This is a genomic window from Rudaea sp. 3F27F6 (assembly GCF_005503555.1).
Classification (GTDB): Bacteria; Pseudomonadota; Gammaproteobacteria; order Xanthomonadales; family Rhodanobacteraceae; genus Rudaea.
In genome coordinates this window covers 1-114,063 of record NZ_SCNG01000007.1, presented here as the reverse complement: position 1 = coordinate 114,063, position 114,063 = coordinate 1, and the positions used below count along the sequence as shown (strand labels likewise).

109 protein-coding genes (1 of these 109 only partly in view) are annotated in these 114,063 nt (G+C 63.3%); 69 read left to right on the top strand and 40 right to left on the bottom strand.

Annotation, left to right across the window (positions count from 1 at the left end; genetic code table 11):
- From FFS30_RS21845 to FFS30_RS21825, 5 genes are all read left to right on the top strand, one after another.
- Positions 1-148 carry the 3' portion of a hypothetical protein gene (locus FFS30_RS21845; protein WP_137915324.1) on the top strand. It extends 527 nt beyond the left edge of the window, so the window shows 148 of its 675 coding nt (coding positions 528-675); the start codon falls outside the window, past its left edge; its stop codon occupies positions 146-148.
- Positions 145-1,011 (top strand): hypothetical protein, encoded by an 867-nt coding sequence (locus FFS30_RS21840; RefSeq protein WP_137915323.1) that lies wholly within the window; start codon positions 145-147, stop codon positions 1,009-1,011. Before FFS30_RS21845 ends, FFS30_RS21840 begins: the two co-directional genes overlap by 4 nt.
- A gap of 123 nt (positions 1,012-1,134) precedes the next feature.
- Positions 1,135-2,949 (top strand): DNA helicase RecQ, encoded by a 1,815-nt coding sequence (gene recQ / locus FFS30_RS21835; RefSeq protein WP_137915322.1) that lies wholly within the window; start codon positions 1,135-1,137, stop codon positions 2,947-2,949.
- A 184-nt stretch (positions 2,950-3,133) separates the two neighbouring features.
- A complete protein-coding gene (locus FFS30_RS21830) occupies positions 3,134-3,844 on the top strand; it encodes an MtnX-like HAD-IB family phosphatase (RefSeq protein WP_137915321.1) in 711 nt (236 codons plus the stop codon).
- A 158-nt stretch (positions 3,845-4,002) separates the two neighbouring features.
- Complete coding sequence (locus FFS30_RS21825) at positions 4,003-5,352, top strand: glutamate-1-semialdehyde 2,1-aminomutase (RefSeq protein WP_137915320.1); 1,350 nt, start codon at positions 4,003-4,005, stop codon at positions 5,350-5,352.
- A gap of 143 nt (positions 5,353-5,495) precedes the next feature.
- Here the strand turns inward: FFS30_RS21825 and FFS30_RS21820 are convergent, their stop codons facing one another.
- Both FFS30_RS21820 and FFS30_RS21815 read right to left on the bottom strand, forming a co-directional pair.
- On the bottom strand, positions 5,496-7,508 hold the full coding sequence (locus tag FFS30_RS21820; protein WP_137915319.1) for a TonB-dependent receptor: 2,013 nt from the start codon (positions 7,506-7,508) through the stop codon (positions 5,496-5,498).
- Between the two features lie 153 nt (positions 7,509-7,661).
- Positions 7,662-8,180 (bottom strand): DUF3224 domain-containing protein, encoded by a 519-nt coding sequence (locus FFS30_RS21815; RefSeq protein WP_249352586.1) that lies wholly within the window; start codon positions 8,178-8,180, stop codon positions 7,662-7,664.
- Positions 8,181-8,219: 39 nt separating this feature from the next.
- On the opposite strand from FFS30_RS21815, the gene FFS30_RS21810 reads away from it, so the two are divergent.
- The 4 genes from FFS30_RS21810 to FFS30_RS21795 all read left to right on the top strand — a co-directional run bounded on the left by FFS30_RS21810 (position 8,220) and on the right by FFS30_RS21795 (position 12,518).
- Complete coding sequence (locus tag FFS30_RS21810; protein WP_212742544.1) at positions 8,220-9,089, top strand: AraC family transcriptional regulator; 870 nt, start codon at positions 8,220-8,222, stop codon at positions 9,087-9,089.
- Between the two features lie 56 nt (positions 9,090-9,145).
- Positions 9,146-9,838 carry a murein L,D-transpeptidase family protein gene (locus FFS30_RS21805; RefSeq protein WP_249352585.1) on the top strand — a complete coding sequence of 231 codons (693 nt, stop codon included), beginning with the start codon at positions 9,146-9,148 and terminating at the stop codon, positions 9,836-9,838.
- A 94-nt stretch (positions 9,839-9,932) separates the two neighbouring features.
- Positions 9,933-10,304 (top strand): nuclear transport factor 2 family protein, encoded by a 372-nt coding sequence (locus FFS30_RS21800; protein WP_137915315.1) that lies wholly within the window; start codon positions 9,933-9,935, stop codon positions 10,302-10,304.
- A gap of 123 nt (positions 10,305-10,427) precedes the next feature.
- Positions 10,428-12,518: a M13 family metallopeptidase gene (locus FFS30_RS21795; protein ID WP_137915314.1), complete on the top strand. Its 2,091-nt coding sequence runs from the start codon at positions 10,428-10,430 to the stop codon at positions 12,516-12,518.
- Between the two features lie 13 nt (positions 12,519-12,531).
- Here FFS30_RS21795 and FFS30_RS21790 read toward each other — a convergent pair whose 3' ends face one another.
- Positions 12,532-13,179 carry a GNAT family N-acetyltransferase gene (locus tag FFS30_RS21790; protein ID WP_137915313.1) on the bottom strand — a complete coding sequence of 216 codons (648 nt, stop codon included), beginning with the start codon at positions 13,177-13,179 and terminating at the stop codon, positions 12,532-12,534.
- A 116-nt stretch (positions 13,180-13,295) separates the two neighbouring features.
- Here FFS30_RS21790 and FFS30_RS21785 point away from each other — a divergent pair, with 116 nt between their 5' ends.
- From FFS30_RS21785 to FFS30_RS21775, 3 genes are read left to right on the top strand one after another with little or no spacing between them, the layout of a single operon-like run.
- Positions 13,296-13,658: an MmcQ/YjbR family DNA-binding protein gene (locus tag FFS30_RS21785; RefSeq protein ID WP_137915312.1), complete on the top strand. Its 363-nt coding sequence runs from the start codon at positions 13,296-13,298 to the stop codon at positions 13,656-13,658.
- 29 nt (positions 13,659-13,687) lie between these two features.
- Positions 13,688-14,596 (top strand): cation diffusion facilitator family transporter, encoded by a 909-nt coding sequence (locus FFS30_RS21780; protein ID WP_137915311.1) that lies wholly within the window; start codon positions 13,688-13,690, stop codon positions 14,594-14,596.
- A 38-nt stretch (positions 14,597-14,634) separates the two neighbouring features.
- Positions 14,635-15,459 (top strand): hypothetical protein, encoded by an 825-nt coding sequence (locus tag FFS30_RS21775; protein WP_137915310.1) that lies wholly within the window; start codon positions 14,635-14,637, stop codon positions 15,457-15,459.
- A 45-nt stretch (positions 15,460-15,504) separates the two neighbouring features.
- Here FFS30_RS21775 and FFS30_RS21770 read toward each other — a convergent pair whose 3' ends face one another.
- Complete coding sequence (locus FFS30_RS21770) at positions 15,505-16,419, bottom strand: histone deacetylase family protein (RefSeq protein WP_212742543.1); 915 nt, start codon at positions 16,417-16,419, stop codon at positions 15,505-15,507.
- 121 nt (positions 16,420-16,540) lie between these two features.
- A complete protein-coding gene (locus FFS30_RS21765) occupies positions 16,541-17,737 on the bottom strand; it encodes an MFS transporter (RefSeq protein WP_137915308.1) in 1,197 nt (398 codons plus the stop codon).
- A gap of 68 nt (positions 17,738-17,805) precedes the next feature.
- On the opposite strand from FFS30_RS21765, the gene FFS30_RS21760 reads away from it, so the two are divergent.
- Positions 17,806-18,762 (top strand): LysR family transcriptional regulator, encoded by a 957-nt coding sequence (locus FFS30_RS21760; protein ID WP_137915307.1) that lies wholly within the window; start codon positions 17,806-17,808, stop codon positions 18,760-18,762.
- A 21-nt stretch (positions 18,763-18,783) separates the two neighbouring features.
- Here FFS30_RS21760 and FFS30_RS21755 read toward each other — a convergent pair whose 3' ends face one another.
- Together FFS30_RS21755 and FFS30_RS21750 are read right to left on the bottom strand one after the other, a co-directional pair.
- On the bottom strand, positions 18,784-19,338 hold the full coding sequence (locus FFS30_RS21755) for a cob(I)yrinic acid a,c-diamide adenosyltransferase (protein WP_137915306.1): 555 nt from the start codon (positions 19,336-19,338) through the stop codon (positions 18,784-18,786).
- A gap of 131 nt (positions 19,339-19,469) precedes the next feature.
- Positions 19,470-20,003, bottom strand: a complete 534-nt coding sequence (locus FFS30_RS21750) for a hypothetical protein (RefSeq protein ID WP_137915423.1) — start codon at positions 20,001-20,003, stop codon at positions 19,470-19,472.
- A gap of 164 nt (positions 20,004-20,167) precedes the next feature.
- On the opposite strand from FFS30_RS21750, the gene ubiH reads away from it, so the two are divergent.
- Both ubiH and FFS30_RS21740 read left to right on the top strand, forming a co-directional pair.
- A complete protein-coding gene (ubiH, locus tag FFS30_RS21745) occupies positions 20,168-21,439 on the top strand; it encodes a 2-octaprenyl-6-methoxyphenyl hydroxylase (RefSeq protein ID WP_137915305.1) in 1,272 nt (423 codons plus the stop codon).
- A gap of 1 nt (position 21,440) precedes the next feature.
- The gene (locus tag FFS30_RS21740) at positions 21,441-22,655 is read left to right on the top strand and encodes a UbiH/UbiF/VisC/COQ6 family ubiquinone biosynthesis hydroxylase (RefSeq protein WP_137915304.1); all 1,215 of its coding nucleotides are present in this window, start codon (positions 21,441-21,443) and stop codon (positions 22,653-22,655) included.
- A gap of 73 nt (positions 22,656-22,728) precedes the next feature.
- Here FFS30_RS21740 and FFS30_RS21735 read toward each other — a convergent pair whose 3' ends face one another.
- The gene (locus tag FFS30_RS21735; RefSeq protein ID WP_171014787.1) at positions 22,729-25,494 is read right to left on the bottom strand and encodes an Ig-like domain-containing protein; all 2,766 of its coding nucleotides are present in this window, start codon (positions 25,492-25,494) and stop codon (positions 22,729-22,731) included.
- A 353-nt stretch (positions 25,495-25,847) separates the two neighbouring features.
- On the opposite strand from FFS30_RS21735, the gene FFS30_RS23975 reads away from it, so the two are divergent.
- Positions 25,848-26,411, top strand: a complete 564-nt coding sequence (locus FFS30_RS23975) for an ECF-type sigma factor (protein ID WP_171014786.1) — start codon at positions 25,848-25,850, stop codon at positions 26,409-26,411.
- Positions 26,412-26,445: 34 nt separating this feature from the next.
- On the top strand, positions 26,446-29,181 hold the full coding sequence (locus FFS30_RS21725; protein WP_137915301.1) for a serine/threonine-protein kinase: 2,736 nt from the start codon (positions 26,446-26,448) through the stop codon (positions 29,179-29,181).
- Between the two features lie 60 nt (positions 29,182-29,241).
- On the opposite strand, the gene FFS30_RS21720 is transcribed toward FFS30_RS21725, so the two are convergent.
- From FFS30_RS21720 to rlmM, 6 genes are all read right to left on the bottom strand, one after another.
- Entirely contained in the window at positions 29,242-29,649 is a 408-nt protein-coding gene (locus FFS30_RS21720; protein ID WP_137915300.1) for a GFA family protein, read from the bottom strand.
- Between the two features lie 82 nt (positions 29,650-29,731).
- Positions 29,732-33,595, bottom strand: coding sequence for a translocation/assembly module TamB domain-containing protein (locus FFS30_RS21715; protein ID WP_137915299.1), 3,864 nt, complete (start codon positions 33,593-33,595; stop codon positions 29,732-29,734).
- Positions 33,596-33,833: 238 nt separating this feature from the next.
- On the bottom strand, positions 33,834-35,627 hold the full coding sequence (locus FFS30_RS21710) for an autotransporter assembly complex family protein (protein WP_249352584.1): 1,794 nt from the start codon (positions 35,625-35,627) through the stop codon (positions 33,834-33,836).
- A gap of 100 nt (positions 35,628-35,727) precedes the next feature.
- Positions 35,728-38,373: a glycosyltransferase gene (locus FFS30_RS21705; RefSeq protein ID WP_137915297.1), complete on the bottom strand. Its 2,646-nt coding sequence runs from the start codon at positions 38,371-38,373 to the stop codon at positions 35,728-35,730.
- Between the two features lie 76 nt (positions 38,374-38,449).
- Entirely contained in the window at positions 38,450-39,181 is a 732-nt protein-coding gene (locus FFS30_RS21700) for a VTT domain-containing protein (RefSeq protein ID WP_137915296.1), read from the bottom strand.
- A gap of 117 nt (positions 39,182-39,298) precedes the next feature.
- Complete coding sequence (rlmM, locus tag FFS30_RS21695) at positions 39,299-40,354, bottom strand: 23S rRNA (cytidine(2498)-2'-O)-methyltransferase RlmM (RefSeq protein WP_137915422.1); 1,056 nt, start codon at positions 40,352-40,354, stop codon at positions 39,299-39,301.
- 188 nt (positions 40,355-40,542) lie between these two features.
- Between rlmM and FFS30_RS21690 the strand changes: the two genes are divergently transcribed.
- From FFS30_RS21690 to FFS30_RS21510, 37 genes are all read left to right on the top strand, one after another.
- Positions 40,543-44,043, top strand: a complete 3,501-nt coding sequence (locus tag FFS30_RS21690; protein WP_171014785.1) for a S8 family serine peptidase — start codon at positions 40,543-40,545, stop codon at positions 44,041-44,043.
- 446 nt (positions 44,044-44,489) lie between these two features.
- Positions 44,490-44,867 carry a 30S ribosomal protein S12 gene (gene rpsL, locus FFS30_RS21685; protein WP_018973116.1) on the top strand — a complete coding sequence of 126 codons (378 nt, stop codon included), beginning with the start codon at positions 44,490-44,492 and terminating at the stop codon, positions 44,865-44,867.
- Between the two features lie 128 nt (positions 44,868-44,995).
- A complete protein-coding gene (rpsG, locus tag FFS30_RS21680; RefSeq protein WP_137915294.1) occupies positions 44,996-45,463 on the top strand; it encodes a 30S ribosomal protein S7 in 468 nt (155 codons plus the stop codon).
- A gap of 116 nt (positions 45,464-45,579) precedes the next feature.
- The gene (gene fusA / locus FFS30_RS21675) at positions 45,580-47,670 is read left to right on the top strand and encodes an elongation factor G (protein ID WP_137915293.1); all 2,091 of its coding nucleotides are present in this window, start codon (positions 45,580-45,582) and stop codon (positions 47,668-47,670) included.
- A gap of 93 nt (positions 47,671-47,763) precedes the next feature.
- Positions 47,764-48,954: an elongation factor Tu gene (tuf, locus tag FFS30_RS21670; protein WP_137911658.1), complete on the top strand. Its 1,191-nt coding sequence runs from the start codon at positions 47,764-47,766 to the stop codon at positions 48,952-48,954.
- A gap of 441 nt (positions 48,955-49,395) precedes the next feature.
- Positions 49,396-49,707: a 30S ribosomal protein S10 gene (rpsJ, locus tag FFS30_RS21665; RefSeq protein ID WP_137915292.1), complete on the top strand. Its 312-nt coding sequence runs from the start codon at positions 49,396-49,398 to the stop codon at positions 49,705-49,707.
- A 10-nt stretch (positions 49,708-49,717) separates the two neighbouring features.
- The gene (rplC, locus tag FFS30_RS21660; RefSeq protein ID WP_137915291.1) at positions 49,718-50,359 is read left to right on the top strand and encodes a 50S ribosomal protein L3; all 642 of its coding nucleotides are present in this window, start codon (positions 49,718-49,720) and stop codon (positions 50,357-50,359) included.
- Between the two features lie 11 nt (positions 50,360-50,370).
- Entirely contained in the window at positions 50,371-50,967 is a 597-nt protein-coding gene (rplD, locus tag FFS30_RS21655) for a 50S ribosomal protein L4 (RefSeq protein ID WP_137915290.1), read from the top strand.
- Positions 50,964-51,269, top strand: a complete 306-nt coding sequence (gene rplW, locus FFS30_RS21650) for a 50S ribosomal protein L23 (protein WP_137915289.1) — start codon at positions 50,964-50,966, stop codon at positions 51,267-51,269. The genes rplD and rplW overlap by 4 nt, the downstream gene beginning before the upstream one ends.
- A gap of 41 nt (positions 51,270-51,310) precedes the next feature.
- Positions 51,311-52,138, top strand: a complete 828-nt coding sequence (gene rplB / locus FFS30_RS21645) for a 50S ribosomal protein L2 (RefSeq protein WP_137915288.1) — start codon at positions 51,311-51,313, stop codon at positions 52,136-52,138.
- Positions 52,139-52,158: 20 nt separating this feature from the next.
- On the top strand, positions 52,159-52,443 hold the full coding sequence (gene rpsS, locus FFS30_RS21640) for a 30S ribosomal protein S19 (RefSeq protein ID WP_137915287.1): 285 nt from the start codon (positions 52,159-52,161) through the stop codon (positions 52,441-52,443).
- A 9-nt stretch (positions 52,444-52,452) separates the two neighbouring features.
- Positions 52,453-52,788, top strand: a complete 336-nt coding sequence (gene rplV, locus FFS30_RS21635; RefSeq protein WP_137915286.1) for a 50S ribosomal protein L22 — start codon at positions 52,453-52,455, stop codon at positions 52,786-52,788.
- A 9-nt stretch (positions 52,789-52,797) separates the two neighbouring features.
- On the top strand, positions 52,798-53,562 hold the full coding sequence (gene rpsC, locus FFS30_RS21630; RefSeq protein WP_137915285.1) for a 30S ribosomal protein S3: 765 nt from the start codon (positions 52,798-52,800) through the stop codon (positions 53,560-53,562).
- A 16-nt stretch (positions 53,563-53,578) separates the two neighbouring features.
- A complete protein-coding gene (gene rplP, locus FFS30_RS21625) occupies positions 53,579-53,992 on the top strand; it encodes a 50S ribosomal protein L16 (protein WP_137915284.1) in 414 nt (137 codons plus the stop codon).
- Positions 53,992-54,186 (top strand): 50S ribosomal protein L29, encoded by a 195-nt coding sequence (rpmC, locus tag FFS30_RS21620; RefSeq protein ID WP_137915283.1) that lies wholly within the window; start codon positions 53,992-53,994, stop codon positions 54,184-54,186. Before rplP ends, rpmC begins: the two co-directional genes overlap by 1 nt.
- 10 nt (positions 54,187-54,196) lie before the next feature.
- Positions 54,197-54,472 carry a 30S ribosomal protein S17 gene (gene rpsQ, locus FFS30_RS21615; protein WP_137915282.1) on the top strand — a complete coding sequence of 92 codons (276 nt, stop codon included), beginning with the start codon at positions 54,197-54,199 and terminating at the stop codon, positions 54,470-54,472.
- Between the two features lie 24 nt (positions 54,473-54,496).
- Positions 54,497-54,865, top strand: a complete 369-nt coding sequence (rplN, locus tag FFS30_RS21610; RefSeq protein WP_137915281.1) for a 50S ribosomal protein L14 — start codon at positions 54,497-54,499, stop codon at positions 54,863-54,865.
- Positions 54,866-54,901: 36 nt separating this feature from the next.
- On the top strand, positions 54,902-55,213 hold the full coding sequence (gene rplX / locus FFS30_RS21605) for a 50S ribosomal protein L24 (protein WP_137915280.1): 312 nt from the start codon (positions 54,902-54,904) through the stop codon (positions 55,211-55,213).
- A 12-nt stretch (positions 55,214-55,225) separates the two neighbouring features.
- The gene (rplE, locus tag FFS30_RS21600) at positions 55,226-55,765 is read left to right on the top strand and encodes a 50S ribosomal protein L5 (protein ID WP_137915279.1); all 540 of its coding nucleotides are present in this window, start codon (positions 55,226-55,228) and stop codon (positions 55,763-55,765) included.
- A 19-nt stretch (positions 55,766-55,784) separates the two neighbouring features.
- On the top strand, positions 55,785-56,090 hold the full coding sequence (gene rpsN, locus FFS30_RS21595) for a 30S ribosomal protein S14 (protein WP_137915278.1): 306 nt from the start codon (positions 55,785-55,787) through the stop codon (positions 56,088-56,090).
- A 117-nt stretch (positions 56,091-56,207) separates the two neighbouring features.
- On the top strand, positions 56,208-56,606 hold the full coding sequence (rpsH, locus tag FFS30_RS21590) for a 30S ribosomal protein S8 (protein ID WP_137915277.1): 399 nt from the start codon (positions 56,208-56,210) through the stop codon (positions 56,604-56,606).
- Between the two features lie 13 nt (positions 56,607-56,619).
- Positions 56,620-57,147 carry a 50S ribosomal protein L6 gene (rplF, locus tag FFS30_RS21585; protein ID WP_137915276.1) on the top strand — a complete coding sequence of 176 codons (528 nt, stop codon included), beginning with the start codon at positions 56,620-56,622 and terminating at the stop codon, positions 57,145-57,147.
- 31 nt (positions 57,148-57,178) lie between these two features.
- Entirely contained in the window at positions 57,179-57,538 is a 360-nt protein-coding gene (rplR, locus tag FFS30_RS21580) for a 50S ribosomal protein L18 (RefSeq protein ID WP_137915275.1), read from the top strand.
- A gap of 86 nt (positions 57,539-57,624) precedes the next feature.
- Positions 57,625-58,140, top strand: coding sequence for a 30S ribosomal protein S5 (rpsE, locus tag FFS30_RS21575; RefSeq protein ID WP_018974008.1), 516 nt, complete (start codon positions 57,625-57,627; stop codon positions 58,138-58,140).
- The gene (gene rpmD / locus FFS30_RS21570) at positions 58,127-58,333 is read left to right on the top strand and encodes a 50S ribosomal protein L30 (RefSeq protein WP_137915274.1); all 207 of its coding nucleotides are present in this window, start codon (positions 58,127-58,129) and stop codon (positions 58,331-58,333) included. Before rpsE ends, rpmD begins: the two co-directional genes overlap by 14 nt.
- Before the next feature lie 102 nt (positions 58,334-58,435).
- Entirely contained in the window at positions 58,436-58,870 is a 435-nt protein-coding gene (gene rplO / locus FFS30_RS21565; RefSeq protein WP_137915273.1) for a 50S ribosomal protein L15, read from the top strand.
- A 10-nt stretch (positions 58,871-58,880) separates the two neighbouring features.
- On the top strand, positions 58,881-60,227 hold the full coding sequence (secY, locus tag FFS30_RS21560; protein WP_137915272.1) for a preprotein translocase subunit SecY: 1,347 nt from the start codon (positions 58,881-58,883) through the stop codon (positions 60,225-60,227).
- A 189-nt stretch (positions 60,228-60,416) separates the two neighbouring features.
- Complete coding sequence (gene rpsM / locus FFS30_RS21555; protein ID WP_137915271.1) at positions 60,417-60,776, top strand: 30S ribosomal protein S13; 360 nt, start codon at positions 60,417-60,419, stop codon at positions 60,774-60,776.
- A gap of 17 nt (positions 60,777-60,793) precedes the next feature.
- Positions 60,794-61,186 carry a 30S ribosomal protein S11 gene (gene rpsK / locus FFS30_RS21550; protein ID WP_137915270.1) on the top strand — a complete coding sequence of 131 codons (393 nt, stop codon included), beginning with the start codon at positions 60,794-60,796 and terminating at the stop codon, positions 61,184-61,186.
- 86 nt (positions 61,187-61,272) lie between these two features.
- On the top strand, positions 61,273-61,905 hold the full coding sequence (rpsD, locus tag FFS30_RS21545; RefSeq protein WP_137915269.1) for a 30S ribosomal protein S4: 633 nt from the start codon (positions 61,273-61,275) through the stop codon (positions 61,903-61,905).
- A 116-nt stretch (positions 61,906-62,021) separates the two neighbouring features.
- Positions 62,022-63,020, top strand: coding sequence for a DNA-directed RNA polymerase subunit alpha (gene rpoA / locus FFS30_RS21540; RefSeq protein WP_137915268.1), 999 nt, complete (start codon positions 62,022-62,024; stop codon positions 63,018-63,020).
- Between the two features lie 198 nt (positions 63,021-63,218).
- Entirely contained in the window at positions 63,219-63,605 is a 387-nt protein-coding gene (rplQ, locus tag FFS30_RS21535) for a 50S ribosomal protein L17 (RefSeq protein WP_137915267.1), read from the top strand.
- A 118-nt stretch (positions 63,606-63,723) separates the two neighbouring features.
- Positions 63,724-64,236, top strand: coding sequence for a disulfide bond formation protein B (locus FFS30_RS21530; RefSeq protein WP_137915266.1), 513 nt, complete (start codon positions 63,724-63,726; stop codon positions 64,234-64,236).
- Positions 64,237-64,390: 154 nt separating this feature from the next.
- Positions 64,391-65,773, top strand: coding sequence for a 3-deoxy-7-phosphoheptulonate synthase class II (locus FFS30_RS21525; RefSeq protein WP_137915421.1), 1,383 nt, complete (start codon positions 64,391-64,393; stop codon positions 65,771-65,773).
- Between the two features lie 9 nt (positions 65,774-65,782).
- Positions 65,783-66,082: a hypothetical protein gene (locus FFS30_RS21520; protein WP_137915265.1), complete on the top strand. Its 300-nt coding sequence runs from the start codon at positions 65,783-65,785 to the stop codon at positions 66,080-66,082.
- Between the two features lie 172 nt (positions 66,083-66,254).
- Positions 66,255-69,071 carry a molybdopterin cofactor-binding domain-containing protein gene (locus FFS30_RS21515; protein ID WP_137915264.1) on the top strand — a complete coding sequence of 939 codons (2,817 nt, stop codon included), beginning with the start codon at positions 66,255-66,257 and terminating at the stop codon, positions 69,069-69,071.
- Positions 69,068-69,616, top strand: a complete 549-nt coding sequence (locus tag FFS30_RS21510; protein ID WP_137915263.1) for a (2Fe-2S)-binding protein — start codon at positions 69,068-69,070, stop codon at positions 69,614-69,616. The genes FFS30_RS21515 and FFS30_RS21510 overlap by 4 nt, the downstream gene beginning before the upstream one ends.
- Positions 69,617-69,685: 69 nt before the next feature.
- On the opposite strand, the gene FFS30_RS21505 is transcribed toward FFS30_RS21510, so the two are convergent.
- The 6 genes from FFS30_RS21505 to FFS30_RS21480 all read right to left on the bottom strand — a co-directional run bounded on the left by FFS30_RS21505 (position 69,686) and on the right by FFS30_RS21480 (position 76,595).
- Positions 69,686-71,080, bottom strand: coding sequence for a lipase family protein (locus FFS30_RS21505; RefSeq protein WP_137915262.1), 1,395 nt, complete (start codon positions 71,078-71,080; stop codon positions 69,686-69,688).
- 374 nt (positions 71,081-71,454) lie between these two features.
- Positions 71,455-72,240, bottom strand: a complete 786-nt coding sequence (locus FFS30_RS21500; RefSeq protein WP_137915261.1) for a TetR/AcrR family transcriptional regulator — start codon at positions 72,238-72,240, stop codon at positions 71,455-71,457.
- 105 nt (positions 72,241-72,345) lie between these two features.
- The gene (locus tag FFS30_RS21495; RefSeq protein ID WP_137915260.1) at positions 72,346-73,329 is read right to left on the bottom strand and encodes an alpha/beta fold hydrolase; all 984 of its coding nucleotides are present in this window, start codon (positions 73,327-73,329) and stop codon (positions 72,346-72,348) included.
- Positions 73,330-73,339: 10 nt separating this feature from the next.
- Positions 73,340-74,224 carry a metal-dependent hydrolase gene (locus FFS30_RS21490; RefSeq protein WP_137915259.1) on the bottom strand — a complete coding sequence of 295 codons (885 nt, stop codon included), beginning with the start codon at positions 74,222-74,224 and terminating at the stop codon, positions 73,340-73,342.
- Positions 74,221-75,099, bottom strand: a complete 879-nt coding sequence (locus FFS30_RS21485) for an SDR family NAD(P)-dependent oxidoreductase (RefSeq protein WP_137915258.1) — start codon at positions 75,097-75,099, stop codon at positions 74,221-74,223. Before FFS30_RS21485 ends, FFS30_RS21490 begins: the two co-directional genes overlap by 4 nt.
- A complete protein-coding gene (locus FFS30_RS21480; RefSeq protein ID WP_137915257.1) occupies positions 75,096-76,595 on the bottom strand; it encodes an NAD(P)/FAD-dependent oxidoreductase in 1,500 nt (499 codons plus the stop codon). The genes FFS30_RS21485 and FFS30_RS21480 overlap by 4 nt, the downstream gene beginning before the upstream one ends.
- Positions 76,596-76,696: 101 nt before the next feature.
- Between FFS30_RS21480 and FFS30_RS21475 the strand changes: the two genes are divergently transcribed.
- The 7 genes from FFS30_RS21475 (at position 76,697) to FFS30_RS21445 (ending at position 86,973) form a co-directional block, all read left to right on the top strand.
- Complete coding sequence (locus FFS30_RS21475) at positions 76,697-77,707, top strand: AraC family transcriptional regulator (protein WP_137915256.1); 1,011 nt, start codon at positions 76,697-76,699, stop codon at positions 77,705-77,707.
- 283 nt (positions 77,708-77,990) lie between these two features.
- On the top strand, positions 77,991-78,782 hold the full coding sequence (locus FFS30_RS21470; protein WP_137915255.1) for a TetR family transcriptional regulator: 792 nt from the start codon (positions 77,991-77,993) through the stop codon (positions 78,780-78,782).
- A 176-nt stretch (positions 78,783-78,958) separates the two neighbouring features.
- Positions 78,959-79,498: a hypothetical protein gene (locus FFS30_RS21465; protein ID WP_137915254.1), complete on the top strand. Its 540-nt coding sequence runs from the start codon at positions 78,959-78,961 to the stop codon at positions 79,496-79,498.
- A gap of 178 nt (positions 79,499-79,676) precedes the next feature.
- On the top strand, positions 79,677-82,706 hold the full coding sequence (locus FFS30_RS21460) for a TonB-dependent receptor (RefSeq protein ID WP_212742542.1): 3,030 nt from the start codon (positions 79,677-79,679) through the stop codon (positions 82,704-82,706).
- A 281-nt stretch (positions 82,707-82,987) separates the two neighbouring features.
- Entirely contained in the window at positions 82,988-83,917 is a 930-nt protein-coding gene (locus FFS30_RS21455; protein ID WP_137915253.1) for a hypothetical protein, read from the top strand.
- Positions 83,918-84,269: 352 nt separating this feature from the next.
- Positions 84,270-85,886 carry a tetratricopeptide repeat-containing sulfotransferase family protein gene (locus FFS30_RS21450; protein ID WP_137915252.1) on the top strand — a complete coding sequence of 539 codons (1,617 nt, stop codon included), beginning with the start codon at positions 84,270-84,272 and terminating at the stop codon, positions 85,884-85,886.
- Positions 85,887-85,983: 97 nt separating this feature from the next.
- Positions 85,984-86,973, top strand: a complete 990-nt coding sequence (locus FFS30_RS21445; RefSeq protein ID WP_137915251.1) for a hypothetical protein — start codon at positions 85,984-85,986, stop codon at positions 86,971-86,973.
- A 222-nt stretch (positions 86,974-87,195) separates the two neighbouring features.
- Here FFS30_RS21445 and FFS30_RS21440 read toward each other — a convergent pair whose 3' ends face one another.
- From FFS30_RS21440 to FFS30_RS21380, 13 genes are all read right to left on the bottom strand, one after another.
- Positions 87,196-87,798 carry a DUF3761 domain-containing protein gene (locus tag FFS30_RS21440; RefSeq protein WP_137915250.1) on the bottom strand — a complete coding sequence of 201 codons (603 nt, stop codon included), beginning with the start codon at positions 87,796-87,798 and terminating at the stop codon, positions 87,196-87,198.
- A 261-nt stretch (positions 87,799-88,059) separates the two neighbouring features.
- Complete coding sequence (locus tag FFS30_RS21435) at positions 88,060-89,106, bottom strand: PIG-L family deacetylase (RefSeq protein WP_137915249.1); 1,047 nt, start codon at positions 89,104-89,106, stop codon at positions 88,060-88,062.
- A gap of 24 nt (positions 89,107-89,130) precedes the next feature.
- Positions 89,131-90,432, bottom strand: a complete 1,302-nt coding sequence (locus FFS30_RS21430; protein ID WP_137915248.1) for a glutamate-5-semialdehyde dehydrogenase — start codon at positions 90,430-90,432, stop codon at positions 89,131-89,133.
- Entirely contained in the window at positions 90,429-91,562 is a 1,134-nt protein-coding gene (gene proB / locus FFS30_RS21425) for a glutamate 5-kinase (protein WP_137915247.1), read from the bottom strand. Before proB ends, FFS30_RS21430 begins: the two co-directional genes overlap by 4 nt.
- A 226-nt stretch (positions 91,563-91,788) precedes the next feature.
- The gene (locus FFS30_RS21420; RefSeq protein WP_343182335.1) at positions 91,789-92,004 is read right to left on the bottom strand and encodes a GIY-YIG nuclease family protein; all 216 of its coding nucleotides are present in this window, start codon (positions 92,002-92,004) and stop codon (positions 91,789-91,791) included.
- A 161-nt stretch (positions 92,005-92,165) separates the two neighbouring features.
- Positions 92,166-93,470, bottom strand: coding sequence for an argininosuccinate lyase (gene argH, locus FFS30_RS21415; protein WP_137915246.1), 1,305 nt, complete (start codon positions 93,468-93,470; stop codon positions 92,166-92,168).
- A 111-nt stretch (positions 93,471-93,581) separates the two neighbouring features.
- Complete coding sequence (argC, locus tag FFS30_RS21410) at positions 93,582-94,577, bottom strand: N-acetyl-gamma-glutamyl-phosphate reductase (protein WP_137915245.1); 996 nt, start codon at positions 94,575-94,577, stop codon at positions 93,582-93,584.
- 1 nt (position 94,578) lies between these two features.
- Positions 94,579-95,058, bottom strand: coding sequence for a hypothetical protein (locus FFS30_RS21405; protein WP_137915244.1), 480 nt, complete (start codon positions 95,056-95,058; stop codon positions 94,579-94,581).
- The gene (locus FFS30_RS21400; RefSeq protein ID WP_137915243.1) at positions 95,055-96,407 is read right to left on the bottom strand and encodes an acetylglutamate kinase; all 1,353 of its coding nucleotides are present in this window, start codon (positions 96,405-96,407) and stop codon (positions 95,055-95,057) included. The genes FFS30_RS21405 and FFS30_RS21400 overlap by 4 nt, the downstream gene beginning before the upstream one ends.
- A gap of 1 nt (position 96,408) precedes the next feature.
- Positions 96,409-97,530 (bottom strand): acetylornithine deacetylase, encoded by a 1,122-nt coding sequence (locus FFS30_RS21395; protein WP_137915242.1) that lies wholly within the window; start codon positions 97,528-97,530, stop codon positions 96,409-96,411.
- Complete coding sequence (locus FFS30_RS21390; protein ID WP_137915241.1) at positions 97,527-97,976, bottom strand: GNAT family N-acetyltransferase; 450 nt, start codon at positions 97,974-97,976, stop codon at positions 97,527-97,529. Before FFS30_RS21390 ends, FFS30_RS21395 begins: the two co-directional genes overlap by 4 nt.
- A 7-nt stretch (positions 97,977-97,983) precedes the next feature.
- A complete protein-coding gene (locus FFS30_RS21385; RefSeq protein ID WP_137915240.1) occupies positions 97,984-99,219 on the bottom strand; it encodes an argininosuccinate synthase in 1,236 nt (411 codons plus the stop codon).
- A 69-nt stretch (positions 99,220-99,288) separates the two neighbouring features.
- Entirely contained in the window at positions 99,289-100,323 is a 1,035-nt protein-coding gene (locus FFS30_RS21380) for an N-acetylornithine carbamoyltransferase (RefSeq protein WP_137915239.1), read from the bottom strand.
- Between the two features lie 24 nt (positions 100,324-100,347).
- Here FFS30_RS21380 and FFS30_RS24115 point away from each other — a divergent pair, with 24 nt between their 5' ends.
- A complete protein-coding gene (locus FFS30_RS24115) occupies positions 100,348-100,503 on the top strand; it encodes a hypothetical protein (RefSeq protein ID WP_212742541.1) in 156 nt (51 codons plus the stop codon).
- 183 nt (positions 100,504-100,686) lie between these two features.
- Here FFS30_RS24115 and FFS30_RS21375 read toward each other — a convergent pair whose 3' ends face one another.
- Positions 100,687-101,913, bottom strand: a complete 1,227-nt coding sequence (locus FFS30_RS21375) for an ectonucleotide pyrophosphatase/phosphodiesterase (protein ID WP_137915238.1) — start codon at positions 101,911-101,913, stop codon at positions 100,687-100,689.
- A gap of 125 nt (positions 101,914-102,038) precedes the next feature.
- Between FFS30_RS21375 and FFS30_RS21370 the strand changes: the two genes are divergently transcribed.
- The 4 genes from FFS30_RS21370 (at position 102,039) to FFS30_RS21355 (ending at position 103,861) form a co-directional block, all read left to right on the top strand.
- Positions 102,039-102,377: a hypothetical protein gene (locus FFS30_RS21370; RefSeq protein WP_137915237.1), complete on the top strand. Its 339-nt coding sequence runs from the start codon at positions 102,039-102,041 to the stop codon at positions 102,375-102,377.
- A 78-nt stretch (positions 102,378-102,455) separates the two neighbouring features.
- Positions 102,456-103,109 carry a hypothetical protein gene (locus FFS30_RS21365; protein WP_249352583.1) on the top strand — a complete coding sequence of 218 codons (654 nt, stop codon included), beginning with the start codon at positions 102,456-102,458 and terminating at the stop codon, positions 103,107-103,109.
- Between the two features lie 30 nt (positions 103,110-103,139).
- The gene (locus FFS30_RS21360; protein WP_171014783.1) at positions 103,140-103,484 is read left to right on the top strand and encodes a heavy-metal-associated domain-containing protein; all 345 of its coding nucleotides are present in this window, start codon (positions 103,140-103,142) and stop codon (positions 103,482-103,484) included.
- The gene (locus tag FFS30_RS21355; protein WP_137915234.1) at positions 103,481-103,861 is read left to right on the top strand and encodes a hypothetical protein; all 381 of its coding nucleotides are present in this window, start codon (positions 103,481-103,483) and stop codon (positions 103,859-103,861) included. The genes FFS30_RS21360 and FFS30_RS21355 overlap by 4 nt, the downstream gene beginning before the upstream one ends.
- Before the next feature lie 58 nt (positions 103,862-103,919).
- On the opposite strand, the gene FFS30_RS21350 is transcribed toward FFS30_RS21355, so the two are convergent.
- The 3 genes from FFS30_RS21350 to FFS30_RS21340 all read right to left on the bottom strand — a co-directional run bounded on the left by FFS30_RS21350 (position 103,920) and on the right by FFS30_RS21340 (position 106,349).
- Positions 103,920-104,738 carry a mechanosensitive ion channel family protein gene (locus tag FFS30_RS21350; RefSeq protein ID WP_137915233.1) on the bottom strand — a complete coding sequence of 273 codons (819 nt, stop codon included), beginning with the start codon at positions 104,736-104,738 and terminating at the stop codon, positions 103,920-103,922.
- Between the two features lie 170 nt (positions 104,739-104,908).
- Positions 104,909-105,823 carry a neutral zinc metallopeptidase gene (locus tag FFS30_RS21345; protein ID WP_137915232.1) on the bottom strand — a complete coding sequence of 305 codons (915 nt, stop codon included), beginning with the start codon at positions 105,821-105,823 and terminating at the stop codon, positions 104,909-104,911.
- A gap of 94 nt (positions 105,824-105,917) precedes the next feature.
- Positions 105,918-106,349, bottom strand: coding sequence for a hypothetical protein (locus tag FFS30_RS21340; protein ID WP_137915231.1), 432 nt, complete (start codon positions 106,347-106,349; stop codon positions 105,918-105,920).
- Positions 106,350-106,866: 517 nt separating this feature from the next.
- Here FFS30_RS21340 and purT point away from each other — a divergent pair.
- Positions 106,867-108,084, top strand: a complete 1,218-nt coding sequence (gene purT / locus FFS30_RS21335) for a formate-dependent phosphoribosylglycinamide formyltransferase (protein ID WP_137915230.1) — start codon at positions 106,867-106,869, stop codon at positions 108,082-108,084.
- Between the two features lie 7 nt (positions 108,085-108,091).
- On the opposite strand, the gene FFS30_RS24365 is transcribed toward purT, so the two are convergent.
- Complete coding sequence (locus FFS30_RS24365; RefSeq protein WP_249352593.1) at positions 108,092-108,826, bottom strand: N-acetylmuramoyl-L-alanine amidase; 735 nt, start codon at positions 108,824-108,826, stop codon at positions 108,092-108,094.
- A 53-nt stretch (positions 108,827-108,879) separates the two neighbouring features.
- Positions 108,880-109,227, bottom strand: a complete 348-nt coding sequence (locus tag FFS30_RS24360; protein ID WP_249352582.1) for a hypothetical protein — start codon at positions 109,225-109,227, stop codon at positions 108,880-108,882.
- A 154-nt stretch (positions 109,228-109,381) separates the two neighbouring features.
- On the opposite strand from FFS30_RS24360, the gene FFS30_RS23965 reads away from it, so the two are divergent.
- Entirely contained in the window at positions 109,382-111,703 is a 2,322-nt protein-coding gene (locus FFS30_RS23965; protein ID WP_249352581.1) for a bifunctional diguanylate cyclase/phosphodiesterase, read from the top strand.
- Positions 111,704-111,832: 129 nt separating this feature from the next.
- The gene (locus FFS30_RS21320; protein WP_171014781.1) at positions 111,833-112,471 is read left to right on the top strand and encodes a M23 family metallopeptidase; all 639 of its coding nucleotides are present in this window, start codon (positions 111,833-111,835) and stop codon (positions 112,469-112,471) included.
- A 216-nt stretch (positions 112,472-112,687) separates the two neighbouring features.
- Here the strand turns inward: FFS30_RS21320 and FFS30_RS21315 are convergent, their stop codons facing one another.
- Positions 112,688-113,320, bottom strand: coding sequence for a hypothetical protein (locus tag FFS30_RS21315; RefSeq protein WP_137915228.1), 633 nt, complete (start codon positions 113,318-113,320; stop codon positions 112,688-112,690).
- Between the last annotated feature and the right edge of the window lie 743 nt (positions 113,321-114,063).

The window sequence follows — 114,063 nt, the reverse complement described above, 5'->3', positions numbered from 1 at the left end:
GGTCGAAGGTTTGGTGGTGCAGTACAGCGATCTGGCCGGGAAATACAGCCTTGCCATGCAAAGACTGGGCACTGCCGTCGAGGCTGGGAATATCGGTAAGGACGGTTCCCAGTTCGGTCCTGACGTCACCGCCGGAGCAGGAAAATGACCCGAGACCTTTTGTACGTTCTGACGTTCGTCGTCGCTTCAGCGGCACACGGACAGAACCTCGACTCTCAAATTGACCAGGCACGTCAACTCAGGCTCGAAGGAAAAGTCGTCCAGTCGACAAGCCTGCTCTCGGAGGTACTCAAGCAAGACCCAGCGAATTTTCGCGCGCAGTACAATCTGGCGCTGGCGCTGGCTGAAACCGACCAGAAATCGCTGGCGGGAGAAACGTACAAGAAAGCGATTGTCTTGGGGGAAACTCAAGGTGTGCCGGATCCGACGATATACAACTCCTACGGCTGGCTCCTGATGCAGCAAGGCGACTACGCCACAGCCGAGCGCTTTTTCGACAAGGGGCTGCAATATCAGGACAGACTGTCGAAGAACTCGCAGCAACGTCTGCACAACAATCTCGGCGCTTTATATCTCCAGACCGGCAGGACCGGATTGGCGAAAAAGCAGTTTGAAACGACAGGGGCCTCGAATAGTCTCGCAATTGTCGATGCGATCGAGAAAAAAGCCGCGGCCGACGCAGGCAACCTGCAAGGCACGGTCTATCTTGGGCATGCGGACGCGAAAGGAGAATGGGCTGAAGGTGCTACTACAACGGCGTTGTCGTCTGCGAGTGCGATCAAGGTAGGCGAGCGGATAACGCTTACCGATGCCGTGAATGTCCGCGATACTCGGGGCCGCCAAGGTTCTTTGTCGTCCAGTCCCACGATCGGGGTACTCAGCCCCGGCGACAAGATTCAGGTGCTGGCCGTTCGCGAATCGCCGGCGACCGACGGTGGAAAGTACGTTTGGATAGACATGAAGAAAGTCTTCGATGGCGCCGGCGAGACGGCCGTCCTGGATGGCAAGTAGCTGATAGCTCCATCGTTTATCGAAGATTTCGTGATCGGCGACCGACAGTCGCTTCGGCGAATCCGTAGCGCGTTCGCAGGATTTTCGCTCCATGCACAGAGCGATCGTTGCTAACATCGACGAATGGACTCGTCATTGGCCATTCTCAATTCCGTTTTCGGCTACAGCGGGTTCCGCGGTGAGCAGCAAGCGATCATCGAACAGGTCGCCAGCGGCGGCGACGCACTCGTGCTTATGCCGACCGGCGGCGGCAAGTCGCTCTGCTATCAGATTCCGGCGTTGATGCGCGAAGGCACCGCGGTCGTCGTCTCGCCGCTGATCGCGCTGATGCAGGACCAGGTCGAGGCGCTGCGCCAGTTCGGCGTCGCCGCGGCGTTCCTCAATTCGAGCCTCGACTCGCGCGCGCAGTTCGAGGTTGAGCGCGATTTCGTCGCCGGCCGGCTCAAGCTGCTCTATGTCGCACCGGAGCGTCTGCTCGCCGAACGCTGTCTCGAACTGATCGCCAGGGCCGGGGTGTCACTGTTCGCGATCGACGAAGCGCACTGCGTCTCGCAGTGGGGCCACGACTTCCGCCCGGAGTACCGCCAGCTCACCATCCTGCACGAGCGCTTCCCCGAGATTCCGCGCATCGCGCTGACCGCGACCGCGGACGCGCCGACGCGCCGGGAAATCGTCGAGCGCCTGAACCTCGCCGACGCGCGCCAGTTCGTTTCGAGTTTCGACCGCGCGAACATCCTTTACCGCGTAGTGGAGAAGGACAACGCCAAGCGCCAGCTCAAGGACTTTCTCGCCGGCCACAAGGACGAGTCGGGCATCGTCTATTGCCTCTCGCGGCGCAAGGTCGAAGAGACCGCCGAATGGCTCAGCGAGCAGGGTGTCGCCGCGCTGGCCTACCACGCCGGCATGGATGCCGCGCAGCGTGCGCACAACCAGCAGCGCTTCCTGCGCGAGGATGGCATCGTCATGTGCGCGACGATCGCCTTCGGCATGGGCATCGACAAGCCCGACGTGCGTTTCGTCGCCCACCTCGACCTGCCGAAAAGCCTCGAAGGCTACTACCAGGAAACCGGTCGCGCGGGTCGCGACGGCCTGCCGGCCGAGGCGTGGATGTGCTACGGCCTCGGCGACGTGGTGACGCTGGCGCAGTTCATCGCCCAGTCCGAATCGGGCGAAGAGCGCAAGCGCGTCGAGCGCGCCAAACTCGATGCTCTGCTCGGCTATGCGGAAATCTCGACCTGCCGCCGGCGCCATCTGCTCGCGTACTTCGGCGAGGCTCATGCCGGCCACTGCGGGAATTGCGACAACTGCAAAAATCCGCCGCTGTCGTTCGACGGCACCGAGCTGGCGCAGAAGGCGCTGTCCTGCGTCTACCGCACCGGCCAGCGCTACGGCGTCGGCCATTTGACCAACGTCCTGCGCGGCGTCGAGGACGAGCGCGTGCGTTCGCTCGATCACGATCGGCTGAGCGTGTTCGGCATCGGCACCGATCTTGACGAGCGCCAGTGGCGCGGCATGTTCCGCCAGCTCGTCGCCGCCGGCCTGCTTGCGACCGATGCCGAGGGCTACGGCGTGCTGCGCCTGACCGAGGCGAGCCGCGCAGTGCTGCGTGGCACCGCCCAGGTGTCTCTGCGCAAGCCGGCGAGCAAGGAGGAACGCCGCGCGACGCGCAAGAGCGCACGCGGCGAACGCGCGCGGCAGAGCCTCGATATCGCTCCGCACGAGACGGGGCTCTGGGATGCGCTGCGCGCGACGCGCTCGCGTCTGGCACGCGAGCAGGGCGTGCCGGCCTATGTGATCTTCCACGATGCGACCCTGCTGGAAATGCTGCGCGCGCGGCCGCGTAGCGCGGACGAACTCGGTGCGATCGGCGGCGTCGGCGCGGCCAAACTCGAACGCTACGGCGAGGCGTTCCTCGACACCGTGCGCAGCGCTGCCTAGGCCGGTCCGGGCCGCCGCCGGCGCTGCAGAAAACCTTAATGTGCGCTGTAGACAATGGCCGTCTCGGCGCCCGGCTGCTTTCCTGCACCCGTTTCCGGCCCTAAAATAACGCTTTGGCGCGAAATTCCGCGGATTTGCGATCCCCCGAAGCGCCGTTCCCGATTCGCTTTACCCGAGGTTACCCGTGTCCGACTGGACCCTGCTTTGCGATTTCGACGGCACGATTTCCGTCGAAGACACCACCGATACCCTGCTCGAACGCTTCGGCCAACCGGGCTGGGAAAAACTCGAGAACGACTGGAAGGCCGGCCGCATCGGCTCGCGCGACTGCATGGCCGGGCAGGTCGCCCTGCTCGACATGAGCCCCGCCGAACTCGATCAGCATCTGACCGAGCGCGCGATCGATCCGGGCTTTGCCGCCTTCGTCGCCTACGCGAAGCAGCATGGCATGCCGATCGAGATCCTCAGCGACGGGCTCGATTACGCGATCCATTTCATCCTGCAGCATTACGACTTCGATTATCTGCCCGTCACCGCGAACCGGCTGCAGTCGGTCGGCGAGCGCGAATGGCGTTTGGAATTCCCGAACGCGAGCGCGACCTGCCGCGCGGCGAGCGGCACCTGCAAGTGCGCGGCGGCGGCACGTTCGCAGGGCTCGCACGGACGCGTGCTGATGATCGGCGACGGCGCCTCGGACTACTGCGTCGCCGAGTCGGCCGATTTCGTCTTCGCCAAGGGCAAGCTCGTCGATCACTGCCGCGCGAAGAACATCCCGCACGCACCGATCAAGGACTTCGCCGATGCGCTCGCGCTGCTGCCGGCGCTCGCGTCGGGGAAATTGGTCGCCGCGAGCCGCACGTCGGCGGCTCCGTTGCCGAACGTGGTTTCGGCTTAGAATTTCACTCCGACTTCTTACGACGTCATTCCTGTTTTCGCGGACGGCGAAGGCGGGATGCCGAAGCGAACATTCGCATAGCGCATGGCGCGCAGCGAAAGCCGCAGGACGCGGCGAATCGATGACGAGCCAAACGCATTTCACTCTGAGGTAACTCCATGTCCAGCTCCCAACTGATCGCCGGCCTCGACACGGCCGGCAGCGGCAAATTATTCGAAGCCGCCTGCAAGGTCATCCCCGGCGGCGTCAACAGCACCGCGCGCGCCACCTGGTCGGGCTGGACGCCGTATCCGCTGTTCGTGAGGAGCGGCCAGGGCTCGCACCTGACCGACGTCGACGGCAACGAGTACATCGACTATCTGCTCGGCCTCGGCCCGATGATCTTCGGCCACCGTCCGCCGCGCGTGACCCAGGCCGTGGTCGATTTCATTCAGCAGCGCGGCACCGTGTTCGCGCTGCCGACCGAAGACGAGGCGCGCCTCGCGCAGAAAATCATCGCCGCCGTGCCGAGCGTCGATCAGGTGCGCCTGTGCAACACCGGCACCGAGGCCGTGCTGTACGCCACGCGTCTCGCGCGCGCCTTCACCGGCCGGCGCAAGATCATCCGTTTCGAAGGCATGTACCACGGCTTCTCCGACGGCGTTTATTGGAGCAAGCATCCGTCGCTCGACAAGGCCGGCCCAGACAATCGCCCGGTCGCCGTGGCGCAGGGCCCCGGCATGCCGAAGGGCGTCGAAGAGAACCTCATCATCCTGCCTTGGAACGATGCGCAGGCGCTGGCCGACGCGATCGCGCGCGAGGGTGACCAGATCGCCGCCGTGCTGAGCGAGCCGATCATGTGCAACACCGGCTGCATCCTGCCGCAGCCCGGCTATCTCGAAGCGATGCGCGAGCTGACCCAGAAACACGGCATCGTGCTGATCTTCGACGAAGTCATCACCGGCTTCCGCCTCGGCCTCGCCGGTGCGCAGGGCCGCCTCAACATCCGTCCGGATCTGTCCGTGTTCGCCAAGGGCGTCGGCGGCGGTTTCCCGGTCGCGGCGATGGGCGGACGCGCCGACATCATGGCCCTGGTCGCCAACGGCACGGTGTCGATGGCCGGAACGTATAGCGCCAATGGCATTGCGATCGCGGCGGCGAATGCGGCGCTCGACGAATTGAACACCCCGGGGCTGTACGAGAAGCTCGATGCGGTGTCCGACGAGCTGCGCCTCGGCCTCGGCAAAGTTCTGCAGGACGCCGGGCTGCCGGCCTACGTCGTCGGCCTCGGCCCGCTGATGCAGGTGTGGTTCGCCAAGGAAGAGATCCACAACTACCGCGATGCCGAGCGCCGCGCCGACCAGGAAATCTTCCGCAAGTGGTGGGAAGGCATGCTCGCCAAGGGCGTGCTGTTCCATCCGGGCGCTTACGAAAACCTGTTCGTGTCGACCGCGCACAGCCACGACGATGTGGCGAAGACGCTCGCGGCGGCGAAGCAGGTCGCCGCGGATCTCGCGCGCGGCGTCTGATCTTCTTTCTCGCGTTGGAGAAGGCGGTGCCAAGCGCCGCATGAGACGAGCATTGAATGGCTGAAAGGCGTCGCAGATTGCGGCGCCTTTCGTTTATGCGCCTTGCGCAATTTTGCTACGCGAGCAGCGGCTCCGAAGCGTCTTCAGAACGCCTTGCCGACTTCGACGAAGAACGTCCGCCCCGGCTCGGGAAATCCTTCCTGGTATGCGTACAGGCGATCGAACGCGTTGCGTATGCCGAAGCTCAGGTCGAACACATCGCTCACCGCGCCGCGCACGATCGCGTCGACGCGGGTGAAGCCGCCGGCGACGCGCGTGCCGTCGCTCGAGGTATAGCGCTTGCTCTCGGTATCGGAGGAGAGCGTCGCGTTCCAGCGCTGCGCAAAGGCATAGTCGAGGGCGACGAAGAGTTTTTCGCGCGGCGTGTCGGTCAGGCGTACCAGCGGCTGCGAGATATTCTTGCGGTCGAGATAGGTGTAGTTCGCCTGCACGGTGAGGCGTTCGCCGAAGGCATAGCTGCCCGACAGCTCGACGCCGCGGTTGCGCGCGTCGCCGATATTGCGGTTCTGTGCACACGGCGGCGACGTGCACGCGCTGGGTGCGATGGTCACCGCCTGGATCGCGTCCTTGAGTTTGCTGTCGAACAACGCGGCCTCGTAGTGCAGCGCGCCGGCGGCGCCTTTGATGCCGATCTCGACGTTGTTGCTCTCTTCCTGTTTGAGGCCCGGATTCGGAATCGCCGTGCCGAGCCGATACGAGTAGCGATCCTTCAAGGTCGGAAAGCGCGTCTTGCGGCTGATGCCGCCGTAGAGCTGTACGTCGGGCGTCAGTTGGAACGTGGCGGCGAGCTGGCCGTTGAAGGCGACGTCGCTGTGCACGTCGAACGGCACGATCTTGTTGTTCGCGATCAGATTGTCGGCACGCTGGCCCTGCAGCAGATTCCACGACACGCCGGGCGTCAGGGTCCAACGCGCGTCGGGGCGCCATTCGTGTTCGACGCCCGCGGAGAAAGTGCGGTCCTTGAAATATTCCCACGGCGCGCCGACGGCGTCCTGCTCGCGATGGAAGTCCTGCTTCGCGTGCAGGGCAATGCGCGTGGTCTGGCTGTCCGACCACGGCTGCTCGAAGTCTGCGCTGATGCCGTAGGTGTGGTCGCCGTAGAGCGAAGTGAATGCGTACGGCCGCTTCTGCGTCGTGTAGCTGGCGTCGTCGTAGGAATCGAGCCGGTTCTGGAAGGTGTCGTAGTAGGCGCGCACGCGCAGGGTCGCCGCGTCGCCGAGGCGCGTGCGCGCGATCAGGTAGGCGCCGTCCTTGTCCCAGTACGGCCAGCGCCAGAAGCGCGCGGCGACGCCCGGCGCGCTGCCCGCGTAGGGCGGCGTCTGCTTGCTGTCGTCGACGTGGTAGACGCCGACCGCGTATTCGTCGGTGGCGTTTGGGGTCCAGCCGAACTTGGCCGAGAGATTCAGGTCGCGGCTCGCCGAGTTCGCGCGATGCGCATTGGGCTGGTTCTTCGAGTACGGATAGTCGCCCGGCAGTTCGTAGTAATCCGCGTCCTCCCAGGAGGCCGTCGCCTGCGCGTACCACGAGCCCTGATTGGTGCCGACGCGGCCGCCGGCGCGGTAGGCGGGCAGGTCGCCCGAGCGGTTGCTGTCGAAGCCGGCGTAGACGCGGCCTTCGAACGGCTTCTCCGGTCTTCGGCTGACCAGGTTGATGCTGCCGCCGAGCGCGTTCGGGCCGTACAGCACCGAAGTCAGTCCCTTGGTCACGACGATCTGCGAAAGATCCTCGACGCCGAGACGGGCGAGATCGAGATTGCCGTCGTAGGGCACGTAGACCGGCACGCCGTCGACGTAGAGCGTGACTTCGCGCGAATCGAAGCCGCGCAGATTGATCAGGGTGTCGCGGCGCTGGCCGAAGTTCTGGCGGGCGACGCCGGGCAGCAGATCGAGCGCTTCGGCGACATTGCGCCGATCCATCGCATCGATCGTCTCGATGCTGAGCACCTGGGCGCCCGGCGGCAGCGGCGCGGGTTTCGCGCCGACGACTTCGACGAGGCCGAGCGGCGTCGGCTGGGTGGATTCGTCGGCGCTCGTGGCGTCGGCAGCGCCGGCGACGGGCGCGGCGCCGATCAAGGCTGCGGCAAGAAAAGTCCTCACGCTAAGGTCTCCACGCGAACGGGATAGTCGATATGTTTACTCGACTATATCGATCGACGATGTAGCGCCGCAACCGCCGCAGCCGCTAGCGATAAGGATGTGCCCGGAATGGATTGCCGAGGCAGCCGTCTCGCGGACCGCAACCGCGCCGACTCAGTCCGCCAGCTCGTAGTCGAATTCGTAGTAGTGCTTGCCGCCTTCGGCGATGACGATTTTCAGCGTGCCGCTGAGGCCCTTGAGTTCGTCCGTGCCGGAATCGGGCACGACGATGATGTTGAGATAGGGCGTGCCGCGCGTCATCGTCGCATTGTGCTGCAGCGAGAAGCCGCCCTTCTTGCCTTGCAGCGAGCCGGTCACGCGCTCGACCGCGACGTAGCCGCCCGAGTCCTTGGCGTTGCCGGCGTGCAGCATCTCGCCCTTGCTCGTCGCTTCAAGGTCGCCGTGGAATTGCTTGTCGATCGACATGCGGCCGAGGCCGGCGCCTTCGTCATTGTTGTACGCTTCGAGCTTCTGCAGCTTGACGTCGAACGCACCTTTCGCATGATGTTTCATCGGGATTCCTTTGGCGGCGCCGGCAGGCTCGGCGTGGGATACGGTGGAATTCGACGCACTGTAGCCGGCCGATGCAGCAGCGGCGAGCAGGGTCAGCGCGATCAGGGACAAGCAGCGCATGGCGGTTCCGGTTCGGCGTCGGCGAGTCGATGGTGCGGCATGTTAGCGGGCGCGAACCGCACGGGATTGAAGAAACGCGACATGGTCACGCTGAAACTCGACAAGCCGCGCGGCGTGCTCCACTCAGGCGAGGCCGTGCCCGACATCACGCATGCACGCTACTGGCCTTCGGCCGCGCTCGCCGCGTTCGTCGAACACTACTGGACGGTGGAATGGAATCTGTCCGCTGCGGTCGTTCGCGAAACCTTGCCGCATCCGGTCGTGCACATCGTCTTCGAGAACGGCACGGCGAAGATCGCGGGACCGACGACCAAGCGCTTCAGCACAACGTTAAATGGCAACGGCCGCGTGTTCGGCATCAAGTTCCACCCGGGCGGATTCCGGCCTTTCATCGATATGCCGGTTTCCATTTTCGCCGATCGCGTCGTCGATCTGGACGAGGTCTTCGGCACTGCGGCGCAAGGGCTCGCGGGCAAAGCGCTCGCCCATGCCGACCACCGTGCAACGATAGCCGTGCTCGAAGCGTTTCTGCACGCGCGCAAGGTTTCGCCCGAGCCGACCGCGGCGCTGATGGCGCGCATCGCCGCACGCATGGCCGAGGATCGCGCGATCACGCGCATCGAACAGATCGCGCAGGAATTCGCGATTGGTTTGCGCACTTTGCAACGCCAGTTCCGCGACTACGTCGGCGTGCATCCGAAATGGGTGATCCAGCGCTACCGCCTGCACGAAGCCGTGGCGCGCATCGACGAGGGCACGGCCGGCGACTGGACCGCGCTCGCGCTCGAACTCGGCTATGCCGACCAAGCGCACCTGATCCGCGATTTCAAGCGGCTCGTCGGGCGTACGCCTGCGCAATACGCCCGGCAGAAGCCGCGCAACGGCGGCGCGGCGAAGGCGAACGCATGATCCGGTCTCGCCGCGCCGGCTTGTATGCTTGCATGCTATCGATGTTGATTTTGCCGATGACGAACTTGCCCGCATCCGCTGCCACCGATTTGGCCAACGCCGTGCCCGACTCTGAGCGAGCAAGCGAGGCGGCCGCGCGCGTGCGGCCTGCGCTCGAACGCGATCTGGCCGCGAGACATCTGCGCTTCGGTGCGCCGGTCTATGTGCGCATCTTCAAGCGCGAGGCGGAACTCGAACTCTGGCTGCGCGGCGCGGACGGGAAATTCGTGCTTTTTCGCCGCTATCCGGTCTGCAAATTCTCGGGCGAACTCGGGCCGAAGCAGCGCGAGGGCGACAATCAAGCGCCCGAAGGCTTTTACACGGTCGCGCCGCGCCAGCTCAATCCGCGCAGCAACTATCACCTCGCATTCAACCTCGGCTATCCAAACGAGTACGACCGCGCGCACGGCCGCACCGGCAGCGCCCTGATGGTGCACGGCAACTGCGTGTCGATCGGCTGCTATGCGATGGGCGATGCCGGCATCGAGGAAATCTATACGCTTGCCGCCGCGGCCTTGCGCGCCGGGCAGGCGTGCTTCGACGCGCATATCTTTCCGTTCCGTCCGACGGCCAAGGCGCTCGCTGCCGCGAAAGGCTCGCCGTGGTTCGGTTTCTGGAACGAACTCAAACCGGCCTACGATGTCTTCGAGCGTGAGCGCGTGCCACCGGCGGTTGCAGTCGAGAACGGACACTATCGGATCGCCCGATAACGGATTCCGTTTGCCGCCGTGCGCTGCTGCGCCCGCGCGTGCAAGCGTCACCGTGCGGGATTAGGCTGACGCGCCCAACCCACGGAGTCTCGCCATGAACGTCGAACAGATCGCCGCGCGCCTCGTCGAATTGTGCCGCGCCGGGAAATTCGAGGAAGCGCAGAAAGAGCTGTACGCGAACGATGCGGTCAGCATCGAATCCGAAGGCACGCCGATGGCGGCCGGCGGACCAGCCAAAGGGCTCGAAGCCATCTACGAAAAAGGCCGCCATTTCAATGAAAGCATCGAGGCCTACCACAGCATGAAGGTCAGCGATGCGCTGATCGCGGATAACTGGTTCTGTCTGACCATGGAACTCGACGTGACGATGAAGCAGTACGGCCGCCAGTTGATGAAAGAAGTCTGCGTCTACCACGTCCGCGACGGCAAGATCGACCGCGAGCAGTTCTTCTACGACGCCGGCTGAGCACGGTCCCGCTGCCGGGCGGCGCGCAGTCGACCGGCAGCAGCCCGAAGCATGACTTGGGGCAGGGGGACGCGACGCCCCTTCTGCGCTAGCATGCGGCTCCATTTTCCTCCGGGGATTGCGATGCAAACGCTTGCCGCCTCACTGCGCCCGCTGTCGCTCGCTCTCGCCGTCGCGGCGGGTGTATTCGGCGCCGGTTCCGCCTTCGCCGCCGATGCCGCTTCTGCAAACCCATCTATGCAGGCGCCGGTCAAGGCCGACGTGGTCGCCGCCAACATCGATGCTTCGATCAATCCGGGCGACGACTTTTTCGCCTACGCCAACGGCGCCTGGCTCAAGGCGCACCCGATTCCAGCCGCCGAGGCCAATTACGGCATCGGCCGCGTCGTCCAGGACGAGCTGTACGCCAAACTGCGCAAGATCAGCGAAGACGCTGCCGCACAGAAGGACGCCGCGCCGGGCAGCGACGCGCAAAAGATCGGCGACTTCTGGTCCACTGCGATGGACGAAGCCAAGGCCGAACAGGTTGGGCTGACACCGCTGAAGGCCGAACTCGCGCGCATCGACGCGATCAAGTCCGCGACCGACGCGCTCGATGTCGCCTTCGGCCTGCAGCCGCTGTTCGTCGATGTGTTTTTCTCGCCCGATATCTCGCAGGACGAGAAGGCGAGCGACGTGATGGCGATCCATCTCTATCAGGGCGGCCTCGGCCTGCCCGAGCGCGACTACTACTTCAATACCGAAGCGGGCGTCGCCAAGGCGCGCAAGGAATACGTCGCGCACATGGGGCGCATGCTCAAACTGCTCGACGCCGGTGCGAAGGACGCCGATCCGCGCGCCGCGCGCATGATGGCGTTCGAGACCGAACTGGCCAAGGTCTCGCGCAAGCTTGAAGACCTGCGCGACCCGGACCGCAACTACAACAAGATGGCGCCCGACGAGGTGACGAAGAAGTACACGCCGTCGATCGTCTGGAGTGCGCGCCTGAAAGACTGGAACCTCGCGCCGACCTACGTGATCGTCGGCCAGCCCGAGTTCTTCGCCGGCCTGCAGGCGCTGCTCAAGAAGACGCCGGTTCCGGTGCTGCGCGACTATCTGAAATATCACCTGGTCAGTACCTATGCGTCTTCGCTCGACAAGGCGATCGACGACGAGAACTTCAGTTTCTACGGCAAGGTGCTGCGCGGTCAGAAAGAACAGCGCCCGCGCTGGAAGCGCGCGCTCGATGCCGAGAACCGCTCGATGGGCATGATCCTCGGCCGCATCTTCGTCGGCGAGTATTTCCCGGCGAAGACCAAGGATCGCTACAACACGATCGTCGAGGCGATCCGCACCGCCTACGGCGAACGCATCGACAAGCTCGACTGGATGAGCGCGGCGACGAAGACGAAAGCGCATGAGAAACTCGCCGCGGTGACGAAGAAAGTCGGCTATCCGGACAAGTGGAAGGACTATTCCGCGCTCGTGGTCGGGCGCAATTCCTACGCCGAGAATCTGATGAACGCCGCGCGCTGGCGCTGGGCCGACGGCGTCGGCAAGTTCGGCAAGCCGGTCGACCGCGCCGAGTGGGGCATGACTCCGCAGACCTACAACGCCTACTACAACCCGTCGAACAACGAGATCGTGCTGCCGGCCGCGCAGTTCACCATTCCCGGTTTCAAGGACGGCGACATCGACGACGCCATCGTCTACGGCTACGCGGCAGCGTCGACGGTCGGGCACGAAATCACCCACGGCTTCGACGACGAAGGCCGCAAGTTCGACGCGAAAGGAAATCTCACCGATTGGTGGACGCCCGAAGACGGCAAGAAATTCGAGCAGCGCGCTGACGTGATGGTCAAGCAGTTCGACGCCTACGAACCCCTGAAAGGACTGCACATCAACGGCAAGGCCAGCCTTGGCGAGAACATCGCCGACTATGGCGGCATCCTGATCGGTCTCGACGCATTCAAGAAAACCGAGCAGTACAAGCGCGGCGAGAAGATTGCCGGCTTCACCCCGATCCAGCGTTTCTTCCTCGGCTATGCCTTGTCGTGGATTTTCGAGGAGCGCGAAGAAGCGCTGCGTCAAGGTCTCCTCAGCGACGTGCATGCGCCAGCGAAGTGGCGCGTCAACGGCCCGCTCGCCAACATCGGCGAATTCCACGAGGCCTTCGGCGTGAAGCCCGGCCAGCCGATGTATCGCGCCGAGGCCGAGCGCGTGCGCATCTGGTGAGCAGTACGAACCGCTAGAGCGCGAGGCTGACGCGCACCACGCCCGGGTTGTTGAACGACAGCCCGCGCTCGAAGCCGAGGCGTGCGCAGAGCGCGAGCATGCCGCTGTTCTCGGTCAGCACGTCGCTCCACAGCTCGATCGCGCCGAGCTGGCGCGCCGAGGCGATCACGCGCTGCATGAGCAGGCTGCCGAGACCCTGGCGCGCGAAGCGGCCTTCGACGACGATGGCGAATTCCGCGTGTTCGAGCACCGGGTCGAGGTGCGCGCGCGCGACGGCGTGAATCTCGATCGGCAGATCGGGCCGCGCCGGATCGTCCGGCGTGGCGAGCACCCAGGCGAAAGCCAGTTGCGGATCGAGCTCGCAGAGCTGGCGCGCGAACGCGTCGGGCAGCTCGTTGAGCGGATGCAGGAAGCGCAGGCGCACCTCCTCGGGAGTGAGGCGGCTGAAGAAGCGCTTGAGCGCTTCGACGTCGTCGGCGCGGATCGCACGCAGGACCAGCGGCGTGCCGTCGCGCGCGAGCAGCGGCTCGCCGCGGTCGGCAGGCCGCCCCGGCGCGCGCAGACTGCTGCGCCGCGGCGGCGGACGCATGCCGCGGCCGTGGCCGTGGCCGCTCGGGCCCCAGCGCTCGGCGAGTTTGCGTGGATTTGCTACATTGTCCATGGCCGCATCATCGGGGATCGATTTGGAGCAGCCCACCTATTTTGCACCCGATCGATTCAGCAAGATGACCCGCCGTTCACACGGCGGAATCGCGTACTTCCCTTGATCCAGCCGCCATGAACGACACGGAACTCAAAGCGCTCAGCAAGGACTGGCCCGGCGTAGCCAGCACGGTGAAGTGGGACGAAGAGCTTGTCTTCACCGTTTCCGGCAAGACCTTCGCCGTCCACTGCCTGCGCGGTCCGCACCGCGGGCGCACGTCGTTCAAGGTCGACGCGGAGCGTTTTCTCGAACTGACCGACCAGCCCGGCATCGCTCCGGCGGCGTATATGGCGCGCCCGTTCTGGGTGTCGATCGCCGAGCCCGACCGTTTCGCGCGCGCGAAGATCGCCGAGTTCGTGCGCCGCTCCTACGAACTCGTGCGCGCCGGCCTGAGCAAGCGCCAGCAGGCGGCGCTCGCTGCGCTGCCGCCGGCCTGATTCCCCTCTCGTACGACCAGGAACCGTGAATGTCCGGCAAAGCCGATTCGCTCAAGACGATCTTCTACGCGCTCGGCGCGAACTTCGCCATCTTCGTGTCGAAGGCGGTCGCGGCATTCCTCACCGGCTCGGGCGCGATGACCGCCGAGGCTGTGCATTCGCTCGCCGACTGCGGCAACCAATTGCTGTTGCTGCTCGGCATCAAGCAGGCGAAGGCGCCGCCGTCGCCGGACTATCCGCTCGGCCGCGGCAAGGAAATCTACTTCTGGTCGTTCCTCGTCGCGCTGCTGCTGTTCAGTGTCGGCGGCGCGTTCTCGATCTATGAGGGCCTGCACAAGCTGCATGAGCCCGAGCCGCTGAAATGGCCGTGGATTGCGGTCGGCGTGCTCGCCTTCGGCATCGTCGCAGAAAGTTTTTCGATGTACGGCTGCCTGAACGAGGTGAACAAGGCGCGCGGTAATCGTTCGCTGTGGCGCTGGTTCCGCGAAAGCCGGCAGAGCGAGCTGATCGTGATTTTCGGCGAGGACCTGGCCGCGCTGCTCGGCTTGACCTTTGCGCTGGCCGCCGTACTGCTGACGATGCTGACCGGCAATCCGCTGTTCGACGCGATCGGCACGCTGGCGATCGGCGTGCTGCTCGTCGTCATCGCGGTGTTCGTCGCGATCGAAGTCAAGGCGCTGCTGATCGGGCAGAGCGTCGATGCCGAACTCAAGGCGGCGATCCTCGCGTTCCTCGAAGGCCGCGCCGAAATCGCGCGCGTGTTCAATCTCGTCACCCTGCAACTCGGCAGCGAAATCATGGTCGCGGTCAAGGCCGAGATGAGCCGCGACCTGTCGACCAAGGGCGTGGTCGATGCGATCAATGCGGTCGAGCGCGACATGCGCGCGAACTTTCCCGAGATCCGCTGGTCGTTCTTCGAGCCCGATATAGCGGACTAGAGTGTCCCGCGAACGGCCGACTGAGCAAGGAGAGTTTCATGCGTGCCGTATTGCTGATGATCGTGACGATGGCCTTGCTGTTCGGCAAAACCGCCGAGGCGTGCAGACTGTTTCCGGGTGTACCGCCGTCCTCGGTCCCGCCGGACCTCGTTGCATTTGCCGGCGTCGTGGAAGGCGATGCGCTGCCGCGGGAATTGCTCAAAGACAAACCTGCGGCGCCGGGCTTGAGAGTGCGCGTGACCGAAGCCGCCGTATCTTCACAAACAGGTATGGTTGTCGATGTGTACCCGCTCGGCCACGGGGCCAATTGCAAGCCTGAGCCTTATGATCTTGGCGAACTGCAAGCGAGCTATGGCGTCGGCACCAAGGTATCGGTCGTAGGCTGGTCGGAGTCGGATCTGCCCGGTCCTCCCTCTCGTGTCCGTACATTCGACGGTGGAGTGCAGGCGATCGGCATCGTGCCGATGGCCTATCCAAGCACGGCGAATGGCACTCTGGACTTCGCGGCGGTCGCGAAGTCGTTGCGTCCTCAATCAGGGGATAACTCCAGCGAGGAGTGGAGACGCCGCGCCAACGCGAAATCGTTCCAGTACTACGGGTTCTACAAATCGCTGGCCTTACTCGGGTCCGGACTCGACGAGTCGCGCAAGGTCAGCGAACTGGAAAATATCCGCTACTACAGCGGCTACGACTGCTTGAGACGCGACAACGAACGCTACGCCTATGTCGCTCTTGTCCACAATGCGCGGCTTTCCGAACCCGCACAGAAGCACATCCTCGATAGCCTGCCGACCGCAGGTAATGCGGGACAGCCATCGTCCTTGAAAGGAACCGTGTTCGAGGGTTACTGCGAAGAGCGATGACTCGGCCGTTGCTCGTCAACGCCGCGTGCTTTACGCGCCGTCGAGTCAATCCATCAGCGCGGCGACATGTGCCGCGACCGACTGGCGCAGCGCGGTCAGGCTGTAGCCGCCTTCGAGGCTCGAGGCCACGCGCCCGTGCGCGTGCTTGCGCGCGATGTCGACGAGCTCGCGCGTGATCCAGTCGTAGTCGGGTGCGCCGAGATTGAGATTCGCAAGCGGATCGAGATAGTGCGCGTCGAAGCCGGCCGAGATCAGTACGAGCTGTGGGCGGAAGCGTGCGACCGCAGGCAGGATCAGATCGCGGCAGATTTCGCGGAACGCGAACGAACTCGATGCGGGCGGCAGCGGCGCGTTGACGATATTGCCCGCGCCGGTTTCGTCCTCGGCGCCCGTGCCCGGATAGAGCGGCGATTGATGCGTGGACGCGTAGAGCACGCGCGGATCGCGCCAGAAAATGTCCTGGGTGCCGTTGCCGTGGTGCACGTCGAAATCGACGATGGCGACGCGCTCGATACCGCGGGCGAGCGCATGCGCGGCGCCGACGGCGATGTTGTTGAACAGGCAGAAGCCCATCGGCGTGGCGTGCGTGGCGTGATGCCCCGGCGGGCGCACGGCGCAGAAGGCGCGCGTCGCGCTGCCGTCGATCAGCGCGTCAACCGCGGCGCAGACCGCGCCGGCGGCGCGCAATGCGGCTTCGAGCGAATCTGGCGACATCGCCGTATCGGCGTCGAGCTGGGCATAGCCTTGCGTGGGCGCCGCGGTATGCACGAGGGCGATCAGCTCGGGGCTGTGCACGCGCGCGAGCTGCTCGTACGAAGCACGCGTCGCTTCGATCCGGTCGAGCATGGCGAAGCGGTCCTGGTCCAGCGCTTCGAGCACGGCCTGCAGCCGCGCCGGCGATTCGGGATGGCCCGGCCCGGCGGAGTGGCGCAGGCAGGACGAGTGGGTATAGAGGTGCATCAAGCTCGACGGACCGATAGCAGGGAACCGCGAACAGAATAAGAGTTTCGCCGATGCGACGACAAGCGCAGCCCACGCGGCGCGGTCGGCATGCCGCACCGCTGCGCTTGAGAATGGCGGACTATTCCTGCGTCAGCGCCGCGCTGCGCCGCGCCGGCCGCGAGAGCAGATGCACCACGCCGGCGAGCAGGACGAGCGCGCCGCCGAGTGCCATCGACGTCGTCCAGCCGCCGTACTGCCAGGCCGTGCCGGCGAGTGCGGAGCCGCCAGCGCCGCCGACGAACATCGCGGTCATGAAGAAGGCGTTGATGCGGCTGCGCGCGGCGGCGTCGAGCGCATAGATGCGCGTCTGGTTCGCGATCAGCGACGCCTGGATGCCGAGGTCAAGCACGATCGTGCCCACGGCGAGCAGCAACAGGCTGCGGCCGCCGAAGGCGAAGACGACGAAGGCGGCGAGCGCGGTGGCGATCGAGACGTTGAGCACCCAGCGCGAACCGCGGCGGTCGGCATGCCGACCGGCGATTGGGGCGATTGCCGCGCCGACGGCGCCGACCAGGCCGAACATGCCGGCGACTTCGGCGCCGAGGCCGAAGGCCGGACTCGCGAGCCACGGCGTCAGGGTCACCCAGAACACGCTGAACGCGGCGAACAGCAGCGCTTCGACGAGCGCGGCCTCGCGCAGCACCGGATGACGCCGTGCCGCACCGAACACCGAGGCGATCAGGCGCGGATAGCTCGCGCGGTGCTCGCTGGGCATGTGCGGCAGGGCATAGCGCAGCGCGGCGACGAGCGCGAGCACGACGATGCCGGCGGCGACGAACACCGTGCGCCAGCCGAAATGCGCGGCGATCGCGCCGGCGAAAAAGCGCCCGCAGAGAATGCCGAGCAGGAGTCCGCTCATGACTGTACCGACCGCGCGGCCGCGCTGTTCGGGCGCAGCCAGATGCGCGGCGATCGGCACGAGCTGCTGGGTCACCGTCGCAAACAGGCCGAGCGCGAACGAAGCCGCGATCAGCGCCGGCAGATCGCGCACGATGGCGACGGCGAACAGGGCGAGCGCAAGCAGCGGTCCGAGCACGAGGATCAGCGCGCGCCGCTCGTAGCGGTCGCCGAGCGGCACGAACAGCAGCAGGCCGCAGGCGTAGCCGATCTGCGTCGCCGCGGCGACCGTGGCGACGCTTTGTACGCTCGAATGGAAGTCGCGCGCGAAGTCGCCGAGCAGCGGCTGGTTGAAGTAAATGCCCGAGGCGAAGACGCCGCAGGCGATCGCCATCAGCCAGGTGAGGCCGCGCGTCAGGGCGGGAGCGGCGGTGTCCATGAGGGTTTCCTCGATAAGGCAGGGGGCGTAGTCTAGGCTTTGCCTAAATTGTTCGGAATGCCTCGCTTATGCCAATCTCTTTTGCGTCCAATGCAAAGATGACGCCACCGGGATTCGCCGACCGCCTGGCCCTGTTCCTCGACGTCGCCGCGACCGGCAGTTTCTCGGCGGCCGGCCGCCATCTCGGCCTCGCGCCGTCTTCGGTCGCGCGCCAGATCATCGAGCTGGAGAAGCAGACCGGCGCGCGCCTGCTGCACCGTTCCACGCGTGCACTTACCCTGACCGAAGCCGGCGAACTGCTGCGCGCGCGCGCGGGCCAGCTTCTGCGCGAACTCGCCGAACTGCGCGAAGCGGTCGCCGTCGGCGAAAGCGCGCCGCGCGGGCTGCTGCGCGTCACCGCGGCGGCGGCGTTCGGCAACCTGCATCTCGTGCCGATCCTCGGGCGCTTTCTCGCGCGCTATCCCGACATGAGCGTGGAGCTGCATCTCGACGATGCGCTGGTCGATCTCTCGCGCACGCGTTTCGATCTGGCCATCCGTGCCGGCAGCATCGCGGCGGACCTGCGTCTGGTCAGCACGATCGTTGCGCCGATGCGCCGCGTACTCTGCGCCGCGCCGTCCTACCTCGAGCGCCACGGCACGCCGCGGCGGCCCGAAGATCTGCGCGCGCACGACTGCCTGTCCGCACCGGGCGCGGCACCGCCGGGCTGGTGGCGCTTCGGCAAGGCGCACAAGGCGCGGAGCATCGAGGTATCCGGGCGCCTGTCGTGCAACAGCAGCCAACTGCTGCTGCAGGCGGCGGTCGAAGGGCTCGGCATTGTGCATCTGACGAGCTGGCTGGTCGGCGACGCGATCCGCACGGGTCACCTCGTGCGCTTGTTCGCCGACCGTCCGCTGCAGGAAGAAGGGCAAGCTGTGCAGGTGCTGCGCGTGCCGGGTCCGCTCGCGCCGAAGACGCGCGCGTTCATCGAGCATCTCAAAGAGGAAATCGGCACGCCGCCGTATTGGGATCGCGGCCTGGACTGACCGCGCAGTGTGCGAGGGCGATTACTTCTTACGCCGCTCGTGCTGCCACAGCACTTCGCCGTGGCCCGAGGCACGCGCGAGTACGCGCGCGATCACGAACAGCAGGTCGGACAGACGATTGAGATAGCGCACCGCTTCGGGCCGCACCGTTTCGACGCGGGCCAGCGCGACGACTTCGCGCTCGGCGCGTCGGCAGACTGTGCGTGCCACGTGACAGTGCGCGGCCGCCGTGCCGCCGCCGGGCAGGATGAAATCCTTGAGCGCGGGCAGATCGGCATTGAAGCCGTCGAGCGTGGTTTCGAGGCGGTCGATATCGGCCGCGTGGATCATCGCCATGCCCGGAATGCAGAGTTCGCCACCGAGGTCGAACAGATCGTGCTGGACCTGGGTCAAAGTCTCGCGCACCGCGGCCGGAATCTCTTCGGCGAGGACGACGCCGATCACGCTGTTGAGTTCGTCGACCGTGCCGTAGCTGGCGACGCGCGCGGAATCCTTGGCTACGCGCGAGCCGTCGCCGAGGCCCGTGGTGCCGTCGTCGCCGGTGCGCGTATAGATTTTGGAAAGGCGATTACCCATGGCTCACGCTGTCTTGCGCTCGGGCCGGACGTGGAAGTTGGCCCGTCGTGTGCGGCGCATCGGCAGATCGCCGATGCGCGGTGATGATCTAGCCAACCGGCATTCGGCCGCCAAGAGCGGCCGAACGGGCATCAGGCGCGTGCGCGCAGGCCGGCCGGAGTATGCGTGAACTGCACGGCGATCACATGCAGCGCGACCGCGATGCCGAAGTAGATGCCCTGACTGGTCAGGTACGGCAGATACCAGTCGCCGAGGTTCTTGAACCACGCCGGGAAGCTGCGCGGCTGCGGCACGCTCGCCGAAAGCCAGTAGAAGCTGCCGTTGGAAATCAGGTAGCACACGCTCAGCGCGACGACGAATGCCGCTGCCGCCAGCGCGAGCGAACGCGTGTTGAGACCGGCGTAGTGCGTGGCAAGCCAAGCGCCGCCGTACCACATCGCGAAATAGGACGGTACGAGGAACCAGTACGCTGCGGACACGCAGTAGTGTTCCCAGAACGAAATGCCCTGGCCGCTGATGACGAAATAATCGACCAGCACTGCTTCGACCATCAGCAGCGGGAACGCCCAGCGCCACTCGCGGCGCAGATAGAAGCCGCCGACGAAGAAGATCGCCCACGACGCGTCGGGCAGCAGGCCGAAATGGTTGATGCGCGTAACCGCCATCGCGAGTGCGAGCAGGGCGAACACGCCGTAGCGGAATGCGCCGGAATCGCGGGACGCGCCCGAGGTGCCCAAGGTTGCGCTAGTCATCGTGAAAATCCTCCGAAACGTTAAGCATTATAGCCGGAAACCCGCAGGCCGCAGGCTTCTTTGCGTATCATGTGCGCATGAACGATTTCGATGTATTGATCGTCGGCGGCGGCCTGGTCGGCACCAGCCTCGCGATCGCGCTCGACGGCAGCGGCCTGCGCGTCGCCCAGGTCGAGGCGGTTGCGCCGCAGATCGATCCGAATGCGAATCCCGAAGAGCGCAGCCTGGCGCTCGCGCGTGCTAGCGTCAACGCGCTGACCGCGCTCGGCGTGTGGCCGCTGGTCGAGGCCAAGGCGACGCCGATCCGGCGCGTCCATGTCAGTCGCCGCGGCGAGTTCGGCAGCGTGCGCCTCGACGCGGCCGAGCACGGCCTCGACGCGTTCGGCGCGACTTGTCCGGCGCGCGAACTCGGCAACGGCCTTTTCGCCCGTATCGCGCGCTGCACGAATCTCGTGCGCTACGCGCCGGCAAAGCTGACTGCGATCGAGAACGACGCGGACGGCATCGTCGCCAGCGTGACTGCGGACACAGGCGAAACGCGACTGCGCACGCGCCTGCTCGTCGGCGCCGACGGCACCGCTTCGTTCGTGCGTTCGGCGCTCGGCATCGGCGTGGACAAGTTCGATTATGCGCAGACCGCCTTTGTCGCGACCGTGCAGCCCGAGCGCGCGATGGACGGATGCGCTTACGAGCGCTTCACCGCGACCGGCCCGGTCGCGCTGCTGCCTCTCGCCGACCGGCGTGCCGGTGTCGTTATGACCGTGCCGGCCGACGAGAGCAAGCGCATCGCCGCGCTCGACGATGCCGGCTTCGTCGCCGAGCTACACGAGCGTTTCGGCTATCGTCTCGGCCGCTTCTCGCGTCCCGGCCGGCGCATTTCGCATCCGCTGGTGCGCACGCTTGCGCAGCGCCTGGCCGCGCCGCGTGCCGTGCTCGTCGGCAATGCCGCGCAGACGATCCATCCGATCGGCGCACAGGGTTTCAACCTTGGCCTGCGCGATGCGCTGACCCTCGCCGAATTGCTCGTCGCGCAGTCGCGCGCCGGTGGCGACGTCGGCGCTGTGGCCCTGCTCGAACGCTACGTCGAACTGCGCCGCGACGATCGCGAAGGCACCGCGTCGATGAGCGACGGCCTGGCGCGCTGGACCGCAAGCGAAGCCTTGCCGCTGAAACTGCTGCGCTCGCTCGGCCTGATCGCGATCGACCGCGTGGCGCCGTTGAAGCAGGCGCTGGTCGCGCGCGGCATGGGCTTCCGCGGACATGCGCCGGCGCTGGCGCTGCGCAACGGGTTTGCCGAGAAGGCCGGCACCAATGCCGGTTCGATCTTCGCGACCGCGGAGGAGCGCTGAAATGACTTCACGGCGGATTTGTGACGTGGCCGTAGTCGGCGCCGGCATGGTCGGCGCCGCGCTCGCGCTCGATCTCGCGCGGCGCGGCTTCGAGGTCGCGCTGATCGAATCGCGCGCGCCTGCGCCGTGGCGTGCCGAGGACGAAGTCGATCTGCGCGTCGTCGCGCTGGCCGCATCGTCGATTGGCCTGCTCGAACGTCTGGACGTCTGGCCGTCCATCGCTTCTGCGCGTGCGAGTGCCTATCGGCGCATGCGCGTCTGGGATGCGCTGACACCGGGCAGCCTCGGCTTCGATGCCGCCGACGAGGGCGCGTCCGCGCTCGGCTACATCGTCGAGAACAAATTGATCCAGTCGGCGCTGTGGCAGGCCGTCGAGCGGCAATCCGCAATCGACCTGCGTTGCCCTGCGCGCGTCGTCGCGACGGAAATCGTCGCAGCCGGTGCTGCCGACGCGCGAGTCGCGAGCCCGGAATCCCGGCTTCTCTCCTTCGACGACGGCACGCAACTCAAGGCGCGACTCGTCGTCGCGGCCGACGGCGCCGATTCGGCCCTGCGCGGCTTGCTCGGCATCGCCGCGCACGATCGCGACTACGCACAGCGCGGCATCGTCGCTCACGTAAGCCACGAGCGCGCGCACGAAGCGACCGCATGGCAGCGTTTCCTGCCGCGCGCGACGCTGGCCTTTCTGCCGCTCGCCGACGGACGCAGCTCGATCGTCTGGTCGGCACCGAACGCCGAGGCCGCACGCCTGCTTGCGCTCGACGATGCGGCGTTCCGCGCCGAACTCGGCGCTGCATTCGACTTTCGCCTTGGCGCGATTACGGCAGCGACGCCGCGCGCCGCGTTTCCGTTGCGCATGCGTCTGGCCGACCGCTATATCGCGCCGCGCTTCGCCTTGGTCGGCGATGCTGCCCACGTCGTGCATCCGCTCGCGGGGCAGGGTGTCAATCTCGGTTTTCGCGACGTCGCTGAACTTGCCGGCGTGCTGAGCGAAGCGCGCGAGCGCAAAGCGGACTTCGCCGCGGAAACGAACTTGCGCCGCTACGAACGCCGTCGGCGCAGCGACAACGCGATTTCCGCGCGCGCTTTCGATGCGATCCAGCGCGGCTTTGGCAGCGATGCCTCTGCGATCGCGGCCTTGCGCGGGGCCGGGCTGGCCCTGGTCGATCGCATCGCACCGCTCAAGCGATTCTTCGCTCACCGCGCTGCCGGCTGAGGCCGGCCCTACCGTTGCAGTAGGGCCGGCGTGAAGAAGCGGCGTCGCCGCTGCTCGCGTGCAATTCGCGGCGCTACAGCCCGCAGGCGGTCGGCGCGTTGCCGAGGCGGATCAGGTCGGTGCTGCCGCTCACTCCGGCATTGGTGCCGCCGGTGAAGGTGTAGCTGAGACGCAGGTTTGCGCAATCGATGAAAGTGAGCGTCGCCGTGCCGACTTGAGTGCGCACGTACGGTGCCGGGTTGTCGAACACGCCGTCGGTTCCGGTATAGATCGGAATTCCGCTCGCGGGCACGATGCTCGCGGTATACGGAATATCGGGCCCAAGCTGCAATACGTACCAGCGCTGGCTCGCGTCGCCGCTCGCGAGACCGTTCGGCATGTAGGTGTACCAGGCCATGAACAGCACGTGCTGGTCGGGATTGACCACGGTGAAGATGCCTTGCCCGCTCGTCGCCCGGTTGTACCAGGACGTGGTCAGCAGATAGCTCGGCGCGGACACGCCGTTGTCGCCCGACGGCGAACAGGTGATGGACGCGTCGAGCCGGGTCAGCGGAATCGTGCCGCTACGGCCGCTGCCGTCGGTGAACGAGTAGATCAAGGTGCCGTGCTGGCAGTCGGCGAACTGCAGAGTCGCGCTGCCGACCGGTGTCGCCGTGATGCGCGGTGGTGCGTCGAAGTTGCCGCCGTTGCCCTTGTAGATGGTCAGCGTCGCAACGTGATTGATATTGTCGATCGGGCCTTGCAGCGCATACCAGCGCTGCTTCTCCGGGCCACCACCGGGCGCGACGTCGTAAGTGAACCAGCCGGCGAACGCGACGCCATGGCCGGGGCTGCTCTGGTCCGGCAAAGTCGAGAGCATGATGCCCTGGCCGCTCGTGGTCTGGTTGTACCAACTGCCGGACAGGCCGAACTGATTGAGATTGACGTTCGCGGCCGCGGTCGACGCAAAACTCGCGACGACACTGCAATTGGCACCGACCGGCGCGGTCGTGTATACATTTCCACTAAGGCTGCCGCCGCAACTGCCGCCGACCGTTGCGGCATAACCCGGATTGGCACTGACGCTGAACGTCGCCGTCGCACCGGCATTCACCGTCTGCGGCGTCGCCGGCGCAATGCTGCCGTTGGGGCCGGCGTTTGGCGTGACCGTGTAGGTCGCCGCCGCGTTGATGACGCTCAATGTTCCCGTTCCTGTCGACGGGTTGTAGTAGGAACTGCCGGCAAACGTCACGGTAAGCGTTTTGTTGCCGACACTTGTCGGACTCAAGATGCAGCTCAATTGCAACGGGCTTGGCGACGATGACACTGCGATGGGCGCGCAGCTTGCGCTGCCGTCGCTTACGCCGATGCTGCCGCTGTCGGTGAAGCCGCCGTCGCTCGGAGCGACCGAGCCGAACGTGAATGTCACTGTCGTGCTGCCGCCCAAACCGATGGTCGCGGGACTGGCGACGACGGACGAAATGCGCGTGTCGGCTTTGCTTGAGTTCACAGCGAATCTCGCGCTGGCGCTCTGGTTGAGGTTATCCCCGGCAAAGGTCGCGATCCAGGAATACGTCCCCGTGCCGCCGGCGCTGTACGTGCAGGTTGCGGTATAGCCGCTGCCCGCCGCAGTCAATGGCACTGCAGCGCATTGTGGGCGTCCGTTTGCGAACTGCACCGTGCCGGTCGGATTGACCGCGCCGCTCAGCGTCGCGGTCAGCGTGACGGGCTGGCCGACCACGGACGAGGCGACCGAACCGGTCAGCGTCAGCGTGGGGTTGGTGCGCACGGACAAGGTCGCGTCGTTGCTCGATCCTGCCGAGGTCATGTAGGGGCTGTCCGGCCTGAAATCGGTGCCGATGAGGTGGCTGCCCGGGTTCGATATCGTTGCGTTGCAACCAGCGGTCGCCGTGAGCGCCCCCGGGGCGTCCTGCACCGCGGCTGTCTGACAGAGGACGGTCGCGGTGGAGCCGTCGGCCCCACCGTCGATGAATTTTATCGTCCCGGTCGGTGGAATCGTCACGCCGGCATCGACGCTCAGCCTCGCGCTGAAATGGATGTTCTGTCCGACCGACACATCGCCAGAACCGGGCGAGGCAAGGGACGTATGCGAGACCGCATTCACCACCCCGTACGTCACGTTGGCGGAGACATAGCTCGGATTGTTGGCGTCGCCGCTGTAGGTCGCGCCGACGTTGTGCGTTCCCGGCGTAAGGGCAAGGCTGCTGCTGTTGCACAGCGCCGTGCGCTCGTTGCCGCTGCCGGTCAAAGGAACGTTGGCGCAGATCGTCTGCAGCGTATCGGTGTCGGCAAACGTCACCGTGCCGGTCGGGCTGTTGCCGATGACCCTCGCAAGGATGTACGGATTGGCGCTGTACTCCATGCCCAACGTCACGGTGGGCCACAACTCCATGCCGTTTACGGTTTGCTGCAGATGAGGCGTCGAAGATGCCTGCGCATAGTTCGCGTCGCCGCTGTAGTACGCATAGAGCTCGGTCGTGCGCAGCGACAGATTGGCATAGTCGCATGAAGCGGTTTTCGTCCCGCCGCTGCCGGCCAGCGGCAGGGCGGTGCAGATGTCGACGTTGTCGTTGACGTCGTGCACATTCACCGTGCCGGTGGGGTAGGTTCCGCCGGTACCGGCAACCACGACACCGAAATGGACGCTTTGATGCAACTGGCTCGGATTCGGCGTAGCGAACAGGCTGACGGTCGCGACCATCGTGCCCGCGGCGAACACCGGGGCCATTGCCGTGGCGAGCGCGAGCGCTGCCAGGATGCGTGCGGCGATTCCCGCTGCGTATCGGCAGGATCCTCGCGTCGTCCGTGCCCGAATAAAAATCTGCTGCCTGCGATACATGAGGTTTCTCCGATTGAGCGGCGATAAGCGGACCTGCGATCCCGCTTTCCACTCCTGATCGGAATTCGAACCCGCGGAACGACATTTCCCGCCGATCCGGCGCGGACAGGAAATCGCTGCGCGTATCGCCGCGCCATGTCGTTTTCCTTGGCGGATTTTCGATTGGTTTCGAATGGACGGCCGTTGGCGATGCTCGCTTGGACAAGTCGATCGGAATCGGGGGCGGGCAAACGACATCGTTTGTGTCACGCACAGAAAAGGCCCGCGGCTCCTCGCCGAGAGCGATTTATGCCCTGCTTAGCGGGAACGGGATTAAGCTGAGCCCCGATCGTGGGCGGTGGGGGCTCGACGGCGTGGAAAGTGGCATTGCGGAACTGATCGCTGCGGCGAACGCGGGCGACCTGGCCTCGCGCCAGCGCCTGTTCGCGCGCATGTATGAGGAACTCAAGCGGCTTGCGCGACGCCAGCTCGCGCAGGCCGGCGCGTCGACGCTCGACACGACCGGACTCGTGCACGAGGCCTATCTCAAGCTCGTCGGCGCGGACGAAGTCGCGCTGTGCGATCGCGCGCATCTGCTCGCGCTGGCGGGCAAGGCGATGCGCGAAATCCTCATCGACCATGCGCGCGCGCGCAGCGCGGAAAAACGCGGTGCCGGCGCGGCGGCGGTCACCCTCAACGGCGCCGCCGACGTGGCCGGCGAAGGCATGAGTCCGGAAGATCTGCTGCGGCTCAACGACGCGATCGAGATCGTCGCCAACAACGAGCCGCGCCTGGTCAACCTGATCGAACTGCGCGTCTTCGCCGGGCTCGAAATCGCCGAGATCAGCGCGCTGCAATCGGTCAGCGAGCGCACCTTGAACCGCGACTGGCAGCGCGCGCGGGCGCGCCTGTTCGCCTTGATGAACACGCAGGACTGAAGCGCGACTCGAAACCACCGAACAGGGCCGGTCGATGAATCGTCAGCAGATTGCCGAGTTGTTCGAATCCTTCGTCGACGTCGCGCCGGAGCAACGCGAAGCGTGGCTGGCCGAGCATTGCGTGCAGGATGCCGACGCGCGCGCGACGCTGCTGCGCCTGATCGGTGAATTCCAGAATCAGGCCGATTTTCTTGGCGCACCCGCTGCGCTCGCAGCGGAGGCGCGCGAAGCGCTTGCGCAGCGGGGCACGCCGAATGCGTTCGGCCGTTACCGGGTGATCCGCCGCCTCGGCGTCGGCGGCATGGGCGAAGTCTGGCTCGGTGCGCGCGACGACGGCGAGTTCGAGCAGCGGGTCGCGATCAAGCAGGTCGCCTATCCGACGCCGGGGCTCGTACAACGCTTCCGCCAGGAACGGCAGATTCTCGCGCGCCTGGAACATCCGAACATCGCGCGCCTGATCGATGGCGGTGTCGATGCGCAAGGCGCACCGTATCTCGCGATGGAATACGTCGACGGCGTGCCGATCACGGTCTACGCGGAGGAACACGGACTCGGCCTGCGTGCGCGCCTGCAACTGTTCGCCGAAGTCTGCGACGCCGTGCAGTTCGCCCACCGCAACTTGATCGTGCATCGCGATTTGAAGCCGTCGAATATTTTCGTCGCCGCCGACGCTATGCCGAAGCTGCTCGATTTCGGCATCGCCAAAGTGCTCGACGCCGCGGCGAACGACGCAACCGCGATGCGCCTGCTCACCCCGGACTATGCCGCGCCCGAGCAAATTGCCGGAAGCACGATCACCACCGCGACCGATGTCTACGCACTCGGTGTCGTTCTGCATGAATTGCTGACCGGACGCCGCCCGAAGCGCGCGAACACCGGCGAAGTCGCCGCGAACGGCGTCGCCGTGCCGGGCGATGCGCAGCCCCCGAGCCAGTGCGTCGACACATCGATCGCTGCGGGTCGCACGCGGCGCAAATTGCTGCGCGGCGATCTCGACCGCATCGTCCTGACCGCGCTCGCGGTGCAGCCCGAACGGCGCTACTCCTCGGCCGAGGCACTGGCGGCGGACCTGCGTCGCTATCTCGACGGCAGGACGGTCGCTGCGCAAGGCGCCGGTGCCGCCTATCGTGCGCGCAAGTTCGTCGCGCGCAATCGCGTTGCCGTCGCCGCAGCGGCTGTCGCTGTCGTCACTTTGATCGTGACGACCTTGTGGAGTCTGTACCAGGCGCGCGTTGCGTACGAGCAGGCGCGCGCCGCCGCCGAGCAGCGCGAGGCGGCGCAGATGCAGGCCGGGCGCAACGCGGCGATGACCGATTTTCTATTGAAGCTGGTCGGCAGCTCCAACACGCCAAGCGCAAGCGCGAGCGATTTGCTCAGGCAGGCGAGCGACCATCTGCTCGGCGACGCGCAGATGCCGCCGGAGCGCCGCGCGGCGATGATCGGCGTTCTCGCCGACGTGTACGCCGAGCGGCGCGATGCGAAAGGCGCGCAGCGCCTCCTGCGTCCTCTGCTCACAGATAAGGGCGAGGCGCTGCCGGATGAAATTTATGCGCGTGCGGCCTGCAATCTCGGTCTCGCCGAACATTGGCTCAACGAGGATGCCGAAGCGAAGCGCTGGATCGACGCAGGCCTGGCACGCGCCGAGCGCTTGAGCGGAAGCGCACGAGCGCTGCATGCGCTCTGTCTTTCGGATCGGGGCATCTTGCTGTCCGATGAGAATGCGCTCGACGCGGCGAAGAACGTCGAGCGCGAGGCCGTGGCCGAAATCGACGCGAGCGGCCCGGCCTTCGACGACAAAGCGGCGACCGTACATGCTAATTACGGCGATACGCTGCGCAGCTCCGGCGACCCGCTCGCCGGGCGCGAGCAGTACCGGCACGCGATCGAGATACTCGAACGCGCCGGTCGCAGCGAAAGCGCCGACATGGCGATGGCGACCGCGGGAATCGCGGCTTGCGACCGTACCCTCGGCCTGATCGCCCGCGCCGCGCAGGAACGCGAACAGTCGAATGCGTTGCGCCTGCGCGTGAGCGGGCCGTCGTACGGCATGGCCGTGCAGTTGCTCAATGCGGCCGGCGATCGGATCGAACTGGCCGACCCGGCGGCGGCACTCGCATTGATCGACCGCGCGGAATCGATGCAACGCGAATACCTCGGCGAAAAGAACAACATATTCGCGATCTTGTCGGCCGCGCATCGCGCGCGCGCCCTCGCTCAACTCGGCCGCGAAGCGGAAGCCGAGGTCGAGTTCGCCAAGGCGCAGCAGGTCTACGCGCAGTCGACCACGCCGAATCCATACGGGGAAAGCCTGCACATGTATCGCGCGGAGGTCTTGCTCGCGTCGGCTGCGGCGAACGCAGAATTGCTCGGCTCGGCCGATGCGGAGTTGGCCGCCGCGGAAAAAGGATTGCGCGCGCTCGGCTCGGCCGGAAGCCTGCAGCTTCCGCGCGTTCTGCTCGACCGTGCCGAGATCGCTGTCGCCATGAAACATTGGGAACTGGCCGCAGGCCGTGCGGCCGAGGCGCGGGCTCTGTTCGCCGTGTTGTCGGCGCCAGACGGATGGGGGCTGGCTGCCTGCGATGCGGTGTCCGCGCAAATCGATCTTGCCCGCGGCAAGCGCGACGGCGTGCAAGCGCGCTTCGATAGCGCAGCGCAGAGGCTAGCGGTTTCGCTCGGTGCCGATCACCCGCGGACGCGGCATGCGCATGCCCTTGCCGCGGAAACTGCAGTCGACACTTCCACGATAGCCGCTCGCCGTGACGGAAGCTGATCGCGGCGTGATGCGGAAGGCGATTGGTTTCACTGCTGCCGTCGATCCGCGCTGCGGCGTCTACTCCGGGTCTTTCTCGTAAACGGTGAGTCCGACAGGTAGCTGCACCCAGGGATGCCGGCGGCAGTCGTAGACCGAATCTTCGGGTGCAGGAAAACTCGGATCGGCGAACGCGCCCACGGCGACGCTGACGCCCGATTGCTCGTGGCCTTCTTCGGTATGGAACAGCGTTGTTCCGCATATCGGACAGAAACGGAAGCGGAACCGGCTGCCGTGGTCGCCGGTGCGCACGTATTCGGTCGCACTGCCGGAAACGGTATACGGTGCGGCGTAACCGGCCAGGGTGGCAAACACGCTGCCGGTACGGCGCTGGCAGGCGAGGCAGTGGCAGACGCCGACGCCGCGCGGCTCGCCTTGAACCTCGATGCGCAATTGGCCACAGGAGCAGGAAGCGGTTCGGCTAGTCATCGGCGACCTCTCTCGATCGAGTCCGCGGCGCGTGGAATGCGCTCCCGGATGCAGCGGGCATCCTGGGCGCCCACGGGCGGGATCACTTCTCGATACGGTAGTTGATTCCCGCCCGGCTCGACAGCGTTCCGTTCTGCATCTCGAAGTCGAACAGCCGGGTGAGCTTGTAGCGCAGGGTCACGACTTGGCCTGGGCTGAACAGTCCGACACCGTAGCTCATATAGAGGCGTGGAGAGAGGTACTTGCCGACCGTCAGCGCGGCGCCACCGACCGAAGAATTGTCGGCGACGCCGACATCGTCGAGGCCCATCTTCGCGCCGATGCTTTTCGCGAGCAGGTCGCCGCCGGCGGTGCCGAGGGCCGATGCGGCGCTGCCGACCGCGTTACCTTCGCCGCCTTTCAGCTGCGACAGCGGCTTGCCGGCAACGAGGTAGGAGAGGGCGTCGGACTGTTCCATCGCCGGCGTCGAGAACACGGTCAGCTGCGGCGCAACCGCAGTGCCGCGCACTTGCAGGCCGACGACGATGTTTTGGTCGGGGAAGCCGCGCGTCGCGCGGATGTCGAGGCCGGGATTCTCGACCGGCGTGCCGGCGAACAGCAGGCGTCCCTGTTCGATGGTCAGGTCCTGGCCGTAGGCTTTGAACGTGCCGTTGACCTGGATTTGGCCGCGTCCGATCGGCGTCTTGCCGGGTAGTTGGATCACTGTGAGTTGGCCGCCGAGATTGGCATTGAGGCCGAAGCCGATCAGATGCACCTCGGTGCCCTGGCGCAGGTCCATCGCGAGTTTTTCGCCCGCGCCGAGTTTGACCGTGACCTCGACTTCGATCGGCGCGTTGGCCGCTGCGCTCTTCTGCGCCGCCTTGTCGTCGACGACGACGATGTCGGGCGACGGAGCGACCGCCGCGCCGCCGCCAGGCAGCTTGGATACGTCGACGAACATCTGCGGTATCTGCAGCGTGCCGCCGACACGCAAACGCTTGGCGTCGCGGTCAATCTTCAAGTCCGGGGAAATGTATACTTTTGCGCCGGGGATGTTCGCGGCGAGGAAGCGGTCGCCCTGGATCGACAGCGCGATCGGCGAGTCGGGCGCGATGCCCGCGCTGCCCTTGAGTGCGAGCTTGCCTTCGTCGGAGGCGATCGCGCCGTCGATGTCGAAGTTCTCGCCGTCGCGCGAACGCACGCTGATGTTGCCGTCGCGCAGCTTGAGTCCGGCGGCCGGCACTTCGGTGCCGAAGTCGACGAGGGCGAGCTGGCCGTCGATGCCGGGTTTCTTCGTCGTTCCGGACAGCGCAAACTTCGCCTCGACCTTGCCCTTGGTGCCCGACACCTGGGTGGTCAGCAGGTCGACGAAAGAGAGACTGTTGATGTTGAGGCCGAGATTGCCGGACAGCGGCATCGCGCCGTCCGCCGCCGCGGCGCCGGTGACGATGCGGCCGTCGATGCGGCCGCCGTCGTTGAGGTCGCCCGCGATGGTGATCGTGTTCTGCGCGGGCGACAGGGCCGCATCGATACGGAAGCCTTTGTAGCTGAGCAGGCCCTTGGAGGCCGAATCGGGATAGGTGATCGTACCCTGGTCGGAGGTAATCGCCGCGTTGCCGCTCAGTGCGCCGCTCGGCGCGGCGGTGATCGCGCCGTTGCCATTGATCTCGCCTTCGAGCTTGAGTGGCGCGTCGGGACTGGCGAATTTGGCCAGCATCGCCAGCGGCAGGTGTTCGATCGAGAACTTCGCGTTGGTGCCGCTCTTTGCGTCCTGCGTCGCCTGCGCGCAGATGCCCGGAGCGCCCGCGCGCAGGCAGAGCTCGCTGAGGTTGAAGCTGCCGCCGACATAGGACAGCGCGGTCGGCTGCGCGAGTTTCCATTCGGGCAGGCCCTGCTGGTTCAGGGTCAGTTCCCTGAGCGTGCCGCGCCAGTCGCTCGCGGTTTTCGTCTGGGTCAGCGCGCCGTCGAGGGCGAGCGCAAGCGACAGCGGTTTGCCGTTCACGTCGAGGCGGAGCCGGTGCGCGGCCTGGTTGCCGTTGGCATCGAGCTTGACCGTATCGAAGGTGTAGCCGGCGGCAGACAAGGTTCTCGCGTCGAGCGCGAGGTTGCCGCTCGGCGCGGACAGGTCCTTCGCATCGAAGTCGAGAGTGAAGGCCTGCAGATGCGTGTCGCCGCTCACGATCGCGCTGCCGGTGACCTTGCCGCTCGCGTTGAGTTTGGGATACGGGCCGTTGACCGCGATCGTGCCGCGAATGCTGCCGCCGGCTTTCGGTACCCAGTCGCCGAGGCTGGCGATGCCGAGGTCGATCTTGAGATCGGTCGGCGCGTCCTTGCCCGCGCCGCCCTTGCCGACGATAGCGACCGTGCTTTGTCCCGAGGACAAATTGAGTTTGCCGTCGACGTTCAACGGCGGCGCGAAGCTGAGATCGCCGTTGCCGCCGAGCGCGCGCTGGCGCAAGGTGCCGCTCAGACCATCGAGTTTGAGCTTGGCGACCGGGCCGTCTTTTTCCACATTGCCACTGGTGGACAAAATGAAATTGACCGCGCCGGGCCAGTCCTTGGCGAACGCGCCGGGATCGAGCCGGTTCGCCTTCGCCTCGATGTTCCAGCCGACCTTGGGTTTCAGCACCACATCGCCGGTCGCGTTGAGGCCGCCCTTGGGTTGCTTGAGTTCGAGTTGGGCGAGGGAGATTTTCTCCGGCGTGCCGTCGAGCTTGAAGGCGAGGTCGGCGATCTGTTTCGGCGGCCCGATCGACAGTTCGCCCTGCGCGTTGAACTTGTCCGCGTTGCCGCCGGCGCTGATGCTGCCGTGCGTGGCGATCTCCTGGCCGGCGAGGTCGGCCGGCAGCACGACATCGGCCCAGTCGAGCTTGACGTCGCCGCCGACCGGCTTGGCGTCGAGGTGGACCTTGGCCTGCGCCGTCAGCGTGCCGGGCGCTTCGGGCGAGCGCAGGCGCAGCGGTTCAAGAGTGAAGGTCTTGCCGTCGCTGGCGAACTTGAGCGGGTCGAGCAGGATACGGTGTTGGTTGAGATCGACGCTGCCGCTCAGCGCACCGGCATTCTTGTCGCCCGAACCGGCGAGCTTGAGCGCCAGCGTCTTGAGCGCGTCGCTTTGGGTCAGCGTTTTCGGATCGAAGCCCGGCACGTCGAGATCGACCGTCCACGGCAGATTCTTGTCGTTCGGTGTGAGTGAACCTTTTGCGTTCGCGACCAGCGGTTGGCTCAGCGCTAGGACGAAGTGCGCTTGCTTGCCGTCGTTGTTGAAGTCGGCCTTGGCGGCGACGCGCATCGGCGGCGACTTTTTCTCGGCACCGGCCACGTCACTTTGATTCGGAACGGCCCAGTCGAGGTCGAGCTTGCCCGCACCGACGACGTCGGCGTAGCGCGTGATCGCGCCGTCGAGATCGACCTTGCCGTCGGGCGCGCGCAGGGCGAGTTGCTTGACAGTGAGCGCGGAGGCCGTCCATGTCGCCGCGGCATCGAGGCTGTCGCTCGCGAACACGGGCTTGCCGTCCTGAGTCACGTGGACTGTGCCGACGTGCAATCGGTCGAGCAGAATGTCGAGCGGCGGCGTCAGCAATTGTGCGACCGACGGCTTGGCGGCATCGGGCGGCGGCGGCGTGGCCGGCACCGTGGTCAGGGCGACATCGACGCCGTCGATGTCGAGGCTGCGCACATGCGCGGTCTTGCGCAGCAGGCCGAAGAATTCGTAGTCGAGCTTGAGCGTCTTGACCTTGACGTCGAGGCCGGAAGCCGGGTCTTTGTAAGCGACGTCGTGCAGTTCGAGTGGGCTGGTCAACGCGCCGGTCGCTTGGGCGATCGCGAGCTTGCCGGCGAGCGCCGACTTGGCGCGCTCGACCGCGAAGCGCGTGCCTGACTCGGTCGCAAGCAGCCACCAGGCGAGCGCGAGGATCAGCGCGAAGACGATCGCGAGCGCTATACCGATGCGTTTGAGCCATTTCTTCATTGTTGCGTTCTCAAAAGCATTTGGGGCCACGGATTGCGCGGATGGACACGGATAAAGCAGCTCCCGTCATTTGCGCGAAAGCGAGGCTTTCGGCAGCCGAAGGGGTGGTCATACCGTCCCTTGTTCTAGCAGCCGCAAAAACAAAGATGCCGGATTCCCGCTTTCGCGGGAATGACGAGCAAAGACCGGTTTGCTCTTGATCCGTGTGCATCCGTGTAATCCGTGGCCAAAAAAACTCTTACAAATCGGGGCCGATCGTGAGGTGCAGCTGCACGCCATGCCGACCCTCGGGATCGTTGACCGGAAAACCGAGGTCGGCGCGCACCATGCCGACCGGTGAGCGCCAGCGCAGCCCGAGGCCCGTGCCGATGTGGGTCTTGTAATTGCCGAAGGTGCTGAATGCGTCGCCCGCATCGATGAAGGTGCCGATGCCCCAGTTCGAGGTGAAGTAGTACTCGTACTCGGCGCTCGCGACGGCGAGGTTCTTGCCGCCGATAATGAGGTTGTTGCAGTCGGTCGTGGACTGGCCGGTCTTGCAGCGCTCCAGCGCGATCGGCAGCAGGCTGGCCGGCAGCGGTGGGCCGACGGTCTGGTAGGCGTAGCCGCGGATTGAGCGGTCGCCGCCGCCGAAGAAGCGCAGTTCGGGCGGCAGCTTGTCGAAGTCATCGACCTGAGTCGCACCAAGCGAGCCGCGCACGATCAGGCGCTGGCGGTCGCCGAAGCCGCGAATCCATTTCGCGTCGGCGCGCGCCTGCACGAACTTGGTCGCGGGACCGGGGCTTGCGCGCGTATCGAAGCTCAGAGAGTAGCCGTCGCGGACGAAATCTTTGTCGTCCATACTTTTTCGAGTCAACGACACCTCAGGGTAAACGAGGGTGGAATTGCCGTTGATATTCGCCACTGTATAGGTGCCGCTCAATACGTTGACGCCGATCGTGCGCAGCCATCCGTGCCAGTAGCGCGTTTCGTTCGCGGTTGCGCGCAATGTGTCGGATTGGACGGTTTCGGTATTGATGTTGCGGTAGGCGACGCCGAAGTTGTAGGCGCGGTCGTTGTCGCCCGGCAGCGGGATCGTATAGGTGCCGGCGAGCATCTTTTCGCGCTGCGCGATTTCGGCTTCGATCTTCGCCTTGTGCCCGCGCATGTTGACCCAACGTCGCGTGATGGAGCCTTTGATACCGGGGCCGATGTCGGAATCGATGAACACTCCGCCGGAGTAGATGTTTCGTTTGGCCGGGGCGACGGTGACATCGATCGGAATCACGCCGTCCTTGGCCTTCTCCTTGTCCGGCTGCACGTCGACGATGGCGAAGTAGTCGGCATCGATCAGTTTCTGCTGCAGGCGCAGGAGTCGGGTCTGGCTGTAGAAATCGCCGCGATGCCACGGCACGTAACGGTCGAGCACGCCGTCGTCGAGCTGGCTGCCCTTGAACACGACTTCGCCGAAGCGATAGCGCTCACCGACGTCCCATTTGAGCGAGATCGTGGCGCGATTGGCGCTGCGCGAGACTTCGACCTTGTGTTCGATCTGCTTGGCATCGAGATAGCCGACCGAGAACAGCGCCGACTGCACGGCGGCTTTGCTCTTTTCGTAGGCGGTGCTGTCGAACGGTTGGCCGGCCTTCGGCGAAAATTCGATGAGGGCCTTGGCGACCTCTTTCTCTTCGCGCGCCGGGCTCGGCACTTCGACACTGTAGTCGCCGACCTTGAGGCGCTCGCCGGGGCGCACGTGGATGATCGCGGTCCAGCCCTGCGGCGTCTCTTTCAACTCGCCGTCGGTCTGTGCGCTGTAGTAACCATAGGCCTCGAGCGCCTTGGCGATCTGCTCTCCGGCGTTCGTGTACAGGCGCCGCGCCTGGGCGGCGCTGACGTCCTGCTTTTCGTACTGGGTGATTTCGGCGGACGCGGCGACTACGGGCTTGAGCGAGTCGTCGATGCCGTCGATCTGAGTCGTGATCGTACCCGCCTGCGCCGCGGAGCAGGCGAGCAATGCGGCCAACGCCGCGGCACGATGGATGGCGTGTCGATTCAAGCGGATCGTTTCCCTACGCTTCGCAGCCCTGGCTGTTTTATAGCACGGCACTCGGGCCATCGTAGTTATCAAGTCGTAAACGCGGCGCCGCCGATCGGCGTCAGCCGCTTTCTTCTCCCGAGCGTGCGGCGACCATCGCGCCGACCAGCGCCGACAGATAGGGAATCGCCTGCGCCGCGAGGATGAAGATCCAGAGCTTGCCTTCGGAATAATCGGTCAGATGGCGCGTTCCGGGCGCTTCCACGCCGCCGCTGATCCAATGGCTGAGCAGAGTCGGCAGGCCGAGCATCCCGGCAATCGCGAGCACGATGGCGATGAACATCAACAATTCTTCGCGCACCGCGGTGAACGGATTGGGTTTCTTCGACAGGCGTCGGCTTTTCGCCGTGCGCACGAACTCGCCTTTCTTTTTCCACAGGCCGAGATAGATGCCCCGTGCAATCGCGTGCGAGAGGCCCATGCTGGCGATCGACGCCATGATCGTGTCCTTCCACGAACACGGCACGCGTACGCGGTAGAGAATGATGCCGACCGCCGCCTTGAACAGGAAGAAGCCGATGATCGGATAGATGAACAGATCGAGCGGCAGGGCGAAGTACTTAGGCAGGGCGAGCATGCCCGCGGTCCACCACAGCGCGAGGCCGGTGAAGACCATGTGCAGCGCGTCGGCGAACCAGGAGAACCAGCCGGTGAGGAAGTGGAAACGTTGGCCGGCGGTCAGTGGACCCTTGCGCGTCATCCAGTTCCAGCGGCCCTTGAGAATCTGCATCGCGCCGAACGCCCAGCGGTAGCGCTGCGACTTGTACGCGGTGAAGTCGGCCGGGGTGAGACCGCGGCCCATGACTTCGTCGACGTAGACGAGTTCGTAGCCGGCGTGCATCAGGCGCAGACCGAGTTCGGCGTCTTCGCAGATCGTCCACTCCGACCACTTGCCGGTCGATTCGAGCAGGTCGCGGCGCACCATCGTCATCGTGCCGTGCTGGATGATCGCGTTGCGCTCGTTGCGATGGTGCATGCCGATGCGGAAGAAGCCGTCGTATTCCCAATTGGTCATGCGGCGGAATTCGTTGTGCTCCCAGTCGCGATGCGCCTGCGGGCACTGCACGACGCAGACCTTCGGGTCGTTGAAATAGCCGGTCAACGCCTTGAGCCAATCGGCACGCACGGCGTAGTCGGCGTCGACCACGGCAACGACTTCAGCGCGCGGGTCGGTCTGCTCGAGGCCGAAATTCAACGCGCCGGCCTTGAAGCCCGGCCATGGATTGAGATGGAAGAAGCGGAACTTCGGCCCGAGCTTGGCGCAGTATTCCTCGACCGGCTTCCACACTTCCTCGCGCTTGGTGTTGTTGTCGATCACGAGCACTTCGAAGTTCTCGTAGTCGAGCGCGGCGAGCGAGTCGAGGGTGAGGATCACCATCTCGGGCGGCTCGTTGCACGCGGCGAGATGGATCGAGACGAACGGCTGCCGGTCCTCGGGCTTCGGCGAGAGCAGGCCGAAGCCGCGCTGCCAGTACTTGCGCCAGAGCACTTCGGTGAACTCGAAGCCGTTGATCAACAGGATCAGGATGATCGCCAACTGCGCCGGGAACAGCACGACGAGCATGGTCCAGTCGAACGGACTCAGATAGAACGCGAACGGCAGCGTCGCCGACCAGACCAGCAGCGACGCGGATAGCTGGATCAGCACGCAGAAGAACAGCACGCCCATCCACTTGAAGCGCATGAAGTGGCGTGCGAAGAAGAACATCGGCAGCAGCGAAAGCAGGGAGGCGATGAGCGCCTTCTTCGGCCACGACGGGTCTTCGACGATGCGCCCGGTGAACGAGAATTTCGGCTGCCGGTCAGCTCCGTAGACGCCCCAGTACGCGCCGACGCGGCCCTCGTCCGCCTCTTTCCAAGGCTGATCGAAGGCCTCCATGAGGTAGTAGTCGATTTTGCGCCAGGCGGCTTCCTTGACCCATTGGCGAATGAACTGCGCCTCATCTTCGACCGAAGGTTGCGAGACCTGGTTGCGATCGCCCGCGGAAGGCCAGCCGATCTCGCCGACCACGATTTTCTTGCCCGGAAATGCGCTCTGCAATTGCACGTAGTTGCCGAGCGCGCCGATGCCGACCGCATCTTTACGCGGAATTTTTTCCCAGTACGGCAACAGATGGATCGCGATGAAATCGACGTGCTTTGCGAGCTGCGGATACTTGATCCATACCCAGTACGGTTCCGCGGTCGAGACCGGCACCTTGACTTGCGCACGCACGCGATCGAGATAGGCGATCAGCTCATCCACACTCATGTCCGCGCGGAACAAGGTCTCATTGCCGACCATGACCCGATCGATATTGTCGTTGTCGCGCGCCGCGGCGATCAACGCGGCGATCTCGTCTTCGTTGCGCTGCCAGCGGCGGTCGAGATAGGTGCCGGCCAATACCTTGAGGCCGTACTTTTTTGCGATTGCCGGCACCGCCGGGTTCTCGATCGAGGAATAGGTGCGGATGCGATCGGTGCGCGTCGACAGGAATTTCAGATCGCCGTCGATGTCTTCGAGGCTCGGGAAAATCTGCTTGTGCGGGCTCTGATAGCGCTGGTACGGGTTGTAGGCGAAGCCGCCGATCTTGCCGTCGAACTCCGGCACTTCCTTCGGCCGGTTCAGCGCCGCCCAGAAGGCGAGGTTGGCCGCGGCGATGATCACCGCGAGGAACGCGGCGCGCCAAAACGAAAGCGGGGTGGAAGGTCTCGCTGCGGAACTCAAAACGTGGCCTTGGTCGTCGTGGCCGCGCCCGGCGGCGCGTCAAAGCGTGGCAGGATAGCCGATGCGATACCGCCCCTCAATTTTTGCGGCTTTCCGGGGCGGCCGCGACGGCTTTCGGCGCGCGCAGCCTGTTGATCGCGATCGGCACGATGGCGAGCAGGACCAGACCGATCATTGGCCAGAGCACCTGCGGATCGTGCAGCAGGTCGGCGCTGATCGCCTTGTTCGCGCCGATGTTCTTGGCCAGCGAGGCGCCGAGCCAGGTCTCGATGCCGGTCATGGCGAGGCCGCCGATCGCGGTCGCGGTCACGAACAGCCACAACGGGCAGCGCAGCCACGCCAGCGCGACGGTAACTCCGCCGAACGGAAAGAACGGCACCAGGCGCAGAAAGAAGGTATAGCTGATCGGTTGAGCCAGATAGCCGCCGCGCAGACGCGAAACGAGCCCCGGCGCCTGCTCGCCGTGGCTGTGATCGCCGAACGCGCGGCGCGAGGCGAGAAACAGGATCACCGCGCCCAGGGTGACGCCGACGATGTTCAGTGCGGCACCGATCAGCACACCGAAAATCATGCCGCCGGCCATGATCAATACCACCATGCCCGGCAGGCCGGTCGCGATCGCGAGCATCACCGCGCCGATGTGCGCGAGCCCGGCGAGAATCGGGCGCTCGGCGATCAGGACCTGCAGATTGGCCTGTTCGGCGGCGAGATTGTCCGGGCGGAAGCGGTCGAGCACGCCGGAAAAAAACAGCGCGACACCGATGCCGATCAGGATCAAAAGAGGCAGGAACGAACGCAGTTGTTTCATCGGCAAACGGATTTCGCGGCGCGGCGAGCAAAAGGCCGGCAAGCATAGCGTGGATCGATTGCAGGCGTAATCTTTTGTAATTGCGCAATCAGGCGAAGTTCAGTGGGCCTCACGCCGCTACGCGCCGCGCGCGAAGACCGTGATCTCTTCGCGGTCGTGATAGAGCTGTTTGGCGCGGACCTCGCCTCGCGCTCCGACGGCATCGCGCAGGATTGCGAGACAGAGCACGGTTTCGTCGTAGCGCTTCTTCATCGGCAGCTTGAGATTGAAGATCGTCTGCCGGCACAGGCCGTCGGCCAGCCATTGCGCGATCAAGGTCGCAACGCGGCGCGGCTGCTCGACCATGTCGCAGACCAGCCAGTCGACCGGTTTCTGCGGGCGCCAGCGGAAACCGTCCGCGCGCACGTGCGAGACAAGCCCCGACTCCATCAACGCGGCGTCCATCGGGCCGTTGTCGACGGCGGCGACGCGTATCGAACGGCGCACGAGCTGCCACGTCCAGCCGCCCGGCGCGGCGCCGAGGTCGACCGCGCTCATGCCGGGCTTGAGCCAGCGCGCGCGCTCGTCTTCATCGAGCAGAACGAGAAAGGCTTCGTCGAGCTTGAGCGTCGATCGGCTCGGCGCTTCGCGCGGAAACTTCAGGCGTGGAATGCCCTGCGGCCACGGCGAAGTCCGTTCGACATCGCCGATGCACAGATAAACGCTGTCGCTTTGCGGAAAGAAGGCGTGCAGCCGTTGGCGGGCCGCGGGATCGATCAAGCGAGCCTTCTTCATCGCGCCGACGAGGGCATTGCCGAAGCTGCGGCAGAACGGTGCAAGGGCCTTGCCTTCGTTGGTGTCGGGCGCTTCGACGATGACGTCGGCGTAGCGCCCGGTGCTTTCGCGCAGCGTCGTCAGAATCGGCGTGACGCGATCGCGCGCGGGCAACTCGCGCAGGCGGGCGAAGCAGGCCAGTGCCTGCCGGGCGAAGATGAGGTTGCGCGCATCGGCGGCGCCGAGCACGTCGCTCACATGTACCGCCGATGTTGCGACGAACTCCACAAAAGCGTCGTCGCGCACGGCGCGTACATGGCCGAACAGACCGAGGTCTGCGGCGTTCGCAGTGATTTCCTGCGCGCACTCGCCTTCGAAGCCGGCGCGACAGTAGAGGATGACGCTCGGCGGGGAATCGATAGAGGTCAAGCTGGTTGATGTGCGGCTGCGATGAGGCGTAGAGTCTAACGGCTGGGGAGGGCACAGACCATGCGAGAAACCGCGGTGACGCGGCCCTCGCCAGAAGGTTCGCCGCTCGCTCAGGCAACGGAGCCGGCCGTCGTTCAACGATGCAGCCGTGTACTAAAAGATATCGAGGAGAGCGGGAGATGATTTCGAATTTCATGCGGCCACGCCTTCTGGCTGCCGGAATCGCGGCATGCTTGGCGACGACTGCGACGACGCAGGCAGGCCCGGTGGCGACCGGTTCCGTGCGTGCCGGCGGCGCGAGCAGTGCTGCCAGCGTCGACGGCAAGACTTATATCGTGATGTTTTCCGAGCCGTCGGTCGCTCTGCGCAATCGCGCCTTGAGATCGCAAGGCACGCAGGGTTTGCGCGCGAGCGACGCGATTCCTTTTGGTACCAAGGCCAACGGCCGTGCCTATATGGACATGCGCAGCGACAATGCACGCAGTTATCGAGCGACTCTCGTCGCGGCGCAAGCGCAGCATCAAGTTTCGATCGAGAAGACGATTGGTCGCTCGGTGACGTTCTCACGCACTTTCCAGAATGCGATCAACGGCGCCGTATTGACGCTGAGCGATAGGGAGGCCGATCTCGTCCGTGCGACTCCGGGCGTGCTGTCGGTGGTGTCGAGCCGGACGATGTATCCGGACGACGATGTGAGCACTCGCTTCATCGGTGCCGACATTCTGTGGCGCGGCAATAACTTGCGTCCGCCGGCACCCGGATTCACTTATCCGACCCTGAGCAGCCTGTTCGGCGATCTGAACCAGGGCACGGGATACAAAGGCGACGGGGTCGTGATCGGTATCATCGACACTGGCTACAACAGCCAGAGTCCGTCGTTCCAGGCGGCGGACGCCAGCGGCTACGCCGTCACCAACCCGCTCGGCAGCGGCAACTATATCGGCGACTGCAATGTGTCGAGCATCAGCCTCGGCGGATGCAACGACAAAGTCATCGGCGTCTATGACGCCTACAGCCGCGGCCTCGGCAAGACCGGGGTCAACGTGGAGGATACGAACGGCCACGGCAGCCATACGGCCAGCACTGCCGGCGGCAATGCACGCCAGGGCGGAATCCTCGGTTTCAGCGCAAACCTGTCCGGCATCGCGCCGCATGCGAATCTATCGATTTTCAGCATTGTCAGCCCCGGTACCGGCACGGCCAGCGACGTCTCCGAGCTAACCGCGATCGAAGATGCCATAGAAGACGGCGTGGTCGACGTTCTCAATATGTCGTTCGGTGGCTGCATGGAGCCGAACTATTGGAACGACCCGGTTTCGCTGGGGTTCCTCGCCGCTCAGGATGCAAACATCTTCACCGCGCTTTCGGCCGGCAACACCAGGCCGGTGACGACCTGTGCGCGCCAAGCCGCGCAGACGCCGGGTACGGTCGGTAATGCGATGCCGTGGGTGACCACGGTAGCGGCGACTACGCCGCCGGCCGGGCAAGCTTCGCTGCAATTGAGCCTCACCGGCCCCGGCAAACCGCCTGCGGCGACCCAGGGGATCACTCTGACCGAGGGTACTTACGATACGCCGCTCGCCGCGCCGTTCCCGGCGGGCACTCCGATCGTATTGAGCCCGCAGTTCGATGCCGGCGACCCGGGTAGCCAGAATGCGCCGACTCATGGGGCTGATGGTTGCAACGCCTATCCTGCCGACACATTCAAGAACGCGATCGCGCTGATCAGCCGAGGCACTTGTGGCTTCGCGGTGAAGGTGCCGAACGCGATCGCCGCGGGTGCAGTTTCGGTAATCATTGCGGACAATCGCGTCGAGGGGCCATTCAGTCCGACGGTGGGACCGCCTTCGGTGGGCGTTTCGGTGTTCTCGGTCGCGCAGGCGGACGGTATTGCGTTGCAGAAGTATCTGGGGACGAGCAGCGGCGTTGGTGCCGCATCGCTGGGATTCCCGAGTTCACGTCCGTCCGGTCAAGGGGATGTCCTTGGCGACTTCAGCTTGATCGGGCCGGTGTTGACGCCGGTGCCGTTCGACGTGATCAAGCCGGACATCGCCGCCCCAGGCGTCGGAACGTTGGCTGCCTTCAACAACGCTTTCATGACGGCTGAAGGGCTCATCGTTTCCAACAACAATCCGGACATCGTCGCTTTCGACAGCGGCACGTCGATGGCTTCGCCGCACATCGCCGGCGCGGCGGCTTTGCTCGTTCAGGCCCGCCCGGATTGGACTGCGTCGGAAATCAAGTCCGCTCTCATGATGACGGCGGTCACCAATGGCGTCACCAAGGCCGACGGCAAGACGCCGGCTGGCGTGTACGACGTTGGTGCCGGACGCGTGCAGGTCGACAAGGCCGCCGCTGCGGGATTGGTGCTGACCGAGAACGGAGATAACTTCCGCGCGGCCGATCCGACCAAGGGCGGCGACGTGAGCACGTTCAACATTGCAAGCATGCAGAACTTCAGCTGCGCGGGCTCCTGCAGCTTCACACGGACGTTCCGCAGTACGCAGAAGACGACGACGACCTGGACCACCGGCACAACCGGATCGTTGGCGGACAAGATCACGATCGAGCCCGCGACATTCACGGTCCCGGCCGGCGGCACGGTCAAGTTGACTGTCACGGTCAATACTCGTTCGCTGATTGCCGGCGGAAGCTACAGTACCGGCAGCGTGTTGCTCTTCGCTCCGGATCCGCTGCCGGGTTATCAAAGCTTGGCGGATCTGCACCTGCCCGTCTCCGTGGCAGTGCCTGCTCCGTCGGTTGCGACGTCGGCCAACGTGGTGAATATCAATCTCAACGGCAAGGCCACTGGCAGCGCCACGCTCGATTTCGCCAATATCGGCGGCGGCAGCATGACGTTTGCGCCGAAAGCGGGTGGTGTGGCGCCGCTCGTCTGGGCGAATCAGAAGGACAACTCTGCCTATTACAACTTCACAAGTACGCATTATCTGAACCCCGGGCAAGGCGATCTGGATCAATTTCTTGCCGATGACTTTGTCGTTTCGGGTAACGCGGTCGACCTTGGGCTCATAGTCGCCACCGGCCACGCGGTGCATTCGCTGGCCTCGTTCGGCACCGGGCTGGGTGTGCACTGGCGCATCTATCCGGACAACAACGGAGTGCCCGGCACTCAGGCTGCCTGGAGCTACGACGCGACGGCAGGCAGTCCGGGCGTCAGTGTTGCCGGCGACGTGATCAGTTTGGATCTCGCTGCTGCGCAGCAGGCAACGGGACTCGCCGCGGGTCGCTATTGGCTGTCCGTGTATCCGGATTTGCCGTGCAATGACAAGGGCGACGGCAAGGGCTGTACCGAGGGCTGGAGTTGGGATACGAGCTGGTACGGCAATGACACGAGCTGGGCATACACCAGCTCCGACCCGAATGCGACGTGGTCCACGGGCGGCACCAGTGGATATGGCCCGGGCTTGGCGATGGCGGTCGTCACACGTGTGGCGTGTGCCAATCCTCCGAGCTGGTTGACGTTGACGCCGAATGGGGGCGCCGGCCTGGTCACCGCGGGATCGCCTGCCACCGTCACGTTCAGCGCAGCCAAGGCCGGTTACGCTCCGAATGCATCGGCGTCTAGCTATGTCTGCTTTGGCACGAGTTACCAAGACCCGATCCTGTCCACGCAGATTCCGAAGAACACGATTGCGGTACAGGTCAACGCAAAAAATTGATGATCGATCGGAGGATTCGCCTTGCGGGCGATCCGAATCGGCAACGAAATCCAGGGGCGCGCAAGCGCCCCTTTTTTTTGCCGCATTCGAGGCATTTCGTGTGGCGATAAGCCCGAATTGTTGCGCAGGCGGGGCATAGCCGTTAAAATCCGTGGCGCGGAGTTCGGCGCAGTGCGCTACTTCGATGTTGTTGCAAGCGCTGCAAACGATATGAGGGGCACGAGGCCCCTTGATGATCGTCACAAGGACGTCCGATGAAGTCCCAAGCCTTCGGGCTTGACGGCTTCGTCAAGCGCCAGTTAAACTCCCGTTTCTTCGCAGCCTGGATTCCGTTCGGGCTGCGTTTTCGTCTATCCCGTCGAGAAGTTCGGTCAGGACGGCCGCTTTGTGATCTTCGCGATCAGGACGACCGCATACATTCATTCATTTCCGGAACGAAGAGCAGCATGTCAACCGTGAATCAGCTGGTGCGCAAGTCGCGCAGCCCGAAGACCTATAAGAGCGCTTCGCCCGCGCTGGAAAACTGCCCGCAGCGCCGCGGCGTTTGCACGCGCGTGTACACGACGACCCCGAAGAAGCCGAACTCGGCTCTGCGCAAGGTCGCCAAGGTGCGCCTGACCAACGGCTTCGAAGTCATTAGCTACATCGGCGGCGAAGGCCACAACCTGCAAGAGCACTCGGTCGTGCTGATTCGCGGCGGTCGTGTGAAGGATCTGCCGGGCGTGCGCTACCACACGGTGCGCGGTTCGCTCGATGCGGCCGGCGTGACCAAGCGTCGTCAGAGCCGTTCCAAGTACGGCGCGAAGAAGCCCAAGGCCAGTTAATTTTTCCGGGCTTTCAGGTCCGGATTGAAGCGGCCATCCTGGCCGCACTTTGAAAAAAGCGTTTTTTCGCAGGCACTCCGTGCTTGAGTATCAAGCGATCCGTGTGGTCGCATCATTGAGAAGAGTCTATGTCACGTAAAGGCAATACCCCCACTCGCGAACTCCTGCCCGATCCGAAGCACGGCAGCCAGCTGATCTCGCGCTTCATCAACATGGTGATGCAGAGCGGCAAGAAGTCGATCGCCGAAGGCATCGTCTATGGCGCCATCGCTCACATCGGTGAAAAGAACGCGCAGCCGCTCGAACTCGTCGAGAAGGCGCTCAGCAACGTCGCTCCTGCGGTCGAAGTGAAGTCCCGTCGCGTCGGTGGTGCTACCTATCAGGTGCCGGTCGAAGTGCGCTCGTCGCGCCGCGTCGCCCTAGCGATGCGCTGGGTGATCGAGGCCGCGCGCAAGCGCAGCGAAAACTCGATGCCGCGCAAGCTCGCAGCCGAGTTGCTCGAAGCGGCCGAAAACCGCGGCGGCGCCGTGAAGAAGCGCGAAGAAACCCACCGCATGGCGGACGCGAACAAGGCGTTCTCGCACTATCGCTGGTAAGCAGGTTCGTTGGAGAGTGCGGTCGGAACGGCCGCCTCTTGATTCACGCTCACAGACGAGCGCAGAAACCGACCTTCCGGCGAAACGCCTGAATGTGATTGTTCTTTGAACTGACTATGGCCCGTAACACGCCAATCGAACGCTACCGGAATTTCGGCATCATGGCCCACATTGATGCCGGAAAGACCACGACCACGGAGCGCATCCTTTTCTACACTGGCGTCAATCACAAGATTGGCGAGGTGCACGAGGGTGCGGCGACGATGGACTGGATGGAGCAGGAACAAGAGCGCGGCATCACGATCACGTCGGCCGCGACGACCTGTTTCTGGACCGGTATGGATCGTTCGTTCCCGCAGCATCGGTTCAATATCATCGATACGCCGGGACACGTCGACTTCACCATCGAAGTGGAGCGTTCGTTGCGCGTGCTCGACGGCGCCGTATTCGTGCTCTGTGCAGTCGGCGGCGTGCAGCCGCAGTCGGAAACCGTGTGGCGCCAGGCGAACAAGTACGGCGTTCCGCGCGTCGCCTTCGTCAACAAGATGGATCGCGCCGGTGCCGATTTCGACAAGGTCGTCGGCCAGCTCAAGGCGCGCCTCGGTGCGAATCCCGTGCCGATGCAACTGCCGATCGGTGCGGAAGACGGCTTCGAGGGCGTCATCGATCTGCTCAAGATGAAAGCCATTCACTGGGACATGGAAACCCAGGGCATGGAGTTCGAGTTCGGCGACATTCCGGCGAATCTGGCCGACAAGGCCAAGGCCGCGCGCGAACACATGATCGAGTCGGCGGCGGAAACGTCCGAAGACTTGATGAACAAGTATCTCGAAGGCGCCGAGCTCTCGGAAGACGAAATCATCGCGGGTATTCGCGCGGGCACGCTTGCGAACAAGATGATTCCGGTGTTCTGCGGTTCGGCGTTCAAGAACAAAGGCGTGCAGGCGATGCTCGATGGCGTGATCCGCTATCTGCCTGCGCCGTCGGATCGGCCGCCGGTGACGGGACACGACGAGGACGACAGGGAAGAGACGCGTAAGGCTGGCGACAGTGAACCGTTCGCGGCGCTGGCATTCAAAATTGCGACCGACCCGTACGTGGGATCGCTCACCTTCTTCCGCGTCTACTCCGGCACGTTGAATTCGGGTGACACCGTATTCAACCCGATCAAGGGCAAGAAAGAGCGTATCGGTCGTTTGCTGCAGATGCATGCGAACAACCGCGACGAGATCAAGGAAGTGCGCGCAGGCGATATCGCCGCCGCGGTCGGTCTGAAAGACGTGACCACGGGCGAAACGCTGTGCTCGACCGACCACGTTATCACGCTCGAGAAGATGAGTTTCCCCGAGCCCGTCATCGCGATGGCGATCGAGCCGAGGACCAAGGCGGATCAGGAAAAGATGGGCGTCGCTCTGTCGCGTCTCGCGCAGGAAGATCCTTCTTTTCGCGTGCGCACCGACGAGGAATCGGGCCAGACCATCATCGCCGGCATGGGCGAGCTGCATCTGGACATCATCGTCGACCGCATGAAGCGCGAGTTCAGCGTCGAAGCGAACGTCGGCAAGCCGCAGGTCGCGTATCGCGAAACGATGCGCAAGGCGATCAAGCAGGAAGGCAAGTTCGTGCGCCAGTCGGGCGGTCGCGGCCAGTACGGTCACGTCGTCATCGAGATGGAACCTCTCGAGCGCGGCAAAGGTTTCGAGTTTGAAAATGCGGTCGTCGGCGGTGTGATTCCGAAGGAATACATCCCGGCGGTCGAGAAGGGCATCCGCGAGCAGCTCGGCAACGGCGTGCTCGCCGGGTTCCCGGTGGTGGACGTGAAGGTGCGTTTGATCGATGGTTCGTATCACGAGGTCGACTCGAACGAAATGGCGTTCAAGATCGCCGGCTCGATGGCGTTCAAGGAAGGTTTCGCCAATGCGGGTCCGGTCCTGCTTGAGCCGATCATGAAGGTCGAGGTGGTGACGCCCGAAGATTACATGGGCGACGTGATGGGCGATCTGTCCCGCCGGCGCGGTGTGCTTCAGGGCCAGGACGAAAGCCCGTCGGGCAAGTTGATTGACGCGCTTGTGCCGCTTGGTGAGATGTTTGGCTACGCGACCAGTCTGCGCTCGATGAGCCAGGGGCGTGCAACGTTCACGATGGAATTCGATCACTACGCCGAGGCGCCGGCCAATATCGCCGAAGCGGTGATCAAGAGAGGTTGAGTTTTAGCGGCGCGATTCACTGCGCCCGAGAGTGGATTCGTTGAGTCGAATCCTTGCGAAAGAATCGATTAGTTATCTTGCGGAGTTAAGACAATGGCAAAAGGCAAATTCGAACGGACTAAGCCGCACGTGAACGTAGGCACGATCGGCCACGTGGACCACGGCAAGACGACGCTGACGGCGGCGCTGACGAAGGTCGGTGCGGAGCGCTTCGGCGGCGAGTTCAAGGCGTACGACCAGATCGACGCGGCGCCGGAAGAAAAGGCGCGCGGCATTACGATCTCGACGGCGCACGTGGAATACGAATCGCCGACGCGCCACTACGCGCACGTCGACTGCCCGGGCCACGCGGACTACGTGAAGAACATGATCACGGGTGCGGCGCAGATGGACGGCGCGATCCTGGTGTGCTCGGCCGCGGACGGCCCGATGCCGCAGACGCGCGAACACATCCTGCTGTCGCGCCAGGTCGGCGTGCCGTACATCGTCGTGTTCCTGAACAAGGCCGACATGGTGGACGACGCCGAGCTGCTCGAGCTGGTGGAAATGGAAGTGCGCGACCTGCTGTCGAAGTACCAGTTCCCGGGCGACGATACCCCGATCATCAAGGGTTCGGCGCTGAAGGCGCTGGAAGGCGACCAGAGCGAAATCGGCGTGCCGGCGATCATCAAGCTGGTGGACGCGCTGGACACGTACATTCCGGAGCCGCAGCGCGACATCGACAAGCCGTTCCTGATGCCGGTGGAAGACGTGTTCTCGATCTCGGGCCGCGGCACCGTGGTGACCGGTCGTATCGAGCGCGGCATCATCAAGGTCGGCGACGAAATCGAAGTGGTCGGCATCCGTCCGACGCAGAAGACGACGGTGACGGGCGTGGAAATGTTCCGCAAGCTGCTCGATGAAGGTCGTGCGGGCGACAACGCGGGCCTGCTGCTGCGCGGTCTGAAGCGCGACGACGTGGAGCGTGGTCAGGTGCTGGCGAAGCCGGGCACGATTACCCCGCACACCGACTTCGAAGCCGAAGTGTACGTGCTGAGCAAGGAAGAGGGTGGTCGTCATACGCCGTTCTTCAAGGGCTACCGCCCGCAGTTCTACTTCCGCACGACGGACGTGACGGGCTCGGTGCAGTTGCCGGAAGGCGTGGAAATGGTCATGCCGGGCGACAACATCAAGATGGTGGTGAGCCTGATCCACCCGATCGCGATGGACGAAGGTCTGCGCTTCGCGATCCGCGAAGGCGGCCGTACGGTCGGCGCGGGCGTCGTTGCCAAGATCGTCAAGTAAGAGTCGAACTGGACAAGAGCGGGCCGAAAGCCCGCTCTTGTCGATGCAAGTCCGGTCGGGATGGCCGGGGCGAAAGTTGATGCATTGGGATGCGGGCAAAATTTGTTTCATCGGGTGTTCCATTTTGAAAAACATCCGGTTATACTTTACGACCACTCGCTGATTCGGTCGCAAGATTGATCAGCAGTAAAGCGAAATGAGGCGCAGGACGTGCTTCGACTTCGCGGACAAGGACGGTTGATCGCTTCGGTGCGCTGGCGTTTTCGCCGGCAATCCAAGGGGCGGAGGGATTTCAAGTTTGGGCGAGTCGGAATCGACTCGCCCATTCTTTCGTAGTTTCAACTGACGTAATTTTTACCTGATCCGAAACCGGATCGCCGCGGCGGACCCAGTCGTTTCGCTGCGGGCAGGCAACGTTCTTTCAGATTCAAGGACACGGCAATGGCGGACCAGAAGATTCGAATTCGGCTCAAGGCCTTCGATCATCGTTTGATCGATCGTTCTGCGAGCGAGATCGTGGAAACGGCGAAGCGTACCGGCGCGCAAGTGCGCGGCCCGATTCCGCTGCCGACCAAGATCGAGCGTTACACCATCCTGACCTCGCCGCACGCCGACAAGGATGCGCGCGACCAGTACGAAACCCGCACCCACAAGCGCGTCCTCGACATCGTCGACCCGAACGACAAGACCGTGGACGCGTTGATGAAGCTCGACCTCGCCGCCGGCGTGGACGTGCAGATCAAGCTCTACTGAGATCACAGCAATGACTATCGGAATTATCGGCCGCAAGTGCGGCATGACGCGAGTCTTCACCGAAGCTGGTGAATCGGTGCCGGTGACGCTGATCGAAGCGACGCCGAACCGCATCACCCAGGTCAAGACGGTCGAGACGGACGGTTACACCGCGGTCCAGGTGACGGCCGGCACGAAGCGCGCGGCGCTCGTGACCAAGCCGCTCGCCGGTCACTACGCCAAGGCCAAGGTCGAAGCCGGTCGTGGCCTGTGGGAGTTCCGCGTTGACGCGAAGGACATCGGCAGCTACGCGGTCGGTGGCGAACTGAAGGCCGACGAAGTGTTCAAGGTCGGTCAGAAGATCGACGTCGCCGGCGTGACCAAGGGTAAAGGCTTCCAGGGCACGATCAAGCGCTGGAACTTCACGATGGGCGACGCCACGCACGGTAACTCGCTGTCGCATCGCGCACCGGGCTCGATCGGTCAGCGCCAGACTCCGGGTCGCGTGTTCCCGGGCAAGAAGATGTCCGGTCACATGGGTGCGACGCGCCAGTCGATGATGAATCTCGAAGTCGTGAAGATCGACGCCGAGAAGCACCTGATCGCCGTGCGCGGCGCGGTGCCGGGTGCGCCGGGCGGCAACGTGATCGTCAGCCCCGCTGCCAAGGCTTGAGGAGCATAGAAATGGAACTGCAAGTACAAGGCGCCAAGCCGCTGTCGGTTTCCGACACCGTGTTCGGTCGCGAATATTCCGAAGGCCTCGTGCATCAGGTCGTCGTTGCTTATCGCAACGCCGGTCGCGCGGGCACCAAGGCGCAGTTGACGCGCTCGGAACTCTCGGGCACGACGAAAAAGTTCAAGAAGCAGAAGGGCGGCGGCGCGCGTCACGGCGACTACCGCGCCCCGATCTTCGTCGGCGGTGGTCGCGCGTTCGCGGCAAAGCCGCGCGATTTCTCGCAGAAGGTCAACAAGAAGATGTACCGCGGTGCGATCCAGGCGATCCTGTCTGAGCTCAACCGTCAGGGTCGTCTGCAGGTCGTCGAGTCGTTCGGCGTGGACAAGGTCAGCACCAAGGCGCTCGCCGCCAAGCTGAAGGACCACACCGGCCGCACCCTGATCGTGACCGAAGACGTCAATCAGAATCTGTTCCTGTCCGCGCGCAACCTGCACAAGGTCGCCGTGGTCGATGTCGCCGCGATGGACCCGGTCACCCTGGTCGATGCGCAGCATGTTGTGATGACCGTCGACTCGGTCAAGAAGATCGAGGAGTGGCTGGCATGAGCACCGAAATCAAGAACGAAAAGCTGTACAGCGTGATCCGCGCACCGCACATCTCGGAAAAGAGTGCGCGCGCGCAGGAGCACAACCAGTACGTGTTCGAGATCTCTGCGGACGCCGACAAGAAGATCGTCAAGGATGCGGTCGAAGCGCTGTTCAGCGTCAAGGTCGAGTCGGTCAACATCGTGAACGTGAAAGGTAAGGTCAAGTCGTTCCGTCAGCGCGCGGGTTCGCGCAACGGCTGGCGCAAGGCTTACGTCCGTCTGACCGACGGCCAGACGATCGACGTCACCGCGAAGGCTTGATTCACTAAGCCGCGCTCCAAGAATTTATCGGAACCAGAACAATGGCACTGATTACACTGAAGCCAACTTCTCCGGGACGCCGCGCGATGGTGCGCGTGTCGACGCCGGGGCTGTACAAAGGCGATCCGTACGCACCGCTGACCGAACCGCAGTCGAAGACCGGTGGCCGCAACCATTACGGCCGCATCACGACGCGTCACAAGGGCGGCGGCTCCAAGCAGCACTACCGCGTCATCGATTTCAAGCGTGACAAGGAAGGCATCGCCTGCCGCGTCGAGCGTCTCGAATACGATCCGAACCGCACGGCGAACATCGCCCTGCTGCTCTACGTCGACGGCGAGCGTCGCTACATCATCGCGCCGAAGGGCGTGGCGGTGGGCGACCAGCTCATGGCCGGCCGCGATGCGCCGATCAAGGCAGGCAACTCGCTGCCGCTGCGCAATATCCCGATCGGTTCGACCGTGCATTGCGTCGAGATGAAGCCGGGCAAGGGCGCGCAGCTTGCGCGCAGCGCCGGCGCCTCGGTGCAGCTGATCGCGCGCGAAGCCGGTTATGCGACGCTGCGTCTGCGTTCGGGTGAAATGCGCAAGGTGCCTGTCGACTGCATCGCCACGATCGGCGAAGTCGGCAACTCCGAACACAACCTGCGCAAGCTCGGCAAAGCCGGTGCGAAGCGTTGGCGCGGCGTGCGTCCGACCGTCCGCGGTGCGGCGATGAACCCGGTCGACCATCCGCACGGCGGTGGTGAGGCGAAAGCCGGCCAGGGTAATCCGCATCCGGTGTCGCCGTGGGGCCAGCCGGCCAAGGGCTACAAGACGCGTAAGAACAAGCGCACCACCCAATTCATCGTGCGCGATCGTCGCGGTTGATAGAACAGGACTAGACAACAATGGCACGTTCACTGAAAAAAGGTCCGTTCGTCGATCTGCACCTCCTGAAAAAGGTGGAAGCGGCGTCGGGCTCCAATACCAAGCGTCCGATCAAGACCTGGTCGCGTCGCTCCATGATTTTGCCGGAGATGGTGGGTTACACCATCGCCGTGCACAACGGCAAGGCCCATGTGCCGGTGCTGGTCAACGAGAACATGGTCGGGCACAAGCTCGGCGAGTTCGCCGCGACGCGCACCTTCAAGGGTCACTCCGGCGACAAGAAAGCCGCCGAAGCCAAGAAGTAAGGTGACGAGATGACTACTCAAGCGAAAGCCATCCTGCGCGGTGCGCGCATTTCCTCGCTGAAGGTGCGACTGGTCGCCGATCAGGTGCGCGGCCTGCCGGTCGGACGTGCAACGAGCCTGCTGCAGTTCAGCGACAAAAAGGCGGCGCACCTGATCAAGAAGGTGCTGCTCTCCGCCGTCGCCAACGCAGAGAACAATCTCGGCGCCGACGTCGACGAACTGAAAGTCGCCACGATCACCGTGGACGACGGCCCGCAGCTCAAGCGCATGCATGCACGCGCTAAGGGCCGCGGCTCGCGCATCATCAAGCGCACGAGCCACATCACCGTGGTCGTCGGGAGCTAAGGAAAAATCATGGGTCACAAAGTTCATCCAACCGGTATTCGCCTCGGCATTTCCAAGGATTGGAACTCCAAGTGGTACGCGAACAAGCGCGAATACGCGCAGTACCTCGCGGCCGACTTGAAGGTTCGCGAAATGCTGCGTTCCAAGCTCGCTCAGGCGGGCGTGTCGAAGATCGCGATCGAGCGTCCGGCGAAGACCGCGCGCATCACGATCCACACCGCGCGTCCCGGCGTCGTCATCGGCAAGAAGGGTGAGGACATCGAGAAGCTGCGCCGCGACGTGTCGAAGGTGATGGGCGTTCCCGCCCACATCAACGTCAGCGAAGTGCGCAAGCCCGAGCTCGACGCGCAGCTCGTCGCCGAGTCGATCGCTCAGCAGCTCGGGCGCCGCATCATGTTCCGCCGTGCGATGAAGCGCGCCGTCGGCAACGCCATGCGCCTCGGCGCCCTCGGCATCAAGATCAACGTCGGCGGCCGCCTCAACGGTGCGGAAATCGCGCGTTCGGAGTGGTACCGCGAAGGCCGCGTGCCGCTGCATACGCTGCGCGCCGACATCGACTACGGCTTCGCCCAGGCGAAGACAACCTACGGCATCATCGGCATCAAGGTGTGGATCTACAAGGGCGAGGTGTTCGACCTGGCCACCCACGCAGCGGAAGCCGGCAAAGAGGAAGCGCGCGAAGGCGCTCCGCGTGGTGACCGCGGCGATCGTCGCGATCGTTCCGAGCGTGAGCCGCGCGGTGACCGTGAACCGCGTGCTCCGCGCGACAAGTAATCAGGAAACCTAAGTCATGCTTCAGCCAAAACGTACCAAGTACCGCAAGACGCACAAGGGCCGCAACCGCGGTATCTCCTTTGTCGCGAACAAGGTGAGCTTCGGCGAGTACGGCCTCAAGGCGACCACGCACGGCCACCTGACCAGCCGCCAGATCGAAGCCGCGCGCCGCTGCGTGACGCGCTTCGTCAAGCGCGGCGGCAAGCTGTGGATCCGCGTGTATCCCGACAAGCCGATCACCAAGAAGCCCATCGAAGTGCGTATGGGTAACGGTAAGGGCAACGTCGAGTATTGGGTCGCCGTCGTGCAGCCCGGTCGCATGCTCTATGAACTGGAGGGCATCAGCGAAGTCGAAGCGCGCGAAGCCTTCCGCCTCGCCGCCGCCAAGCTGTCGGTGCAGACCCAATTCGTGAATCGTACGGTGATGTGATGAGTATCCAAGACCTCCGCAAGCAGAACGCGCAGGAACTCAACGACCAGCTCCTCGAGCTGCGTCGCGAGCAGTTCAACTTGCGCATGCAGAAGAGCGCCGGGCAGCAGACCCAGACGCATCATTTCAAGCGCGTGCGCTCCGAGATCGCGCAAATCAAAACGTTGCTGACTGAAAAGTCGGCGGCGAAGTAAGGGCCAGGCCATGAGCGAACAGACGAACAAGGCCGAGAAGGCCCAGCGCACGATCGAAGGTCGTGTGATCAGCAACAAGATGCAGAAGACGGTCACCGTCCTGCTCGAGCGCCAGGTGCAGCATCCGCTGTACGGCAAGATCGTGCGCCGCTCGACCAAGGTGCACGCACACGACGAGAACGGCGAGTGCAAGGAAGGCGACGTCGTGCGCATCGTCGAGACGCGCCCGCTGTCGAAGACCAAGAACTGGCGCGTCGTGCAAGTGCTGACGCGCGCCGCGCAGTAACACGTGGGATTTGAGGAGTAGAACATGATCCAGATGCAATCCACGTTGACCGCGGCCGACAACAGCGGCGCCAAGCTGCTGTTCTGCATCAAGGTGCTCGGCGGTTCCAAGCGCCGCTACGCGGGCATCGGCGACATCATCAAGGTGTCGATCCGCGATGCGATTCCGCGCGGCAAGGTCAAGAAAGGCGAGGTTTACGACGCGGTCGTCGTGCGTACGCGCAAGGGCGTTCGTCGCCCGGACGGTTCGCTGATCCGCTTCGACGGCAACGCTGCCGTGCTGCTCAACAACAAGCTCGAGCCGATCGGCACGCGCATCTTCGGGCCGGTCACGCGCGAGCTGCGCAGCGAGCGCTTCATGAAGATCGTTTCGCTTGCGCCGGAAGTGCTGTAAGCACGTACGTATAAATACACTTTTTCGGAATTAGTCATGAACAGAATTCGCAAAGGTGATCAAGTCATCGTGATCACCGGCAAATACAAGGGCCAGCGCGGCGAAGTGCTGCGCGTCGCCGAAGACCGCGTGGTCGTCGCGAACATCAACCTGGTCAAGCGTCACACCAAGCCGAATCCGCAGGCCAACCAGCCGGGCGGCATCGTCGAGCGCGAAGCCCCGATCCACCTGTCCAACGTTGCGTTGTTCAACGACGCCACGGGCAAGGGCGGTCGCGTCGGTTTCAAGACGCTGGCCGATGGGCGCAAGGTGCGCATGTTCAAGACCGGCGAACAGGCGGACGTATAAGGAGCCATGGCCATGACCCGTTTGGAAAAATATTACAAAGACACCGTCATTCCGAAGCTGACAGAAAAGTTCGGCTACAAGAACGTGATGGAAGTGCCGAAGATCACCAAGATCACGCTGAACATGGGCGTGGGTGAAGCGGCGGCGAACAAGAAGGTGCTCGAAAACGCGCTCGCCGACATGAACAAGATCGCCGGCCAGAAGGCCGTGGCGACGCTGTCGCGCAAGTCGATCGCGACGTTCAAGATTCGCGACGGCTGGCCGATCGGCTGCAAGGTCACCCTGCGCCGCGCGAAGATGTACGAGTTCCTCGATCGCCTGGTCACGGTTGCGCTGCCGCGCGTGCGCGACTTCCGTGGCGTGTCGGGCCGTGCTTTCGACGGCCGTGGCAACTACAACATGGGCATCAAGGAACAGATCATCTTCCCGGAAATCGATTTCGACCAGGTCGACGCGATGCGCGGCATGGATATCGCGATCACGACGACGGCGAAGACGGATGCCGAAGCCAAGGCGCTGCTCGAAGCCTTCAGCTTCCCGTTCCGCAACTAATTCTCAAAGAGATACGACAATGGCAAAGACCAGCATGGTGGAGCGCGAGAAGAAGCGCGCGAAAATCGTGAAGAAGTACGCGACGAAGCGCGCTGAGCTGAAAGCGATCGTGCTTTCGCCCAAGTCTTCGTACGAGGAAAAGATGGCCGCGCAGACCAAGCTGCAGAAGCTGCCGCGCGACGCCAGCCCCTCGCGCCAGCGCAACCGCTGCGAGCTGACCGGCCGTCCGCGCGGCGTCTACCGCAAGTTCTCGCTCGGCCGCCACAAGCTGCGCGAAGCGACGATGCGCGGCGACGTCCCGGGTCTGCGTAAGGCATCCTGGTAATAAACCGGGATTCGAGATTGAAGAGTCGGGATTCGCAAAGCCCGCTCTTCCAAGTCTCAAATCCCCAATCTCGAATCCCGTTTTTAGAACGGATATCGATGCTAAGGAACTAGAAACATGAGCATGACTGATCCCATCGCCGATATGTTCACCCGCATTCGCAACGCGCAAGCGACCGCGAAGCCGACGGTGCGCATGCCGGCATCCAAAACCAAACAAGCCATCGCCAAAGTGCTGAAGGACGAGGGCTACGTGCGCGACTTTCAGGTCAACAAACTGGCCAACAACAAGGCCGAGCTCGAGATCGCGCTGAAGTACTTCGAAGGCAAGCCGGCGATCGAATCGATCAGCCGCGTCAGCCGTTCGGGCCTGCGCGTCTACCGCGGCAAGGACGCGCTGCCGAAAGTGATGGGCGGCCTCGGCATCGCCATCGTCACCACGCCGGCCGGCATCATGACCGATGCGCAGGCGCGCGCTCAGGGCGTCGGCGGCGAAGTCATCGGTACCGTGGCGTAATCGGAGAATCATCATGTCAAGAGTCGCTAAAAAGCCGATTGCGCTGCCGAAAGGCGTCGAGCTCAAGGTCGCCAACGAGGCCGTGACGGTGAAGGGCCCGAAGGGCACCCTGTCGTTCGCCATGCCCGCAGGCGTCGAAATCAAGATCGACGGTAGTGAAGTGCTGCTTGCATCGAAGGATGTGGAGACGACCAAGTTTGCAGGTACGGCACGCGCCGTGCTGGCGAACATGGTCAAGGGCGTCAGCGAAGGCTACGAGCGCAAGCTCGAACTCGTCGGCGTCGGTTACCGCGCCGCGCTGCAGGGCAAGGACCTGAACCTTTCGCTCGGCTTCTCGCACCCGATTCTGTTCAAGGCGCCGGAAGGCATCACGATCACCGCGCCGACGCAGACCGAAGTGCTGATCGCCGGTGCCGACAAGCAGCGCGTCGGTGAGACGGCAGCGAAGATCCGCGCGTTCCGTCCACCCGAGCCGTACAAGGGTAAGGGTGTGCGTTACGCCGGCGAGAAGATCACCATCAAGGAAGCCAAGAAGGCCTAAGTAGGCGCTTCAGCTATCCGGAGACGAGACTATGTCGAACGAAAAAAACGAATCCCGTCTGCGCCGTGCGAAAGCTACGCGCAGCCACATCCGCAAGCTCGCCGTGCCGCGTCTGACCGTGCATCGCAGCGATCAGCACATCTATGCTCAGGTCATCTCGGCCGACGGCAGCAAGGTGCTGGCCGCCGCTTCGACCGTGCAGTCGGCGATCAAGGGCGATCTCAAGGGCACCAAGAACAAGGCCGCCGCTGCGGCCGTCGGCAAGGCTGTCGCCGAGAAGGCGAAGGCTGCCGGCATCGAGAACGTCGCGTTCGACCGCTCGGGCTTCCGTTATCACGGTCGCATCGCCGCGCTGGCGGATGCGGCGCGCGAGGCCGGGCTCAAGTTCTGATTTGCAACCATACTTCTTTACAATTCTAAGCGGCTTCGCCGCAAGCAAAAGTCCGCTGCAGCATGGGCGGCACAAGGTGAAAAGTAATGTCAACGAATGAACGTGAAAACAGCGACGGCATGCTCGAGAAGCTTATCGCCGTCAACCGCGTGTCCAAGACGGTCAAAGGCGGTCGGCAGATGAGCTTCACCGCGCTGACCGTGGTCGGCGACGGCGACGGCAAGGTCGGTTTCGGTTACGGCAAGGCACGCGAAGTGCCGGTCGCGATCTCGAAGGCGATGGAGCGCGCACGCCGCGGCATGACCCAGGTCAAGCTCAACAACGGCACGCTCTGGCACGCGGTCAAAGCGAACCACGGCGCGGCGAAGGTCTACATGCAGCCGGCGTCCGAAGGTACCGGCGTGATCGCCGGCGGTGCGATGCGCGCGGTGCTCGAAGTGGTCGGCGTGAAGAACGTGCTGGCGAAGGCGCAGGGTTCGCGCAATCCGATCAATCTCGTGCGCGCCACGATCAAGGGCTTGGAAGCAATGGCGACGCCTGAGCGTATCGCCGCCAAGCGCGGCAAGAAAGTCGAAGAGGTAGGCGGTTATGGCCAAGGCTAAAGAAAACAAGACCGGCACGATCAAGGTGCGCCTGTACAAGAGCATGAACAGTTGCAAGTGGCAGCATCGTCTGAGCGTCAAGGCGCTCGGTCTGAACAAGCTCAACGACGTGCGTGAACTGAAAGACTCGCCGCAGGTTCGCGGTCTGGTCAACAAGATCAACTACCTCGTTCGCATCGAAGAGAATGCCTGAGGTATAGGGGCGCGCCGATCCGAACGGGCCGGCTGCGACCGCGAGTGAATCGCAACGGGTCCGAGGAATCGGATCCCTACGAAATATTTGGAGCATCGAACAATGCGTCTCAACAATCTCAAACCAGCCAAGGGCTCACGCACGAAGCGTGTTCGCGTCGGTCGCGGCATCGGTTCGGGCCTCGGCAAGACCGCGGGCCGCGGCCACAAGGGTCAGTTCGCGCGTACCGGCAAAGGCAAGGTCAAGCCGGGCTTCGAAGGCGGCCAGATGCCGATGCAGCGTCGTCTGCCGAAGGTCGGCTTCCGTTCGCGTATCGCGCACGAAGTGTCCGAAGTGCTGCTGTACAAGCTCGACGCAGTCAAGGCCGACGTGATCGACTTTGACACGCTCAAGGCCGCCGGTCTCGTCGAGACGCGTGCCGAGCGTGCGAAGATCGTCAAAAAGGGCGAGCTGAAGCGTGCGGTGAAGCTCAAGGGTGTGGCCGTGACCGCAGGCGCCAAGGCGGCGATCCTTGCGGCTGGCGGCAGCGTAGAGTAACGGAGCGACAATGGCGGCTTCCCAAGCCAGCATGCTCGCAGGCCTCGGCAAATTGACCGAGCTCAAGCAGCGCGTCCTGTTTTTGATCGGCGCGCTCATTGTTTATCGACTGGGCTCGTTCATTCCGGTCCCGGGCGTGAAGTCGGCGGCGATGACCTCGCTGCTCGGCGGCGGCGGCGGCCTGATCGACCTCGCCAACATGTTCTCGGGCGGCGCGCTCGCGCGCTTCTCGATCTTCGCCCTCGGCGTGGTGCCGTACATCTCGGCGTCGATCATCGTGCAGATGGTTGCGCAGGTGGTGCCGTCATTGCAGTCGCTGCGCAAGGAAGGCGAGTCCGGCCGGCGCAAGCTGACCCAATGGACGCGCTATTTCACCGTAGTGCTCGCAGCCGTGCAGTCGTTCGGCATTTCGAGCTGGCTGATGCATCAGACCACGAACGGTCAGCCGGTCGTCTATGCGCCGGGCATCGGGTTTATTTTCACCTCGATGATCGCGTTGACCTCGGGCACGTTGTTCCTGATGTGGCTGGGCGAGCAGATCACCGAGCGTGGCATCGGCAACGGCATTTCGATGCTGATCTTCGCCGGCATTGTGGCCGGTCTGCCGGGTGCGACTTATCACACCTTGCAGATGGCGCAGAACGGTGAGCTGAACTTCGTCAAGGTGCTGCTCGTGCTGCTGATCGTGGTTGCGGTGACAGCCTTCGTCGTCTTCGTCGAGCGCGGCCAGCGTCGAATCACGGTGAATTACGCACGTAGGCAAGGTGGTAGTCAGGCGTACATGAATCAGTCGTCGCACCTGCCGCTCAAGCTGAACATGTCGGGCGTGATTCCGGCGATCTTCGCCTCGTCCCTGATCATGTTCCCAGCGACGGCCTCGTCGTGGTTCAGCAACGGCGCCGACATTCGCTGGCTGCAGCAAGTGACCGCGGCGATCGCTCCTGGCGAGCCGCTGTACGAGATTCTGTATGCAATCCTGATCATCGTCTTCGCGTTCTTCTACACCGCGCTCGTGTTCAACTCGAACGAGACGGCCGAGAACCTGAAGAAGTCCGGTGCCTTGATCCCGGGTATTCGCCCGGGCAAGTCGACGGCGGAGTACATCGACGGCGTGCTGACGCGCCTGACCGGAGCGGGTGCCCTTTACCTCGTGCTGGTCTGCGTCGTGCCGACGTTCCTGCAGCAGTATTTCCATGTGCCGTTCTATTTCGGCGGTACCTCGCTGCTGATCGTAGTCGTCGTGGTCATGGATTTCACCGCGCAGGTGCAGGCGCACCTGGTCTCGCATCAGTACGAAAGCCTGCTCAAGAAGGCGAATTTGAAGGGTTACGGTCGCGGCGGAAGTCCGGCGCGATAAGTGTCGGCGGGGGACGAGTTCTGGGTTGGAATGAGCCCAAATACCGGTCCCCGACGCGCAGTTTCTCGGCAAGAAAGTCAAAAAGTTCAATATCGGCGGCCGGTTGGGCTTCCGGTAAAGTGAAAAACCAGTTAGAATTACCAGTTCACTGCGCCCGAGGGCGCTCTGACCCGTTTTGGAGATATAAAGATGGCGCGTATTGCGGGTGTCAACCTGCCGGTCCAGAAGCACGTCGTGATCGGACTGCAAAGCATTTACGGTGTCGGCCGCACGCGGTCGAAGCAGATCTGTGTGTCCGCCGGCGTGAATCCGGCGACCAAGATCAAGTCGCTGACCGAGGCCGAGGTCGAGAAGCTCCGTGCCGAAGTCGGCAAGTTCGTGGTCGAAGGCGACCTGCGCCGCGAAGTCGGCATGAGTATCAAGCGCCTGATGGACCTCGGTACGTACCGTGGCCTGCGCCATCGTCGCGGCCTGCCCGTGCGCGGTCAGCGCACGCGTACCAATGCGCGTACGCGCAAGGGTCCGCGCCGCGCGATCAAGAAGAATTAATCAGGAAACCTTGACTCATGAATAAGCCGGTCGCTTCCAAGACCAAGAAGAAAGCCAAGCGCGTCGTCACCGACGCGATCGTCCACGTGCAGGCTTCGTTCAACAACACCGTCGTGACGATCACCGATCGCCAGGGCAACGCGCTGTCGTGGGCGACCGCGGGCGGCGCGGGTTTCCGCGGTTCGCGCAAGTCGACCCCGTTCGCCGCCCAGGTTGCGGCGGAGAAGGCCGGCCGCGTCGCGCAGGAATACGGCGTGAAGACGGCTGAAGTGCGCATCAAGGGCCCGGGCCCGGGTCGCGAATCGGCCGTGCGTTCGCTTAACAACATCGGCGTGAAGGTGACCAACATCATCGACGTCACTCCGATCCCGCACAACGGCTGCCGTCCTCCCAAGAAGCGCCGCGTCTAACCACCAGAGTCTGATGCGATCGACCGATCGCTAAAATCACAGAATCGGCCACGTGTGGCCGGACTCGCAAAGAAGAGAAGAATTTCATGGCACGTTATATCGGTCCCACCTGTAAGCTCGCGCGCCGCGAAGGCGCCGACCTCAGTCTCAAGAGCGCTGCGCGCGCCCTCGACTCGAAGTGCAAGCTCGAGCAGAAGCCCGGCCAGCACGGCGCCGGCGGCGCGAAGAAGTCGCGTCTGTCGGACTACGCGGTGCAGCTGCGCGAGAAGCAGAAGGTCAAGCGCATTTACGGTCTGCTCGAGCGTCAGTTCAGCAACTACTACGTCAAGGCTTCGAAGACCAAGGGCAACACCGGCGAGAACCTGTTGCGCGCGCTCGAAGCGCGTCTCGACAACATCGTCTATCGCATGGGTTTCGCGGTGACGCGCGCCCAGGCGCGCCAGTTGGTTGCGCACAAGTCGATCGAAGTCAACGGCAAGAAGGTCAACCTGCCGTCCTACGCGGTCAAGGCGGGCGACCAGATCACGGTCACCGAGAAGTCGCGCAGCCAGTTGCGCATCAAGGAAGCGCTGACCCTGTCGCAGGAAATGGATCTCGCTCCGGGCTGGCTCGAAGTCGACGCGAACAAGTTCGCCGGTACGCTCAAGGCGCTGCCGGAGCGTTCGGACCTGCCGAGCGACATCAACGAGTCGCTGATCGTCGAGTTGTACTCGAAGTAATTGACGTTATCACAGCGCGCCGGGGGCATCCCGGCACGCTCTGCGGTGAGCTTGAAAGCACCGCATTTTGCACAAACATAGTCGCATTCCCTCACACCTTACGGAGAGCGTAGTTCATGGCAAATTCGCCTACTACCATCCTGCGCCCGCGCGGCCTGCATGTAGAACAACTTGGCGCAAACCGCGCCAAGGTTTCGGTCGAACCTCTGGAGCGGGGCTTCGGCCATACGCTCGGTAACGCGCTGCGTCGCGTTCTACTGTCGTCCATTCCTGGCGCCGCGATCGTCGAAGTCGAAATTGACGGCGTGCTGCACGAATACACGACGCTCGAAGGTCTGCAGGAAGACGTGATCGAAGTCCTGCTCAACCTCAAGGACGTCGCCCTGCGCCTGCACAACCTCGACGAAACCACTCTGACCCTCGCGAAGAAGGGCAAGGGCGTGGTCACGGCCGCCGACATCAAGGTCGACCACAACGTCGAGATCGTCAATCCCGAACACGTGATCTGCCATCTGACCAAGGACATCGCGCTGAACATGCGCCTGAAGGTCGCGCGCGGCATCGGCTACCAGCCGGCCACCTCGCGCCGCCGTCCTGACGATGAAAGCCGTCCGATCGGCCGCCTGCAGCTCGACGCGTCGTTCTGCCCGGTCCGCCGCGTGGCGTACGAAGTCGACAGCGCGCGCGTTGAACAGCGCACCGACCTCGACAAGCTCGTGCTCGACATCGAGACCAACGGTACGGTCGAAGCGGAAGAAGCCGTGCGCAAGGCCGCGGAAACGCTGCTCGACCAGCTCACGATCTTCGGCGACTTCACCCGCCGCGAGACCGCCGAAGCGAAGACCGACAAGGCCGGCGTCGATCCGGTGCTGCTGCGTCCGATCGACGATCTCGAACTCACCGTGCGTTCGGCGAACTGCCTGAAGGCCGAGAGCATCTACTACATCGGCGACCTCGTGCAGCGCACCGAAGTCGAGCTGCTGAAGACGCCGAACCTCGGCAAGAAGTCGCTGACCGAGATCAAGGACGTACTGTTCACGCGCGGCCTCTCGCTCGGCATGAAGCTCGAGAATTGGCCGCCGTCGGGCCTGCAGCACGGTATGCAGATGAATTGATGTAAGACGGAGATTCGGGATTTGCGATTCGAGATTTGGAAGGGCCTCGCTCTGCGAATCACGAATCCGGATCTCGAATCCCTGTAAAGCGGTATTCGGCGCCGCTAAGCCGAAACGATATACATAACAAGCGGTTTAATCCGCGGAGCTCGATCGTAGATCGGCGAGTTTCCATAACAACAGACAGAGGAAAAATTTATGCGTCACATGAAATCGGGCCGCAAGCTCAATCGCACCAGCTCGCATCGCGAAGCGATGTTCAAGAACATGGCCGCGTCGATCATCAAGCACGAGCTGATCAAGACCACGCTGCCGAAGGCCAAGGAACTGCGCCGCGTCGCCGAGCCGCTGATCACGCTGGCCAAGGTCGACAGCGTCGCCAACCGCCGCCTCGCGTTCGCGCGTCTGCGCGACAAGGTCGCCGTCGGCAAGCTCTTCGTCGAACTCGGCCCGCGTTACCGCGAGCGCAAGGGCGGCTATACGCGCATCCTCAAGTGCGGCAACCGCGTCGGCGACAACGCGCCGATGGCCTACGTCGAACTGGTCGACCGCCCGCGCGCGGATGCGGCCGCGACCGAAGAATAAGCACCACGGCAACGAAAATACGAAAAGCCCCGGCGTCCGCGTCGGGGCTTTTTTTATGGTCAGCGGAACATCGCGGGACGCTGGCGGTCTTTCGAGGGACATCATTCCGGAGTCGTCCATGCTCAATCCTTTCGCCTGGTCCTACCGAGCCCAGTACTTCGCCGGATTCATCGTCTGCGCGGCTCTGCTCGGCTACGCTTACTACGTGCAGTTCGACCTCGGCATCGAGCCTTGCCCGCTGTGCATCTTCCAGCGCATCGCGGTCATCGCCATGGGCGTCTTCTTCCTGATCGGCGCTCTGCACAATCCGAAAGCTACGGGGCGTCGTAACTACGCCTTGCTGGTGCTGCTCGGTGCTTGCGCCGGCATTGCCATCGCGGGCTACCATTTGTGGGTGCAGCAGCAGCCGCCGAATCCGCTCGCCGGATGCGCGCCGGGCTGGAACTACTGGGTGCAGAACTATTCGTTGAAATACGCCTGGAGCAAGACGATCCAGCAGGCGTTTACCGGCCACGCCGACTGCGCCGAGATCAACTGGACCTTCCTCGGCTTCGCCATGCCGTTCTGGACCCTGGTTTCGTTCGTCGCCCTCGGCGCCGGCGCCGTGTGGGCGGGATTCCGCAAGCGCTAAGTTCCGGGCAAGCCGCGGCGTTCGTCGCGGCTAGTTGTCGGGTTGGGCAAGCAGCTCCGGTGACGCTATCACCGCCACCGCTACGGCGGTCCGCTAAAGTTCTGCCGTCCGATCTGGCATGATGCTCAGCCCCTCCTCGATCGGCGACAGAACCATGGCGGCGACAATCCGCGAAGCAACAACACCCCAGCCGGACGATTGGAAGCCGTCGTCGTGGCAGGCACGTACCGCCGTGCAGCAGCCGGCCTACGCCGACGCAGCCGCGCTCGATCGCGCCGTCGGCCAATTGCGCGAACTGCCGCCGCTGGTCACGTCGTGGGAGGTGCTCGCGCTCAAGCGCAAACTGGCCGAAGCGAGCGAAGGGCGAGGCTTCCTGCTGCAGGGCGGAGATTGTGCCGAGAGCTTCGCCGACTGCACCTCGCCGATCATCTCGAATCGATTGAAGGTCCTGCTGCAGATGAGCCTCGTGCTCGTGCACGGACTGAAACTGCCGGTCGTGCGCGTCGGCCGCTTTGCCGGCCAATACGCCAAACCGCGTTCCGCCGACACTGAAACGCGCGACGGCGTGACCTTGCCGTGCTATCGCGGCGATATCGTCAACGGTCCGGAGTTCACCGCGGTCGCGCGCGAGCCGAATCCGATGCGCCTGATCGATGCGCATTCGCGCTCCGCGTTGACCATGAACTTCGTGCGCGCGCTGATTGACGGCGGCTTTGCCGATCTGCATCACCCCGAGTATTGGGATCTTGCCTGGGTCAAACACTCTCCGCTGCAGGACGAGTACCAGCGCATGGTCGAGTCGATCGGCGAGTCGGTGCGTTTCATGGAGACACTCGCCGGTGAGTCGCCGTCGTATCAGAAAGTGGATTTCTATACCTCGCACGAAGCATTGCTCTTGCACTACGAGGCGGCGCAGACGCGGCAGGTGCCGCGCAACCCGGGCTGGTTCAACCTGTCGACGCATTTCCCGTGGATCGGCATGCGCACCGCCCAGCTCGACGGCGCGCACGTCGAATATTGCCGCGGTATCCGCAACCCGATGGGCCTGAAAGTCGGTCCCGGCGTGAAGCCGGACCAACTGCTGCGTACCATCGACGCGCTCGATCCGCACAACGAACCGGGCCGCCTGACCTTGATCACACGCATGGGTGCGGCCAAGGTCGAAGCCGAACTGCCGCAGCATCTCAAGGCGGTCAAAGCCGAAGGCAAGCGTGTGCTCTGGTGCTGCGATCCGATGCACGGCAACGGCGAAACCTTGCCGAGCGGAGTGAAGACCCGGCGCTTCGAGAACATCCGTGCCGAACTCGATCATGCTTTCGATATCCACGCCGCTTGCGGCACGCGGCTCGGCGGCGTGCATCTGGAACTGACCGGCGAGAACGTCACCGAGTGTCTCGGCGGTGCGCGCGACCTGACCGAAACCGATCTCGCACGCGCCTACAAGTCCACTGTCGACCCGCGCTTGAACTACGAGCAGTCGCTCGAAATCGCAATGCTGATCGTGCGCAAGCGTGGCGGCGCACACTCACCCCGGTAGGAGACGCAGATGTACCGCAGATCTCTCGCAGGCTTGTTGTTGATCGCCGCGCTCGCGGCCTGCTCACAGTCCAGTCCGGATGCCGCGAAACCGACGCAGGCCGAAAAGGCCTCACCGGCGCTGCTGCCGGCACCGCCGTCGCAGCCGCCCGGTTCGGATCGCGACGCTCACGGCTGCATTCCGTCCGCAGGCTATACCTGGTGCGCCGCGACGAACAAATGCGAGCGACCGTGGGAACTGGCGAAAGAGAAGGCCTTCGACAACAGCGCGGAAGCCTTCGACAAGTTCTGCGCGAACGCAGCGAAATAGCCGCTGCGGGAACGGCTTCAACATGATTGCCGGCGCTGATTTCGCCGCCATGCGGTGAACTGTGCCGGCGTGTCATAAATCCGGCGATCCCATCGGTTAGCGTGGAGCTTCCGGGTGTGGCTTCCGCGTCGTGGGGCGGAAACGCGAAGACATTAGATTGTCGGGGTAGGGCATGCGGAACTTCGACGCCGAACGGCGTGGCTTCCTCAAGGCTTCGGTCCTCGCCGGAGTCAGCGTCTATCTCGCGCCGCTCGGCAGCCCGGCCTTCGCTGCGCTGTTCGAAGAACGGTTGCTGACGCCGCTCGCTTGGAATGGCGCGGATGGTACTGCGAAATTCCGCATCGACGGTCTCGCCAAGGCGACCGGTGCGAAGATTTTCGCCCGCGACATCCGTGCCCGCGACATGCCGCACTGGCCGCAGCAGCAGGGGCATGCTTTCGTGCTGCGCACGACGAAGGCAGACCGCGCCTATCAGGGTTTCGATCTTTCCGCGCTCGGGGACGAGCTGAAACCCGACCGCGTCGTCACCGCCGAAGACATCGCGCGCGACGGCCTGGCGTTTCCGAAGTTCTACGGCGAAGACATGCTGCTGCCGCGCGGCAAGACGGCGGCTTATCTCGGCCATGCCGTGGCGATCCTGATCTACCGCGATTTCGCGCGTTTCCGTTTCGCCAAGAACAAACTCAGGCTGCGCGAGGACACGATCCGCTACGGCGAGATCACCGGCCCGATCGCGCGCGATCCGTGGTCCACATTCCGTTTCGTGCGCGTCGGCGGCGAGACGCCGTATGCGGACGATATCTATTCGAGCCTGAAGGACATGCCGATTTTTCCGGCCGGCTATCGCAAGCACGATCCGGTCTGGCCCGAGGCGAACGCCAAGGGCAAGCTCGAACAGGCCGGCATGGACCACGCCGCGCACATCGGCGCCGAACTCGACTGGCCGCCGGCCGAGTGGTTCGTGCACGAGCGCGAGTACGCGACGCAATCGATCGATACATCGGCGTTCGAGGCCGACAACGCGAACGGCTGGTACGACGCGGCGAATCGCGCGTTGCATCTGGTCGTGCCGGCGCAATCGCCGCACGAAGTCCTCGACAGCGCTGGCGAGATGCTGGCGAAAGCCGCGATGAAGATCGACAAGCTGTTCCTGCATCCGTGCTCGACGGTCGGCTTCGGTTCGAAAATCCGCAGCAACTTTCCGTTCTACGGCATCGTCGCAGCGCTCTATGGAGACGGCCGTCCAGTGCGCCTGGCCAACGACCGCTACGAACACTTCCAGACCTCGCTCAAGCGCCACGCATTCCGCATGCGCTACCGTATCGCGGTCGACCGCAAGAGCGGCCTGCTGCAATCGTTCCAGGGCACGTTCGAGGCGAACGGGGGCGGCCGCTGCAACCTCACGCCGGCGGTGTTGAAGGCCGCCGCGGCCGAGGCGCAGTCGATCTATTATTTTCCGAAGAGCGATCTGGCCGCGGTGGCAATTGCCTCGCATGCGATCGACGCCGGTTCCGCGCGTGGTTTCGGCGGTCTGCAGAGCATGGCCGCGACGGATATGGCGATGGACGCGATCGCCGCCGAACTCGGACTCGATCCGATCGAATTCCGCCTGCGCAACGTGCTTCAGGGCGGGATGAAGAATGCGCAGGGCGCGATCCCGACCGACGCGATGCGCGCCGGCGAAGTACTCGAGAAAGCGCGCGTGCACCCACTGTGGATGCGCCGCGCCGAACGCAAGAAAGAGTACGAGGCGACGCGTCCGGGCTGGCGCTATGGCGTCGGCTTCGGCTGCGCGCAAAAGAGTTTCGGCACCGGCGCGCAATCCGCGTTCGCGCGCGTCGAAATCGCGCCAGACGGGCGCATCGCGCTCTGGCATGTTGGCACCGAGATCGGCACCGGCATGTCGACCTCGCAGGCGGTCGTCTGTGCGCGCCGGCTCGGGCGCCCGGCCGATGCAGCGAATTTCTCGGTCACCGACTGGACCGATCTGCCGATGGTCAGTAGCGGTGATGCGCACGCGCTGAACGAGGCCGATAGCGACCGCGCAGCGACGAATCCGCGTTGGACCCCGCTGTATTGTTCGCCGTCCGATGCGAGCAATTCCGCCTATTACTACTCGCACGCCACCGACGCGGCGGCGCGCCTGATCTTCGAGCACGGCCTGTGGCCCGCGGCGCTGGCGTTGTGGGGCGGCGGCCGTGCTTCGCGGCCGTCGCTGCGGTCCGAGGATGCGCGTTGGGTCGATGGCAAGCTGAGCTGTGCCGGCATGCGGCCGCTCGCGCTCGCCGAGCTGGCGAAGAAGGCGCACGCGCAGGGCGGCGTGACCGGTACGGTCGTGCATGTGTTCAACCGTTGGCAATGGGCCGAGTCCGAATGGGACATCGCGGGCCAGCGCGTGCGCGCGCCGATCGACGGTCTTGCCCTGCGCTACGGTGCCGGTGCACCGGCGGCGAAGAAGGCGATGATGAAGACACCGAACGGTTTCCATCTGCTCGAACGCAGAGCGGTCGAGTACCCGCCGGCCCAGCGCAACAACCCGATCGTCACCCGCTACAGCGCGATCGGCACGCTCGTTGAGGTCGCGGTCGAAATCGCCAGCGGCAAGGTCGAGCTGCTGGCGCATCATTCGATCATGGAGTGCGGCGTACCGATCGTGCCGCAGCTCGTGTCGGGCCAATTGCAGGGCGGTCTCGCAATGGGCATCGGCCACGCGCTGCACGAATATCTGCCGCTTTATGAAGATGGCCCGGGCAACGGCAGCTGGAACTTCAACCGCTATCGTCTGCCGCGCGCGAGCGATGTCGCCGTGTGGACGCAGACGGCGGAGATCCTGCCGCCGCTATCGGCGAACGATGCGCCGAAGGGCATTGCCGAAGTGGTGATGATTCCGATCGTCGCTGCACTCGTGAACGGCATCGCGCATGCGACCGGCCATCGCTTCAGCGAACTGCCGGTGACGCCGGAGAAAATTCGCGGGGTCCTGGCATGAGCCTGCCGATGCGCTCGTTGAGTCTGACCGTCAACGGCCGCAAAGTCGGCCCGATCGACGTGCCGGACGGATTGATGATGATCGATTTCCTTCACGAATACCTCGGTCTCACCGGATCGCGGCTTTGTTGCGGACTCGGTCTTTGCCATGCCTGCACGTTGATCCTCGACACGGCCGAGGGTTCGCAGGAAGTGCGCACCTGCATCACTGGCGCGCATTTCTTCGACGGCAAGGCGGTGCGCACGGTCGAAGGGCATGCGCAGTGCAACGCGAAAGGCGACGTGACCGCGCCTTCGCTCGTGCAGCAGGCTTTCCTCGAACACTACAGTTTTCAGTGTGGCTATTGCACGCCCGGTTTCGTCAACGCCGCGACCGTGCTCGTCGAGCGCCTGAAGAAACAGCCGGTCGCAAAAGCGAAGGTCGAAGAAACGATCTCGGCCGCACTCGAACCGCATCTGTGCCGCTGCACCGGCTACGTGCGCTACTACGAAGCGGTCAAGGCGCTCGTGCTGTCCACGCCCGGGCTGACCAGCAACGACGTTTGATGCGCGTGCCCCGAAGCTGATGTGTGAAAGTGCGCGGGGCCGCGACGAATCGCGGCCCCGCCGTCGGCATCATTGCGTATCGAACGGGTGATAGGGCAGTTTCAGGAACAGCGACAAATCGGTGCTCCAGGCGGACTGGTTGCTGCAGTCGTTGCGCGAGGCGGCGCCGTTGAAACGATTGGTCAGGAAGTTGTAGGCCGGCAGAACGCCTTCGATCGCGCCGGCGACGTGCACGAGGGCAACGAACGGCGTCGGTGTCGCCGTGCGCATGATCTGCACATTGGCGCCGGCCGCGCACCATTGCTTGGCGAGATCGTTGCTCGCTTTCGGCGGCACGAGTTCGTCGAACGAATCGTTGTAGATGAGCACCGGGAAGTTCGGCGAGTAGCCCTGATTGACCAGACTATTGATTCCGAAAATGTACTTGCCGGGCGCGGACTGCGGCACCGTTACCCACGGCGCGATCGTGTAATTCTCCAAAGGTCCGGCGAACGCATACTTGATGACGCCGTCGATTGTGCACGAGGTGCTCGCGCTGGCCACGAGCGCTTTGCCGAACACGTTCATGTAGTCGTTGATGCCCGACTCGGGGAACGCACGGGCTAGGCCGTTGATCGCCATGACGATGAGGCCGTCGGTGATCTTGCCGTCGTTGTTGGTATACATTTGCGCAACGTCGTTGTTGGAGCCCGCGCCGATCGTCGCGCCGACGATGTTCAACTCCGGCGCGTAACTCGCGGCCAGCGCGGTCGCCCAGCCGGATGAACTGCCGCCGCCCGAATAGCCCATGATCCCGACCTGCGTGCCTGCGTTCAGTCCGGCCGGTGCGTAGGCGAGCGTGGCGCGGATGGCGTCGAGCGTGGAGTGTCCTGCCTGCGGGCCGGCTATCCATTGCGACTGCGGTCCTTCGTAGTCCGGAACTACGAGAGCGTAGCCGTACGCCAGTGCCGGCAGGGCCAGCGCGATCGCGAACTGCGAGGCGGCCAACTGGCCGTTCAACAAGCCGGTCCGTGCCTGATAGGAAGGCGCACAGCGAATGTGCGGAGAGTCTTCTTCGACACCGTACGAAATCAGCGGCCGGGTACCGTTGCCTTGCCACGGGCCCTGCGGCACGAGAATCGTCGCCACGCCGGTCGTCGGCTGGTTATGGCTGTCGACCGATTTGTACAGAACTTGGTACGCATTGATCTTGAGGTTCTGCAGGATCGTGATGTACGGGGCGAATTTCTGCGCCTCAGTGCCGAGCCAGGTGAGCACGTCGGTCGAGTACAGCGGCGCCAGATACATCGCGTTGATCTGGCGGTCGCGGATGAATCCGCCGTTCGGCAGCGATTCGTAGCCTGCGGGTGGCGTGTACCACGGATCCTGGTCGGGCGGCAAAACGGATACCTGCGCGTAGGCCGAACCGGTCAATCCGATTATGAAAGCGAAAGTCAGCGCCCATGCTTTGATGCTTCTCTTCATCACACGACTCCTTGGTAGTTTGCCTTGCGGGAAGGGGTACTACGTCGAACGTGCGGTCGCCGCGGCGGCCCTCGTTCGCCGCCCATGCCGGCGGTCGTTGCACATATGTCGAAGCGGGTCTAGGAAGTGCCTCATGCTCGGCGGTCGCAGCGGAACGGGCGGCAGGAGTATAGGGGGGCGAATCGGTCTACGCATTTGCATACGCAACAGACTGTAAATGACAATGCGCAGGCCGCACGGCGCATGGCTTTAGGTGCGCACGATGAAACGCCCACGGTGAAGGGCAGGGGCGCAGCGGACGTCTGCGCTACAGAGTTGGGTGTGCTCAGCAAATTTCGCGGCTGAGTTTCCGCGAAGGTTTCCGGTGTCGCCCGTCAGGACGTCAGGCCGGAATTCGGTTTCCGTGCACCGTGTCGATTGCTCGCTCGTGTTTGCGTGCGCGCATCGACGACCGCGGCGGCAGCATCGGCGAGATCCATCACGTGCTTGACCGAGGTGATTTCCTGCGTCTGTCCGAACGGTGTCGTCAGCACCGGGGAGATGAAAGCGATCAGGCGGGCGAGCATCAGCGTGTCGCTGATTTCTTCGCCGATGCAGATCGCGGAAACCAGCTCGTCGATGTTTTCGCTCGCGAGCATGCCGGAAAGCGCCTTGAGGCTGAACTGCAGGCGCATGCCGAGTTCATGGCGCGGCACCTGCGGCAGCGAGCGTGCAAATGCTTCGAAGAAACGGCCGTAGATCGGCTTGTAGTGGTCGACGAGATAGTCGCGAATAAACGGCGACGGATCGCTGTAGACGCGGCCGAGCAGACGCATGAACGTCGGGCCGCCGACGTTGTTGCGGGTAAGCCGCAGGCCCGGCACGAACAGCACGCTGAGTACGAGGGACACATCGAGCGGTCGCCCTTCGCTGCGCTGTTCGCAGTCGGAAAGCAACTGCAGGCGTTCTTCGTTAAGGCGGTCGAGGCGGCTCGACAGAAGCTCGTGCACCAGGGCTTCCTTGGTGCCGAAGTGATAGTTCACCGCGGCGAGATTCGCGCCGGCTTCCATCGTGATTTGGCGCAGCGACATCGCATCGAATCCGTATTCGATGAACAACAATTCCGCTGCCTCCAACAGGCGCTGTTTTGTGCCACCCGAACGGATGGACTGTCTGGCCATCGACGAAAACGCCCCTAAATCTTGTCCACGTGAACCAAGTCTACCGCAGCCGCCCGCGCGTGTCCCCGTACGGACTGGCGGTTTTGAGCCGCCCGAGAGCGGCGGTTAAGCCGTCCGTAGGGCAGGGTTTTCCAAGGTTTCGGGCCTGGCGGACCCGGCCGCGGCGGCAGTTGCGATCAATCGCGCGACCGCGTCGGCCTGCGTTATCGGGATCATATGGCCGCCGGGCAGCAGATGCAGCTCGGCGCCCGGCACCGCGTCGGCCAGCGGTTTGCCGTGCACGGCGACGGGGCAAATGGGATCGCTTCTGCCGAAGACGACATCGAGCGGCAGGGACAACGACGGGTAGTGCGGAGTCATCACCGCGAGTGCGCCGGGCAGCGCCACCATATCGGTCGAGGCCGCGATAAAGTTACCGGGGCGCGCACCGAGTGCGCCGCCGCCGACCGTGTCGAAGTCCGCCGTGGGTCGCTCCGGCGCGAACACGGCCCTGAGCGTCGCCTCGTGGCCGAGCTGGCCGAGCGGGGCGGCGAGAGTCCAGGCGATCGCCCGGCGCAGCAGCGGCGAGTCGATCTCCAGACCCTTGAACGCGGCCGGGACGTCGTGGACCTCGTGGCTGGCTGGAGAGATCAACACCAAAGCGCGGATGCTGTCCGGATGGTCGAGGGCGAGCGCCAACGCAAGCGCGCCACCGAGCGAATGTCCGACCAGAAGCGGGCGCTGTAAATTCAGAGCGCGCATAAAGGCGACGACAATGGCCGCCTGCTCGAACAGGTTGGGTTGCGCGCCCGATGCCATTGTCGAGTAGCCGCAGCCCGGACGATCCACCGCGATCACGCGATGGCCCTCGACAAGCCGATCGATCAAGGCATGGAAGTTGCGCAGGTTTCCGCCGAGGCCGTGCATGAGCACGACGACCGGGCCGCTGCCGCGATCGACGTAGTGCAGGCGCGCGTTGCCGATTTCGAGAAAATTGCCGAGCGGCGGAACGATCGCTTCCACTCGCCGGGCAACGAAGGCAGCGTACAACGCCAGCGCGACGATCGATGCGATCAGGACGATGACAATGCCATAGAGCAGCGCGATCATGGCGCGGACTTCAACGGTACGCCGCGGCGCAGAGCGCGTCGCAGGCGGCAAACGGATCGTGCGTGCGATCCCAGGTTTCGAGCCAGTTGCGGTAATTGTGGATGGTCGGCTCCTGCGTCGGATGGAAGCCGGGCTTGAAGTAGACGAAGAGCTTGCCCGTGAGCGAGCCGTAGATGCCTTTGCGCGGACCGTGCAGCCAAAGGAAATTGCGGATGTGCAATGCGATGCGTTGCGCGCGCGTGAAACCGTCGGCGGCGAGCATGCGATCGGTGTAGCGATAGGTGTAGCGGATCATATTCTTCATCGCGAGCAGCATCGCGAGTGCGCGCTTGAAGTAACCGACCTTGGCGGTTTTTTCCATCACGTCGAAGGCGACCGACTTGTGTTCCATCTCTTCGATCGCATGCCAGGCAAACAGCGCCTTGATGCGGTGGTCGGCGCCTTCCATCACGCTCGCCTTGGCGAAATAGGCGAACGCCATCGTCGCAGTGAAATGTTCAAGCGCCGCGGTATGCGCGACGTTGAACTCGGCGGAATAGTTGTTCGTCCAGCGGTCGAACTCGTCCTTGCCTTCCTTGAGGATCTCGCCCATTGGCATGCCCTGGCGTTCGAGCATGCTGTTGTAGCGCGTATGCGCGAGGCCGTGCTGGCCTTCCTGGCGCATGAAATCGCGTACTTCCTGCAGCAGCGCGGGATCGGCGATACGGTCGCGGAAGGCGCGTACGCTGGTGATGAAGTAGCGTTCGCCGTCGGGAAAGCCGGACTGCACCGCATCGAAGACGCGCGTCTTGTAAGCGTCGCTGCGGAACCAGTATTTCGGGATCGTTTCGTCGAGGCCGAAATCCAGATGCTCGCGCGGAATGATCGTTTCGTGTTGTCCGAGTGGCTTGTTCATGCGCTTTCCTCCGCCCGTGCCGGCGCCGCGGCATTGGTCTTGTGCGTGCGCCTGTGAATGGTTTCGATGAGTGCGGCGTAGCCTGAAGGGAATAGCCGCTGGATCTTGTCGAGCACGACTGCGTCGCGGCCGACGAGTACGCGTCGACGATTGCGCGACACTGCGTCGAGAACGATCGCTGCCGCCTTGTCGGCCGCAGTGACGAGGTGTTTCTCGAACTCCCGCGACGAGGTAAGCGGATCGACGCCGAGTGCGGCGATGCTCGCATCGACGCGCGAATTCTTCGCGATCGCGGTCTTGATTCCGCCCGGATGCACGCACGTGGCCGACACGCCGCAACGCATCAGATCGAGTTCCTGGCGCAGCGATTCGGTATAGCCGCGCACGGCGAACTTGGCCGCGTGGTATGCCGAAGCGCCGGGCGAGGCGAGCAGGCCGAACAGGCTCGACACGTTGACGACGTGGCCGTCGCCGCTCGCTTTGAGATGCGGCAGAAAAGCCTGGGTGCCGTGCACGACGCCCCAGAAATTGATATTCATCAGCCAGGTGAAATCCGTCATCGACATCGCCTCGACCGTGGCTGCGAGACCGACGCCGGCGTTGTTGAAAATGAGATTGACCTTGCCGTGCTCCTGCGCCGCGGCGTCGGCCCAGGCGAAGACCGCGCTGCGGTCGGCGACGTCGAGCTTGCGCGTGCCGATGCGCACTGCGGCGTTTGCCTGCCGCGCGAGGGCTTGAGTCTGGGCGAGGCCGGTTTCGTCGAGATCGGCGAGGCTCAGATGGCAGCCGCGTCCAGCGAGCGCGATCGCGAGTTCGCGACCGAGACCCGAAGCGGCGCCGGTGATCGCTGCGACTTTGTCGGTAAAGTTTTTCATGCCGTTGCCTTGCCGGGTTCGCCGACGGTTGTCTGCGCGACGTGCGAGAATCTCAATGTGCCGTCGGCGATCGGCCGGAATTTCAGATTGAGCAGATCGACGAGATAGTTCTGCCGCAGCCGCCACGGCGATCGCGGCCCTTGCTGCGGGAATTCGTCGATCGAGCGGCGCACGTAGCCCGAGGTGAAATTGAGCAGCGGCAGCGACGGTTCGAGACTGGCATCGTCGGTCTGCGCCACGACCTTGGCATAGCCGCGCCGATCCATATGCGCGAGCAACCGACAGACGAACAGCGAGGACAGGTCGGCGCGCAAGGTCCACGAGGCATTGGTGTAGCCGACGCAGAAGGCGAGATTCGGCACGTCGCGCAACATGACGCCGTTGTAGGTGTGCGACTTGCCGAGATCGACAGGCTTGCCATCGACGCTGATGCGCGCGCCGCCGAACGCCTGCAGCTTGAGCCCCGTGGCGGTGACGATTAGATCGGCCTGCAGATGCCGGCCGGATTGCAGGCGGACTCCGTCCTCGACGAAGGACTCGATGCCGTCGGTGACGATCGACGCTTTGCCCGCGCGGATCGCTTTGAACAGATCGCCGTCGGGTACGAGGCAAAGGCGCTGGTCCCAGGGCTGATAGCGCGGATTGAGGTGCGTGTCGAAGGCGAAATCCGTAGGCAGGAATTTTTTCTGCGCGGCGCGGATCAGGCGCTTGAAGAATTCCGGCGTACCGCGTGCGAGCCCGAAGAAAGTCATCGTAAGGGCGACGTTCTTCGCGCGCGCGAGACGATAGGCCGTGCGCAGCGGCAGACGTTTGCGCAGCCAGGTCGCGATCTTGTCTCTCGCCGGCAGGCTGGTGATGTAGGTCGGCGAGCGCTGCAACATCGTTACATGTTCGGCGGTGCCGGCCATGGCCGGCACGAGCGTCACTGCGGTGGCGCCGCTGCCGATCACGACCACGCGCTGACCGGCGTGGTCGTGATCGCGCGGCCACTGCTGCGGATGCACGATCGTGCCGCGGAAATTTTCCTGTCCGGGAAACGCCGGCGCATGGCCTTTCTCGTAGTCGTAGTAGCCGCAGCAGAGATAGAGAAAACGGCAGCGATATTGGCGCCGTTGTTTGTCCGCGCCTTCTTCGACGTCGACGAGCCAGCTCGCCTCGGTCGAAGACCACGCCGCTGCCGTCACGCGCTGCCCGTAGCGGATATGCCGGTCGATGCCGTACTCGGCTGCGGTTTCGCGAAGATACTTGAGTATCGAAGCGCCATCGGAAATCGACTTCTCCGCCGTCCACGGGCGGAACGAATAGCCGAAGGTATACATGTCGGAATCCGAACGGATGCCCGGATACTGGAACAAGCTCCAGGTGCCACCGAGTTCGGTGCGGCTTTCGAGAATCGCATAACGCTTGTCTCCAAGGCGGCTCTGCAGATGGTAGGCCGCGCCGATGCCCGACAGACCGGCGCCGACGATGAGTACGTCCAGATGTTCGATCGGCATGCCGCCTTTCCTCGATTCGATCTGTTTGCAGTGTGCCTAGCGTGCGCCGCGCGCGTCTGTGTTTCTTGACCTTGGACGACAATGATTTGACACTGCGCGACATGACGACGATGACGCGAGCGGGTGCTTTGCGCGGGTTTTCCGACCTGGTGCGCGAACTCGGCGCCGATCCGAACGCGCTGCTGCGGCGGCATCGCCTGAGCGCGCGCGCGCTGGCCAACGAGGATGCGTTGATCCCGTCGCGCTCGGGCATCGAGCTGCTCGAAGACAGCGCGCGCTTGTTGCAGTGCCCGGATTTTGGCCTGCGCCTCGCGCAGTTCCAGGACGTCTCGACACTCGGGCCGCTCGCGATTGCGATCCAGCATGCGCATACCGTGCGCGAGGCCGCGGCGAGCGCGTCGCGCTTCATCTTCGTGCAGGGCACCGGCATCGCTTTCACCTTGCAGGCCGACGCCACGAATCGCCATCGCGCCGAGCTGCGCTTCGACTTTCTCGAGTCGCGCATGGTGAATTGCCGGCAGTCCATCGATCTCGCGATCGGCCTCACTCATCGCATCATCGGCCTGCCGTTCGGCGGCGGCTATCCGCTCGAAAGAGTGTTTCTGCCGCACGAGCCGCTGGCCCCGGCATCCGCTTATGCACGCTTCTTCGGCGCACCGGTGCGATTCGCGGCGGCGTACGCGGCGCTGCGCGTGCCGACGAGTTTTCTCGACGAGCCGCTGCCCGAGTTCAACGAAACTCTGCGCGCGCTCGCAGTGAATTATCTCGAGAGCAATTTCGCCGATCGCGAGCACACATTGTCCGCGCGCGTGCGGCTGATTCTGTCGAAGAGCTTGGGCACGCAGCAGTCCGAAATCGCCAGCGTTGCGAGTCTTCTCGCGATGCATCCGCGCACCTTGCAGCGCCGCCTCGTCGCCGAAGGCGCCGCATTCGAATCGATTCGCGACCGCGTACGCCAGGAGGCGGCGTTGCGCTATCTCAGCTCGACCGAATTGTCGCTGACGCAGGTCGCGACCTTGCTCGGTCTGTCGGAGCAGTCGGCGCTGACGCGATGCTGCAAACGCTGGTTTGACAAGACGCCGTCGGAGCTGCGCCGACAGGCGAAAGCGTAGTTCTGCTGCGTACCGAAAATCTCTGAAATGCCGCGCACCCGTTGCGCGCGTAGCGGTTCGCGCTGCCGAAAGACCGAGAAATCTCGAGCATCCGAGCGAGTTTCGCGGCCCCGTGCACCGATTGGTGCACCGCAGCTTGATCTGCACGCTTCCCTAACTAATATATCAATCGCTCGTTTGAAATTGCTTTATGAAACTTTTGTAAGAATTGGGGTCTGGCCAGCCGAGTTCCAGGGCGGGCCAAGCATCGAAACTGCACGTTCCGCCAATAGGGATCTCCCTGATGATCGGTCGGCAAGTCAATTCGATCGGTACGAAAGCGCGTCTGCTGCAAGCGGCAGAAACGCTGTTCGTCGAGTATGGCTACGAGGCCATGTCGATGCGCCAGATCACGGCGCAGGCCGAAGCCAACCTTGCCGCGGTCAACTACTACTTCGGCACCAAGGAAGCGCTGCTGAAGGAGCTCCTTTCCAGTCGCCTGGACCGCCTCAACGAAGAACGCCGGAGCCTGCTCGCCGCATGTGAGCGTGTCTATGGCGAAAACGGAATGGACGTATCCCTCGTCCTCGCCGTGCTGTTCGTGCCGGCGCTGCGCCTCGCGCGCGACGACGGTCCGCTCTCGATGCGCCTGCTCGGACGCATCTACAGCGATCCCTCTCCTTTCATCCGCGACTATCTCGGTGCGCACTACCGCGAAGTCTACGAGTGCTTCTTCGCTGCCTTCGAGCGCGCGCTGCCACAAGTCCCGCGGCACGAACTCGGCGTGCGTCTGCAGTTCAGCTTGAAGGCGCTTTCTGGTGTGCTGGCCAGCCAGAACCTCGATCAGCTGATCGCCGCTCTGTGCGTGGGCGAGGAAGTCACGGATACGCGCCTACTCGCGCGCCTGATTGCCATCGTCTCGCCGATGCTCACGACGCCGTTCGGACAGAGTGCGCATGCGGACGCGATCGAGCGCGTCATGGCGCTCGCGGACGATGCGGGGCTGGTGCCCGCATTGAGTCCTACGAAATTCGGCAGCACGGGCAGCGTATTCGACTTGCTCGCCCAGCCCGTCGCTGCGCAGGGGAGAACATGAACCTACAAAACATTCAAGGCGGCACGCTCCGGCGCGCCGCCGCAACGAATCCTTGGTCGCAAAAGCTCAAAAAGGGGAAGCGGCCTCGCTAAGCGCCGCCATGCGTTTCGTGGCGACAGTCGGGCGCACTGTGTCTTGCGCTCAATATCAATCCACGTCTCCAAAGGAGTAATGCAATGAAATTTGCAAAGACAAGTCTTAAAGCGATGTTCGCTGTTGCAGGTATGGTCGTTGCTTCTTCGTCGTTTGCCTACTCGATTGCAGGAGGTGGGACCACCACCGACTACACGGGCGGCACATATGCTTCCTACGGTGGTCTTTCGCTGCCTTGCAGCGTCGATTTTCATCTGACGTTGAATTCCGGCGGAAGCACCGCGGAAGTCGATAGCGTGACCATCAATGGCTCTTCTGCCTGCTCGGCAGTAACTGTCAATGTGGCTGGTTCAAATCATGATTCCTCGCAGCCATATAGTAGCTGGCACGTAAGCACGGCCGTTTCTATTGGTGGCACTCAGTACAGCGTGACGATCAGCAATGTCTGGATCAAGATCCCATATCTCAACAACGTTGTCTGTACGGGCACCGTGTCGGGAACCATGGATAACAGCAATGGTTCGTTCACCTTTACCAGCAATTTGTCTGCTTCAAACGGCGGCCAGTGTGCGGTGGGCTCGAACCCGTCTTTGTCTTCCAGTCCGAAGGTGACGGCTCCCTGATTTTAGCGTCGAAATATCAAAAGAAATTCTTGAGCGAAATAACCCTGAGTCCTAAAGGAGGGCGATACTTGCCCTCCTTATTTTCTTACGGGTTGATGGTTAGATAGTAATTGGCAAATTTATGTCTTTGCTAAATTTCTGCTGCCTTGATAACGCATATTTGGGAGGGAATAAGTAAATGTCCATGCACAGAAGATTTCCGACGAACTGGCCGCGTCGGCTGTCTCCAACCCCGCTCGCGCTGGCGCTATTCGCCGCTGTGGCCGCACACGCTGGAACTGGCGCCGACGATGCAGACGCGGTCGCCGACCCTCAGCAGGCCGCGCCGCAGCGTACGGCAGCGCAGAAGTCTTCTGCAGCAGCGAACAACAGTTCAGAACTCGCCACGATTGTCGTTACCGCGCAGAAAAAAGAAGAAAACATTCAGAAGGTGCCGATCGCGATCACCGCCTTTAGTGGCGAAGATCTGATCAATCGCAAGATCGAAACCGGCGGGGATCTGGTTACGGCGACGCCGAACGTGAGCTTCACCAAAACCAACTTCGCGATGTACAACTTTCAGATCCGCGGCATAGGCACGCAGGCGTTGTCGGTGACGACGGACCCGGCCGTCGCGGTCAGCTTCAATTCTTCGCCGATGATTCGCAATCGCCTATTTGAACAAGAGTATTTTGACGTCAGCAATGTCGAAGTGCTGCGTGGGCCTCAAGGGACACTGTTTGGTCGCAACGCGACTGCGGGCGTGGTCAATATGATCCCGAACCTGCCCAATTTCGACGGTTTCGAGGCGTGGATCAAGCCGGAGGTCGGCAACTACGACAGCAAGCGCTTCAGCGGCATGGTTAATCTACCGATTTCCGACACGCTGGCCTTTCGAGCCGCTGGTGCTTGGACGGACCGCAGCGGTTATATCGAAAACACCGTCACCGGTCAGAACGTCGACGGACGTAATTTGTTCTCGACCCGTGCCAGCCTTGCCTGGAAACCGAACGATTCGGTCAACGCGAGCTTGGTTTGGGAGCATTTCTACGAACATGACAATCGCGCGCGTACTGGCAAGCAGCTGTGCCACACCGACACGGGCACGACGTCGGTAAATGGAGTCGCCACGTCGAAAGTTGATTCGGCACATTTGAATCGAGGTTGTCTCGATGGATCTTTGTACGGCGACAGCGCCTATGGCGTTCCGAACGGCAGCGGCTTGCCGTGGATCTTGGCCGCGTCGACCGCCGTGGGCCAGACTGGTGCCAATCCCAATGGCACCATCGCGTATGCCATCACTCCCGGTACTGATCCTTTCCAGGGGCTGACCCAGTCAAAGGATTTGCGCAAGATTGCGACAACCTACGATCCCCAGTTTCGTGCGAAGAACGATATCGTTCAGTTCAATTTCGATGCGGAAGTGGGAAAGGGGTTGAAGTTCGTTTCACAAACCTTGTTTACGCGCGATAGCTATTACTCCACTCAAGATTATGCGCGCTTCCAGTCGAATCCGATCTTCAATGCGACTGATAATGTATTGGCGACTCTCAACCCTGCTGTGCCGGCCTATAACATTTTGCCGAATGGTGTTTACTGTGACCCTCAGCTGGGTTGTTCCAATCGTCAGTTAATGGTGGATTTGAATACGGCATACAGCAAACAATGGTCTCAAGAGTTTCGTTTGCAGTCTTCGTACGACGGTCCTTTCAATTTTAGTGTCGGGGCGAATTATCTCTACTACGAGATCAACGAAAATTACTACGCGTTCAACAATATTTTTACCCTGCTTTCGCAAAGTTATTACAACCGCTCCAGCATAGGATCGACCCCTATAACGTGCAGCCCAGGTCAGCCCGAACCGGTCGCAGGTAGGGGCTGTATCTATATCGATCCCAATCCTATCGGTCAGCTTAACGGCCAGGGCCACAACTATTTCCGCAGCTGGAATGTGGCTGATACGCGTTCGGTTGCCTTGTTTGGCGAAGCTTATTGGCAGTTTACCGACACGTTGAAACTAACAGCGGGTTTGCGCGTCACCGACGATCGTAAGACCACTACGCCGATCCCGAGCCAGGCTTTGCTGACCACAGGGTTTGCCGGCGGCGGCACCGTCAATAGCGGCTATCCGGCGCTGCCCGATATCCACCAGAGCTGGACCGAGCCGACGGGTCGTCTGGTGCTGAACTGGACGCCGCAGACTTCGTTCACCGACAGCACCTTGGTGTATGCCTCGTATTCCCGTGGCTACAAGGCTGGCGGTACCAATTCGCCGGGCGTCGGAGCCGATCCTCAGTACCTTTACTTTGCCCAGCGCGATCCGCGTTATAAGCCTGAGTTCGTCAACGCGTTCGAGCTCGGTACCAAGAATGTGCTTGCCGGCGGCAAGCTGACTGTGAACGCTGCGTTGTTCTACAACGACTACAAGAACTACCAGGTGTCGCAGATTGAGGACCGTGCGACGCTCAACGAGAATTTCGACGCCAAGACATGGGGGGCCGAGCTGGAGGTGGCCTGGAAGCCGGTGCGTGAATTTCAGCTCAGCGGCGCACTAGGTCTGCTGGGCACCCGTGTCGGTCCCAATCAGTACTCGATCGATCCGATGAATCGCACTCAAGGCAATCCAGATTGGGTGCTTGTGCGGCCTTGGATGCAACAGGCATCGAACTGCATCGCGCCGGCAGCAATCGTGGCGAAACTTCTGCAGTTCACTGCTACACGGCCTAGCCTGTTGTTCGGCTTGTGCGGCAAGAACCCGTTCAACCCCGGTTTCGGACCGGGTAGTCCGAATCTGCGTTTCCTCGGTGGCGTTCCCTATGATCCGCTGGTCGATGCGCCGAACGGCGGTCAAGGTTTTGCGGCGAATGTTGGCGGAAACAGCCTGCCGAATGCACCGCACATCACGTTGAGCATCAGCCCTCAGTACACGTTCTTCTTCGATCACAGCAACCTGACGTTGCGTGCGGACATGTACTACCAAGGCGAAAGTTGGGCGCGTATCTATCAGGACAAGATCGACCGCCTGCACGACTGGGGCAACGTCAACGTGTCGGCGACTTGGTATCAGCCAGAGTCCGATTTGACCGTGCAGCTTTATGTGAAGAACGCGCTCAACGGCAAGGCCATCACCGGCACCTTCCTCAACAGCGACGACACGGGGCTGACCTCGAACGTGTTTATCCAGGACCCGCGGATCATTGGTTTGAGTTTGCGCAAGGGATTTTATTGATAGATGCGGGAGATATACGTCGTCCAGCGGGAGAGGGAATCCGGCAGTTCGATTTCTCTTGCGTGAGATTGAACGTGCAAAGTGCCGGATTCCTACATGCAGCGTGGGATCGACGGCAGGGGTATTTGCCGGAAGAGCCGATCGGAACGGCCTGTTCTTCCGACTATGCGGATGCAGCTTGCGCAGGATGCGCCGCAGGTCGTTCTTGCCTTCTCTAGGGTCGCACCATAAAGGCACGCAACTTCTTTCCAGTACCGTCCTTCACGTGATCAGGAGTATTTATGTTGAAGCCAGTTCAAATTCTCACCCTCGCCCTGACAGCCTTGGCGGCTGCTGTCTGCACTTCTTCTGCAACAGCATCGGTGGCCAATAGCCCGTTTGCGGATTTTCAGTATTGCCCTTACAACGATCCGACCATCGTCGCCAGCCGCGGTGCCGGTTGCGTCTACAACGTCACGGAGTCCGGTTCGCTGACGATAGGCAGTACTGCGCTACCGATCACGCCGCCGGTCGTGCTGCAGGGAGCGGTAAAGAACCTGGGCCCGTCGCAGTTGGTCGATGCGGTCGGAGCGCCGACCTTGTCTTCGCCGCCGTCGAAGGTTCCGGGTGGTCTGCTTGGTATTGCCAATCCTGCGCCAAATTGGCCGTTCCCGCTCTGGCAAGCGTTCTGGAGCATCGTCAACTCGGTGAATGACGTCTCGGCGACGTTGGAATTGACCGCTCCGGTACAGGCCACTTTTTCCAACGCTTTGGCCACACCGGTCAACGACCCTACGGCCTATATCGCACAGTTGAACGTACGTGCGAAGCTGAGTAATCCCTTCCTCGGCGACACTTGCTACATCGGCTCGGCACAGAATCCGATCACGATTACTCTAATCAATTGGACGACGAATCCGCCGCCGCCGAATCAGCCTATTTCGGGCGATAAAGGCACGCTGGAGTTTGTGTGGGTGGATCAGGCGGCGGGCATCAACTATCTGAAGGTTAGTGACAATACGATGGTGGATAACGCATTCGCCGTACCAGCGGCGAGTGGCTGCGGCAATATCGCCTTCGGACTGCCGATCCTCACTCCGCTGCTTGATGCGCTCGTGTCGGGGGCCGTGAATCTCAAGGTCGGCTTGCCCTCTGCGGCTGGTAAAAACACGGTCATCATGACGGGCACTTCCGAGATTGCTTCGGCGAGGTTCGTGCGTCCTTATCAATGATCTTCGGCCTTGCTGGACTTTCGGTTGCAGTAAGCATAGAAAGTATGCAATTGCGCCGTGTTTCGATTTTCGCGAATTGATCGAAGTCTGGCTTCATATGAAATGAAGGGATTTCCAAGGCCGGAGAGAGATCCCCGGCCTTGGTTTCTCCTAACTTCGTAAGAGAAGGTTTATCGATATGGGTTCGTCGCTCTACATCCGATTTCGCGCCCAATAACACTGTGACTTCATTCGGGCCGGTTTCGAAACCGGCTTGTTCACCAGCGGAGAAGATGTCTTTCTTCGAGAGTTGGCGTAAGAGAGTTGAGAAGATTTCTAAGTATGTACGTCGTAGCTTGGTGCTTTGATATCGATGCAACGTTTAGCAAAACCTCGCTCGGATAAAAATTCGCGGCTGCAAGGCCTATCGCCTAATGCGACCGTTGGTGCGCGGTCGGTTCTGCGTGCGCTTGAACTCGGCGATGCCGCGGTCGCGTATCGCCATATCGTCGGTTTGATGGCGCTCTATCCGGACCATCCTGAAGTATTGCGCTTGTTCGCCGGAGTGCAGAATCTGCGCGGCGAAGTCCTGGAGGCGGTAGAGACCATGCGCCGCGCCACGGCAATGTCGCCGGAAGACGCGCTGCTTCACGACAATCTAGGCTCGGTGCTGCTGGCTTGCGACGAGTACGAAGAAGCTGTTTTCAGTTTCAGTCGCGCGTGCGAGCTCGATCCCACGTTCACCGGCGCGTGGTATCACTTGGGTGTCGCGCAGATGTATCGCGTGCGAACCGTCGAAGCCGTGGCAGCCTTTCGGCGTTCCGCCGACCTGTCTCAAGATCAGGCCGACGCACGCGCCATGCTTGGTTTCATGCTGACTTCCGCTGGGCGAGTGGAGGAGGCCATTGCCGAGTGTCGAACTGCTCTCGCTGTTCGTCCTTATGCGGGCATGGCGTGGTGGAATTTGGCGAGTATCAAGACAGTGCGCTTCAAGGATGCGGATATCGAGGCGATGAAGCGCGCGCTGAAGGATTCGCGAGCGAGCGATCAGGATCGGGTCGCCACCGGTCTGGCTTTGGCCAAGGCGTTCGACGAACGCGAGTGCTATGCGGAAGCGTTGGCGGAACTGAACCGGGCACATAGTATTTCGCGCCGCCATCTGCGCTGGGACGCGTCGGCTCATGCTGCGCATACCGATGCGCTGATCGCTGCCTTCATGCAGCCGTTGGTGGAACCGCGGGCTTCCGACTTCGGTCGAGAAGTGATTTTCATCGTCAGTTTGCCGCGGTCCGGTTCAACCTTGGTGGAGCAGGTACTGGCTTCGCATTCTCAAGTGGAAGGCGCTGCCGAACTCACGGACGTGACCTCAGTGCTGACTCGGGAATCGAGACGCCGCGGCAAGCCGCTCGAACAATGGGCAAGTGATGCCGACGGCGATGATTGGCGGCGGCTTGGCGAGAGTTACTTGGAGCGTACCGCACGTTGGCGCGAAGGGCGGCCGCGTTTCACCGACAAGATGCCAGGCAACTGGATGTACGTTGGAGCGATCCGAGCGATGCTACCCGGCGCGCGCATCGTCGCCGTTCGTCGCGATCCGTTGGAGACGTGTTTTTCCTGTTATCGCCAACAATTCGCCAAGAACCAGTACACGCATAGCTTCCCCGACCTTGCCTCGACATGGCGCGATTTTGATCGCGCGGTACGGCACTGGCATGAATTACACCCTACGCACGTATATGAAAGCAGTTACGAGCGACTCGTGTCCGATCCGGATGCGGCGATTCGTGATCTGCTGGCTTTCTGCGATCTTCCGTTTGAGCCGGCATGCCTGGAATTCCACAAGACGGAACGTGGTGTGTACACACCGAGTGCAGCGCAGGTGCGTGAACCGCTTCGCCGCGATACGGCGCGTTCACGTCGCTATGGTGCGTTGCTCGATCCGTTGCGCGCAGAGTTAGGCATGCCAGCTTTCGTTAGTCCTGACGCCTGAAAGCGACGCGAGTTGAACAGTCGGTCCGTGACGCATTGAATCAACCGAGAAAAACGTGTTGTAGGTTCCTTCAACTTACCTAGCTCTCGACGCCTTCATGAAACGCCAATATCTGTTCCTGTCCGGCTTTGTCTTGATTGCGGTGGCTGCTGCTTTTTTCTTGTGGCGCGCTGGTGTTTCGGAAAAAGGAGTCGCCTTGGCCAATGCAGGCACGGCCGTTCCCCGTCATCTGGAAGACAAAGCTTCGGAAAAAAAGTCACTCCCGCTTGCAATAGCCAAGCCTTCTGCAACATTCATCGACAAAGGCACGTCGTTGCCACCGCCCGGTACTCCACTGAAGGATACTTTCGCAGACTTGCAGGCGCGCGCGGATGCTGGCGATGCTGCCGCTGCGTCTCGACTTTTTCGCGATCTCAATAATTGCAGTCGCTTACCTACCTTGTTATGGAGGATTGCCGGGGCAACCGATCGAGTCACTGCGCAAAAAACCGAAGGCATGAGTGTGCCTCAGCTCAGAACGTATCAAATGCAGCTCGACGGCGTCGAAATGCGTCAGCGCGAAGCGCAGAAAATAAAGGATCTATGTGCCGGGGTCGATGACGGTATGCTCGGTGACCTTGGGGCGAGTCTGGCTCAAGCTGCTCAGCTCGGCGATGTCGATGCGCGCGCTTGTTACCTGGGCCGCGGACCGACGTACGACCCGCGCAGCATGCTCGACCGGCCGGACGCGATCCAGAGCTATCGCAGCTCGGCCCAGTCGATGATCGATGCAGGTATTGCGGCGGGCGATTGGCGAGTAGTCAATTTGTTAAAGAGCGCCTACGAACCGGGCGCGCAAGGATTGCTGGCCGGCCTCCTTGGCAGCGACCAAGCAATGTACTACCGCTATCTCAAGCTGTATCGGCTTGGTGCCGAGCAGTTTCGCGTGGTCGATCTCGACCGACAGTTGGCTGCAGCCGCGGTGGGCTTGAAGCCGGAACAGATCACTGCCGCAGATGAGTGGGCGCAAACGACGGTACAGAACAACTTCAGCAATCCTTCGACGGCCGTGACTCCGCAGGGATGGGATCCTTGTGCGTTTCCGTAACAATTTGACGTAACGTCAGACAGTGTAGTTTTAGTAAGAGCAATTTGCCGTTCCTGCGAAGTACGAAGCGCGGGTCTGAGAAACTCTTCTTGCGCATGCGGCAAGAACGACTTTACGAAGAAATGGCGCAACGAAGAACAGAGTAATGCCCATAAAAAAACGCCCGGACATTCCGGGCGTTTTTCGTTTCGCGTACATGAAGCGTACGCAGTTAGGTGTTGCTTACTGACAAGCCTTGCCATGAGCCGCATGCGCGCCGGCCTTCTCGGCGTCGGCGACGCTCATGTACGAACCTTCCTTGGTTTTGCCGTACCACTCGTCGCCCTGGCAATGGTAGGTCTTCGAGGAGCTGTTGACCCAGACGAGGCCCGGGCCGCCGCCGGGTTTGGCGGTGAGGTCTTTGGCCGGAGTCGGCGGCGTGTGCTTGGCGTGGGTTTCTTCCTTGGCTGCGGTGGCTGCCGTCGCGGCAGCGGGGACCGTCGCTGCAGGAGCCGCCGCCGTGGGAGCTGCCGGTGTCGCTGCCGCGGGTGCGGCGCTGCTCGCGGCCGCATCGTCCTTCTTGCGGTGATGCTTCTTGGTCGCGGTGTCGTCGGCTGCTGTCGTGGCGGCGGGTGCGGTGGCGGCCTTGGCGTCGCTCTTCGCAGCGGTCTTGTCCAACCATTCCTTCACGCCTTGATGGCCCTTGCACGCTCCCTTGTGCGTGGTGCCGTCGTAATACGTTCCGTCTTTGCACAGCGCGGTGTGAGCCGCGGTGTCCTGCGCGTAGACGCCCTGGCACAGCAGCGCTCCTAAGCCGATTGCTACCGAACCCAACAACGTTTTCATTGCCGTCTCCATTGATTGATGATGTGCGCGTGAGAGATATATCTGCATCGCGCGGTGCAGAGAATGACAGGCACTTTCCCCCTGTCAATCGCCGTCCAGTTTGCCATTCAGCAAGTGCCGGAACCGCATTCAGTTAGCGCCTCGTGGCGTTAATTTTTTCCTAAATTTGCGTGAGAATTTGCCGACAAACCGGCAGTCCGACGCGTATCGAAGGCCTTGCTGCGAAGCCAAATGCGCAATGAACGGATCGGCGACGAATGCTCAGGTCGGATCGGGCAGGTGGATCGCCTGCCAACCGTAGCGATCGAAGACGACGAGGCCCGGACGGCTGCGCCCGAGCTTGACGAAGCCGAGGTGCGGGGACAGGGAATCGGGCAGCGCCAGCGCGATCGACCAGGCTTCGCCGTCGTCCTGCCATTGGGCCGTCGCGACGACGCGGTCGTCGCGTGTTTCGCGCACGTCCAGCCGTCTGCCCGACGTATCGAAAGGAAGTCGCCAGGCGCGAATGTCACCGTCGGCATTGGCGAACAGCAGCAATACTTGCAGGTCGCCGCGCAGTTTTTGCTTGCGTGCACGCAGCCGCAACATCTCGCCGCTTCGGTAGGTAGCTTCGAGGGGATGGTCGGCCCGCGGTGCAGCAGCTGCGTCGCCGTAGGATTCGGTCGGCGTGGCGAAGGCGAGAAAGCGCTTGCCGCTCAATGCGACCTGGGAGTGATGAGACGCAATGGCGCGTCGCTTGGCTTCGCGCTGCGACTCGTTCAGTTCGATCAGAGACGGCACGCTGGCGTCGTCGTCGCCGTGCACGCGATACGCGAGCAGGCGCATCGCCGAGCCGGTTGCGCTGGCGGCGATGCGTGCGGCGATATGCGCGGCGCTGTGGTCGGGATGGCGGTCGCGCAGCGCCGGAAAGGCGAGGTGACTTGGCCGGAAATCGACAATCTGCCTGCGCAGAGCACCGACAAGTTTGTCCGCGTCGCCGAGCAGCAGCGAAGTCAGGCCGGTATCGGGAAGACCGAGAAAGGCACGTTCGCCCGGAGCGACGCCGAGCAGGTCGAGCGCGGCCTGCGCCTCCGCGCGCCGCCGGGCACCCCAGCGTGCGCGCGCGACCGCATCGATACGCCAGCGCTTTTCGATCCAGCGTTGCGGCCAGGGATTGTTGTCGCCATCGGTGAGCGTGACGACGCGCCGCGCCGCGCCGGCCTCGCGTGCGGCGAGCAGCAGGCCGCCGCTGGCGATCGATTCGTCGTCGGGATGCGGCGCGACGACCAGCACGCGGTCACCGGCGTCGAGTCGTATGACGTCACTCATTCCGTGGTCATCGCGTGCGGCTCGTCAAATTTTTTCCGACTCAGCATGGCGCACCTGGCCGTTGCCGCGCACGACGTAGCGCTCGATCGTCAGCGATTCGGCGCCCATCGGGCCATAGGCATGCAGGCGCGTGGTCGAAATGCCGATCTCGGCGCCGAGGCCCAATTCGCCGCCGTCGGAGAAGCGCGACGAGGCGTTGACCAGCACAACCGCCGAGCGCAGCGCATCGACGAATTTTTCCGCCGCTGCGTCGTTGCGCGTCGCGATCACTTCGGTGTGATCGGAGCCATAGCGCTTGACGTGTGCGATCGCGGCGTCGAGATCGTCGACCACACGTACGGCGAGAATCAGGTCGAGGAATTCCGCGGCGTAGTCGTCCTCGCTCGCCGGTTTCATCTCCGCGACAAGTTTACGGCTGGCATCGTCACCGCGCAGCTCGACGTTCTTCGCGGTCAAGGCGCGCGCGACGCGAGGCAGAAAAGATGCGGCGATATCCTTGTGCACGAGCAGCGTTTCGAGCGCGTTGCAGGCCGAGGGACGCGTCGTCTTGCCGTCGATCGCCAGACGCAGGGCGAGGTCGGGGTCGGCATCCGCATCGACGTAGAGATGGCACACACCCTGATAATGTTTAATCACCGGCACACGCGCGTGCTCGGCGACGAAGCGGATCAGGCCGACGCCGCCGCGCGGTATTGCGAGGTCGACGATGTCGGTCAGTTGCAGCAGGGCCATCACCGTCTCGCGGCGCAGATCTTCGACGAGGGTGATCACCGCTTCGGCCACGCCGTGCGCGCGCAGCGCCGAGCGCAGTGCGGCCGCGATTGCACGGTTACTGTGCCAGGCTTCCGAGCCGCCGCGCAGCAGTACGGCATTGCCGGCGTGGAAGCACAGCGCGGCCGCATCGGCGGTCACGTTGGGGCGCGACTCGTAGATCATTGCGATAAGGCCGAGGGGTATGCGCACCCGCTCGATCGCCAAGCCGTTCGGTCGCTGCTCGCGGCGCGTGACCTGTCCGACGGGGTCGGGCAGGTCGGCAATCTCGCGCACTGCGGCGACGATGCCGGCAACGCGTGCATCGTCGAGGCGCAGGCGGTCGATCATTGCCGCGGCGAGGCCCTTGGCCTGCGCGGCTTCGACGTCGAGCGCATTCGCCGCGAGGATGGCGCTCGACTGCGCTGCGAGCGCAGCGGCCATCGCGTGCAGAACGTCGCGCTTCGCCGCGCTGGACAACGCCGCCACGGCTGCGCCGGCATCGCGCGCTGCGAGCGCGAGCGTGCGGATGTCCGTTTGCGCGAGTTGTCCCGCCGTTTCGATTGCGGCATTCATGCCGTCACTCCATCGCTCAAGATCACCAGATCGTCGCGGCGCATCACCGTATCGCCGTAGCTGAAGCCGAGCGTCGCCTCGATATCGCGAGACTGCTTTCCGGCCAGCCGCCGTACCTCGCCGGCATTGTACTGAACCAGGCCGCGCGCAATGGCGTTGCCGTCGCAGACGATCTCGACGATGTCGCCGCGCGCGAACTCGCCGTCGACCGCGACGATGCCTCCCGGCAGTAGCGACTTGCCGGCGACGACAGCGCGCATCGCGCCGTCATCGACACGCAGGCGGCCGTCGCTGCCCGGCGCATGGCGCAGCCAGTACTTGCGTGCGGCCAGACGTGAACTCGCCGCGCCGAAGCGCGTGCCGCGGAATGCGCCCGCGCCGAGCAGGGCCACCGTTTCCGCATTCGTGCCGTTGAACAGCACGGTGGTGATGCCGGCCTTCGCGGCTTTCGCCGCCGCTTCGAGTTTTGTGTGCATGCCGCCGGTGCCATGAGCGCTGCCGGCGGCGCCCGCCATGGCGAGAATCTCCGGAACGACAGCCGCGACCGTTTCGACCGGCTTCGCCTGCGGGTTGAGCTGCGGGTGCGCGTCGTAGAGGCCGTCGACGTCGCTCGCGATCAGGAGCAGATCGGCATCGACCAGGGCGGCGACAATCGCCGCGAGGTTGTCGTTGTCGCCGAGCTTCAGTTCTTCCACCGCGACCGTGTCGTTCTCGTTGATGACCGGCACGGCGTCGAGGCGTAGCAGTTCGAGCAGTGTGTTACGGGCATTGAGATAGCGGCGGCGATTGCGCAGGTCGTCGTGGGCGAGCAGTACCTGGGCGACCGGCGTTGCGCCGAGCAGTTCCTGCCACAGCGCTACCATGCGCGTCTGTCCGAGCGCGGCGAGCGCCTGACGCGCGACGAGGCCGCCGAGGTCTTCCTTCACACGCGGCCGTCCCGCGGCCACAGCGCCCGAGGAAACGATGACGACCTGCCGCCCGGCTGCGCGTGACGCAACAACGAAATCGGCCAAGCCTCGCGCATGCTGCGGCGACAACTCGCGGCCGCCCGCAGTCAGCAGATTGCTGCCGACTTTGAGGACGGCGCGGCGCCAGACGGGCAGCGTTTGTTCGGAGAACCTTTCGCTCATGAGTTTATTTTTCGCCGTCTTCGTTTAGTTCGTCATTCCAGCGCAAGCTGGAATCCAGCTCTTGCCTTTCGTGTTTCAAACCAACTCAGGGCACAAATCGTGCTAATTCGAACTGGACTCCTCGATCAGCTTCGGAGAACCTTTCGCTCATGAGTTTATTTTTCGCCGTCTTCGTGTAGCTCGTCATTCCAGCGCAAGCTGGAATCCAGCTCTTGCCTTCCGTATTTCAAACCAGCTCAGGGTACAAATCGCGCCAACCCGAGTTGGACTCTTCGATCAGTCGGATCTTCCATTCGCGCTTCCAAGCCTTGATGGCTTTTTCTCGAGCGATCGCTGATTCGATGGTCGCATGCTGCTCGTGCCAAACAAGAAGATGGACCTGATACTTCTTGGTGAATCCGTCGACAAGATCGTTTTTATGTTCGTAGACGCGTTTGACCAAGTCCGAGTTACGCCTACGTATAAAGTGCCACTCCTAAAGTGCCACTCCAACCACTGGCGAGGATGTAGACGCAGGGTTTCTTGATTGCATATCGGATTCGAGATCTGGATTCCAGCTTGACCAGCCCTTGGGCTGTTGAAAGCCGCTGGAATGACGATGTGTTATCTGTTCGCCTTGTTCAATTCGTCGAGCCGCACGCGCAATTCGTCGAGCCGCAAATCGGTTCCCGCGCCCGGCGAAACACGCGCGGCGAGACTCTGCTCCGGCGTACGTCCCTGACCGGCTTCGTTCGCCGCAGCCGCGGCCTGCTTGTATGCCTCGCGAAACGGCACGCCGGCGATGGCCGCCTCGATCGCGACGTCGGTCGCGTACATCGCCGGATCGATCGCCGCGCGCATCGCCGATGCGTTCCACTGCATGCGCGCGAGCAGGTCGGGCAACAGTTCGAGGGCGGCGAGACCGCGCGCGAAGCCGTGATAGAGGCCGCCCTTGGAGAACTGCAGGTCGCGCTGGTAGCCGGACGGTAGGGACAGCAGTTGTTCGATCTCGGCGCGGCCCGCGGCGACGCTGGCGTAACTGGCGCGCATCAGCTCGACCACGTCGGGGTTGCGCTTGTTCGGCATGATCGACGAGCCGGTCGTGTACTCGGGCGGCAGGTGGACGAAGCCGAATTCCGCCGTGGTGAACAGCGACAGGTCCCAAGCGAGGCGGCGTAGATCGAGCAGGGCGGTGCCAAGCGCGTCGAGCGCGGCCATCTCGAACTTGCCACGCGAGAGCTGCGCGTAGATCGGCGACACCTGCATGCGCGCAAAACCGAGCGCGTGCGTCGTGTGCTCGCGGTCGAGCTTGAGATTCACGCCGTAGCCGGCAGCGGTGCCGAGCGGATTGGCGTCGATCCAGGCGAAGGTGTCGAGGGCGCGGCGTGCATTGTCGATAAAGCTCTCGGCATAGCCCGCATACCACATCGCGGTCGACGAGACGACGGCGCGCTGCAGATGTGTATAGCCCGGCAGCGGCAGCGCGTCCTGCGCGGCGCGCGCGAGGCATACCTTGGCGACGTCGGTGCACAAGGCGTGTAGTGCTGACAGCTTGGCCTTGAGCCAGAGGCGTGTCGCGACGAGGATCTGGTCGTTACGGCTGCGCCCGGTATGCACCTTGCGGCCGGCATCGCCGAGACGCTCGGTCAGACGCGCTTCGATCGCGGAGTGGCCGTCTTCGTATTTTTCATCAAGGACGAAGGCGCCGCTTTCGAAATCCGCAGCAAGCGCGGCCAGCTCACGCGCGATGGCGTCACTCTCGTCCTGTGAGACTACGCCGATGCGCGCCAGGCCCTCGACATGCGCGCGGCTCGCATCGATATCATGGAGAAAGAATTCGCGGTCGAGCACGACGTCGTCGCCGGCGAGGAATCGCATGATGCGCGCGTCGGTTTCGACGCCGGGTTTTTGCCACAACAAATCAGACATAGAAAGGCTCTTTATCTTTCCTTCTCCCACCGGGAGAAGGTGGCGCGCAGCGCCGGATGAGGGAAAGACGTTGCAGCTTGAAAACGCTATTTATGATTGTAGGGCTACTTCTCACGCGTTCGCCGGAGCACTCTCTTCCGAGTGGAGAAGGGAGCCAAGCGGAACGCTTTCCAACTCAGAGTAGCCGAGCGCAAGGTTGAGATTCTGCATCGCCTGAGTCGCCGCACCCTTGAGCAAGTTGTCGAGCGTGGCGACGACGACGATGCGCTTGCCGCCCGGCGCCAAGGTGAAACCGCCGATCTGCGCGCCGTGCCGGTTGGCGATATGGCTGACCCACGGCGCGTCGTCGATCACTTCGATCAGCGCTTCGTTTTTATACTTTTCCACATAGCGTGCCTTGACCGCTTCGAGCGTCTGCGCCTGGGTGAGCCATAGGTTCACCGTCATCGTGATGCCACGGAAATGCGGCGCGACATGCGGCATGAATTCGACCGGAACGTCGAGATGCCGGGTGACTTCGCGCTCGTGCATATGATTGACGAGCGAGTAGGGCATCAGGTTGTCGCGCAGTTTCTCGGGATTGTTCTTGTCCGACGGCGTCGTGCCCGCGCCCGAGTAGCCCGATACGCCGAAACACGCGGGCGGCCCGGCGAGCAGATCTTTCAGCGGCGCGATCGCAAGCTGCATCGCGGTGGCGTAACAGCCCGGGTTGCTGATCCGGCGCTGGCCGCGATACGCGTCGCGGGTCAGCTCGGGCAAGCCGTAGTACCACGTGCTGTCGAAACGGTAGTCGGCGCTGAGATCGACGATGATGGGATCGGCCTTGGCCTCGTCGATGGCCTTGACCACGCCTTCCGCCTTGCCGTTCGGCAAGGCGAGCACGACGACGTCGGCACGCTTCGACGCGACATCTTCGTGCGACAGATTCTCGTAACGCAGCTCGCCGCGATAGTCGGCGTTGTGGTCGGCCAGACGTTGTCCGTCGAGCTCGCGCGAAGAAACGAAGGCGAGTTCGAGATGTGGATGCCGCGCGATCAGCTTGATCAGTTCGGCGCCGGTGTGGCCGCGTGCGCCGACGATGCCGACGGATTTAGTTTTTGCGCTCATTTCAAAATGATTCTTTTGTCGTTTGCGGTATTTGAGACCTGCCACACGCGGATTCTTTGGCGGGTGGCGAAAATAGTCCGGAACGGTAGAGCAAGTATCCGCCCCAAATCGGAGCAGTCATATTCACTACGCCTGCGGCCAACAGGTAATAAGCTATCCAGCGCGCCTTGCGCCCCTTGCCGATGCGCTGGCGGAAGAACATCGGCGGCGTCGGCGGAACCCAACGCTGAGTCGACAATGTCTTTCGGCCCAGTCTGAAAACATACACGCCAAGGATGAAAGGCAATCCCACGAAGGCGACCATCATCATGCGAATGTAAGGAAGACGATCGCAATCCGGCAGAGAGCCCAGAGACGCGAAGCCGATTTTCCCCAGTACGCAAGCAAGGGCCAAGACCAAGCCCGCGGTCAGCCAGCGGATTGCGAAATTTCTTCGATTCTCCGCGGTCGGCTCGACGAACTCTGGCGACTCGTCATTCACGCAGCTTGTTTCTTTCCATCACTTAGTGAACTGTCCATCAAGGTCGGCTTTTTCTCGCGGCAGAACTCGACGCAGGCCTCGATCTCGGCGAAGTCCTCAATGCCGTACCAGAACGCCTTGAAGCTCGGCAGTTTGCAGCAGCCGTCGGACTCCGCGTAGTAGAAATGGTTGATGACGTTGCCGTGGCGCGAGCGCCAGAAGAGCGCCGGCGTCTCGTCGCGCATCACCTGCCAGACCGCGCGGCCGAGGCCTTCGCCCTGGGCTTCGTCGAGCACGGCGAACTTGTCGAGATAGACATGCTCGCCGCCCTGCAAAAGGATCACAGCGGCGCGATAGTTTTCGCTCACGTAGGCGCGCAGCAAGTGCGTGCGTTCGAAGTAGTCCGGTGCAAGCGTGCGCGGCGTGAAGCTCGATTCGATCAGGCCGCGCATGCGGCCGAGATCGAGTTCGTTCCATGAGGTCACGCGCAGCACGCGCTCGCCGCGGCGAATATAGGTGCCCGAGCCCTTGTGCGTGAACAGCTCTTTGGCAAGTTCTGCCGGTTTGGTGATCGATACCGACGAGGTCAGCGGCAGCTTGTCGAGCAGGTCCTTGATCTGCTCGATCTTCACGCGCATGCCGCCGTTGATCCATGGCTGCGCACTGAGGTGTTCGTATTCTGTGGCGAGGTTGATCGAGTCGATCACGTTGCCGGCGTCGTCGAGCAGGCCGCCCGTGCCGGTCAGGAACACGATCTTGTAGGGCTGCAGCGCCTTGATCAGTTCGTTCGCGGCGAAGTCGGCGTTGATATTGAGAATCTGTCCGGCCGGGGTTTCGCCGAGGCTGGCGATCACCGGGATTGATCCCGCGTTGAGGCTCGCTTCGATCGAAGCGAGGTTGACCTTCTCGACCTTGCCGACGAGGCCGTACTTCGGCTGGTCGAGATAGCTCGCTTCGAACACGCCGCCGATGATCGAGGTCGCACGCGCGTCGATCTTCTGCAGCGCTTCGACGAGTTTGAGGTTTTCCGACTGCGACACGCGGCGCACGATCGCGAGTGCCTCGGGCGAGGTGACGCGCAGGCCGTCGATGGTCTGCTTGACGATGCCGGCGGCGGTCATTTCGGCGTCGAGCTGCGGGCCGGCGCCGTGGATCACGATCGGCGTCAGGCCGACCTGCTGCAGGAAGGCGAGCGAGGAGACGAGATTGTCGAGATCGTCGCGCAGCACCGCGCCGCCAACCTTGACCACGGCGAAACGCTTGGCGTCGAGCTGCGAGAAGCGGCGCAGGTATTGGTCGATCTCCTTCGCGCTGCCCATGCTCGAGAGCAGGCGCACGATGGTCTGGCGGGTTTGCGTGTTGGTATCCATTTCAACGGGCCTGCGATTTCAGAATGTGGATGTAGCTTTCGGTGACTTGCAGTAGCTGGGACAGCTCGACGAATTCGTCCGCGGTATGCGCCTGCGCGATATCGCCCGGACCGCAGACGATCGCGCTGTAGCCGGCCTGGGAGAACAGCGAGGCTTCGGTCCAGAAGTCGACCGCGTTGCCGATGGTGAGGCCGACCTCGTCGGCGAAGTCGCGCGCCTTGAGCCGGCGCGCTTCGGCCTGGGCGACGTCGCCCGACGGCAGCGAAGGGCCGCGAAATGTTTCCTGGAATTCGGCGGCCTGCGGGTCGAAGCCCGAGCGAAATGTCGCCAGCAACGTATCGATATCCATCGACGGCAGCGGGCGAAAACCGAAGCGCACTTCGGCGCTCGGCGCGATCATGTTGGCCTTGATGCCGCCTTCGACGCGGCCGATGTTGAAGCGTAGCCCGGTCAGGCCGCCGAAACGCTGGTGCGCCTGCGATTCGACGTAGTCGAGCGCGTGCTGACCCCAGCGGATGGCTTGATGCAGCGCGCTGTCCGCCGCGGCATTGCCGCCCGAGGCATGCCCGGCGCGGCCTTTGAAGCGCATCAGCACTGAACTGATGCCGCGATGGGCGAGCACCGCTTCGCCGCGCGTCGGTTCGGCGACGATGATGGTTTCAAAAGCCGGGATTCGCGATTCGGGATTCGCGATTCGGGAGAGAAAAGCAGCAATGCACCGGGCATCGTTTGCTTCCTCGTCGGTCGTGAACAGGTAAGCGGCATCGCCCTGCGTCTGCGCCGCCGCGGTCAGCAGTGCCGCCGCCGCGCCCTTGATGTCGCAGGCGCCGAGGCCGACCGCATGTGTGTCATTTACGCGCAGCTCGAACGGGCTCGCAGTCCAGTGCGGCGAATCGGGCACGGTGTCGAGATGCACGTTGAACAGCACTTTCGGCTTGCCGCGCACGGCGAACAGGCTGACCGCGCCGGCACCGTGGTCGGTGACCGTGCAGTCGAAACCCGGCAGATGCGCGCGCAGGTAGTCGAAAATGCCGCCCGTGCCGATCTCGCGCGGAGGATTGCGCATGTCGAAGGCGACGAGGGCGCGCAGGTGTTGCAGGGTGCTGTCGAGCAACGCGTTCATGGGGCACCTGCCGTCGTATAGATATCCCGCCGATTGATCTCCATCGCATTGCCGGGCTTGGACAAGGGCGTGAATCCAAAGCCCGTGTAGAGCGGGTGCGCATCGCGCGTCATCAACATGATCCGCCGCAGACCCTGCAGGCGCGGCTCGTCCATCGCGGCGCCGACGATTGCTTTCGCATAGCCGAGCCCGCGGCAGGATTCGATCACGAATACATCGGCGAGATAGCCGAAGGTGGCGTAGTCGCTGACGACGCGCGCAAACGCCACTTGCTTGCCTTCAAGATAGCCGCCGAAGCACAACGAGTTCTCTATCGCGCGTTGCACGACTGCGAGCGGAATGCCTTGGCTCCAATACGCCTCGCGTGAAAGAAAGTCGTGGATCAACGCGAGATCGAGCTCGTCGCGGTTTGTGCTGATGCGCAATTGGGCGGTCGTGTCGTTCATTCCGGTCTCAACGGTTCACTTCGGCCCACAACGTCGAACTCATGCCATAGAGGCGGATAAAGCCCTCGGCTTCCTCCACGCCCCAGTCGGCCGACTGCGCATAGGTCGCGCCCTTGGCATTGAGGATGTGCGGCGATTTCACCGCGACCGCGCCGACGCTGCCGCCGCTGGTTTCCAATGTCACTTCGCCGTTGACCTTGGTCTGCGAGGACGCGAGGAAGGCTTCGAGGTCGGCCTTGAGCGGATCGTGGAAGAAACCTTCATAGACCAGTTCGACCCAGGCGCGCGCGACTTCGGGCTTGAAGCGGTTCTGCAGTTTCGACAGCACTGCTTCTTCGAGCGCGCGATGCGCGGTCAGCAGCGCGGTCAGGCCGGGCGCTTCGAAGATGATGCGGCCCTTGAGGCCGATCGTGGTGTCGCCGGTGTAGAGGCCGCGGCCGACGCCGTACTTGGCGAATTCGCGATTGAGCCGCGCGAGGATCTCGTGGCCGGCGAGCTTTTCGCCGTCGAGCGACACGGCTTCGCCTGCGGTGAAGCCGATCGTCGCGCGCAGCGGCGCGGTCGGCCATTCGCTGCGCGGTGCGTTCCAGCCGCGCGCGCCTTCGCCGGGCGCTTCCCAGCGGTCGATCTCGCCGCCCGACATGGTCACGCCGAGCAGGTTCTCGTTGATCGTGTAGCTCTTCTGCTTGGCGCGCACGCCGAAGCCGCGCTGCTCCAAATAGTCCTGCTCGTAGGCGCGCGTGTGCGTGTGTTCTTTCTGGATTTCGCGGATCGGCGCGACGATGACGTAGTCGCCGAGCGCCTTGATCGTCAGGTCGAAGCGCACCTGATCGTTGCCCATGCCGGTGCAACCGTGCGCGATGTACTTGGTGCCGAGTTCGTCGCAGCGCTTCAACGCGGCCTCGACGATCAGATAGCGGTCGGACACGAGCAGCGGATACTGGCCCTGATAGCCCTGTCCCGCTTGCACGAACGGTTTGACGAAGCCGTTCCAGATCGCCGGTCCGCCGTCGACGGTGACGTGGCTGGCGACGCCGAGTTCCTTCGCGCGGTTTTCGATGAAGGTGCGTTCTTCCGCATCGACGCCGCCGGTATCGGCGAACACGGTGTGCACGCGGTAGCCGCGCTCTTGCAGGTACGGCACGCAGAAGCTCGTGTCGAGGCCGCCGGAGAAGGCGAGGACGATATCTTGGTTTTGTGAACGGTCAGCGGTGAGCGGTGAGCGGTCGGAGTGATTAGTCATTGAATGCATTTCCAGTAAATCGTTGAAAGAATCAGATCGAGACAGTGCGGAGCTGACGCCGTTTCCCGCTCACCGCTCACCGCTCACTGCTGATTGTCCGCGCGCCAGCGTCGCCATCACCGCCTTCTGCACATGCAGCCGGTTCTCGGCCTCGTCGATCGCGATACAGGCCGGCGAGTCCATCACCGCGTCGGTCGCCTTGACGTTGCGGCGCAGCGGCAGGCAGTGGCTGAACACGCCGTGGTTGGTCAGCGCCATCTTGCGCTCGTCGACGATGAAATGCTGGTGCGCGTCGCGAATGGGCTTTTCGTTTTCCCACTTGCCGAAGTAGGGCAGCGCGCCCCAGCTCTTCGCGTAGACGATGTCGGCGCCTTTGTACGTAGCATCGACGTCGTGCGAGATTGCAAAGCTGCCGCCGTTCTCGGCGACGTTCTGCTTGGCGAAATCGAGATAGCGCTGGTCGAGCGCGTATTCGGGCGTCGGGCAGAGCAGGGTCACGTCCATGCCGTAACGCGTGGCGATCTGCAGCGCGGAGTTCGCCACGGCCGTATTGAGCGGCTTCGGATGGTAGGTCCAGGTCAGCACGTACTTCTTGCCGCGCAGATCCGTGGTGCCGAAGTGCTGCTGCAGGGCGAGGATATGCGCGAGTTCCTGCATCGGATGGGTGATCGTTTCCATGTTGATCACCGGCACGGTCGCGTACTTGGCGAAGGAATGGATCACGTGATCCTGGCGGTCGATCGACCAGTCCTTGAATTTCGGGAACGCACGCACGGCGATCAAATCGACGTAGCGGGACAACACGCGCGCGACTTCGGCGATGTGTTCTTCAGTCTCGCCGTCCATCACCGTGCCGAGTTCGAATTCGATCGGCCATGCGTCCTTGCCGGGCTGCAGCACGACGGCATGGCCGCCGAGCTGGAACGCGCCGAGCTCGAAGCTCGTGCGCGTGCGCATCGACGGGTTGAAGAACAGCAGGGCGACCGCCTTGCCTTTCAGCTCGTCGCCGAGCTTGTGCTGTTTGAACTGGGCGGCGCGTGCGAGCAGCGCGTCGAGTTCGGGGCGAGTCCAATCCTGCGTGGTAAGAAAGTGTCGGATAGCCATTTCGTCAATGCTCTACGAAGAAGAATGCTTTTTGTGAAAAGTGCGGCTGCGGATGGCCGGTTGTCTTTCGGCGATGGATCGCCGCAAGGTGCTGTCGAATTGCCATCTGCAAGCCTCGGTGAAAAACCCAAAAACAAAAAACCCGGCACGGAGCCGGGTTTTTATCGTCGAATCACATGAAAATCGTGCGACAGCTTACCCGGCCGTGTTGGTCGTGGTCGGTCGACGCGCGCGCGACGTCATGCCCGCGGCCATATCGGCGCTGGACAGGATTTCAACGGTGGCGAAGAGCTGATTCATCGGGGGTACTGTCGTTTGGACGGCCAATCATGCACGGAAAAATGCCGCGGCGCAACAGGAATCTCAGCGCAGCATCTCGCGGGCCGTGGCGGCATTGCCGTCGTTCGGCTCGGGCCTGACCCCGAGCAACTGCGCCAACAGCGGATAGACGTCGACGTTGTCGAATTCGGCCACGACCAGGCCGTGCTTGAACGCCGGCCCGTGGGCGACGAACAGCGCGCGCATGTTCGGGTCGGCGTTGTCGTAGCCGTGCTCGCCGCCGCCGTGGCGCGCGTTGGGGCGGTCGAGGAAGGACTGGGTCTGCAATTGCCAGCCGTCCTCGGCGGCGCAGACGATGGCCGGAATGCGCGGATTCGTGCCGTAATGCAGACGCGCCGGGATCTCGCCCTTGCGCCAGCACTGGACGTGATCGTGCGCGGCGAGCAGAGCCTTTTCGACTTCGTCCTCGTAGCCGGGCTTCGGATTGAGCCCAGTCAGCACGCCGGCGGTGACGAGGTCGACGTGGGTCAGGTCGATGAGGCGGTCGAGCAGCACATTGCGCTGGTCGGAAACCGCGGTCATGCCGTGGTCGGAGACGATGACCATGTTGGTCTTCGCATACAGGTTGCGCTTCTTCAGTTCGTCGACGAGGCGGCCGATCGTCGAGTCGATCGTGCGCAGGGCGGCGTCGGCTTCCGGCGAGTTCGGGCCGTGGTCGTGGCTTTCGTGGTCGACCTGTTCGAAGTACAGGGTGAGGAAGCGGGGGCGCCGGTCGGCGGGCAGGTCGAGCCAGCCGAGCACCTGCTCGACGCGCTGCTCGGGCGTCATCTTGCCGTTGAACGGCAGGAAGTAGTCCGGCCGGCCGCCGCGGATTTCGACGTCGCTGCCCGGCCAGAACATCGTTCCGCTGCGCACGCCCTGACGGCCGGCGGTCACCCATAGCGGTTCGGCGCCGTCCCACCAGCGGCCGCTCAGTTCGGCGCTTTTCTTGTAGCTGAACTTGCCGAGCACGGGATCGACCATGGTGTTGTTGACGATGCCGTGATGATCCGGGTACAGGCCGGTGACCAGGGTGTAATGGTTCGGAAAAGTCAGGCTCGGGAAAGCCGGGCGCATCGCTTCCGCGCGCACGCCGTCGGCGGCCAGCGCCGAGAGGTTCGGGGTCAGGCCGCGGTCGAGATAGTCGGCGCGGAAGCCATCGATCGAGATCAGAATCAGCGGCGAGTCGGGCTTCGATTTCGGCGCCGGAGCGGCGCAGGCGGCAAGGAAAATGACGAGCAGCGCGAGGGCCGCGCGGAAAGAGATCTTCATGGCGTCGGAGCGGTCGTTTTGGATGGCGCGATGTTAACTCACCGACGCGATCGCCCGCATTTCAATCGAGGCGGGACGTAAGTTTTTCCTCGACGCACGGGTCTTCGCAGGGGTAGAGTCATCTCATGCTGCGTACCGTCCTCAAACTGCTGCTGTCGCTGAGCCTCGTCCTGCAGGGGCCGCTGCCCGTGCTGGCGGCGATCTCCGCGCGCGCGCAGGCGGACGACTGCATGCAGGCGATGGCCCAGCAGGGCGGCGGCGCGGAAAAGAAGGTGCCGTGCTGCGTCGGCGATTGCCCGCCGGCTGCCTGCGTCCAGGCCTGCCTCGCCGGGCTGGCCGCCTTCCTCGCGCCGGGCGCTCCCGGCCTGGCTCCTTCCGATTCCGCACACGCGCACGCGCCGTCGTCCGACACGTCCGTGGTCGGGCGCGACGAAGGCCCGCCGATCCGACCTCCGATCGCCTGATCCTGCCCATTTCTGAGCGGCCGCGCCGAAGGTGCGGCATGTGCGCGTCTGCGCACTGGATTTGAAGAGGATCGAATCGTGTTGAAATTTCTCGCCGGCACGGGTGCCGGCATTCTGCTTGCGCTCGCACAAAGCGCGCAGGCCAAGCCGATCGCGTTCGCCGACGGCACCACCGTGATGGCCGAGTACGGCGCAGGCACCATGCGTGAGGTGCAGGCGTTCTATGCGCCTTACTACTGGCTTTCGCTCGGTGCGGCGGTACAGCGCACCGACAGCGACATCGACGGCGGCCGTCGCGACATCGGGACGCTGCGCGCGAACTATCTGCTCAAGCGCTGGAACCTCGACGACGCACAGGCCAACGTGTTCGTCTGGGGCGGTCTCGGCAGCGCCACCGGCAACCGCTTCCGCGGCAGCGTGCTCGACCGCAATGCCGGCTTCCAGGCCGACTACGAGACGCGCAAGGTGTACTTCTCGCTGATGAGCGACCTGCACGAAAGCGAAAGGTATTCGCAGCGCATCGACACCCTGCAACTCGGCTTCGCGCCCTACGAGCACGACTACAAGGACCTCGCGACCTGGTTCGTCGTGCAGGCGCGCGACTACACCGGCGGCCTGCGCCGCGGCGTCGAGTGGGCGGCGCTCGTGCGCCTGTTCAAGGGCGGTGCCTGGGTCGAGGCCGGTCTGACTGCCGAAGGCAAGCCGCAATTGATGGCGATGTTCAATTTCTGAAGTCTGATCCCAATGAATTCCGGAGGATTTATGCGTAACGGTAAAAATACACTTTTCGCTTTCGCCGCATTCGCGGCGGTCATCGCAACGGCGCAGCCCGTCGCCGCGGCGACGATCGAGATGGACGTGAACGGCCTCGTCTGCGCGTTCTGCGCGCAGGGCATCGAGAAGAAACTGCGCGCGTTCCCGGCGACGACCGACGTGGTCGTCAGCCTGGAGAAGAAGCTCGTCGCCTTATCGACCAAGGACGGCACCGACATCGCCGACGACGAGCTCAAGAAGGCATTGACCGATGCCGGCTACACGGTGAAGGCGGTGCGGCGCGAAAGCGAATCGCTTGACGAAGTTCGCCGCCGCGTCGAGGCGAAGCCGTGAACGCGCCATTGCGGCGCAATGCGGGCCTCGCCTTCGTCGCGCTGGTCGCGAGCACAGGCACCTTGGTCTGCTGCGTATTGCCGGCATTGATGGTGGCGCTCGGTGCGGGTGCAGTGCTGGCCGGACTGGTCAGTGCCGTGCCGCAGTTGGTCTGGCTCAGTGAGCACAAGGCCGCTGTGTTCGGCATCGCTGCGGTGATGCTCGCGCTGGCCGGCCTGGCGATCTGGCGTGCGCGCAGCATGCCGTGCCCGGCCGATCCTGTGCTGGCGCGCGCATGTACGCGTCTGCGTCGTGCCGGTGCGGTGCTGTATTCGTTGGCGTTGTCGGCGTTTCTAGTCGGCGCGGCGTTTGCGTTTGTGCTGCCGCGGATCGCCTGACTAAGGTTCGCCTGACGGAATGGAACGGCGGCCGCGCATGCGGCCGCCGTCGTTGAGGTCAGGGTGTGATCGAACGCACCGCTTGGCGCGTTTCCGGTGCGGGCCAGCCGGCGGCCTTGGCGGTGTCGTTGATCGCCTTGTTGGTGTCGAAATAGACCTGCCAGTAATTGTCGTTGTGGCAGTACGGCCGCACGGTCAGCACCGTGCCGAGCGGCGTGTGTTCGAGAATCTCGAGGTCGGGCGCGGGCGTGGAGAGCACGTTCTTGATCTGCGTCACCGCGGCGCGCAGACGCGATTTCGCGTCCTCGACGTCGACGCCGTTGGCGAGCAGGGCGGTCAAGTCGACGCGGCGATAGGCGTTGGCCGAGTAGTTGATGATGTTGTCGGCAAAAATCTTGTTGTTGCCGATCACCGCCTTGACGTTGTCGCCCATGTCGAGCGTGGTGCCGAACAAGCCGATTTCGCGCACCGTGCCGGTGACGCCGCCCGCGGCGATCATGTCGCCGACCTTGAACGGACGCAGGCTGATCAGGAACACGCCGGCGGCGAAATTCGCAAGCAGGCCCGACCAGGCCATGCCGATCGCGACGCCGGCCGCGGCGAGCAGGGCGGCGAACGAGGCGGTTTCGACGCCGAGCACCGACAGCACCGCGATAGCGAGCAGCAGGGTGAGCAGGCCGCCGGCGACCGAGACGGTGTAGCGCGAGAGCGTCGAATCGATCTGGCGCCTGTCGAGCAGGCGCGCGAGGGCGATGCCGATCAGACGGATCACCCAGCGGCCGATGATCCATACGGCTATCGCGCCGAGAATCTTCCAGGCGAGCGGGACGAGATAAGTCGAAATGAGGCCGTGAATCTGATTGGGATCGAAATTCATCGCGGTGTGTCCATGCAGGTTTTGTGGGATGCGATTGATCGCGCTCGCGCAGCTGTCCGTCGGTCAGCCGCGCCAATTAAATCGCAGCGGGGAAAAGTCCTTGTTAAACCTTTGCAAAGCGAAGAAGCGGGACGCGCCAGATCGCGCGTCCGCCCGGCGCAGCCGCGCAGCTACAGCGACTGCGTATTGAAGGTGTTGCAGCTATTGATGTCGCCCGAAGCGAAACCGGCCTTGAACCAGCGTTGGCGCTGGGCCGAGGTGCCGTGAGTGAACGAATCGGGCACCGCGTAGCCGCGCGCCTGCTTCTGCAGGGTGTCGTCGCCGACCGCGGAAGCCGCATTGAGCGCCGCGTCGATGTCGCCAGCCTGCAGCCAGTTGAGCTGGGCCTGCGAACGGTTCGCCCAGACGCCGGCGAAGCAGTCTGCTTGCAATTCTTGGCGCACCGACAAACCGGTCGCGCCGTCCATCGGCGTGCCCTGGCGACGCATCTGCTCGGTCTTGTCCATGATGCCGATCAGGTTCTGCACGTGATGGCCGATCTCGTGCGCGATCACGTAGGCGCGAGCGAAATCGCCCTGCGCGTGGAAGCGCGTATCCATCTCCTGGAAGAAATTCAGATCGAGATAGACCTGGCGGTCGCCGGGGCAGTAGAACGGTCCCATCGCTTCCTGGCCGACGCCGCACGCGGTCTGCGTGCGGCCGTGATAGAGCACGAGCTTGGGCTGCGGATAGCGCTGTCCGCTGGCCTGGAAATATTGGCCCCAGACGTCTTCGGTGCTGCCGAGCACGGAGCGCACGAAGGCTTTCTGCGGATCGTTGCTGTCGGCGACCTGGTTGCGCTGCGGCGGCGCGACCTGCTGGCTGCCCGAATCGAGCATCGAGCCGCCGCTGAGCATGGAGAGGATATCGAGCGGATTCTTGCCGAACAGCAAGCTGACGACGACGATGAGAATGATGCCGCCGATGCCGATGTGGAAGCCGCCGAAACCGAGGCCTCCGCCGCCGCCTCCGCCATAGCCGCCGCCGCTTCCGCTACCGTCGTCCTCGACGACGTTGTCGCTTTGACGCCCTTTCTGCCAATCCATAAACGTCTCCTTGCCGGCTGCCGCGATGCGCGAACGTTACTCCGTCGCGCATCGCCGCCGCAAGAGTCGCGCGGACCGGTGCGTGCCGCTGCGCTTACGGATAGCGTGCGAGCACGCCGCTGCGCTGAAGCTGGCCGCCTTTGCCGTCGGGATAGCGCACTTCCACAGAGAGCTTGCGCGGTCCGACATTGCGCAGGGTGAACTCGCCCTGCGACAGACGCTCGCAGACGCTGTCACCGTTGTTCGGTTTGAAGCGCAGCACCCAGGCATCTTCGCCTTGCGCCGAATAGCTGCCGTCGCGCAGCTTGCAGGTTCTGCCGGTGTCGATCAGCAAGGTGGTGTTCTCGGTATCGGACGCGCCGAGCTGCAAGGTGGTCTTATCGCTGCTGCGCTCGCCGTCGACCTGGGTATTGCCGATCCATTGTCCGCGCGGACTGGACGATTCGGCGTAAGCGGTGCAGGCGAGCATCGCGATCGCGACGGCGGCAACGAGTTGTACATGACGTGGTGAGCGAGGTACAGGCATGGGTCCTCCGAAAGGCGTGGGAAACGTATGGTTTTGGCGCAACAAGACATTCCGCGACGCGTTCTGCGCATCGCGAATGGATGATTCCGCACATGCGCGGTACCCGCATCTGCAGGAAGTCATCGTGTATACGATGCACAAAAGTGGAAATCGGTTGCAGCTATGACGGAAGTCATGCGGAGCATGACTTTCGGCAGGGCGTCGAAACGTTTTCGTCGTGCATCGAGGTCGATGACGAACATGTTTCATCGCGTAGGTCGCGTCTGCGGCTCGCACGAAATGGCATCGAGAAGCAGGCGCGGATTCGGTTGGCAACGATGCGTCGGCAGCTCGCTTGTCTTGCATGTCGGACGGCGTTCGGCGATCCCCATCACTCACTTCATTCGATGCTGAAGGGCGCGTCGCAGATTTATTGCGCAGTGAAAGAGGCGGGATGTCGGATCAAGCTGCGACAGAAATGCGCATCGTCCGTGCGATGCGGGATAATGGCCGCCTTGTCCATTCGGGAAAAAGATTCATGCCGTCACGCGACTCCACCGTACTCGGCACGCCGCTGTCGTCCGCCGCCACGCGCGTCATGCTGCTCGGCTCGGGCGAACTCGGCAAGGAAGTGCTGATCGCGCTGCAACGTCTCGGCGTCGAGACCATCGCAGTCGATCGTTATGTCGACGCGCCGGGCCAGCAGGTCGCGCATCATGCGCATACGATCGCGATGGACGATGCGCGGCAACTGCGCGAGCTGATCGAAGCCGAGCGCCCGCAGATCGTCGTGCCGGAGATCGAAGCGATCGCGACGCCGGTGCTCGAAGAACTCGAGCGAGCCGGTACGGTACGCGTGATTCCGACCGCGCGTGCCGCGCGATTGACGATGGACCGCGAAGGCATTCGCCGTCTTGCCGCGGAAACGCTCGGCCTGCCGACGAGTCCGTACAAGTTCTGCGATTCGCTCGAAGAACTTCAGGTCGCGATAGACGGAGGCATCGGCTATCCGTGCATCGTCAAGCCGGTAATGAGTTCGTCCGGCAAGGGCCAAAGCAAGATCGACGGGCCCGGCGACGTGAAGAAAGCGTGGGACTATGCGCTGGCCGGTGGCCGTGTGAATCACGGCCGCGTGATCGTCGAGGGTTTCATCGACTTCGATTACGAAATCACCTTACTCACGGTGCGTGCATGCAATGGGGCCGGCGAGATCGAAACCCAGTTCTGCGCGCCGATCGGCCACGTCCAGGTCGCCGGCGACTACGTGGAAAGCTGGCAGCCGCAGCCGATGTCCCCGCGCGCGCTGGCGCGCGCGCAAGAAGTCGCAGCGAAGGTGACCGGCGATCTCGGCGGCCAGGGCGTGTTCGGCGTCGAGTTGTTCGTGAAAGGCGACGAGGTATGGTTCAGCGAGGTGAGCCCGCGCCCGCACGACACCGGCATGGTCACGATGATCACGCAGTGGCAGAGCGAATTCGAGCTGCATGCGCGCGCGATCCTCGGTCTGCCGGTGAGCACGGCGTTGAAATCGCCCGGCGCCTCCGCCGTGATCTACGGCGGCGTCGACGCCAAGGCGCTCGCGTTCGACGGCGTGGCCGATGCGCTCGCCGTGCCGGGCACCGATCTGCGCCTGTTCGGCAAGCCTGAGAGTTTCGTCAAGCGCCGCATGGGCGTCGCCCTGGCGTTTGCGGCCGACGTCGAGACGGCGCGGAGCAATGCGAAGCTTGCGGCCGGCAAGGTCAAGCCGCGGCAGGTGTAGTCGCCGGTTACCGGCGCGTCAGCGCATACAGAATGCGCCGATCGGTGTCGTCGAGCTTGCTGCCTTCGATGCCGCGGTAATGATGATGGAATGCTTTCACCGCGGCATTGCGGTCGTCGAGCGCATAACCGATCACGGCCAGCGCCGCCCACGCATCGAATTGCGCGGGCGGCGTGACGAGATCGCCGCGCGGCCAGCGGCCGAAGCCGGCGTCGGCCAATTGTTTCCACGGAAAACGCGGGCCCGGGTCGCTCTTGCGCGTCGGCGCGATGTCTTCGTGGCCGACGACTTGCGTGCGCGGGATATTGAGGCGATCGGTCAGGTCGGCGAGCAGGCGCAGCAGGCTGTCGATCTGCGCGCTGGCGAACGGCGTCGAGCCGTTGTTGTCCAGTTCGATGCCGATCGATGCGGAGTTCACGTCGGTGATCGTACCCCAGCGTCCGATGCCCGCGTGCCAGGCGCGTGCGCCGTCGTCGACGAGCTGGTAGATGCGGCCGTCGGCGCCGATCAGATAATGCGAACTGACCGGATTCTTGCTGTCCGCGTTGCTCAGCGTGCGCAGGCTGTGCTCGACCGATTCCTGCTCGGTGTAGTGCACAACGATCAGTATCGCCTTGCGCTCGTTGTAGTTCGGCGAGGGCGTCCAGGTCGCGAGCGGATTGTGCGTCGGCTGCGGCGCGCTGGCGCAGGCGGTGAGCAGCAAGGCGAGCAGCGGCCATGCACGCCGGCAAGCGCGCCGCAAGCGTCCGTGGATGGCGGCGCCGTTGCGCGACGGTGATTCCAAGGAGTACCGATTCACGCCTTCGAGGTTTGGGGCAATCGCTTCCAATTCGGTCTCCAGATGTCCGCCGTCGTGCCGTGCAGGCACATGTTCTCGGGCGAAGCGCGGCCAGCGGCGCGGGCATGTTCGCGGCCCGAACCACTCGAAGCCCGCGCGATTATAGGCAGCGCGCGGCCCGTATCGATGAACGCGGCCTTGCCGGCGTGCTGAAGATCGGGCTGCTCTGCACCCGACGATTGGTTGCGCTTGTGCGCTGCCAACACAGGTTCCGTTACTTTGTTTTTCTCGGCCCAGAGATCCACTGCGTCGATGGCGAGGTTCGTATCCGACGCGTCGTATCCGCTGGTGAAGCGGCTTCTCACAAGTATGCCGGATAGGTGCCGACCGCGTATCATTCCTTGCCAACGGGAATATACTGGCGCGAACGGAATTTCCCGGCGCTGCAGTCTTTGCCGCTGTTTGGCAGACAGGGATCGCCGGGTACGGATGTCGGTAAGGAACAGGCCCGTGAATCTTGTGAAACGCTCCCGCAGGCTGATGGATGCCAGCGTAAAAGGCGGCGATCTTTCTTGGCGCCGCGAGATGATTGCCGCGGCTGTGATCGCGGTCGTCCTGTTCCTCGCCATCGCCGCCGTTTCGCAACTGCTGTCGCCCCAAGGCACTTATTGGGACATCTCGACCACCGCGGCCGACAAGTCGGGGCTCCCCCAGAGTCACGCCCTCTACATCGCCGGAGTCAGCGCGGTATACCTGTTCGCGGCCGCATGCATCTTGTACGGGATGCGGAAGTACCGGCCGGCGCAGCGTGCGATCTGGTGGATCTTGCTGGTCCGCTACGCGTGGCTGGCGATATTCGTCCCCTTGCGCGGTATCTATGTGCCCGATCTGTTCTGGTGGCATGTCGATTCGGCCGTCGGAACGGGCTGCTATCTCCTCGCCGCGGGAATCCTGGTGTCGAACCGCTCGGCCGCGCCCAAGCGCGAGTTGTGGGTCGACGCGCTCACCATTTGTCTCGGCCTGACGGTGGTGATGTACACCTATATCGGCCAACCTTTGTCCGACCTCGCCGGTCTTTCGCGCCTTACGGTGCTCAGCGGCGTCGTCATTCCCGTGTTCGATCTGGTGTTGATCGCGCTGACCCTGTTGATTGCGTTCACCCGCGACCGCGCGAACGTGGCCCTCAGCATGGTGATTGCGGCATTCGTGCTGATGCCGATAGCCGACATCACCTCTCAGTTGGATCTGGTCGGCAGACTTCATCTGCGCCTGTCGCAGGTTTGGTTTCCTCCCGGACGAATCGCCGCCGTGCTGATCGGCGTGGCTGCGCTGCATCCGTCGATGCTTACCATGCAAAAGCGTACGGACAACGATCCGGTCCTTTGGGGGCGGCCGCGCGCGATGCTGATCATCGTCTCGTTCCTGCTCGCCCTCGGCGGCCTCTGGCTGCTGCCGACACCCAATTTCACCGTCGCGCCGATTCTGGCAAGCCTGTCGATCGTCCTGATGTTCCTGCTCATCTGCTGGCGTGCCTCGCGCACGATGCGCGCCTTGTACGATTCGCGCGATCGAATCCGCGATCTCGCTTTGCGCGATGCGGATACCGGGCTGCCGAATCTCAACGGTTTGAAGGAAACATATGAGCGCGCCGGGCACGGGGAGGGTGAGCCGGGCTCGTTGGTATTGATGCGCCTGAGCGGTCTGCATCAGATCGGCCAGCTGTGGGGCGTGGCGCTGCGCGATGTGTGGGTGCGCAGCGTGGCCACGCGGCTCAAATCGGACTTGGAAGGAGAAGGCAACCTTGCGCGCGTCAGCAGCGACACATTCGCCGTATTGATTGCGCCGACGCTCGAAGCGGCGAGTACGGCTGCCGACCGGGTCGCAGACATCCTGTCGCGCGCGATGAGTGCAGGGGAGAACCATGTCGATGCCGGAGGCAGCGAAGTGAGCATCGTCTCCACATTCGATATCGGCATTGCGTGCGCCTCGCACAGCGCCACGTTCGACGCGTTGCTGCGCGATGCGGAATCGGCCGTGTCGATCGCGCACTCGCAGGGCGAGAATCGCGTCGCCCACTACGATGCCGTGACGGCTTCGGCAGAACATCGGCGTCTTGCACTGCTGACGAGCTTCACCCGAGCGCTCGGGCAGGGAGAATTTTTTCTGCGTTACCAGCCTGTCGTCGACATGGTGACGCGAGAGACCGTCTCGTTCGAAGCCTTGCTGCGCTGGCAGTCGCCGCAGTTCGGCGAAATAAACCCCGACGAGTTCATTCCGCTCGCCGAATCGAGCAGATCGATCGACGCGTTGACCAACTGGGTTTTGAGCGACGTCTGCTCGACGATTAGCGGAATCCGCGCCGCTTCGTCGAGAGTGCTGCCCGTTTCGATCAACATCAGCATGCAATCGCTCAAACAGCCCGGATTTGCCCAGCGCGTTCTCGCCGCAGTCCACCAGCACGGCTTGCAAGTCAGCGATCTGCATTTGGAATTGACGGAGCACGCGCACGGCGGCGACTATCACGGCGAGCTGGCGTCCTTGCGTCGCAAGGGCATTCGCGTATTCCTTGACGATTTCGGCACCGGCTATTCGAATTTCGCGATGCTCGGTCAGCTCGGCGTCGACGCGATCAAGATCGACGCGGGTTTCGTCAAAGCGATCGAGCAAGACGCGATGATACGCGACGTCTGCACAGGCATGCTCGCACGCATCCGCGAATACGGCATCAGCGTGATCGCTGAAGGAATCGAAACCGAAGCCCAGCACAAACTGCTGCTCAGTGTAGGAGCACGATATGGGCAGGGATGGCTTTACGGGCGATTGCAGCCGTCTCCGGGTTGATCGACAACGATATCGATTCAGCGTCGCGCTCTTAGTGCTTTCGCCGACGTATGCCGCAGGAGCAGGATTGATAGAAGCGGGCATCGAACCGGTTGCTCTATCATGTTCCTTCTAATTGAGGATCAGCCCGTGACTACTGCTCCCCATCGGAACGTGGCTTGGCTGTCAGTTCTGATTTTTGCTTCCGCCAATTTGAGTGGAGCGGAAATCGTTGAGCTGGAGCGTCCGAGCGCTGGCGTATATCGACTGCCGTTCGCGGACGGAACGTCGGTAAAAGTGTTCGATGATTTCACCACGCATCGACCGCGCGGCCGCATCGATCTCTATGCGATCGGTGGTAAAGAGCCGTATCGTGTCGTGGCGGCGGCCGACGGCATCGTGATGGCCATTCAAGACGGCTTCAACGAGCAGCAGAGCGGAAGAGCCGCCAATCTCTGCCACAACAACTACGTGTGGATTGCCCATCCGAATGGCGAATGGGCCAACTATTCGCACGTTGCTTACAAATCAACGACGGCGAAGGCCGGGCTCAAAGTCGGCGACAAAGTGAAGGCAGGCCAATACATCGGTGACGAGGATGCCATCGGATGCGCCATGCTCAAGCACGTGCATTTCGAGGTGGCCGTTCCCGATACGAATGCCGCGATCGACGAAGGCGGATTCCTCAAAGACAACGCCGACGGCAAACGAGAGCGGAACCCGAAGTTCTGCGGCATTCCAGGCAGTCACGTCGTGAAGGACTTGGAATATCGCGCGAATCCCTGTTGAGTTCTTTCGAAGTCTGGATTCGCTCGCCGCGGAGTCCTTTTCGCGTTGACGGTTCGGAAGTCGTTTCGGCCCCATGAAAAGAGCGGCCCGGGTTCGATCGAGCCGGGCCGCTTGTTTGCCTCTGAGCGATCAGTCGTTGCCGGTTGAATCGGAGAATCGAGTTGTCTGCTATTCCCTGCAGTCTAAACAGCCCGGTCAACGATCCGGCATTCCCTTTCAATAGTTGATGGTCTGAGAAGGACTGATCGTAAAGGTTCCGCTCAAGGAGCAGTCATGGTAGTTCCCGAGGGCGTCATAGGCTTCGCCGTAGCCGCCAGGAGTGGCCTGGTTCGATGGCGGCGAGCTGCTGATGTTGCTCGTATTGTTCCAGGCAAGATTGGAATAGAACGTGCACGTTACTGGAGCCGGAGTCGGGCTGAAACCCACTTTTTGATAGAAAGTGAATTTGAAGTTGAAGTTTTCGGTAATCGTAACTTCAGTGGTCCAATTCAAATGCATCGGACCAATGGGAAATTGAGTTGAATCTACCTTGACTCCTTCAGTCGCCGAGCCATTCGTGTACTGGCAATTAGAGTTGAGCGCCGCCGACGTGATCGTCAAATCGCCGGTGCTGGGGGCAAATGAGCCGAGCATAGTCAGAGTGCAATTGACTCCGGATGTCGAGAATGCAGTCCCATTGATACTCAGCGTGACCGGAGCGGAAAATGCCGTCGATCCTCCCGGACTGACGCTCCAAGCCGAGGCGAACGTACTGATGCCCATGCTTGCGCAGGCCACGCTTGCATAGAAAGCAAACTTGGCTGCCGCTGCAGCCAGAGATTTCTTCTTTGCCGTCTTTGAACCGTACATACACTTCTCCTTGTTTCCGTGGATAAGGGTCTGAAGCCAGGCTTAGCCGCAAGAGAATTGCCTTCGCAGTTAGACTGAAAGAAATTTGAAGGGCTCCCCTGCGTCGCATCTGGCCGAGAAAAAACAGCCCGCGGCTCAGGGTAGAGTCGCGGGCTGATTTGTGCCCGACGTCGTTCCTTTATTCCGGGATCTCGGGGATCTAGTAGTCAAGTACTAGCCTACGGGCACAATGAGTGTGCGAAGTGGGCCGCTCCGATTCGATGGCCGATTGCTGATTTTTATGTAGGAATATTCTTACAAGCAAAATCGGCGCGCGAATATTCGATCGCTGCATGACGACACCAATATCCGTCAAATCGATTGACCAGTTGCTATTGGGATTTCGTGAAAATCGAAAAATTCTGCTCGAGAACTCGTGCGGCCGAAATGGTGATTCGTTTCACGATTTTATTTGTCGCCAGCCTGGCTCCACATTCGCGTTGATCATTGCGCCAAATGCCTAATCGTATTCCCACGATGACGGGTGTATGTTTGCGAGGCATCGCAGACGCGATGCCAAATCGATTTCTACTCTCCAGGAGACGAAGAAATGAGAATTGTTAGACGGATCACGTTGATGGTAGGACTCGCCGTCATGGGAGGCGTCGCATTTATGCCGCAGGCCAATGCCCGCGCCATCTGTCCCGCAGGACCCGCCGGGGAGCCGCCGCCTCCCTGCCCACCGCAGCCGCCGGCGCCACCAC

Bases quoted from the DNA above. Each gene is read 5' to 3' on its own strand.
- FFS30_RS21840 (WP_137915323.1), top strand. From the start codon at position 145: ATGACCCGAGACCTTTTGTACGTTCTGACGTTCGTCGTCGCTTCAGCG.
- recQ (WP_137915322.1), top strand. From the start codon at position 1,135: ATGGACTCGTCATTGGCCATTCTCAATTCCGTTTTCGGCTACAGCGGG.
- FFS30_RS21825 (WP_137915320.1), top strand. From the start codon at position 4,003: ATGTCCAGCTCCCAACTGATCGCCGGCCTCGACACGGCCGGCAGCGGC.
- FFS30_RS21815 (WP_249352586.1), bottom strand. From the start codon at position 8,180: ATGCGCTGCTTGTCCCTGATCGCGCTGACCCTGCTCGCCGCTGCTGCA.
- FFS30_RS21810 (WP_212742544.1), top strand. From the start codon at position 8,220: ATGTTAGCGGGCGCGAACCGCACGGGATTGAAGAAACGCGACATGGTC.
- FFS30_RS21805 (WP_249352585.1), top strand. From the start codon at position 9,146: ATGACGAACTTGCCCGCATCCGCTGCCACCGATTTGGCCAACGCCGTG.
- FFS30_RS21800 (WP_137915315.1), top strand. From the start codon at position 9,933: ATGAACGTCGAACAGATCGCCGCGCGCCTCGTCGAATTGTGCCGCGCC.
- FFS30_RS21795 (WP_137915314.1), top strand. From the start codon at position 10,428: ATGCAAACGCTTGCCGCCTCACTGCGCCCGCTGTCGCTCGCTCTCGCC.
- FFS30_RS21790 (WP_137915313.1), bottom strand. From the start codon at position 13,179: ATGGACAATGTAGCAAATCCACGCAAACTCGCCGAGCGCTGGGGCCCG.
- FFS30_RS21785 (WP_137915312.1), top strand. From the start codon at position 13,296: ATGAACGACACGGAACTCAAAGCGCTCAGCAAGGACTGGCCCGGCGTA.
- FFS30_RS21780 (WP_137915311.1), top strand. From the start codon at position 13,688: ATGTCCGGCAAAGCCGATTCGCTCAAGACGATCTTCTACGCGCTCGGC.
- FFS30_RS21775 (WP_137915310.1), top strand. From the start codon at position 14,635: ATGCGTGCCGTATTGCTGATGATCGTGACGATGGCCTTGCTGTTCGGC.
- FFS30_RS21770 (WP_212742543.1), bottom strand. From the start codon at position 16,419: ATGCACCTCTATACCCACTCGTCCTGCCTGCGCCACTCCGCCGGGCCG.
- FFS30_RS21765 (WP_137915308.1), bottom strand. From the start codon at position 17,737: ATGGACACCGCCGCTCCCGCCCTGACGCGCGGCCTCACCTGGCTGATG.
- FFS30_RS21760 (WP_137915307.1), top strand. From the start codon at position 17,806: ATGCCAATCTCTTTTGCGTCCAATGCAAAGATGACGCCACCGGGATTC.
- FFS30_RS21755 (WP_137915306.1), bottom strand. From the start codon at position 19,338: ATGGGTAATCGCCTTTCCAAAATCTATACGCGCACCGGCGACGACGGC.
- FFS30_RS21750 (WP_137915423.1), bottom strand. From the start codon at position 20,003: ATGGCGGTTACGCGCATCAACCATTTCGGCCTGCTGCCCGACGCGTCG.
- ubiH (WP_137915305.1), top strand. From the start codon at position 20,168: ATGAACGATTTCGATGTATTGATCGTCGGCGGCGGCCTGGTCGGCACC.
- FFS30_RS21740 (WP_137915304.1), top strand. From the start codon at position 21,441: ATGACTTCACGGCGGATTTGTGACGTGGCCGTAGTCGGCGCCGGCATG.
- FFS30_RS21735 (WP_171014787.1), bottom strand. From the start codon at position 25,494: ATGTATCGCAGGCAGCAGATTTTTATTCGGGCACGGACGACGCGAGGA.
- FFS30_RS21725 (WP_137915301.1), top strand. From the start codon at position 26,446: ATGAATCGTCAGCAGATTGCCGAGTTGTTCGAATCCTTCGTCGACGTC.
- FFS30_RS21720 (WP_137915300.1), bottom strand. From the start codon at position 29,649: ATGACTAGCCGAACCGCTTCCTGCTCCTGTGGCCAATTGCGCATCGAG.
- FFS30_RS21715 (WP_137915299.1), bottom strand. From the start codon at position 33,595: ATGAAGAAATGGCTCAAACGCATCGGTATAGCGCTCGCGATCGTCTTC.
- FFS30_RS21700 (WP_137915296.1), bottom strand. From the start codon at position 39,181: ATGAAACAACTGCGTTCGTTCCTGCCTCTTTTGATCCTGATCGGCATC.
- FFS30_RS21690 (WP_171014785.1), top strand. From the start codon at position 40,543: ATGATTTCGAATTTCATGCGGCCACGCCTTCTGGCTGCCGGAATCGCG.
- rpsL (WP_018973116.1), top strand. From the start codon at position 44,490: ATGTCAACCGTGAATCAGCTGGTGCGCAAGTCGCGCAGCCCGAAGACC.
- rpsG (WP_137915294.1), top strand. From the start codon at position 44,996: ATGTCACGTAAAGGCAATACCCCCACTCGCGAACTCCTGCCCGATCCG.
- fusA (WP_137915293.1), top strand. From the start codon at position 45,580: ATGGCCCGTAACACGCCAATCGAACGCTACCGGAATTTCGGCATCATG.
- tuf (WP_137911658.1), top strand. From the start codon at position 47,764: ATGGCAAAAGGCAAATTCGAACGGACTAAGCCGCACGTGAACGTAGGC.
- rpsJ (WP_137915292.1), top strand. From the start codon at position 49,396: ATGGCGGACCAGAAGATTCGAATTCGGCTCAAGGCCTTCGATCATCGT.
- rplC (WP_137915291.1), top strand. From the start codon at position 49,718: ATGACTATCGGAATTATCGGCCGCAAGTGCGGCATGACGCGAGTCTTC.
- rplD (WP_137915290.1), top strand. From the start codon at position 50,371: ATGGAACTGCAAGTACAAGGCGCCAAGCCGCTGTCGGTTTCCGACACC.
- rplW (WP_137915289.1), top strand. From the start codon at position 50,964: ATGAGCACCGAAATCAAGAACGAAAAGCTGTACAGCGTGATCCGCGCA.
- rplB (WP_137915288.1), top strand. From the start codon at position 51,311: ATGGCACTGATTACACTGAAGCCAACTTCTCCGGGACGCCGCGCGATG.
- rpsS (WP_137915287.1), top strand. From the start codon at position 52,159: ATGGCACGTTCACTGAAAAAAGGTCCGTTCGTCGATCTGCACCTCCTG.
- rplV (WP_137915286.1), top strand. From the start codon at position 52,453: ATGACTACTCAAGCGAAAGCCATCCTGCGCGGTGCGCGCATTTCCTCG.
- rpsC (WP_137915285.1), top strand. From the start codon at position 52,798: ATGGGTCACAAAGTTCATCCAACCGGTATTCGCCTCGGCATTTCCAAG.
- rplP (WP_137915284.1), top strand. From the start codon at position 53,579: ATGCTTCAGCCAAAACGTACCAAGTACCGCAAGACGCACAAGGGCCGC.
- rpmC (WP_137915283.1), top strand. From the start codon at position 53,992: ATGAGTATCCAAGACCTCCGCAAGCAGAACGCGCAGGAACTCAACGAC.
- rpsQ (WP_137915282.1), top strand. From the start codon at position 54,197: ATGAGCGAACAGACGAACAAGGCCGAGAAGGCCCAGCGCACGATCGAA.
- rplN (WP_137915281.1), top strand. From the start codon at position 54,497: ATGATCCAGATGCAATCCACGTTGACCGCGGCCGACAACAGCGGCGCC.
- rplX (WP_137915280.1), top strand. From the start codon at position 54,902: ATGAACAGAATTCGCAAAGGTGATCAAGTCATCGTGATCACCGGCAAA.
- rplE (WP_137915279.1), top strand. From the start codon at position 55,226: ATGACCCGTTTGGAAAAATATTACAAAGACACCGTCATTCCGAAGCTG.
- rpsN (WP_137915278.1), top strand. From the start codon at position 55,785: ATGGCAAAGACCAGCATGGTGGAGCGCGAGAAGAAGCGCGCGAAAATC.
- rpsH (WP_137915277.1), top strand. From the start codon at position 56,208: ATGAGCATGACTGATCCCATCGCCGATATGTTCACCCGCATTCGCAAC.
- rplF (WP_137915276.1), top strand. From the start codon at position 56,620: ATGTCAAGAGTCGCTAAAAAGCCGATTGCGCTGCCGAAAGGCGTCGAG.
- rplR (WP_137915275.1), top strand. From the start codon at position 57,179: ATGTCGAACGAAAAAAACGAATCCCGTCTGCGCCGTGCGAAAGCTACG.
- rpsE (WP_018974008.1), top strand. From the start codon at position 57,625: ATGTCAACGAATGAACGTGAAAACAGCGACGGCATGCTCGAGAAGCTT.
- rpmD (WP_137915274.1), top strand. From the start codon at position 58,127: ATGGCCAAGGCTAAAGAAAACAAGACCGGCACGATCAAGGTGCGCCTG.
- rplO (WP_137915273.1), top strand. From the start codon at position 58,436: ATGCGTCTCAACAATCTCAAACCAGCCAAGGGCTCACGCACGAAGCGT.
- secY (WP_137915272.1), top strand. From the start codon at position 58,881: ATGGCGGCTTCCCAAGCCAGCATGCTCGCAGGCCTCGGCAAATTGACC.
- rpsM (WP_137915271.1), top strand. From the start codon at position 60,417: ATGGCGCGTATTGCGGGTGTCAACCTGCCGGTCCAGAAGCACGTCGTG.
- rpsK (WP_137915270.1), top strand. From the start codon at position 60,794: ATGAATAAGCCGGTCGCTTCCAAGACCAAGAAGAAAGCCAAGCGCGTC.
- rpsD (WP_137915269.1), top strand. From the start codon at position 61,273: ATGGCACGTTATATCGGTCCCACCTGTAAGCTCGCGCGCCGCGAAGGC.
- rpoA (WP_137915268.1), top strand. From the start codon at position 62,022: ATGGCAAATTCGCCTACTACCATCCTGCGCCCGCGCGGCCTGCATGTA.
- rplQ (WP_137915267.1), top strand. From the start codon at position 63,219: ATGCGTCACATGAAATCGGGCCGCAAGCTCAATCGCACCAGCTCGCAT.
- FFS30_RS21530 (WP_137915266.1), top strand. From the start codon at position 63,724: ATGCTCAATCCTTTCGCCTGGTCCTACCGAGCCCAGTACTTCGCCGGA.
- FFS30_RS21525 (WP_137915421.1), top strand. From the start codon at position 64,391: ATGGCGGCGACAATCCGCGAAGCAACAACACCCCAGCCGGACGATTGG.
- FFS30_RS21520 (WP_137915265.1), top strand. From the start codon at position 65,783: ATGTACCGCAGATCTCTCGCAGGCTTGTTGTTGATCGCCGCGCTCGCG.
- FFS30_RS21515 (WP_137915264.1), top strand. From the start codon at position 66,255: ATGCGGAACTTCGACGCCGAACGGCGTGGCTTCCTCAAGGCTTCGGTC.
- FFS30_RS21510 (WP_137915263.1), top strand. From the start codon at position 69,068: ATGAGCCTGCCGATGCGCTCGTTGAGTCTGACCGTCAACGGCCGCAAA.
- FFS30_RS21505 (WP_137915262.1), bottom strand. From the start codon at position 71,080: ATGAAGAGAAGCATCAAAGCATGGGCGCTGACTTTCGCTTTCATAATC.
- FFS30_RS21500 (WP_137915261.1), bottom strand. From the start codon at position 72,240: ATGGCCAGACAGTCCATCCGTTCGGGTGGCACAAAACAGCGCCTGTTG.
- FFS30_RS21495 (WP_137915260.1), bottom strand. From the start codon at position 73,329: ATGATCGCGCTGCTCTATGGCATTGTCATCGTCCTGATCGCATCGATC.
- FFS30_RS21490 (WP_137915259.1), bottom strand. From the start codon at position 74,224: ATGAACAAGCCACTCGGACAACACGAAACGATCATTCCGCGCGAGCAT.
- FFS30_RS21485 (WP_137915258.1), bottom strand. From the start codon at position 75,099: ATGAAAAACTTTACCGACAAAGTCGCAGCGATCACCGGCGCCGCTTCG.
- FFS30_RS21480 (WP_137915257.1), bottom strand. From the start codon at position 76,595: ATGCCGATCGAACATCTGGACGTACTCATCGTCGGCGCCGGTCTGTCG.
- FFS30_RS21475 (WP_137915256.1), top strand. From the start codon at position 76,697: ATGACGACGATGACGCGAGCGGGTGCTTTGCGCGGGTTTTCCGACCTG.
- FFS30_RS21470 (WP_137915255.1), top strand. From the start codon at position 77,991: ATGATCGGTCGGCAAGTCAATTCGATCGGTACGAAAGCGCGTCTGCTG.
- FFS30_RS21465 (WP_137915254.1), top strand. From the start codon at position 78,959: ATGAAATTTGCAAAGACAAGTCTTAAAGCGATGTTCGCTGTTGCAGGT.
- FFS30_RS21460 (WP_212742542.1), top strand. From the start codon at position 79,677: ATGTCCATGCACAGAAGATTTCCGACGAACTGGCCGCGTCGGCTGTCT.
- FFS30_RS21455 (WP_137915253.1), top strand. From the start codon at position 82,988: ATGTTGAAGCCAGTTCAAATTCTCACCCTCGCCCTGACAGCCTTGGCG.
- FFS30_RS21450 (WP_137915252.1), top strand. From the start codon at position 84,270: ATGCAACGTTTAGCAAAACCTCGCTCGGATAAAAATTCGCGGCTGCAA.
- FFS30_RS21445 (WP_137915251.1), top strand. From the start codon at position 85,984: ATGAAACGCCAATATCTGTTCCTGTCCGGCTTTGTCTTGATTGCGGTG.
- FFS30_RS21440 (WP_137915250.1), bottom strand. From the start codon at position 87,798: ATGAAAACGTTGTTGGGTTCGGTAGCAATCGGCTTAGGAGCGCTGCTG.
- FFS30_RS21435 (WP_137915249.1), bottom strand. From the start codon at position 89,106: ATGAGTGACGTCATACGACTCGACGCCGGTGACCGCGTGCTGGTCGTC.
- FFS30_RS21430 (WP_137915248.1), bottom strand. From the start codon at position 90,432: ATGAATGCCGCAATCGAAACGGCGGGACAACTCGCGCAAACGGACATC.
- proB (WP_137915247.1), bottom strand. From the start codon at position 91,562: ATGAGCGAAAGGTTCTCCGAACAAACGCTGCCCGTCTGGCGCCGCGCC.
- argH (WP_137915246.1), bottom strand. From the start codon at position 93,470: ATGTCTGATTTGTTGTGGCAAAAACCCGGCGTCGAAACCGACGCGCGC.
- argC (WP_137915245.1), bottom strand. From the start codon at position 94,577: ATGAGCGCAAAAACTAAATCCGTCGGCATCGTCGGCGCACGCGGCCAC.
- FFS30_RS21400 (WP_137915243.1), bottom strand. From the start codon at position 96,407: ATGGATACCAACACGCAAACCCGCCAGACCATCGTGCGCCTGCTCTCG.
- FFS30_RS21395 (WP_137915242.1), bottom strand. From the start codon at position 97,530: ATGAACGCGTTGCTCGACAGCACCCTGCAACACCTGCGCGCCCTCGTC.
- FFS30_RS21390 (WP_137915241.1), bottom strand. From the start codon at position 97,976: ATGAACGACACGACCGCCCAATTGCGCATCAGCACAAACCGCGACGAG.
- FFS30_RS21385 (WP_137915240.1), bottom strand. From the start codon at position 99,219: ATGACTAATCACTCCGACCGCTCACCGCTCACCGCTGACCGTTCACAA.
- FFS30_RS21380 (WP_137915239.1), bottom strand. From the start codon at position 100,323: ATGGCTATCCGACACTTTCTTACCACGCAGGATTGGACTCGCCCCGAA.
- FFS30_RS24115 (WP_212742541.1), top strand. From the start codon at position 100,348: ATGCTTTTTGTGAAAAGTGCGGCTGCGGATGGCCGGTTGTCTTTCGGC.
- FFS30_RS21375 (WP_137915238.1), bottom strand. From the start codon at position 101,913: ATGAAGATCTCTTTCCGCGCGGCCCTCGCGCTGCTCGTCATTTTCCTT.
- FFS30_RS21370 (WP_137915237.1), top strand. From the start codon at position 102,039: ATGCTGCGTACCGTCCTCAAACTGCTGCTGTCGCTGAGCCTCGTCCTG.
- FFS30_RS21360 (WP_171014783.1), top strand. From the start codon at position 103,140: ATGCGTAACGGTAAAAATACACTTTTCGCTTTCGCCGCATTCGCGGCG.
- FFS30_RS21350 (WP_137915233.1), bottom strand. From the start codon at position 104,738: ATGAATTTCGATCCCAATCAGATTCACGGCCTCATTTCGACTTATCTC.
- FFS30_RS21345 (WP_137915232.1), bottom strand. From the start codon at position 105,823: ATGGATTGGCAGAAAGGGCGTCAAAGCGACAACGTCGTCGAGGACGAC.
- FFS30_RS21340 (WP_137915231.1), bottom strand. From the start codon at position 106,349: ATGCCTGTACCTCGCTCACCACGTCATGTACAACTCGTTGCCGCCGTC.
- purT (WP_137915230.1), top strand. From the start codon at position 106,867: ATGCCGTCACGCGACTCCACCGTACTCGGCACGCCGCTGTCGTCCGCC.
- FFS30_RS21315 (WP_137915228.1), bottom strand. From the start codon at position 113,320: ATGTACGGTTCAAAGACGGCAAAGAAGAAATCTCTGGCTGCAGCGGCA.